Annotated in this window: 91 protein-coding genes, 1 tRNA gene and 2 pseudogenes (2 of these 94 running past the window's edge); 45 read left to right on the forward strand and 49 right to left on the reverse strand. The window is 59.0% G+C overall.

Annotation, left to right across the window (positions count from 1 at the left end):
- Both BK658_RS22125 and BK658_RS22130 read left to right on the forward strand, forming a co-directional pair.
- Positions 1-339: the 3' portion of a putative quinol monooxygenase gene (locus tag BK658_RS22125; protein WP_123584172.1), read on the forward strand. The gene continues 27 nt to the left of window position 1, outside the view; only the last 339 of its 366 coding nucleotides appear in the window; its start codon lies beyond the left edge, outside the window; the stop codon is at positions 337-339.
- A gap of 9 nt (positions 340-348) precedes the next feature.
- On the forward strand, positions 349-612 hold the full coding sequence (locus BK658_RS22130) for a hypothetical protein (RefSeq protein WP_054593752.1): 264 nt from the start codon (positions 349-351) through the stop codon (positions 610-612).
- A 9-nt stretch (positions 613-621) separates the two neighbouring features.
- Here the strand turns inward: BK658_RS22130 and BK658_RS22135 are convergent, their stop codons facing one another.
- The 8 genes from BK658_RS22135 to BK658_RS22170 form a co-directional block, all read right to left on the reverse strand.
- Positions 622-1,254, reverse strand: coding sequence for a flavin reductase family protein (locus BK658_RS22135; RefSeq protein ID WP_123584173.1), 633 nt, complete (start codon positions 1,252-1,254; stop codon positions 622-624).
- A 145-nt stretch (positions 1,255-1,399) separates the two neighbouring features.
- Positions 1,400-1,687 (reverse strand): hypothetical protein, encoded by a 288-nt coding sequence (locus BK658_RS22140; protein ID WP_123584174.1) that lies wholly within the window; start codon positions 1,685-1,687, stop codon positions 1,400-1,402.
- A 489-nt stretch (positions 1,688-2,176) separates the two neighbouring features.
- A complete protein-coding gene (locus BK658_RS22145; protein ID WP_123584175.1) occupies positions 2,177-3,496 on the reverse strand; it encodes an MFS transporter in 1,320 nt (439 codons plus the stop codon).
- Positions 3,497-3,783: 287 nt separating this feature from the next.
- Positions 3,784-5,109, reverse strand: a complete 1,326-nt coding sequence (locus tag BK658_RS22150; protein WP_123584176.1) for a sigma-54-dependent transcriptional regulator — start codon at positions 5,107-5,109, stop codon at positions 3,784-3,786.
- Positions 5,103-6,869: a sensor histidine kinase gene (locus BK658_RS22155; RefSeq protein ID WP_185019881.1), complete on the reverse strand. Its 1,767-nt coding sequence runs from the start codon at positions 6,867-6,869 to the stop codon at positions 5,103-5,105. Before BK658_RS22155 ends, BK658_RS22150 begins: the two co-directional genes overlap by 7 nt.
- Positions 6,870-6,948: 79 nt before the next feature.
- The gene (locus BK658_RS22160; protein WP_123584178.1) at positions 6,949-9,714 is read right to left on the reverse strand and encodes an RHS repeat-associated core domain-containing protein; all 2,766 of its coding nucleotides are present in this window, start codon (positions 9,712-9,714) and stop codon (positions 6,949-6,951) included.
- Positions 9,711-14,246, reverse strand: a complete 4,536-nt coding sequence (locus tag BK658_RS22165) for a SpvB/TcaC N-terminal domain-containing protein (RefSeq protein ID WP_123584179.1) — start codon at positions 14,244-14,246, stop codon at positions 9,711-9,713. Before BK658_RS22165 ends, BK658_RS22160 begins: the two co-directional genes overlap by 4 nt.
- A 235-nt stretch (positions 14,247-14,481) precedes the next feature.
- Positions 14,482-16,005, reverse strand: coding sequence for a fumarate hydratase (locus tag BK658_RS22170; protein WP_123584180.1), 1,524 nt, complete (start codon positions 16,003-16,005; stop codon positions 14,482-14,484).
- A gap of 473 nt (positions 16,006-16,478) precedes the next feature.
- On the opposite strand from BK658_RS22170, the gene BK658_RS22175 reads away from it, so the two are divergent.
- Genes BK658_RS22175 through BK658_RS22185 form a run of 3 tightly spaced genes read left to right on the forward strand, consistent with a single transcriptional unit; the run spans position 16,479 to position 19,291 of the window.
- The gene (locus BK658_RS22175) at positions 16,479-17,585 is read left to right on the forward strand and encodes a GGDEF domain-containing protein (RefSeq protein ID WP_123584181.1); all 1,107 of its coding nucleotides are present in this window, start codon (positions 16,479-16,481) and stop codon (positions 17,583-17,585) included.
- Entirely contained in the window at positions 17,578-18,513 is a 936-nt protein-coding gene (locus BK658_RS22180; protein ID WP_123584182.1) for an iron-sulfur-binding ferredoxin reductase, read from the forward strand. Before BK658_RS22175 ends, BK658_RS22180 begins: the two co-directional genes overlap by 8 nt.
- A gap of 28 nt (positions 18,514-18,541) precedes the next feature.
- Positions 18,542-19,291 carry an enoyl-CoA hydratase-related protein gene (locus BK658_RS22185; RefSeq protein ID WP_123584183.1) on the forward strand — a complete coding sequence of 250 codons (750 nt, stop codon included), beginning with the start codon at positions 18,542-18,544 and terminating at the stop codon, positions 19,289-19,291.
- A 240-nt stretch (positions 19,292-19,531) separates the two neighbouring features.
- On the opposite strand, the gene BK658_RS22190 is transcribed toward BK658_RS22185, so the two are convergent.
- The 3 genes from BK658_RS22190 to pyk all read right to left on the reverse strand — a co-directional run bounded on the left by BK658_RS22190 (position 19,532) and on the right by pyk (position 24,245).
- Positions 19,532-20,839, reverse strand: coding sequence for a delta-60 repeat domain-containing protein (locus BK658_RS22190; RefSeq protein ID WP_123584184.1), 1,308 nt, complete (start codon positions 20,837-20,839; stop codon positions 19,532-19,534).
- A 500-nt stretch (positions 20,840-21,339) separates the two neighbouring features.
- Positions 21,340-22,620 carry a delta-60 repeat domain-containing protein gene (locus BK658_RS22200; RefSeq protein ID WP_123584186.1) on the reverse strand — a complete coding sequence of 427 codons (1,281 nt, stop codon included), beginning with the start codon at positions 22,618-22,620 and terminating at the stop codon, positions 21,340-21,342.
- Positions 22,621-22,793: 173 nt separating this feature from the next.
- Positions 22,794-24,245, reverse strand: a complete 1,452-nt coding sequence (gene pyk, locus BK658_RS22205) for a pyruvate kinase (RefSeq protein ID WP_123584187.1) — start codon at positions 24,243-24,245, stop codon at positions 22,794-22,796.
- Positions 24,246-24,491: 246 nt separating this feature from the next.
- Between pyk and BK658_RS22210 the strand changes: the two genes are divergently transcribed.
- The 3 genes from BK658_RS22210 to BK658_RS22220 all read left to right on the forward strand — a co-directional run bounded on the left by BK658_RS22210 (position 24,492) and on the right by BK658_RS22220 (position 25,907).
- Positions 24,492-24,788 carry a hypothetical protein gene (locus tag BK658_RS22210; protein WP_123584188.1) on the forward strand — a complete coding sequence of 99 codons (297 nt, stop codon included), beginning with the start codon at positions 24,492-24,494 and terminating at the stop codon, positions 24,786-24,788.
- Positions 24,789-24,915: 127 nt separating this feature from the next.
- Complete coding sequence (locus tag BK658_RS22215) at positions 24,916-25,290, forward strand: tetratricopeptide repeat protein (RefSeq protein WP_054593740.1); 375 nt, start codon at positions 24,916-24,918, stop codon at positions 25,288-25,290.
- A 257-nt stretch (positions 25,291-25,547) separates the two neighbouring features.
- Positions 25,548-25,907, forward strand: a complete 360-nt coding sequence (locus BK658_RS22220; protein ID WP_123584322.1) for a PilZ domain-containing protein — start codon at positions 25,548-25,550, stop codon at positions 25,905-25,907.
- A gap of 107 nt (positions 25,908-26,014) precedes the next feature.
- Here BK658_RS22220 and BK658_RS22225 read toward each other — a convergent pair whose 3' ends face one another.
- Entirely contained in the window at positions 26,015-26,404 is a 390-nt protein-coding gene (locus tag BK658_RS22225) for a DUF6124 family protein (RefSeq protein WP_123584189.1), read from the reverse strand.
- 465 nt (positions 26,405-26,869) lie between these two features.
- On the opposite strand from BK658_RS22225, the gene BK658_RS22235 reads away from it, so the two are divergent.
- The 4 genes from BK658_RS22235 to BK658_RS22250 all read left to right on the forward strand — a co-directional run bounded on the left by BK658_RS22235 (position 26,870) and on the right by BK658_RS22250 (position 41,804).
- Entirely contained in the window at positions 26,870-29,422 is a 2,553-nt protein-coding gene (locus tag BK658_RS22235) for an Ig-like domain-containing protein (protein ID WP_123584191.1), read from the forward strand.
- Between the two features lie 155 nt (positions 29,423-29,577).
- Positions 29,578-33,234, forward strand: a complete 3,657-nt coding sequence (locus BK658_RS22240) for a Tc toxin subunit A (RefSeq protein ID WP_123584192.1) — start codon at positions 29,578-29,580, stop codon at positions 33,232-33,234.
- A 59-nt stretch (positions 33,235-33,293) separates the two neighbouring features.
- Positions 33,294-37,418: a Tc toxin subunit A-related protein gene (locus BK658_RS22245; RefSeq protein ID WP_123584193.1), complete on the forward strand. Its 4,125-nt coding sequence runs from the start codon at positions 33,294-33,296 to the stop codon at positions 37,416-37,418.
- Positions 37,419-37,481: 63 nt separating this feature from the next.
- Positions 37,482-41,804, forward strand: coding sequence for a hypothetical protein (locus BK658_RS22250; RefSeq protein WP_123584194.1), 4,323 nt, complete (start codon positions 37,482-37,484; stop codon positions 41,802-41,804).
- A gap of 38 nt (positions 41,805-41,842) precedes the next feature.
- On the opposite strand, the gene BK658_RS22255 is transcribed toward BK658_RS22250, so the two are convergent.
- The 6 genes from BK658_RS22255 to BK658_RS22280 all read right to left on the reverse strand — a co-directional run bounded on the left by BK658_RS22255 (position 41,843) and on the right by BK658_RS22280 (position 48,768).
- On the reverse strand, positions 41,843-43,174 hold the full coding sequence (locus BK658_RS22255) for a DUF58 domain-containing protein (RefSeq protein WP_123584195.1): 1,332 nt from the start codon (positions 43,172-43,174) through the stop codon (positions 41,843-41,845).
- 214 nt (positions 43,175-43,388) lie between these two features.
- A complete protein-coding gene (locus BK658_RS22260) occupies positions 43,389-44,390 on the reverse strand; it encodes an AAA family ATPase (protein WP_123584196.1) in 1,002 nt (333 codons plus the stop codon).
- A complete protein-coding gene (locus BK658_RS22265; RefSeq protein ID WP_123584197.1) occupies positions 44,387-45,544 on the reverse strand; it encodes a DUF4350 domain-containing protein in 1,158 nt (385 codons plus the stop codon). Before BK658_RS22265 ends, BK658_RS22260 begins: the two co-directional genes overlap by 4 nt.
- Positions 45,541-47,079 (reverse strand): DUF4129 domain-containing protein, encoded by a 1,539-nt coding sequence (locus tag BK658_RS22270; protein ID WP_123584198.1) that lies wholly within the window; start codon positions 47,077-47,079, stop codon positions 45,541-45,543. The genes BK658_RS22265 and BK658_RS22270 overlap by 4 nt, the downstream gene beginning before the upstream one ends.
- On the reverse strand, positions 47,066-48,046 hold the full coding sequence (locus BK658_RS22275; RefSeq protein ID WP_123584199.1) for a stage II sporulation protein M: 981 nt from the start codon (positions 48,044-48,046) through the stop codon (positions 47,066-47,068). Before BK658_RS22275 ends, BK658_RS22270 begins: the two co-directional genes overlap by 14 nt.
- A complete protein-coding gene (locus BK658_RS22280; RefSeq protein ID WP_123584200.1) occupies positions 48,043-48,768 on the reverse strand; it encodes an RDD family protein in 726 nt (241 codons plus the stop codon). The genes BK658_RS22275 and BK658_RS22280 overlap by 4 nt, the downstream gene beginning before the upstream one ends.
- Before the next feature lie 174 nt (positions 48,769-48,942).
- Here BK658_RS22280 and sbcB point away from each other — a divergent pair, with 174 nt between their 5' ends.
- Complete coding sequence (sbcB, locus tag BK658_RS22285) at positions 48,943-50,370, forward strand: exodeoxyribonuclease I (protein WP_123584201.1); 1,428 nt, start codon at positions 48,943-48,945, stop codon at positions 50,368-50,370.
- 100 nt (positions 50,371-50,470) lie between these two features.
- Here the strand turns inward: sbcB and mvaT are convergent, their stop codons facing one another.
- Positions 50,471-50,845 carry a histone-like nucleoid-structuring protein MvaT gene (mvaT, locus tag BK658_RS22290; RefSeq protein ID WP_005790963.1) on the reverse strand — a complete coding sequence of 125 codons (375 nt, stop codon included), beginning with the start codon at positions 50,843-50,845 and terminating at the stop codon, positions 50,471-50,473.
- 339 nt (positions 50,846-51,184) lie between these two features.
- Here mvaT and purU point away from each other — a divergent pair, with 339 nt between their 5' ends.
- Together purU and BK658_RS30410 are read left to right on the forward strand one after the other, a co-directional pair.
- Entirely contained in the window at positions 51,185-52,033 is an 849-nt protein-coding gene (purU, locus tag BK658_RS22295; RefSeq protein WP_123584202.1) for a formyltetrahydrofolate deformylase, read from the forward strand.
- Positions 52,034-52,189: 156 nt separating this feature from the next.
- Positions 52,190-52,390, forward strand: coding sequence for a hypothetical protein (locus BK658_RS30410; RefSeq protein ID WP_123584203.1), 201 nt, complete (start codon positions 52,190-52,192; stop codon positions 52,388-52,390).
- Here BK658_RS30410 and BK658_RS22305 read toward each other — a convergent pair.
- The 5 genes and pseudogenes from BK658_RS22305 to BK658_RS30925 form a co-directional block, all read right to left on the reverse strand.
- On the reverse strand, positions 52,377-53,372 hold the full coding sequence (locus BK658_RS22305) for a glucosaminyl phosphatidylglycerol flippase (RefSeq protein WP_123584204.1): 996 nt from the start codon (positions 53,370-53,372) through the stop codon (positions 52,377-52,379). The genes BK658_RS30410 and BK658_RS22305 overlap by 14 nt on opposite strands.
- Positions 53,369-54,133 (reverse strand): N-acetylglucosaminyl phosphatidylglycerol deacetylase, encoded by a 765-nt coding sequence (locus tag BK658_RS22310; RefSeq protein ID WP_185019882.1) that lies wholly within the window; start codon positions 54,131-54,133, stop codon positions 53,369-53,371. Before BK658_RS22310 ends, BK658_RS22305 begins: the two co-directional genes overlap by 4 nt.
- A 4-nt stretch (positions 54,134-54,137) precedes the next feature.
- Positions 54,138-55,226: an N-acetylglucosaminyl phosphatidylglycerol synthase gene (locus tag BK658_RS22315; RefSeq protein WP_185019884.1), complete on the reverse strand. Its 1,089-nt coding sequence runs from the start codon at positions 55,224-55,226 to the stop codon at positions 54,138-54,140.
- A gap of 222 nt (positions 55,227-55,448) precedes the next feature.
- Positions 55,449-56,213: a methyl-accepting chemotaxis protein gene (locus BK658_RS30920; RefSeq protein ID WP_473218513.1), complete on the reverse strand. Its 765-nt coding sequence runs from the start codon at positions 56,211-56,213 to the stop codon at positions 55,449-55,451.
- 93 nt (positions 56,214-56,306) lie between these two features.
- A pseudogene (locus BK658_RS30925) lies at positions 56,307-57,338 on the reverse strand (HAMP domain-containing protein); the annotation flags it as partial.
- A 225-nt stretch (positions 57,339-57,563) separates the two neighbouring features.
- Between BK658_RS30925 and BK658_RS22325 the strand changes: the two are divergent.
- Positions 57,564-57,659 (forward strand): annotated as a pseudogene (locus BK658_RS22325) (hypothetical protein); the annotation flags it as partial.
- 128 nt (positions 57,660-57,787) lie between these two features.
- On the opposite strand, the gene BK658_RS22330 reads toward BK658_RS22325, so the two are convergent.
- Positions 57,788-58,243, reverse strand: a complete 456-nt coding sequence (locus tag BK658_RS22330; RefSeq protein ID WP_123584208.1) for a DUF721 domain-containing protein — start codon at positions 58,241-58,243, stop codon at positions 57,788-57,790.
- Positions 58,244-58,549: 306 nt separating this feature from the next.
- Here BK658_RS22330 and secA point away from each other — a divergent pair, with 306 nt between their 5' ends.
- The 4 genes from secA (at position 58,550) to BK658_RS22350 (ending at position 64,388) form a co-directional block, all read left to right on the forward strand.
- A complete protein-coding gene (gene secA, locus BK658_RS22335; RefSeq protein ID WP_123584209.1) occupies positions 58,550-61,285 on the forward strand; it encodes a preprotein translocase subunit SecA in 2,736 nt (911 codons plus the stop codon).
- Positions 61,286-61,423: 138 nt separating this feature from the next.
- Entirely contained in the window at positions 61,424-62,641 is a 1,218-nt protein-coding gene (gene argJ / locus BK658_RS22340) for a bifunctional glutamate N-acetyltransferase/amino-acid acetyltransferase ArgJ (RefSeq protein WP_123584210.1), read from the forward strand.
- Between the two features lie 173 nt (positions 62,642-62,814).
- On the forward strand, positions 62,815-63,447 hold the full coding sequence (locus BK658_RS22345; RefSeq protein WP_123584211.1) for a glutathione S-transferase family protein: 633 nt from the start codon (positions 62,815-62,817) through the stop codon (positions 63,445-63,447).
- Positions 63,444-64,388, forward strand: a complete 945-nt coding sequence (locus BK658_RS22350) for a Nudix family hydrolase (protein ID WP_123584212.1) — start codon at positions 63,444-63,446, stop codon at positions 64,386-64,388. The genes BK658_RS22345 and BK658_RS22350 overlap by 4 nt, the downstream gene beginning before the upstream one ends.
- A gap of 133 nt (positions 64,389-64,521) precedes the next feature.
- Here the strand turns inward: BK658_RS22350 and BK658_RS22360 are convergent, their stop codons facing one another.
- From BK658_RS22360 to BK658_RS22370, 3 genes are read right to left on the reverse strand one after another with little or no spacing between them, the layout of a single operon-like run.
- Entirely contained in the window at positions 64,522-65,103 is a 582-nt protein-coding gene (locus BK658_RS22360; protein WP_123584214.1) for a cob(I)yrinic acid a,c-diamide adenosyltransferase, read from the reverse strand.
- A 2-nt stretch (positions 65,104-65,105) separates the two neighbouring features.
- Positions 65,106-67,145: a sensor histidine kinase gene (locus tag BK658_RS22365; protein WP_123584215.1), complete on the reverse strand. Its 2,040-nt coding sequence runs from the start codon at positions 67,143-67,145 to the stop codon at positions 65,106-65,108.
- 45 nt (positions 67,146-67,190) lie between these two features.
- Positions 67,191-68,108 carry a putative 2-dehydropantoate 2-reductase gene (locus BK658_RS22370; protein ID WP_123584216.1) on the reverse strand — a complete coding sequence of 306 codons (918 nt, stop codon included), beginning with the start codon at positions 68,106-68,108 and terminating at the stop codon, positions 67,191-67,193.
- A 143-nt stretch (positions 68,109-68,251) separates the two neighbouring features.
- Between BK658_RS22370 and BK658_RS22375 the strand changes: the two genes are divergently transcribed.
- Positions 68,252-68,737: a YajQ family cyclic di-GMP-binding protein gene (locus BK658_RS22375; RefSeq protein WP_019693270.1), complete on the forward strand. Its 486-nt coding sequence runs from the start codon at positions 68,252-68,254 to the stop codon at positions 68,735-68,737.
- Positions 68,738-68,876: 139 nt separating this feature from the next.
- The gene (locus BK658_RS22380; protein ID WP_123584217.1) at positions 68,877-69,713 is read left to right on the forward strand and encodes a mechanosensitive ion channel family protein; all 837 of its coding nucleotides are present in this window, start codon (positions 68,877-68,879) and stop codon (positions 69,711-69,713) included.
- 242 nt (positions 69,714-69,955) lie between these two features.
- Here BK658_RS22380 and BK658_RS22385 read toward each other — a convergent pair whose 3' ends face one another.
- Positions 69,956-71,314 carry an OprD family porin gene (locus BK658_RS22385; protein WP_123584218.1) on the reverse strand — a complete coding sequence of 453 codons (1,359 nt, stop codon included), beginning with the start codon at positions 71,312-71,314 and terminating at the stop codon, positions 69,956-69,958.
- A 926-nt stretch (positions 71,315-72,240) separates the two neighbouring features.
- Here BK658_RS22385 and BK658_RS22390 point away from each other — a divergent pair.
- Together BK658_RS22390 and BK658_RS22395 are read left to right on the forward strand one after the other, a co-directional pair.
- Entirely contained in the window at positions 72,241-72,666 is a 426-nt protein-coding gene (locus tag BK658_RS22390) for an HIT family protein (protein WP_024264886.1), read from the forward strand.
- Positions 72,667-72,669: 3 nt separating this feature from the next.
- Entirely contained in the window at positions 72,670-72,876 is a 207-nt protein-coding gene (locus BK658_RS22395) for a SlyX family protein (RefSeq protein WP_019693266.1), read from the forward strand.
- A gap of 95 nt (positions 72,877-72,971) precedes the next feature.
- On the opposite strand, the gene BK658_RS30615 is transcribed toward BK658_RS22395, so the two are convergent.
- On the reverse strand, positions 72,972-73,574 hold the full coding sequence (locus BK658_RS30615) for a cold-shock protein (RefSeq protein WP_054593717.1): 603 nt from the start codon (positions 73,572-73,574) through the stop codon (positions 72,972-72,974).
- Positions 73,575-74,231: 657 nt separating this feature from the next.
- Between BK658_RS30615 and BK658_RS22410 the strand changes: the two genes are divergently transcribed.
- The 18 genes from BK658_RS22410 (at position 74,232) to nadA (ending at position 88,775) form a co-directional block, all read left to right on the forward strand.
- The gene (locus tag BK658_RS22410; protein WP_253911963.1) at positions 74,232-74,579 is read left to right on the forward strand and encodes a ribbon-helix-helix domain-containing protein; all 348 of its coding nucleotides are present in this window, start codon (positions 74,232-74,234) and stop codon (positions 74,577-74,579) included.
- Positions 74,580-74,759: 180 nt separating this feature from the next.
- A complete protein-coding gene (locus BK658_RS22415) occupies positions 74,760-74,981 on the forward strand; it encodes an FmdB family zinc ribbon protein (RefSeq protein WP_010457489.1) in 222 nt (73 codons plus the stop codon).
- A gap of 108 nt (positions 74,982-75,089) precedes the next feature.
- Positions 75,090-76,865 carry an aspartate--tRNA ligase gene (gene aspS, locus BK658_RS22420; RefSeq protein WP_123584220.1) on the forward strand — a complete coding sequence of 592 codons (1,776 nt, stop codon included), beginning with the start codon at positions 75,090-75,092 and terminating at the stop codon, positions 76,863-76,865.
- Between the two features lie 129 nt (positions 76,866-76,994).
- Positions 76,995-77,756, forward strand: coding sequence for a YebC/PmpR family DNA-binding transcriptional regulator (locus BK658_RS22425; protein WP_123584221.1), 762 nt, complete (start codon positions 76,995-76,997; stop codon positions 77,754-77,756).
- 189 nt (positions 77,757-77,945) lie between these two features.
- Positions 77,946-78,470 carry a crossover junction endodeoxyribonuclease RuvC gene (gene ruvC / locus BK658_RS22430; protein WP_019693260.1) on the forward strand — a complete coding sequence of 175 codons (525 nt, stop codon included), beginning with the start codon at positions 77,946-77,948 and terminating at the stop codon, positions 78,468-78,470.
- A 118-nt stretch (positions 78,471-78,588) separates the two neighbouring features.
- A complete protein-coding gene (gene ruvA / locus BK658_RS22435) occupies positions 78,589-79,197 on the forward strand; it encodes a Holliday junction branch migration protein RuvA (RefSeq protein WP_019693259.1) in 609 nt (202 codons plus the stop codon).
- Positions 79,198-80,259 (forward strand): Holliday junction branch migration DNA helicase RuvB, encoded by a 1,062-nt coding sequence (gene ruvB, locus BK658_RS22440; RefSeq protein WP_123584222.1) that lies wholly within the window; start codon positions 79,198-79,200, stop codon positions 80,257-80,259.
- A gap of 139 nt (positions 80,260-80,398) precedes the next feature.
- Complete coding sequence (gene ybgC / locus BK658_RS22445) at positions 80,399-80,866, forward strand: tol-pal system-associated acyl-CoA thioesterase (RefSeq protein WP_019693257.1); 468 nt, start codon at positions 80,399-80,401, stop codon at positions 80,864-80,866.
- Positions 80,856-81,551: a protein TolQ gene (tolQ, locus tag BK658_RS22450; protein ID WP_054044990.1), complete on the forward strand. Its 696-nt coding sequence runs from the start codon at positions 80,856-80,858 to the stop codon at positions 81,549-81,551. Before ybgC ends, tolQ begins: the two co-directional genes overlap by 11 nt.
- Before the next feature lie 23 nt (positions 81,552-81,574).
- The gene (tolR, locus tag BK658_RS22455; RefSeq protein ID WP_162174768.1) at positions 81,575-82,027 is read left to right on the forward strand and encodes a protein TolR; all 453 of its coding nucleotides are present in this window, start codon (positions 81,575-81,577) and stop codon (positions 82,025-82,027) included.
- The gene (gene tolA / locus BK658_RS22460; RefSeq protein ID WP_123584223.1) at positions 82,027-83,106 is read left to right on the forward strand and encodes a cell envelope integrity protein TolA; all 1,080 of its coding nucleotides are present in this window, start codon (positions 82,027-82,029) and stop codon (positions 83,104-83,106) included. The genes tolR and tolA overlap by 1 nt, the downstream gene beginning before the upstream one ends.
- Before the next feature lie 17 nt (positions 83,107-83,123).
- Complete coding sequence (tolB, locus tag BK658_RS22465) at positions 83,124-84,404, forward strand: Tol-Pal system beta propeller repeat protein TolB (RefSeq protein ID WP_185019885.1); 1,281 nt, start codon at positions 83,124-83,126, stop codon at positions 84,402-84,404.
- A gap of 52 nt (positions 84,405-84,456) precedes the next feature.
- A complete protein-coding gene (gene pal / locus BK658_RS22470) occupies positions 84,457-84,954 on the forward strand; it encodes a peptidoglycan-associated lipoprotein Pal (protein ID WP_071553673.1) in 498 nt (165 codons plus the stop codon).
- 6 nt (positions 84,955-84,960) lie between these two features.
- Positions 84,961-85,803 carry a tol-pal system protein YbgF gene (gene ybgF, locus BK658_RS22475; RefSeq protein ID WP_123584225.1) on the forward strand — a complete coding sequence of 281 codons (843 nt, stop codon included), beginning with the start codon at positions 84,961-84,963 and terminating at the stop codon, positions 85,801-85,803.
- A gap of 169 nt (positions 85,804-85,972) precedes the next feature.
- Positions 85,973-86,620, forward strand: a complete 648-nt coding sequence (gene queE, locus BK658_RS22480) for a 7-carboxy-7-deazaguanine synthase QueE (RefSeq protein WP_123584226.1) — start codon at positions 85,973-85,975, stop codon at positions 86,618-86,620.
- Position 86,621: 1 nt separating this feature from the next.
- Positions 86,622-87,314, forward strand: coding sequence for a 7-cyano-7-deazaguanine synthase QueC (gene queC, locus BK658_RS22485; protein WP_123584227.1), 693 nt, complete (start codon positions 86,622-86,624; stop codon positions 87,312-87,314).
- 63 nt (positions 87,315-87,377) lie between these two features.
- A tRNA-Lys gene (locus tag BK658_RS22490) sits at positions 87,378-87,453 on the forward strand.
- A 263-nt stretch (positions 87,454-87,716) separates the two neighbouring features.
- Positions 87,717-88,775, forward strand: coding sequence for a quinolinate synthase NadA (gene nadA, locus BK658_RS22495; RefSeq protein ID WP_123584228.1), 1,059 nt, complete (start codon positions 87,717-87,719; stop codon positions 88,773-88,775).
- A gap of 151 nt (positions 88,776-88,926) precedes the next feature.
- On the opposite strand, the gene BK658_RS22500 is transcribed toward nadA, so the two are convergent.
- The 12 genes from BK658_RS22500 to arcD all read right to left on the reverse strand — a co-directional run bounded on the left by BK658_RS22500 (position 88,927) and on the right by arcD (position 103,573).
- Complete coding sequence (locus tag BK658_RS22500; RefSeq protein WP_123584229.1) at positions 88,927-89,415, reverse strand: RDD family protein; 489 nt, start codon at positions 89,413-89,415, stop codon at positions 88,927-88,929.
- Positions 89,416-89,512: 97 nt separating this feature from the next.
- A complete protein-coding gene (locus BK658_RS22505) occupies positions 89,513-89,725 on the reverse strand; it encodes a cold-shock protein (RefSeq protein ID WP_019693243.1) in 213 nt (70 codons plus the stop codon).
- A gap of 401 nt (positions 89,726-90,126) precedes the next feature.
- The gene (gene gcvT, locus BK658_RS22510) at positions 90,127-91,251 is read right to left on the reverse strand and encodes a glycine cleavage system aminomethyltransferase GcvT (RefSeq protein WP_123584230.1); all 1,125 of its coding nucleotides are present in this window, start codon (positions 91,249-91,251) and stop codon (positions 90,127-90,129) included.
- Between the two features lie 41 nt (positions 91,252-91,292).
- Positions 91,293-92,669 (reverse strand): L-serine ammonia-lyase, encoded by a 1,377-nt coding sequence (locus tag BK658_RS22515; RefSeq protein WP_123584231.1) that lies wholly within the window; start codon positions 92,667-92,669, stop codon positions 91,293-91,295.
- Positions 92,670-92,838: 169 nt separating this feature from the next.
- Positions 92,839-95,691: an aminomethyl-transferring glycine dehydrogenase gene (gene gcvP / locus BK658_RS22520; protein ID WP_123584232.1), complete on the reverse strand. Its 2,853-nt coding sequence runs from the start codon at positions 95,689-95,691 to the stop codon at positions 92,839-92,841.
- Between the two features lie 9 nt (positions 95,692-95,700).
- Positions 95,701-96,084 carry a glycine cleavage system protein GcvH gene (gcvH, locus tag BK658_RS22525; RefSeq protein ID WP_123584233.1) on the reverse strand — a complete coding sequence of 128 codons (384 nt, stop codon included), beginning with the start codon at positions 96,082-96,084 and terminating at the stop codon, positions 95,701-95,703.
- 434 nt (positions 96,085-96,518) lie between these two features.
- Positions 96,519-98,027 carry a sigma-54-dependent transcriptional regulator gene (locus tag BK658_RS22530; RefSeq protein WP_123584234.1) on the reverse strand — a complete coding sequence of 503 codons (1,509 nt, stop codon included), beginning with the start codon at positions 98,025-98,027 and terminating at the stop codon, positions 96,519-96,521.
- Positions 98,028-98,230: 203 nt separating this feature from the next.
- On the reverse strand, positions 98,231-98,590 hold the full coding sequence (locus BK658_RS22535) for a DUF5064 family protein (RefSeq protein WP_123584235.1): 360 nt from the start codon (positions 98,588-98,590) through the stop codon (positions 98,231-98,233).
- A 58-nt stretch (positions 98,591-98,648) separates the two neighbouring features.
- Entirely contained in the window at positions 98,649-99,578 is a 930-nt protein-coding gene (gene arcC, locus BK658_RS22540; RefSeq protein ID WP_123584236.1) for a carbamate kinase, read from the reverse strand.
- A 171-nt stretch (positions 99,579-99,749) separates the two neighbouring features.
- Positions 99,750-100,760, reverse strand: a complete 1,011-nt coding sequence (locus BK658_RS22550; protein WP_123584238.1) for an ornithine carbamoyltransferase — start codon at positions 100,758-100,760, stop codon at positions 99,750-99,752.
- An 82-nt stretch (positions 100,761-100,842) separates the two neighbouring features.
- On the reverse strand, positions 100,843-102,099 hold the full coding sequence (gene arcA / locus BK658_RS22555; protein ID WP_123584239.1) for an arginine deiminase: 1,257 nt from the start codon (positions 102,097-102,099) through the stop codon (positions 100,843-100,845).
- A gap of 46 nt (positions 102,100-102,145) precedes the next feature.
- Complete coding sequence (gene arcD, locus BK658_RS22560; protein ID WP_123584240.1) at positions 102,146-103,573, reverse strand: arginine-ornithine antiporter; 1,428 nt, start codon at positions 103,571-103,573, stop codon at positions 102,146-102,148.
- A 495-nt stretch (positions 103,574-104,068) separates the two neighbouring features.
- Between arcD and BK658_RS22565 the strand changes: the two genes are divergently transcribed.
- Positions 104,069-104,932: a DNA-3-methyladenine glycosylase family protein gene (locus BK658_RS22565; protein ID WP_123584241.1), complete on the forward strand. Its 864-nt coding sequence runs from the start codon at positions 104,069-104,071 to the stop codon at positions 104,930-104,932.
- Between the two features lie 120 nt (positions 104,933-105,052).
- Here the strand turns inward: BK658_RS22565 and BK658_RS22570 are convergent, their stop codons facing one another.
- The 7 genes from BK658_RS22570 to gap all read right to left on the reverse strand — a co-directional run bounded on the left by BK658_RS22570 (position 105,053) and on the right by gap (position 113,152).
- Entirely contained in the window at positions 105,053-106,399 is a 1,347-nt protein-coding gene (locus tag BK658_RS22570) for a CoA transferase (protein ID WP_123584242.1), read from the reverse strand.
- A 171-nt stretch (positions 106,400-106,570) separates the two neighbouring features.
- A complete protein-coding gene (locus tag BK658_RS22575; protein WP_123584243.1) occupies positions 106,571-107,179 on the reverse strand; it encodes a biliverdin-producing heme oxygenase in 609 nt (202 codons plus the stop codon).
- Between the two features lie 112 nt (positions 107,180-107,291).
- Entirely contained in the window at positions 107,292-109,856 is a 2,565-nt protein-coding gene (locus BK658_RS22580; protein WP_123584244.1) for a TonB-dependent receptor, read from the reverse strand.
- A 120-nt stretch (positions 109,857-109,976) separates the two neighbouring features.
- Positions 109,977-110,948, reverse strand: coding sequence for a FecR family protein (locus BK658_RS22585; protein WP_123584245.1), 972 nt, complete (start codon positions 110,946-110,948; stop codon positions 109,977-109,979).
- Between the two features lie 118 nt (positions 110,949-111,066).
- Positions 111,067-111,585: an RNA polymerase sigma factor gene (locus BK658_RS22590; protein ID WP_123584246.1), complete on the reverse strand. Its 519-nt coding sequence runs from the start codon at positions 111,583-111,585 to the stop codon at positions 111,067-111,069.
- 75 nt (positions 111,586-111,660) lie between these two features.
- Complete coding sequence (locus BK658_RS22595; RefSeq protein ID WP_123584324.1) at positions 111,661-112,125, reverse strand: methylglyoxal synthase; 465 nt, start codon at positions 112,123-112,125, stop codon at positions 111,661-111,663.
- A gap of 25 nt (positions 112,126-112,150) precedes the next feature.
- Positions 112,151-113,152 (reverse strand): type I glyceraldehyde-3-phosphate dehydrogenase, encoded by a 1,002-nt coding sequence (gap, locus tag BK658_RS22600; protein ID WP_123426686.1) that lies wholly within the window; start codon positions 113,150-113,152, stop codon positions 112,151-112,153.
- Between the two features lie 224 nt (positions 113,153-113,376).
- Here gap and edd point away from each other — a divergent pair, with 224 nt between their 5' ends.
- Both edd and BK658_RS22610 read left to right on the forward strand, forming a co-directional pair.
- Positions 113,377-115,203, forward strand: coding sequence for a phosphogluconate dehydratase (gene edd, locus BK658_RS22605; protein WP_123584247.1), 1,827 nt, complete (start codon positions 113,377-113,379; stop codon positions 115,201-115,203).
- Positions 115,200-115,343, forward strand: the 5' portion of a protein-coding gene (locus tag BK658_RS22610; protein ID WP_123584248.1) for a glucokinase. It continues 816 nt past the right edge of the window; the window shows 144 of its 960 coding nt (coding positions 1-144); the start codon lies at positions 115,200-115,202; its stop codon lies off the right edge, out of view. Before edd ends, BK658_RS22610 begins: the two co-directional genes overlap by 4 nt.

A 115,343-nucleotide genomic window follows, 5' to 3' on the forward strand; every position in this document is an offset into this window, starting at 1 on the left:
ATGGCTTTTGTCCGCGCCCGTGCTGGCCGCTCGATGGAGTTGGGCGCGCGTTTGAGCAGCCTGATCGAACCGTCGCGTCAGGCCAGCGGTTGCCTGCACTTTGCCTTGCAGCATTCGTTGTGCGATCCCGAACTGTGGCTGGTGTCCGGGTTTTGGGTCGACCAGCAGGCCATGACCGCCTACTTCAGCACCCCGGCCATGCAGATCTTTGCCGAGCTGGTGCAAGAGTTGGTGGTCAACAGCCTGGATTTTCACACCTTCAGCGAAGTTTCGGCGGCTCAGGCCCGCGGCGAATATCCGCAGTTGAACAGCGCGTCATTGCACCAGTTGGCCAGCTGACGGTTTAGAATGGCCGACTTTCCATTGGCCAGGATCCGCGACATGGCACGTAAAGAGTTTGCACAGTTCGAAGCAGTTTCCGCCGTAGTACCGGGTGAAGGAGGCTATAGCGCCGCCATCGCCGTCAAAGCCCTGGGTGGCTCAGGCGCACCGCGTTTTCACAAAATCCTCGATGAACAGAAATTCAAGACCGCCTTCGAAGCCGATCAGGCTGCCGAGCAGAAGCTTGAGCAGTTGACCGACGTCGCTGAAGACGGTGAACTGGTCTGGTAACCCTTTGGCTTACGCCTTGGTCGCCCCCGGGCGGAACATCTTGAACAAGGCCTCAGGCCCCAACTGAAAATAATCCGCCGGCCCACCGCCGCGCAGAATCGGTTCTGCCGCGGCGGTGTCGTACACCCCATCCTTGAGCAGCCACTTGGCGATATGCACGGCGACCACTTCGCCGAGGATCAGCCAGCTCGGCACCACTTCCTTGTCTGCGCGTTGCAACTGAATGATCTGCGTGACCTTGCACTCGAAGGACACCGGGCTTTCAGCGACGCGTGGCACCTGAATGATTTTCGAGGCTGCCGGCGTCAGTCCGGCCAGTTCGAATTCGTTGACGTCGGCCGGGACCATCGCGCAGCTCTGGTTCATCTGCTCGGCCAACGGACGGGTGGCCAGGTTCCAGGCGAATTCGCCGGTCTGCTCGATGTTGTTCAGGCTGTCTTTACGGCCGACGCTTGAGAACCCGATGATCGGCGGAATGTAGTTGAACGCGTTGAAAAAACTGTACGGCGCCAGGTTCAGTCGACCTTCGGCGTCCTGCGAGGAAATCCAGCCGATAGGCCGCGGGCCGACGATGGCATTGAACGGGTCGTGGGGCAGGCCATGGCCCAGGGCAGGTTCGTAGTAGTGAATATCATCAGACATGGCGGGCTCTTGTGCAGACGTAAAGGTGAAGGTTGCCATAGTGCAAGTCATTGAGGGTGAGTGCCACTCTCGCAGCGCCGGGTTTTCGCTGTGCCAGAAACAACTAAGCCCGGCCGAAGCCGGGCTGTGAAGTCTGCCCAGGGTGTTAGCTGATAGCGGCGGCAGTACCGGTGCGATCAAAACCATCGGCGGCGATAGCGTCGGCGGTACCGGTGTGATCAAAGCCGTCAGACGCGACTTTGGCCGAGCCGGTGCGATCAAAGCCATCAGCGGCGAAAGACGCCGAGCCTGTGTGATCGTAACCATCAGCGGCCACAGCGGCAGAATTTTCAGTGGTGAAAGCGGCGGAACCGGTGCGGTCATAACCATCGGCGGCGAAGGTGTTGGCGGCCAGTACGGAGAGGGTCAGAGCGAGGATCAGTTTGGTTTTCATGATGTGTACTCCAAGTGTGTTTACGTGTTGTGCGTTGGGTATGGAGCTCATACTACGCATGTAAAATTGATTAAAAAGCGCAAATAAATGCTAAAAACAATCGATTATGTAGATATTAAGGTCATCTCAGAATGTTCCAGACCACTGCTTCGAGGCCTGCATTCTGTATACGCACGAGACGTCGATATGGATTCAAGCGGCGACAGAACAAGAGTGTCGGCAGGGCATTAACGGATCGTTATCGGTGCGTTGCTGGTATTGGTGGTGATGATCGCCGGCGCTTCGTTCGTGCAGAACAAGTATGTGAGCCGCGGGGCTGCCGAGTTGTCTTGATCGGCTCAAGACCGCGTCGCGGCCATCGCGAGCAGGCTCGCTCCCACATTTGATCGGCGTCAGACACAAATCTGTGCCTTGACTCCGTCAATGTGGGAGCGAGCCTGCTCGCGATGGGGCCATGGCAGTCACCGTTGCAGTGACTGCCAAACGCGGTCAGTCAGTCTCGATCCGCGAGTGTTTGCGGGTGTCTTTCATGGTCACGTACACCAGCAACGACACCGCGATGCAGGCGGTGACATACCAGTAGTAACCGGTTTCCATGCCGATGCTCTTGAACCACAGGGCAATGTATTCAGCGGTACCGCCGAATATCGACACGGTCAGCGCATACGGCAGGCCCACGCCCAGGGCGCGGATTTCGGTGGGGAACAGTTCGGCTTTGACCACCGCGTTGATCGAGGTGTAGCCGCTGACGATGATCAGCGCTGCCATGATCAGGAAGAACGCGCCCCACCAGGTCTGGATGGTGTGCAGGGTGGTGAGGATCGGCACGGTGAACAGAGTACCGAGAATACCGAAGGCAATCAGGATCGGCCGCCGCCCGACTTTATCCGACAAGCCGCCGATGATCGGTTGCAGGCACATGAACAGGAACAGCGTGGCCGCCGAAATGGTGGTGGAGTCGGAGATGCTCATGCCGACCGTGTTCACCAGGTATTTCTGCATGTAGGTGGTGTAGGTGTAGAAGGCCAGGGTGCCGCCCATGGTCAGGCCGACCACGGTCATCAGTTCCTTGGGATGACGCAGCAGGGTGCGCATAGCGCTTTCTTTGGACTTTTCTTTCTTGGTGAACGACTCGGTTTCTTCCATGCCGCGACGCAGGTACAACGCGACGATGGCACACAGCGCGCCGATGGCAAACGGAATACGCCAGCCCCAGTCGTACAGTTGTTCGGTGGTCAGGGTTTGCTGCAGCACGATCAGCACGCCCAAGGCGATGAGCTGGCCGGAGATCAGCGTGACGTACTGGAAGCTCGAGAAGAAGCCACGACGCTCCTTGGTCGCCATCTCGCTCAAATAGGTGGCTGAGGTGCCGTACTCGCCACCGACCGACAGGCCCTGCAGCAAACGGGCGAACACCAGCAGAATCGGTGCACCGACGCCGATGGTTTCATAACCCGGGCTCAACGCGATGATCAGCGAGCCGAAGCACATCAGGTACACCGACGCCATCAACGCGGCTTTACGCCCGGCGCGGTCGGCATACAGGCCCATCAGCCAGCCGCCGATCGGGCGCATCAGAAAGCCCACGGCGAAAATCGCAGCGGTGTTCAGCAGTTGGGCGGTGGTGTCGCCTTTGGGGAAAAAGGCTTTGGCGAAGTACAGCGAGAAGGCGGCGTAGACATACCAGTCGTACCACTCGACCATATTGCCGACAGAGCCGCTGAAGATCGACTTGATGCGGCTGGCCGTGGTCTTTTCTTTGGCAGGCACAGCGGCCGACCCAAGAGGCAGGGTTTGCGAGTTATCCATGACGGATCCTTCATTTAATTGTTTTTGTGGAGCGCGCGTAAGCGCAGCCTGCGAGGGCTATAGCAGGAGCTGTGCCAAGGGGGAGAGGGGCGGTTTAGAGGGGTTAACGGGAATGGGTGAGCGGAAATCCGCTTATCGATCAGGGGGCGGTAAGCGGAGATCCGCCTACGAATGATCGTTCCCACGCTCTGCGTGGGAATGCCTCAAGGGACGCTCCGCGTCCCCCTCGCGGAAGTGACGCGGAGCGTCACGGGCTGCATTCCCACGCAGAGCGTGGGAACGATTGATTACAGGAACATCTCTCGGCTCAGTCCATGCCGCTGCATCTTTTCATTGAAGGTCCGGCGCGGCAGTTGCAGTTCTTCCAGCACAGCTTTGATGTCGCCCTTATGCCGGGTCAGCGCAGCTCGCAGGCAGTGGGCTTCGAAAGCTTCCTGCTGGGCGGCGAGGGACTGGCCGGGCTCGATGCCGACCGGTTCCGGTTCACCCAGGCCCAGCACCTGGCGCTCGGCGACGTTCGCCAATTCGCGTACGTTGCCGGGCCAGTCGTGGCTCAGTAACCGACTCAGCTGTGGGCCGCTGAGCGGTGGAAAGCTGCGTCCCAGCCGCTGCGCGGCGGCGTGAGCGAAGTGTTCGAACAACAACGGAATGTCTTCACGTCGTTCGCGCAACGGCGGCAGGCGCAACTCCGCGACGTTCAGCCGATACGCCAGGTCTTCGCGAAAACGCCCGGCGCGGGCTTCATCCAGCAGGTCGGGTTTGGTGGCGGCAATGATCCGCAGGTCCACGTGAATGCTCTGGTTGGAGCCCAGTCGCTCGAGCTTTTGCTCCTGCAATACCCGTAGTAATTTGACCTGCTGAGCCAGTGGCATGCTTTCGATTTCATCGAGGAACAAGGTGCCGCCATCGGAGTACTCCAGCTTGCCGATACGTTTGCCCTGAGCGCCGGTGAAGGCGCCGCTTTCATGACCGAACAACTCGGCTTCGAACAGCTGCTCGGGGATCGCTGCACAGTTCAGCGCCACGAACGGCTTGTTGGCGCGCGGACCAAAATCATGCAGGCAGCGGGCGACCAGCTCTTTGCCGCTGCCGGTTTCGCCGCGAATCAGCACGTTCACCGGCAGCGCCGCGAGGTCCAGCACCTGACGGCGCAGGGTCTGCAAACCACGGGAAACCCCGAGCAGGCTGGCGTCGAGTTTGCTGCGGTTATCGGCCTGTTCGTGCAGGGCGCGGTTTTCCAGTACCAGTCGACGTTTGTCGAGCGCCCGGCGCAGGCTGCTGAGCAAGGTTTCCGGGCTGAAGGGTTTTTCGAGGAAGTCGTAGGCGCCATCGCGCATGGCCTCAACCGCCATCGGCACATCGCCGTGACCGGTCAGCAGGATCACCGGCAAATCGGCGTCCCGCTGTTGCAGCCGGGCCAGGAGTTCCAGGCCGGTCATGCCCGGCATCCGCACATCGCTGAGGATCACCCCGGGAAAATTTTCCGGCAGTTGCGCCAGGCATTCATCGGCGCGGCTGAACAGGTTGACCTCGAACCCCGAGAGGCTCAGCCACTGTTCGACGGCATCACGAATACTGCTCTCATCGTCGACCACGATCACCGAGTTCAACATTGAATGTGCGCCTCCAGATCGATGGGCAAGGTGAGGGTGAAGACGGCGCCGTCGCCGTGATTGTCGGCGCTCAGGCGACCGCCGAGTTCATGCACGATGGCGAACGATACCGCCAGCCCGAGGCCCAGGCCATCACCCACCGGTTTGGTGGTGAAGAACGGATCGAAGACCTTCGGCAGATCCTGCGGCGCAATACCGCCGCCGCTGTCGGCGACGGTCAGGCGCCATAGCTGTTCATCGGCTTCAAGGCGGATTTCCAGACGCTTGAGTGGTTTGTCACGCATCGCATCGAGGGCGTTGCGCAGCAGATTGATCAGCACCTGTTCCAGGCGAATCGCATCGCCGCGAACCCAGGCCGGGCGACTCATGTGCAAAACCCGGTCGATCTGTTCATCGCGCAGTCGAGCGTCAAGTAACTGCAAGGATTGATCGACTACCGCCGCCAGGTCCAGACGCTCGCGCAAACCGCTGGGGCTTTTGCGCGCGAACGTCTTGAGATGACCGGTGAGGGCGGCCATGCGCGTCAGCATCTCATCCACCGGCCTCAGCGCTTTATACGCGTCGTCGACCCGGCCATGATCGAGCAGCAGGCGCAAGGTCGCCAGCTGCGTGCGCTGGGCTGTGAGTGGCTGGTTGATTTCATGGGCCAGGGCCGCCGACATTTGCCCCAGCGCCGCGAGTTTGGCCGATTGCACCAGGCCGTCCTGAGCGGTGCGCAGCTCGCGGGTGCGTTCCTCGACCAGGCGTTCAAGCTCTTCGCGGCTGCGCTGGCGCAACTTGGCCAGACGCCAACGCTGGCTGAGAAACAGCAGCAAAAACACCAGTGTCAGCCATACCCCGGCGGCAGCCAGCCCAGCGTTGCGCAACTCTTCGAAGGTAACCTGCGGACGACGCAGCAGGTGCAACGTCCAGCCTTCGGAACTCAAGGGCAGCGATTCCCACAGGTAATCGGCCGCGCCGTCGGGGCCGTCGACGCGGGCCAGATAGCTGTTCTCGTCAAAGCGTCGAATCGGTTGATGGTCGAGCAGGGTCAGCGGTTGCTTGTCATATTGGCGGGTGGTTTTGAGCTCGGTACGATCAGTGTCCGACAGCGTACCCAACGACCGATAGCGCCATCCTGGCTGGTTGGCGATAAACACAATGCCCCGCGCATCGCTCACCAACAGCGTGTCGCTGCCTTGACGCCATTCGCGTTCCAGCTCTGGAAACTCGAGTTTCACCACCATGGCGCCGAGGAACTCGCCGTTGTCACCGGTCACCGCACTGGACAGAAAATAGCCGGGAATTCCACTGGTCACGCCCACCGCGTAAAAGCGCCCGGCGCCCTGGCTGCGGGTTTGGCTGAAATAAGGGCGGAAGCCGTAGTTGTGGCCGACGTAACTGCTGGGCAAGCGCCAATTGCTGGCGGCCACGGCCAGGCCGGTGTGATCCAGCAGTTCCAGGGTGGACGACTGGGCCGCGCCGTTGATCTTTTCCAGTTTGCGGTTCAGCGCGTCTTGCTGTTCCGGGGTGACAGGGCCATCAAGTGCCGAGCGTAGTTCCGGGTCCAGCGCCAGCACGGCGGGGAGGGCGCGGTAGCGTTCGATCAAGGTGTGCAGGGAGTTGGCGTACAGCGCCAGTTGTTGATTGGCGCGGGCGGCATCGTCCACCTGGGCCTGGCGTTCGGCGTGGCGTATGGCGACGCCGGCCGCCAATGCAGCGCCGGCAATGATGAGCAGGGTGTAAAGTGTCAGGCGCAGCGAACGTGAGATCGGCAACATGCTATGTGCATTGGCAAGAGTCTGGGGAATGCACCATAGCATGAGGTTGGGGGGGCTCCCGCAACAAGGATATCGCTCCTTACACTGCGGTGAACCTTGAGGAGTTAGACCGGAGTATCGACCGGGTGTCATTCACCCGGCGGGTCACTTTGTTGGTTTTCTGTCGAAGTGCTTGCGGGGTATAGCCCAATGATTTTCCCCGTCCAGTTGCTTCGAACTTTGCTTCCATTCGGGTCATTCCCCGATCCAGCATAAGGGTCAGGTTTTCAAAATGGGTATCCAGAGCGTTTATTTTTTCCTCTGTCAGCTCTTTCCCTGCGTCGTTGACTTCATGAAGAATTTCAGATACAGCTAATGCCATTTTCATACCTGTGCCTACAATCGGCGCTTTGCCCGCGGTTGTTGCGTAAATCTCCTTTGCCAACTTTCGTTTTCCACCATCGCTTCTTGGGTCAAATGAGCGGAGCACATTTTTGACATAGGCTGCAGTACTCCCTGTCTCGGATCTGACCTGTGCGAGTAGTTTGTCCGGATCTATCCGCTTGTTTTTTAATTTCACCGACGCGCTCGCGCCGGTTGTTTCCGCTACATGATTGAAGGTCAGAGACACGGCTTTGCCAACCACGAACCCGATTCCCGCACCGACAAGCATGCCCGGAGGGCCGCCGGGAGCGCCCAAAATGACACCCACCGTCATGCTGGTTGCATATGAAGCGCCTTGTCCGGCCAGAAATGTTCCTGTTCGCCGAGCACTGGACAGTGCGTGCTGATCAGGTGAGCGGTGATTGAGTATCTGCTGCTCAGCGTCCCGCGTCCGTTGTTTTACCAGGCTCAGTAATTCTAGATGTCGATAGACCATTCGATTGAAAGCCCGGTCGTCATTATATTTTGTGCGCCACTGTTGGTACTGTTCAACCATTTCCTTGGGGCCGCGCATACCGCCGTCCAGATCTATGTACGCCAGAGGATTATTCCCTACAAACGCATACAGATTCAGCCCATCCACATCCCCCCCCGGATCGGCACTGATCCAATGCTGCAACCACGGTGCGTAGTAACGCAGCCCATAGTAATACAGCCCACTGACATCCATCTCCTTACCCGAATATCGAATGGTCTTGTAATTGGCCTCAAGCTCTGAGGTCGCCGCCCACCAGCACGTACCGCCGAAGGGGTAATACACTTCGTGGCTGATCACTGCGCCGTCGCGATCCAGCTCCAGAGCGATGGAATCCAGATGATCACCGAGGTGGTAACGCAGTTGATCAGGCTCGATGTCGGTGGGTTTTCCAACGACCCAGTGCAGGCAGCGCACGCTGCCGACGCCGGTCGACACGGTGATGACGTGCAGTTGCTGGCCGTCGCTGCGGGTGCGGATTTCCAGTCCTGGCAGATAGCGTACTTCCTGAGAGTGGGTCGCGGACGGGGTATGCCACACGTGGTGTTTGTAGACCCGCACGCCTTGGCTGTAGAGGTAGGTTTCTTCATCGTCGGACAGGCCGTTGCTGTGTTCGAGCAAGGTCACTTTGGCCAGCTGGTCGCGGGTATTCCAGCTCAGAGGCTGGCCGCGTTGCAGCCATTGCTGATTGCCATGGGGGTCGAAGAGCTCGTCGTAAATCGGCTCTGGATCATTTTCTTCCCAGCGCACGCTGCGGTTGCTGTGGTCATCGATGCGCATTTGGCGAGTGAAGTTGTTGCCGTCGCGTCGGTGACACAATTGCGTCAGGTTGTTGCCTTGATCGTATTGGTAGTGCTCGGTGTAGTTGAAGCGACGACCGGGGTCGATGGGCGTGATCAAGTCTGGCAAGCCCGGCTGGAGATTGGGTTTTTCAGCCTCGAAACCGCTCGCCCAGGTCAGCCGGTACAGCGAGTCATAGGCAAACTCGCGGTCGCCATCGACGCGCTGGTTGGCAAAGAATACCGGTTTGAAGCCGTGGTTTTCGATACGCAGGATGTTGCCCATGCGGTCATAGTGATAGCTGAGGTTTTGCAGCAGCGATTGTCTTGGGACGCCGGCCGTCTGGCTTGTCAGGCGACCGTCGGCAGGGTCATAGGTCAAGGTGCGGACCACGCCATTGCCAGTGGTTTGCGTTGCTGTCTGGTTGAACGCGTTGTAGGTCAGACCTCGCAATACCGGTTGCAGTGAGTCGTCATCCTTTAGCTGAAGAAAGCTTTGCTTGAACTGCCCCGCGAGGTCGAAGCGTGTGTGCTGTCGATGGCCGGCGGCATCGGTCCGGGTCAGCTCCGCACCATTGGCGCTGTAGTGCCACAAGGTGGTGCAAGCCTTGCCGTCGAGGAACGTTCGGGTTTCACACAACGGCGCGCCAAGCAGGTTGAAACCTGCAAACTCCAGCCTGCCTGACGGATCCAGCTGAGTCGTCATCTGGCCACGCAGGTTGTAGTCCGGATCTGCCGAACGATCGGCGTAGGTGATGCGTTCGACGGTCGTCTGCGGTTGCCCGGGCGGCTGTTCGTGCAGGGCTATCACGCGTAACTGGTTGTCGTAGTCGGTTTGCCAGTGACAACCGCGCCCATCCCAGCGTCGCAGCGCTTGTCCGGCGACGCCGATCAGGTTCAAACGCATACCTGCATCAACGCTGTTGACCAGCAATGCTGTACCGGAAAGCCCATGGACACTGAATAGGTTGGGTTTTTGAGCACTGTCGAACAGTCGCGGGTCCCATTGCGCGATCAAGCGTCCGATGGGGTCATGGATTTGCCGGGTAACGAGGGGCGTCACGGGGCCGTCGATGACTTTGCGCAGGTATTCGACGTGCCGAACGGGCAATCCACGGCCGTCGTTGACCTTCAGGGTCGGTGTATGGCGATGCACCTGAAGGTTCATGGCGTGTTCCGGCGCCCAGGTTTGATGGGCTGCGAGTCATCGGTGTCGTTGAAGTCCTCACTGGTCTGAGACCAAGGATGGTAAGTCTCGCGTGACACATAGCCTTTGGCGCTGATGACTTTGACCGGTCGGCCCAATGGGTCATAAAACTGCTGGTCGTGATGGCCGAACTGGCGAAACGATGCATCGTTGATGTAGCGCCAGGCGTTGGCAAAGTAGGGGCGATAGACCCGCACGTCCAGGCCTTTGTTGTTGTATTCCACCCGTGCACTGACGCGCCAGCGCGGATCGGCGTGACGTTCCGATGGTTCGCCGGTTACCGGGTCGAGTTCCAGCTCACCTTGTGGCGTGACCACATAGGCCATCCCCGGCTCAACCAGCTGCTTGGTTTGCAAGGTCCGGCCAAAGCCATCGATGTAGGCCAGCTGCATCTGGATTTGCTGGCCCGTTTCGGCGTCTGGATAGTCATCGGCGGTCAGCACCAGACTATGGACGGGTTCACGCGCAACACTGCGAATCAGCTCCAGCAGCGTCTGCTCATCCGCTGTTCGGGCCTTGAGCCTGGTAAGACGCAGGCGAGCGGAGGCGCGAATGTGCAGGGACGGCAGGATGTAACCTTGTGCAATCCATTGGGCTAACTGATCAGGGCGCTGGCGAGCCGTATCGGGCAGCTCGCTCATCCAACTGAGCAAGTCCTTGCGTAATACGCTGGCCGCTCTTTGCAGTGCATCGATCGGGTTCCGGATCGCTTCACCAGGGCTTCGATCTTCAGGGAGAAGGTGTTTATCGAGGGGATCGAAACCGACGTCCGCGCCGTTTTCAGTGCCAAAGAAACCCGTTGCCAGCGGTTGCCCGGAGGGTTCGTAGATCGCTTCCTGAGTATTCTCGTTGGCATCGATGACGCGTTTTGGCTGGAGTGCGTGGTAGTCGTATTCGGCGTGGGTGGTACAGCCGTCCGGCAGTTCAACGGCCTTGGTCAGCAAGCGATAGGGGTCGTAGCTGATCGTGGTCACGCCATGGCTGGCGGTCGCATTGAATTGCAGCACCTTGTAGAAGCCGTCGAGGTCGGCGTAACGGGAAAAACCGTGCAGGCCCGACCAGAGGTTTTCCTGCTTGTCTTCTTCCTTGTCTTCGTCGAGAAACAGCGTCATGGGTTGGAAGCCGATGTTTTGCAGCTCCTTTCGGATGTCGAACGGAGCGGGCAAGGTGTCGTAGGCTGCCAATGCCGTCTTGTCATATTCCGCCCGTTCCAGGGGACCCGCCAATGCCTGGAAGTGGACGGTGCCGTCGGGCAACAAGCTGCCGTCGGCAGACAGATAGCTTTGCCGCGACAACTGGCTCAACTGCCGCAACGCGTTCCATTCCTTCCACGTGTGGGATTGGCTCAAGCATTCATACGACACTTCTTGGGGATTGAGGCCGGTAGGGAGCGAGCCTTTGGGCAGCTCAAGTGCGTTGAGGCGCTGGCGCCACGGTAGTCCCAATCGCCAGCCTTGCAGCTCGTCCAGGTGAATGAACTCGGCACGCGACTCGCTCAGGTAATAACGCTGTTGAGCTTCATCGTGGGCATCGCGCCACCATTGAGCCTCATCGGGATCTGTAAAGGGCGGTTCGTCCTTGTCGGTTTTGCGTCGTGCATAGCTGATTGTCAACGCGTGAACGGGCGTGCCGAAACGGTCCCATTGCAGAGTGACTTCATGACGACACAACGGATCATCGGCATGGCGTTCGTATTGGTAACTGATTTTTTCGACCAGCAACGGCAGGACAATCGCATGGGGATGGTGCGGGGCCATGGGCCTGAGTTCTCGCACCAGATAACGTGACTGCTCCACCGAGTAGGGCATGGCCGCGACGCGGTCTTTCTGTAGCCCGAAGACCTCCACGCGCAGCACCGAGCCACTCAGTGCCCGGGCAATTTCATGCAGCGTGTCCTTGTCGACCGGCTTGAAGAGTTCATCGGCATTGTCATTTTCGTGGTAGTGACTGATCAGCGTCGGCCCCAAGGGGCAGGCCTCACTGTCGCCGTCGTAATATCCCGCGCGAGGCAAGTCGACCAGACGTCCGGTATGGAACCAGGTACGGGTCAGTGCCGGTGCGCTAAACGTGGTCTCACCTTCCTCCGGGCTGGTTTCGCTGTCGGTCTGGTGCAACAGGCCAAAGCCACGAAACTCGCGGTCATGGCTGTCGTAATAGCCATGAAAATAGTTGAAAAACTGATTCAGACAGTTGCCGGTAATCTCGTCGAGCTGGCTCTGTCGGCTGACCACCTGTACCGGGAATGGCAGGTAGCAGGGCGGCGGTTTATCGGCATCCGGCCATTGTCGTTTTTCATCCAGCCACTCTTGTGCCGAACTGCGATAGCGCACGGTGCCACAGCAGCCCATGTTGTTGTTGGTCATCACCAACGCGTAAGGACGCACGCTGACAAAGTCGTAACGCCAGTGCCGTGGCGTTGGGTGCGGCACGGTGAAGATCAAACTGGCGCAACCGAGCCCTTGCAGATCGGCGAAGTTGACCTGGCTCAGGGTGTCGTAGCGCACACCCTCGGACCATGCCACGCTGATCGGTATTTGCTCGAGCCGATTGCCACCGAGATTGAGGTAGATATCGAAGTGATCCGAATGCAGGTAAATCACCGACGTGGCACCGCAACCATCGATGTCGACGATTCGCACCCGCGCAGCATCGAATGTCCCGTACTCGAAGGGCAAAGTATCCATGACGAACCCTTTGCCGAAACGTCCGTGGCCCAGGTTCGGCCAGCATTTGATTTCGTCGTGACGAATGCGGCACAGGTCCGGCAGGTCGCTGCCGAGCATATGGCCCAGAAACACCAGTTCGCTGCGTGAGTTGCTGAACAATGGCAGGCTGTCGCCGTTCGGTTCATGGGGCACGTCCATCGCGGGCCCAAAACCGTCTTCCCGAAGGCTGGGATAAAGACGTACGCTTTTTGGACCGATCAGCGCCAGTGAACTGAGGCCGCTGCCCGTCAGGTCTCCGAATTGTGCCAGAGCGTTGAAGAACTCCAGGGGGAAGGACGTGAAGGGGCTGAACGGCGACCAGCTGCGGTCAGGGTTTAGGGCATAGAAACCACTGAAGGCCGGTTGTGCAACGACCCAGTCGAAAAAGCCATCACCGGTCAGGTCGTTAAGCGACTGCTTCACCGGTTTGCTGCCATCGGCAACCGGGAGGGTCGGCAATACCTGCCACGGACCGTAGATGATTTCATCGGGGTGGTTCGACCCGCGCACCGGTTCGCGGTAGTACCAGCTCTGGTCATATTGGCAGAGGAAACCAGGTACACCCTCGCCATACAGGTCGATGCATTGATGGTGTTGCCCGTCCTGAATGCCGGGCATGTGTTCGAAGGGGAAGAACGGTGTCGACTGGGTGTTGATGTCGGGCGGTGAGTATTCGAACTCCATCGGCGGCATGTGTTCTACCGCACCACTGGCGTCGTAGGCTTGATAGTGCGCGGCGCGCAGCTGGCTGTAGAACGCCGGCTCCGGGTGATAGTCCAGCAACAGGCGTTTGACCAGCGCGGGAATTGGCCCCAGTTCATCGGGGAAGTGGTGAAACATCAAAACCTGCCGGCACAGGCGGCGGGTGCTCAATTCGAAGCCATAGCCATAGGAAAAGAACGAGTCGGGGCGAATCAGCCACTCGCCGATGTCATCGTCCGGTTGTGGAAACGGTTCGCCAAAGACGGGTTTCTTGTCCCACTCCGTCGTGCGTTCGCCGTAGTCGAACACCAGGTGAAAGTGCCAATCCAGTGCCGCCGGGTTTTCCACGGTCCAGGCGTACAGATGCTCGCTGGCGTTGACGTTGCCGTAACACACCCGTCGCAGATAACGCTGGGCCCGGTAATCGTGGAGCTGATCGTTGAGCGGGTCTTCAGGTTTGTACTCGAAAACGATGTGCTCGCCATGGGCGTTCATACTTTCAAGCAGCAACCAGACGCCAACCCGTAACCCGTCGTTCGGATCGGCGCGCCGCGAAGCCTCGCTCTTGCCGTAAATATGCAGACTGCCGTCGGCCCCGTGCACCAGCCAGAACGGTGGTTGGTTCTGCTCGGTACTCGGTTGCCAGAGCTCAATCAGATCGAAGGCGCCTTCGACCCGAGGCCAGTAACGGACCACCGAATGCTTGCCGACAGGTTCACCGTTGTAGTGATCTTCGGGGCGGGACTGGATGTGCCCGGCCAGATCGCGTTCGGGCATCCATTCATCACCGCTGGGCCCCACGATGACATCGTCTGCGAGGTAGCGAGGTACGCCTTTGCTGGTCTGGCGCGTGATGGCGTTGACGGTCAAGCGCCAGCCGATGCCAAACGGGCCATTGCCCGCCTGGCTGTCATAACTCAATCCGAGTGCCGGATCAAAGCCGCGTCCCGGTGAGATCGGCAACGGCAGCTCGAAGGAAGCCTTGCCGCTGGTGCCAATGGCGCCCCAGCTTTTGCCGATGGTGGTAATCGCGGCACTCTTGGCAATGGAAGGCGGGGTGATGTTTTGGGCGGCTTGATCTTCCATGGTCAGATTCTGTTCCAGCCTGGCGAGCGGGGGGCGGATGGCTCACGCTACCAAGTTGGGTACACGACGTAACCTGTCAGACTTGACAGGTTTGAAGGGTTTTTCTAGAACGAATCGGCCTATCCAGTGAGTTTTTCATCGCTGTCAGTTCGTAGCGTCTTGCGCAAACGACAGGCGATAAAAAGCCGCGCTGTTTTTGCAAGCAGCGCGGCTTTTTTTTCCAGCGGTTAAAGGCTTATTGCACTTCTACTGCCAGGCTTTCACTGATTTTCTTCTGCCAGATGGCTGGGCCGGTGATGTGCACCGACTCGCCCTTGCTGTCGACCGCAACGGTCACCGGCATGTCTTTGACGTCGAACTCGTAGATCGCTTCCATGCCCAGTTCGGCGAAAGCCACAACGCGGGATTTCTTGATCGCTTGCGCCACCAGGTAAGCCGCGCCGCCTACTGCCATCAAGTAAACAGCCTTGTGGTCCTTGATCGCTTCGATCGCGGTCGGGCCGCGTTCGGATTTGCCGATCATGCCCAGCAGGCCGGTTTGCTCGAGAATCTGGCGGGTGAACTTGTCCATCCGCGTCGCGGTAGTCGGGCCGGCTGGGCCCACCACTTCTTCGCGCACCGGATCGACCGGGCCGACGTAGTAGATGAAGCGACCTTTCAGGTCCACCGGCAAGGTTTCACCCTTGTTGAGCATCTCGACCATGCGTTTGTGCGCAGCGTCGCGTCCGGTGAGCATCTTGCCGTTCAGCAGGACGGTTTCGCCCGGCTTCCAGCTCTGCACTTCTTCAGGTGTCAGGGTGTCGAGGTTGACGCGACGGGCCGACGGGCCGGCTTCCCAGACGATTTCCGGGTAGGCATCCAACGGTGGCGCTTCCAGCGACGCCGGGCCGGAACCGTCGAGCACGAAGTGCGCGTGACGGGTGGCGGCGCAGTTGGGGATCATGCACACCGGCAACGAAGCGGCGTGGGTCGGGTAATCCATGATCTTCACGTCGAGCACGGTGGTCAGGCCACCCAGGCCCTGGGCGCCGATGCCCAGTTGGTTGACCTTCTCGAACAACTCCAGGCGCATCTCTTCGATACGGTTGGACGGGCCGCGTTTTTTCAGCTCGTGGATGTCGATGGATTCCATCAACACTTCCTTGGCCATCACCGCGGCTTTCTCGGCGGTGCCGCCGATGCCAATGCCGAGCATACCCGGTGGGCACCAGCCAGCGCCCATTTGCGGAACGGTTTTCAGCACCCAGTCAACGATCGAGTCGGACGGGTTGAGCATGGCCATTTTCGACTTGTTCTCGGAGCCGCCGCCCTTGGCTGCCACGTCGACTTCCACGGTGTTACCCGGAACGATCGAGTAGTGGATCACCGCCGGGGTGTTGTCCTTGGTGTTTTTACGAGCGCCCGCCGGGTCGGCGAGGATCGAAGCACGCAGGACGTTTTCCGGCAGGTTATAGGCGCGACGCACGCCTTCGTTGATCATGTCGTCCAGGCCCATGGTCGCGCCATCCCAGCGCACGTCCATGCCTACACGGACAAACACGGTGACGATGCCGGTGTCCTGGCAAATCGGACGGTGGCCGGTAGCGCACATGCGCGAGTTGATCAGGATCTGCGCCATCGAATCGCGGGCTGCCGGCGATTCTTCACGCAGGTAGGCCTCGTGCATCGCCTGGATGAAATCCACGGGGTGGTAGTAGGAAATGAACTGCAGGGCGTCAGCAACGCTCTGAATCAGGTCGTCTTGCTTGATCACGGTCATGAGTCGCGCTCCTCTAAAAGACGGGAACATTCAATAAGGTGCTTGCAGTTGGGGTGCATCGGTCGTCTGCAAACACCTTTCAAGGCACGCCGGGGTTGCTGGCGCGACGCTAAAAAGGCGCGGCAGTATAACGCGCCTCGAAGCCGGGCACACCAGCCGGCAGTCAAACCAAAGTCGCATGCCACAACACCGACTTTCAGACGACAGGGCTGTTGTGGCGAGGGAGCTTGCTCCCGCTGGACTGCGAAGCAGTCCCAAAACCAGTCATCGCATTTCCCAGGCAGAACGCGTTCAACCCTATTACGACTGCTTCGCAGCCGAGCGGGGGCAAGCCCCCTCGCCACAAGGAGTTTGTGTGCGGTTTATCACCTCAAAATTGAATGGTCATTCTTGAGGTGCAACACTAAAGTGGCATCTGGTATTTCAGGGTAGGACACTGTTTATCAGTCCCCCTTCGCACGGTGAGCCAACGATTGACCCATAACGCTCTCCAGAGTCTGTTGCTCAAGCGCTTTATTCTGGCGACGGGCACCTATGCGCTGGTGTTATTGCTGCTGTGGCTGGCGATTCTCAGTGGTCACTATCAAGGGTCGGTGCGCAGCGCGGTAATCGGCACGCTGCTGGTGATACTCAGCCAGTCGGTGTTGTTCGCGATGTTCTCCACCGGGCGCAATCTGCGCTTTGCCGACCCGGGCCTGACCGAAGTTCAGGTGCTCCTGGGGCTTGGCTGGCAGACCTGGTTGATCGCTCATCTGGACTCGGCCCGTGGCGCCTTCCTGGTGTTTTACCTGTTGATTCTGTTATTCGGACTTTTCCATCTGCCGCGCCGAGCGTTCATCCGATGTGCGGCCTTGGTCTTTTTCAGCTTTGCGGGCCTTAACCTCTGGGAAGGCTATCACCTCGAACCGGTCGACCCGGCGCTGGCGGCGCTGCAAGTCTGCGTGTTGTTTATCGTGCTGGTCTGGCTGACGCTGTATGCCAGCTATGTTCAGACCTCGCGGCAACGCATGCGCAAGCGGCGGTTTGCCTTGCAAGCGCATCAAGACACCTTGCGCGGGATGATGCGCCAACTCGAAGACCTGGTGGCCACCGACGAACTCACAGGGCTGTTCAACCGCCGGCATTTTCTACGCCTGACCACGCGCGAACTGCGCAGCATGGAAGAGGGCATCGTGCATGGTCTGGCGCTGATTGACCTCGACCATTTCAAACGCATCAACGACAGGCATGGACATGCGGCCGGCGATCAGGTGTTGCAGGCGTTTGCCGGTGTCGCCACGGCCTGCCTGCGCGAAGACGATGTACTGGCGCGTTATGGCGGAGAGGAGTTTGTGTTGTTGCTACCCGATTGTGATCCCGAGCGCCTGACCTCTTGCTGCGAGCGGCTGCGCATTGCCTTTACCGAGGTCGAACTGGTCGGTCTGCCGGTGCAGGACCTGAGCCTGTCCGCCGGCATGACCTTGCTTGAATCGGGTGACAATCTGGATGACGCCTTGCAGCGTGCCGATCAGGCGCTGTATCGCGCCAAGCGTGACGGCCGCAATCGCTGCGCCGCGGCCTGGGAGAACGCTGATGCCTGAGTTGCGGGTGGGCGAAACTCAGTGGTCGGTGGCGGCGGGCAGCAACCTGCTTGATGCGCTTAACCAGAACGGCCTGCACGTGCCTTACAGCTGCCGCGCAGGCAGTTGCCATGCGTGCCTGGTGCAGTGCCTCAAAGGCGAGGTGAGCGACCGGCGCCCCGATGCGCTGAGCGCCGAGCAACGTGAGCAAGGCTGGCGACTGGCCTGTCAGTGCGAGGTCGTCGATGACCTGCACGTGGCGGTGTTCGATCCGCTACGCGACGGCTTGCCGGCCACCGTCGAAGCGACCGATTGGTTGAGTGCCAGCGTGTTGCGCCTGCGTGTGCAGCCCGAGCGGCCCTTGCGCTATCAGGCCGGGCAGCATCTGGTGCTGTGGGCCGGTAACGTAGCGCGGCCGTATTCGCTGGCCAGCCTGCCGCAGGAAGATCGTTTTCTGGAGTTTCACCTCGACTGCCGCTTGCCGGGCGAATTCAGCGATGCGGCACGCCGGCTGAAAATCGGCGACCCGATTCGTCTGGGCGAGTTGCGCGGCGGTGCGCTGCATTACGACCCCGACTGGCAAACCCAACCGTTGTGGCTGCTGGCGGCCGGCACCGGATTGGCGCCGTTGTTTGGCGTATTGCGCGAGGCGTTGCGCCAGGATCATCAAGGCCCCATTCGGGTGATTCACCTGGCCCATGATGCCAGCGAGCATTACCTGGCCAAACCCTTGGCGGCGCTGGCAGCACAGCGTCCCAACCTGAGCGTCGAGCTGCTGACGGTGGCTGAGCTGTCGGCGGCTTTGGCGCAATTACGCCTTGTTTCCCGGCAAACCCTGGCTTTACTCTGCGGGCACCCTGACAGTGTCGACGCCTTTGCCCGGCGCCTGTACCTGGCAGGGCTGCCGCGCAATCAACTATTGGCCGATGTCTTCGTGCCGCGGGGTTGAACGCGAAATCACTTTCACGAGACTCACCATGACGAACGCCATCCTGCTGGAGCGTGAGCGGGGGCTGCTGACCTTGCGCCTGAACCGCCCGGACAAGAAAAACGCCCTGACCCGCGCCATGTACGCCCAGTTGGCGGACGCCTTGCAACAGGCCGACGCCGACTCCGAGATCAACGCCATACTGATCACCGGCACCAGCCAATGCTTCACCGCCGGCAACGACATCGCCGATTTCCTCGAAGAACCGCCGAGCGACCTCGCCAGCCCGGTGTTCCAGTTCATGCGCAGCCTGCTGGAATGCCGCAAGCCGGTGATCGCGGCGGTGGCCGGTGCCGCTGTGGGCATCGGCACCACCCTGCTGTTGCATTGCGACCTGGTGTACATCAGCGCGGACGCGAAGTTGCGCATGCCGTTCGTCAACCTCGGGCTGTGCCCGGAATTTGGTTCGAGCTTGATCCTGCCACGCTTGCTCGGGCAGGCCAAAGCCGCCGAGCTGTTGCTGCTGGGCGAAGGTTTCAGCGGTGAACAGGCCGCCGCCTGGGGCATCGCAACCCAAGCGTTGCCCAGTGGCGAGGCCGCGGTGGCCAAGGCGCGCGAGATGGCATTGCGCTTCGAAACACTGGCGCCCGAAGCGGTGCGTATCAGCAAGCAGTTGATGAAAGCCCCGGATCGCGAGCAACTGCGCAAAGCGATCGAGGAGGAGGGCAACCTGTTTGTCCAACGGCTGCGCTCGCCGGAAGCGATTGCGGCGTTGTCGGGGTTTATCAACAGAGCCTGAATCTTTGTTGACTGGGCCGACGTCATCGCGAGCAGGCTCGCTCCCACAGTTGATCTGTGGTGTTCACAGATTGTGTATTCACCCTATAACCCTGTGGGAGCGAGCCTGCTCGCGATAGCGGTAGCGCAGGCACCGCAACTGCCAGATTGGAAATCAAAAAGCCCCATCATTCACATGACGGGGCTTTTGCGTTGCAGCAGTCCGAGACTCAGACCCTCTTGTCGCCATCGTGCAGGATCTTCATGCCGTTGGTGCCACCGAGGCTGCGGGGTTCAGGAAGCGGGCAATTAGCGCAGCGTAGCTGACGCCGCCCCCCCAATCGCCCAGGACCAGCACGTTCCCGTCTTTTTGTAAGGTCATGGTGTTTGCCACCGTGTAATGGTCTTTGAATTGGGTGGAGCTCCAACCTTTCCCGTAGCCAAAGTCGGTATCCAGTTTGCCGTCAATCAGGTAGCGCGCCACTATGAATTCAGGGGTTTTGTCATCTTGCAAAAACCTTCCAGATACGATGATTTTCCCATCAATCAGTCCAACACCCAAAAACATGACATGTTTTTCGAGGGATTGAAGCAGCACCTTACCGCCATTGAATTCTGATTCAAATTCACCTTTATCGTTAAGGCAAACCAGCACGCCCTGTGTCGGAGACGACACCCAACCGGCTGCAAGAACAGCGCCTTCGGAATACTGGACGAGCTTTTCGAGCGCGGGACCGGGGTTCTCGACCAGTTTGAAACCTTTGTCGGCGAAGGTGTGGTCGAAAGAGCCATCCTCATTCACACGAGCCACCATGCCATGACCTGCCAGTGTTCCGCACACCGTGATTTTTCCGTTGCGCACCAAAATGTCCTTGATGGTGCTATTGCCCCAGTATTGATTGGTAACGGCGACATAACCGGTTTTGTTGAAGGTGGTGTCAAACGAGCCGTCAATGTTGAGGCGGATCAGTAGCGCGACCTGGGCAATCCAGATCGGCATGTACATTTGCATGACCACATAGATTTTCCCATCCGCCACCGTGCAAGGCCCCGAGGCATCCATGCTGGTGGTCGTCTGCGGTGTAAAACCCAGCCCAAGGTCTTTGGCAAGGTTTTCAGGCTGTTTGACCGTCAGCAGACCTTTCACGCCAAAACGCTCATCCACACGCCCGTCGAGATGAAGGCGAGCGAGCACAACTTCACCTCTTTTCGTATCGATACCGGACAGCAGGATTCTGGGTTCACCCCCGACGGTGGTAAAAAGGATCTGGCGCAGATGGGTGTCTTGCATGGGGCCAAAACGTAAGACTACATATCCATCCTTGCCGAACTCCGTATCTAAAGTGCCATTCTTGTGCAGGCAGGCGATACCTAGCTTGTGGATGATGTCAATGCCTTCGGCGTCGACGGCGCCGCCAACGTAGATCTTGCCCTCATATTCGGTAATACATTCGCCTGAAGTATCTCGTGCATCGGGAAAACGCAGAATGACTTTACCGTCTTTGTCTTCACCAAATTCCGGGTCGAGATCACCAGCGGCGCGAGCGGTCAGTGCTGTGTATTGGCTCATCGTTCTATTCCTTTAATTGGAGTGAGTTATCCGTCAAGGGCTGCCAATGACGAGCCGCAACCGCCAAGCGCGAGAAAGCCTTGATGACAGCGATAGCAGCGGTGGACCGGATCGATTAAAGGGGTTGAACGGAGACGCGTCTACTGTCAAACCTGACAGGTGTGGTGTTGACTGGGCGGGCCTCATCGCGAGCAAGCTCGCTCCCACAGGGGATTTGTGGTGGACGCAAAATGTGTGAACACCTCCGATCAAATGTGGGAGCGAGCTTGCTCGCGATAGCGGTAGCGCAGGCACCGCAACTGCCAGATTGGAAAACAAAAAGCCCCACCATTCACATGGCGGGGCTTTTGCATTTCAGCAGTCAGTGACTCAAACCCTCTTGTCGCCAACGTGCAGGATTTTCATGCCGTTGGTGCCACCGATGGTGTGGTAGCTGTCGCACTGGCCAAGGCGCGAAAAAAAACGGTCTGTTGATCGTTCGCTGGCCGTCCCGGGACAACTCAGTCGGCCGTCAGATAACGTTCAATCACTGGACTATCAAACTCCGGTTGCGTCTGGTGACCTGCTACCTGGATCTTGTTATCCGCATCCAGAATAAGGTCAGCGTACTCTCCAATCTTGCCACTGATGATCAGGCCTGATCCATGGGCGAAGCCCGGATCAAACTCGCCATCGCTGGTCAATCGAATAATCATGCCGTAACGGTTTGTGCTCGTTCGTGGCTGGAAACAGCGACCGGTCACCAGAATACGGCCTTTGGCATCGATCATGGAGGCCAGCGGGATCAGATCTACATTGGGCAGCGAGTGATACAGCGGATGACCCCGATTGAATGCTGGGTCGTTGACACCGTCACGGGTCAACTGGAGTAGCATCAGCTGACTTGGCTGATCGTGTTGAAAAGTCCCCAGTGTCAGGATATTTCCCCCGACTGTCGGATTAATGGTTGCGAGCGTTGAGCCAATGGCTTCGACCCGGTAAATCCCTTTCTGCGCAAAACTTGCATCGAGTTTGCCATTTCGATCTAACCGTATGATCACGGCTGTCGAGTTTGTGTCGTTGAGCTGCGCGGTTACCAGGATTTTACCGTCGAGTTGCACGCTTGAGGCCCGTACCCGCATAGTCGTGTTGCCATCAAGCAAGTGTAAAAAGCCCACGTCATTGAACTGCTTGTCGAGGGTGCCGTCGCTGTTGAGTGCTATCAGGTAGGACGCACCCGGTACGCCATTGGTGCCATAACGGTAGAAATGGAAAATTATTTTCCCGTCGCTGAACAACAAAGGCTGCGTGTGGATGGTGTTTATCCTTGCCGCTGCGGGGCCAATTCCACTGTCAGCGATATCGGGATTCAGCGGGTCAATCACCTCAAGGATCAATTTGCCGGTCTGATTGAAGCTTTCGTCAAGCTGACCCTCAGCTGTGTAGCGAGCGGCGGCAGGGTAAAACGTGCGGTTGCTGGAGCGGTAGACGGCACCTGTCACCAGGATTTTGCCGTCGACGAGCACAGTACTCTCAGGGAATGACTCAAAGTCTCTGTTGTTGGAGAAGCCATCTAGCACGTAACCCTGGCGACCGAAGCCAACGTCGATATCACCCTTGTTATCAAGTTGCACCAGCCCGTAGTCACGCTCCGGCTTGAAGCCGACGAATGTTTGATTGTTGGGGGTTGATTGAATACTCAGCGCAAAACCGTGGACGGTTAATAATACTTCGCCGTTGTTGCCGAAGCCGGGATCCGGCAGGGGAGAACCTTGCTGTTGATTTGACGATTGAAGTTCCATTTCAGTGTCCTGTTCATTGATTTGAAGGAGGACAGGAAAGTAACTCCGGCGCGTAACAGCTGGATACTGTCAGATTTGACAGGGGGCGGCGGTGGTACCAGGTGCGTCGGTGTTGAAAGCAAAAAGCCCCGCCATTCACATGGCGGGGCTTTTGCGTTTCAGCGCTCTTTTACTCAGACCATCTTGTCGCCAACGTGCAGGATTTTCATGCCGTTGGTGCCGCCGATGGTGTGGTAGCTGTCGCCCTTGGTCAGGATGACCCAGTCGCCTTTCTCGACCACACCGAGTTTGAGCAACTCGTCGATCGCAGCCTGGCTGACTTGCTCGGGCGGCAACGATGCCGGGTCGAACGGTACGGTGTAGACGCCACGGAACATGGCCGCGCGGGCCTGGGTTTCGCGGTGCGGGGAGAACGCGTAGATCGGCACCGAGGAACGAATGCGCGACATGATCAACGGCGTGTAGCCACTTTCGGTCAAGGCGATGATCGCCTTCACGCCCGGGAAGTGGTTGGCCGTGTACATGGCCGCCAGCGCGATGCTCTGGTCGCAGCTTTCGAACACTTTACCGATGCGGTGGCTGGAGGTTTTGCTGGTCGGGTGCTTTTCAGCGCCGATGCAAATCCGCGCCATGGCCTGGACCGCTTCGAGCGGGTATTGGCCGGCGGCGCTTTCTGCCGAGAGCATCACCGCGTCGGTGTAGTCGAGTACGGCGTTGGCTACGTCGGACACTTCAGCGCGGGTCGGCATCGGGTTCAGGATCATCGACTCCATCATCTGGGTCGCGACGATCACCGCTTTATTGTGGCGGCGTGCGTGCAGGATGATCTTCTTCTGAATACCCACCAGCTCGGCGTCGCCGATTTCCACGCCGAGGTCACCACGGGCGACCATCACGGCGTCGGAGGCCTTGATCAGGCCGTCGAGGGTTTCGTCATCGGCCACGGCTTCGGCGCGCTCGATCTTCGCCACCAGCCAGGCGGTGCCGCCGGCCTCGTCGCGCAGTTGGCGGGCGTATTCCATGTCGGCGGCATCACGCGGGAAGGACACCGCGAGGTAGTCGACTTCCATTTCTGCGGCGAGCTTGATGTCGGCCTTGTCTTTTTCAGTCAGGGCCGGAGCGGTCAGGCCGCCACCGCGACGGTTGATGCCTTTGTGGTCCGACAGCGGGCCACCGATGGTTACGGTGCAATGCAGTTCAGTCGCAGTGGCGGTATCTACGCGCATCACCACGCGGCCGTCGTCAAGCAACAGCTCGTCGCCCACGCCGCAATCCTTGACCAGGTCCGGGTAGTCGATACCGACCACTTGCTGGTTGCCTTCGGTCAGCGGATGGCTGGTGGAGAAGGTGAATTGATCACCGATCTTCAGCTCGATGCGCTTGTTGGCGAATTTGGCGATACGAATTTTCGGGCCTTGCAGGTCACCCAGCAGGGCGACGAAGCGCCCGTGCTTGGCCGCGAGGTCACGCACCAGCTTGGCGCGAGCCTTGTGCTCGTCGGGCGTGCCGTGGGAAAAGTTCAAGCGGGCAACGTCCAGGCCAGCCAGAATCAGCTGTTCGAGAACTTCCGGCGAGTTACTGGCCGGGCCAAGGGTAGCGACGATTTTGGTACGACGGACGGTCATGCAGAGACTCCTGAGTTCAAGCGCTGAGTGAGGCTACTACGGTGCGAAGGTGTAGTCATTGTTCGTTTGCACTACTTATTCGTTTGTTTATTGAAACGAACATTCCTGAAAATTTTCGGATCCGTCCATTGAGAAGCACCTGCCGTTTGTCGGCACTGTTAGTTTTAACAGGTAGGCAGGCATTAGGGGGCGGGGTTGAATGCTCTGGAGGCTCGTCAAAAGGTGACGAATCAAGGAGATCAAAATATGACCACTGCTACTCAGGTACAGCTTGCTCCGGTAATCGTTAACCCGGCAGAGGGCGCAACAGTGAAAAACAAGGTCACGGTATCGGGAACCGCTGAGCCAGGTGCCGTCGTTACCATTGCCAAGGCAGGGGACCACAACCATTTGTTTTTGAAACTCATCACATCACAGAACGGTCATTGGTCAGGTACTTTTGGTGAAGACCTGCCCAAAGGTGCGCATGAGATTCAGGCACACCAGACCCTTAACGGTGTCGTTTCTCCTCTGTCACCGGTTCGAGCATTTAAAGTCGAATGACCGGAACGTTATCGTTTATTTAAAAGCCCACTGAGCCTTGGCGGCTCAGTGGGCTTTTTTCGCTTGATCCGGTTATTGAAGATTTTCACCAACGGGTCGATACAGAGCACAAGACAGGAGAACCCCCATGCGATTCGTGCTCATTGCCGCCCTTGCCCTCAGTGCCACGGGCTGCACCCGTTGGTCGATGGACCATCATTTGAACAACGCCTACCGCGCTTATGACCGAGGCAATTGCGAGGACGCGATGCTCGAATTGTCCCAGGTCGATCGCAACAGCCGGGCGCGGCGCTATATACAGCCGGAAGTGTCGATGCTGCGCGGCCAGTGCCTGGAACGTCAGAAGCTCTACGTCGACGCGGCCCAGACTTACCAGTTCATCATCGCCCAGTACCCGGACAACGAATACGCGTACCGCGCTCGCGCGCGGCTGGAAACCTTGCAGTCGCTGGGGTGGTACCCACCGCGCAGCAGCGCCAAAGCCATTCCCGCGCCTTTGTAATGTTTAAACCCCAAAAGATCGTCCGAACGCGGCCCGATCTTTTGGCGGGTGCACGTGCCAGCCTTGAGCTAATCTTCGATTAGCGCGTTTTAGAATGTTCAACCTAAATCACGTTAATCCCTGTGATCGGCGGCGGTGAGGCGAATGCACAACAGTGACGTTCGCACCGGGATCGGGGAGAGCGCTCCTGCCTGGCAGGCACGTTCCGAAGTATCAGTACGACCCTGCTCAAGGGGCTTTCCAAAGTGATAAACAGCCTGTTCACTGACCGCCGGATCGAGCGGGATCAACTGCCGTATTTTCTGAGAGTGTTCAACAGCGTCACCGACAAACCCATCGGTTTTCTCGGCAATGTCTCCGAAGACGGCCTGATGCTTATCAGCCTGTTGCCGATGATGGTTGGCGCAGCGTTTGACCTGCGCCTGAAAATCCCCGCCAGCGAGGGTCTGTTGCAGGTCATCGACCTGCGCGCCATTTGCCTGTGGTGCCATGAAGACGCCACCCCTCAGCATTACGACGCCGGTTTCGAGGTGCAACGTGCACCGCCCGAATACGGGCAACTGGTGAGTGCCTTGCACCAGTACTTCAGTTTTTATCCGGTGCCGGCTTCGGCGTAAGTCCTACCCGTACATCGGAAGATCAAAAGATCGCAGCCTGCAGCAGCTCCTACGCCTACACCGTGTAGGAGCTGCCGCAGGCTGCGATCTTTTGCCGTTCTACACGCCTACAGCTGAAGACCGTACTCGATTGGCTGGATCGGGTACTCGTTATCCAGCGCCTTCTCGACCAACAACAACCCGTGCTCGGTCAACTGATGGATCGCCAGCGCCAGGTTGCGGTGCTTGTCTTCCAGGTCGTCGGACAGGTCGAGGATCAACGTGCTCACCGAGCAGAAGGTCTCGTAGGTGTAGGCCATCAAGGCTTCGTTGTTGATGTCGGGGAGCACGGCGAAGAACTTCAGCGAACGCCGTTCATAGTCACGCGGGTTGCCGGTGCCGGGTTTGAGGTAGTGATCCAGCGCCTTGTGTGCGGCAGCGTGGAGCTTTTTCGAGTCGGGGGAATCGTAGGGGGAAACGTTGTCGTATTCGGGGGGATTAGGTGTGGCTTTGAACATTCTGTTGTTTCCTTGAGTGGGGCTGCCACCGACTCGCGACTAAACGAGGGGTGGCGGCTGAACGCAGGTTAGTCGACCGGGAGGAAACACGAAAAACCGGCGCGCCCGAGGGCGCCCTGCGCACAGCCACCATAGAGTTCAGGGATAGGGAATACCTGACCATCTGGAGCGCAGTGCACCTACGTGTAACCTCCGAGCGACTAAACCCGATCGCTGATGGGCAGCGACACGAGAACAATAGAAGCCGGGGCCAAGGTGCACAAGCCGGCGGATTCTGGCGGATGTGTAGGCTGCGGCGCAAGGATTTGTAGCCTCAGGCCTAGGCGTCGAAAACACGGGAGAGTGATGAGGCAAGCAGGGTTGCCGTTCGTCTGAACTGTCAGTTTTTACAGGTAGCTAGTCGCGGGCCTTGGTTGTAAAAATCGACGGTATACCACTAACGCTTCTCCTGCTAGCGAGCCTGCTATGGAAGATGACCCGAAATATGAGCTTCAAGTGCCCCTTGAAAATGCCGAGGAACCTTTTCGCATCGACCAACCGTATCAAGGGCAGGCAGTCGAGGCCGACCCGTTCGTCGTGAAAGGGGGGACAATCATTCCTGTAGCTGTCCATGTATTTAAAGTAAACCCTGATAAGAGTGAGATTCCTCTAGGGTTTACCTTTCCTGCACTTACTCCTGGAGGGCCTTGGGCTCTGTCGACTTTCGTGCCCCTCGGACGGCATACCATCGTTGCAAGGCATTATGGGATAGACGGTACTACCACTGACACTCTTCCGGTCTCTTTTAACAAATTGGGGGTTCTTGTTCCTGCCCCTCTCATTGAACCTGTTGGATCTTGGACAGAAGATCAATTGCCAGTGATTTCAGGCACGATTCCAGCGGGTGCTCCAGTAGTCTTTACTCAGGTAATCATCCATCCAGATCGTGAGCCCGAGCAGCCCCTTTGCACTGCCGACGTGAATCTTGAAAGACGTTGGCGGGAGTCTGCTAACCGGAAGCTGACGCCGGGTGTTCACTCAATTGTTGCGACTCAGTACTGGGCTGGCGAAAAAATATCACTATCGTCCAATCCGATGATTTTCCACATACGCCCGCGCAAGCTGCAAGTCGCGGTCAAATCACTGCCGGATAACAAAGTCAAGTTCTCGGGAGGAGGGTACGGGGGAGCCGAGGTTGTCCTCACCGTGGTCGATGGACCGGGTGGGAAGACGTTGACGGCGACCGTAGGCGATACGAGTCAGTGGGCGGTAGAGGCGACGAACTGGGAGGCAGGCCCGTACACGCTGTCTGCCGTGCAGCGCGTTTCCGATAACGCCGGTGGCTGGATTCCATCGGACCACGTTGAGTTTGACTTTGACTGGGTACGACCTCCCCCCACCCCTCCGACAGATCTGAAGCATACGCAGGAGTACACGCCGACCTTTTACGGCAAAGGTGTGAACGGGGCTACGGTTGAAGTCACCGATGAGAATGGCGGCAGTGTCGCTCCAGATACCAAGGTCTTCGGATTGGAGTGGTCAACGAAGGCTTCACGACTCTGGGGCCCGACCCTTGGGCGTCTGGTCCGGGTTCGGCAAGAATTGGATGGTCTGTGGTCCGCGAAGGTCAATCTGAGAGTCACCATCCGTCCCTTGGCACCCGTCATCACGAGTATTGTCGACAATGAGTTATCGCCGGACATCACCGGTACCTGCTGGGCCGGGGCACGGGTCAACCTTGTCTACAGCGACGCCCCCTCCACTGTGCATAATCCTTCCGTCACGAACGACACCTGGACCTTTCAACGTACCGAACACTTTGCCCACGATGTCACTCATACAGTCACCGTGACCCAGACGGTCGGCTTGCAAACGTCGGAATCGGCGAGCGAGATGTTCACTATCCCGCTCCCCAAACCGGTCATCACATCACCTGAGCCAGGTAAAGACGAAGAGGTGGGCCCTGACCTGATCGTTAAAGGTGACAACGGGGTGAAGTGCGCCACGGTGAAGATCCGGGACGCTCAAAACGGCCCAATATTGGGTTCCAGGCTTCTAACCAAAGACGGCCCTTGGTCAGTAGCTCTCGATAAGCTACTGGCGTTTCGTCGATACAGCATTGACGCGACGCAGAGCAACAGCGTGCGGGAGTCGGAGCGTAGTGAGGAGTGCACGTTCACGGTGGTGCTGTTGCCGCCAATGATCAAGGTGCCGCAGCCAGGAGACGATCTACCGCGCACCTCGATCATTTCAGGCAAAGGCCTGCCCGGTGCCCTGGTTTCGGTATGGCGCCAAGGCAATCCGGTACCTCTGCTTCGCGATATTCCCGTTGACGAAAACGGTCACTGGGAAGGTCCGGTGATGTTGTTTTTGGTCGGCGAAATAGTCATTTGGGCCATGCAAACCTTTGAGCAGCAGACGTCAAAAGACAGCCCCCCGCTGAGCTGTAACGTGGTGCCGAATGCGCCGTTCATGGAAACCCCGGCCTCTGACGAACGCGTACAGAACAAGGTGGTGTGTTCCGGGTTTGGTTATACGGACAATACGGGCGATACGGTCACGGTGGCGCTCGCCGATGCTCCGCAAACGGCGCTGGGGCAAGTCCAGGTTCTTGCTGACCGGAGCTGGTCGATGCGGATCACTATCGCCCGTCCGGGCGGCATCCATAAATTGATCGCTGTGCAATCGCGCGATGGTTTCGCTTCTGCCCCGTCACCTGAACGACAGATTCAGTTGGGCGCTTATCAGCCACTGATCAATGTGCCGACAGAGGGCCGCTGGGTTACTGAACCGGTAGCGATCGAAGGCAAAGCCCTGGCCGGTATGGGTAAGCTGGTTGCCTGGTTCAACCCCGATCGGACGCTGGTTGACGGCATCGTGATCGCGGAGACGGATTGGAGGGCCACGGCTCAAGTGGAGCTGAGGCGGGGGGGCTATTGGGTCTGCTTTCAGCAACGCCTTGCGGGTGGAACGGAGTCATCTCGCCGGGCCGAAAGCTCGCGCTTCGAGGTTGAATCGCCAAAGCCGCCGTCTGAGTAACCGCCTTCAGGGTTTCGACGAGCGGTCGGCGCTACTGTCAGTTATGACAGTAGACGCAGGCTTCGCTTTGGCGCCAAATTCAACCAGTGAATTGAACCCGGCGACGCGCTCACCAGGGTATTCAGCGTCCTGTCATCCGTACAAGGAGTGTCATCATGGCTGCCTCACAGAATCGCCCCCTTCAGCAGATCTACTACGAAGTGTTCAGTGAGAAACAGCGCAAGGATAATGGTTTGCTGAGCCAATACATCAAACGGGATGGATCGGTTTTCCCTCTGGTGGCAAAGGGTGTGGAAGGTCTGGTACGTGACTTCGGCTTGAGCCTGAGTGACGCGAAAAACTTTCTGTGGCGTGCCAATGCCTTGGCAATCTATGTGCGACGGAAGTTTATCGAGCAGGAGTTGACCGGCGATAAAACAGAACTCATGAGACCGATGAGCGGGCTTTTATCATTGGTGACGGGACCCAGTTTTGAAAAACTTTTTTATCCCCCCTTCGATACGTTATGCCCGCCTGATGCCCTGGAGTCGGTGACTTCACCCGTTGCGTATCTGATTGAGTTGCTGATGTGGATCAGAGACCGTATCGAAGTGCGTGGTGACGAAGGAAGAATGCCGCTCATGGAACGGCGCACGGATCTGCTAAAGCGGCTCATCGATCACACGGCGGTGCATCAACCGGTGTCATCGGTGGACATCATCGTCCTGGTGCTGGAAGCGTTTATCAAGGCCCACGGCCAGGCGGGCAGTGATATCGATGATGCCCTGCGCCAGGCCCGTTATCCCAATGGGCTGCCCCATTGCCAGGACTGGAAGACGATCGATTTTGTCGCCCGGCACCATGACCTGTCGGTAGGGGCTGTGGCCCGTGTGGTCGATCGGTTCTTTCCGTACTTTCTGCAACTCAATGCCCAGGGCGGTGATGGGGAGCGGGCCTTGCTTCATGCGTCTCGGCTGGGGCCTTATCAGCGGGAGTTGTTGACTGAGGATCCGGTTCCCGACGATGACTCCGAAGAATCCAAAGAGCAGCAGGAGCGCTTCTATCGCCTGAACTTTGGCACAGTGGGCACGGAAGATCAGAACATCAACCAGGTGAAGTTTTTCTGTGAAAGGACAAAACTCGACGCCTTGGAGCTTGAAGCGTTGATTTCGATTCGAAGCTTCGCTCCTGTGCGGTCTGCCAATGTTCCTCTTAAAGGTGGCGAGGAGTTGCCTCCCAGCGGAGCACAGTCAGGTTCGGGTTATCTCAATGCCGGTTCGATCCCTGCTGTAGATATCGAAATAAAGGGTGAGAATCGTGAGATCTTGCACCGACTGAATTTTTACTCCCACACCCGATTCGACCGAATGAACCGCAAGCTGCGCCTGGACCAATGGCTAGGCCTGTCCAGCGAACAAGTGGATTGCCTGCTGATGGCGGCAATCAATGCCGAAGCCCATACCCAGACGCCGAAGCCCGACTGCTGGATATCAGAAAACACCCTGCAGGCCATCGGCCTGTTTCAAGAGTTACGCGAGCGTTATGGCTGTGCCGCCGAGGACTTCGCGGTGTTTATCGATGAGCTGTCGATTTTCGGCCGTGGCGAAGTGCTTTCGCAGTTTGATCGCATTTTTAATGCCCAGGCGCATTTCCCCAGGCCGCTGCAACTCGATGGCCACACGTTTCCGGTGTTTCCGGCGCCGGGCGAGGACGGGTTAACCGTCAATCAACTCTGCAGTGGCCTGAAGATTGACCTGCATACCTACCGTCACCTGGCACAGGCAATTGCCCATGCCCATGGTCGCGAGGACACGCTGATCTGCGACCTGGCAACCCTCTCAAGCTTTTACCGCATGGTGAAACTGCCCCGAATGTTGGGCATCAGTCCGGTCGAGGGCATTCTGTTGCTCATTATTCTGGGGGGCGACAGTTGGCTCAAGGCGTTGGCCGGCGTGCCCGAACTCAAGTCGAACAAGCACGAAGGCACACCGGATGCGCTGAACATCATCCACGCCATGGAGTCCTGTGTTCGCTGGTGTCATGAGCGTGAGATGCCGGTGCTCTGGATGCTGCAACAGGTTTCGCCGATCGTGGCACCCGCGGTATCGTCGAATGAGCGGCAGTTGTTCGAACAGCTGCGAAGTCTGCTGTCTGCGGCCTTGTTTTCCGAAACTGCATTACTGATGGCCGGTGTCCCGCCGCTGGCGGGCGGTGCGAGCTGGCTGGATTTACTGACCGCTCTGGTCGACAGCAACGGGTTGGTTCAAGTGCTGTCGGAGGCGATTGAACTCGACTACCTGACCTTTGCCCGCCTGAGGCTCGATGAGGCGGTGAGCATCGGCATTGGCGAAGGCGATAAAGAGTCGCGTGCGCTGATCGTCGAAAAAATGCTCGGCGTATTGCTGCAAGCCAGGGCAGGGCAGGTGTCGGTGATCAAGGAATGCCTGGCGGTCTACGCCGGTCTGAAGTCCGAGCTGGTATTAACCGTACTCACCTGGGCAGGCGGGACGGTTTATCAGGTGCTCAAGTCTGCACTCGAAGGTGCAAGGCACGATGACGGCGCCGCAAGTGGACGTCGGCGGCAACAAGCGGACGAAGGTGATCCGCTGCTCGCGCTATTGGCCGATGTGCGGCGCCGCAGTGCGGTGGTGGTGAAGCTGGACCTTAGCGTCGAACTGCTGGAGGACTACCTGGCCTACGGCTATAAAACGTGGCTGAGCCGCGATAACAAACATGAGTTCACGCTGAGTACGCTTTACTACCTGAGCGTGCTCAACCAGGCCGTTGCGTTGGGTCAGCAGCCACCGGAAAACCTGCTTGATTACCTGCGTCAGGTCAACGCACTGCCTGATCCCCTCTCTGACGATGCCCTGGCGCTGGCCCAGGAGACTGCGGCGATCAGGCTGGCGATTTTTTTCGCCTGGAGTGTTCAGGACGTGCGCGAGTGCGCAAGACGGGTCGACCCGGAAATGATGCTGATCAAGAACCTGGCGCAGTTGGATCTGTTGATCCGCGTCCGTGAGCTGTCAGCACGCAGCGGCATGGATGCCCTGACGATTTTCCTGATGGGCATGCTCCCGGCAGAAATCGACAAACCGGCTTACGCACGGGCTGCCGAACATGCACTGCTCAGTCTGAATGCTTCGCCCGCACCATTGATTCCCAATGAAGATGAAGCCCTGGAGCACATGGTCAAGATTAGCTGTGAGGTGGATCGTACGGTGCTGGTGGCTAATATGCCGGAGGAAAAAGCCACCTTCAAAGTGACCGTCAAGAACCATGCGGGCAAGGGTTTGAGGGGGGTCAATGTGTATTGGCAGACCTTACTGGGCAGCATCGTGCAGACCGCTACCGGGACGGATGGGGTGGCGACCGCCGAGTTTATTCCGGGCAAGGTCATGGGCACGGCAACGCCACGCTTCCGGCTGGACCTGTATGAGGAGCAGACAGCGCAGAGTGTGGAAATCGGTGCCCATAAAGACTCAATGTTTTTTCCGGGGCCGCTCATGTCCCGGGAGCCGGATAGCGTTGTGAAGGCTGGTGCGGAAGTCGAGTTGTATGCCGTGATGCAGGACCATTATGGCAATCGGGGTATTGGCATGCCAGTGAAGTGGAGCAGTGAGGTCAAGTCTGATCCCGGGACGACGATACCTTCGTTGATTATCCGGCCGGCCGAGGCGTTGACCAATCAGGAGGGGATCACGCGAGTCTTCGTCTCCAGCCCCACAGGCGGGACATTCGAGGTCGGCGTTACCAGCCTGGACAGCTCTGAAACAGCATTTTTTGACGCTATTACCTTCGCCGGTCCTCTTTCCGTGGGAACGGATGCCTGACGGTCAGGTGACCTCTGCACAGCCGCGTACAACTTGGTGAGACCTCAGGAGCAAGGGTTATGGAAAACAACAAGATCGCCGGACTCCTCGAACAACGTCGTACGGCATTGATCGAGTATTGCATCGGGCAGGTCAAAAAGGGCTTGCCTCCTGATGACGAGTTCTACTTCCTGAGAACACCGGAGGACCTGCTTGAACTCCTGCGCATGGACCCGCTGGACAGTTACCAGGTGCAGAGCTCCTGGGTTGCCGAAGCTATCAGCTGTGCCCAGCAATACATCCATGCGGTGTATCGCAAGCTGGAACCGGGGTATTCAGGTCACGAATTCGATAAGTGGGATCTGCAAACCTGGGAACTCTACAACAACTACCCGGACTGGGCGGCGTTGCAGATGATCGCCCTGTACCCGGAAAACTTTATTAACCCCCATGTACGTCGGCGCAAGACCAGCCTGTTCAAAACCCTTGAGAACAATCTGAACCAGACGCGCCTGAGCACTGATTCCGTACAGGTGGCATTGCAGGAATACCTGCAAGAGTTCGAGCAGACCTGCAACCTGGATGTCATTAGCTGCTATATGGACGGCACCTCGCTGACAGCGCCCCTTACACCCACGAGAGCGGATTATTACTTTGTTGCCCAGCAGCGGATTCAGCCTTTTCAGTATTTCTGGCGCAAGGCCGAGGTTGAATTGACGCCCAGTTGCCGGGCAATCAACCCGGCCGCGTGGCGTGAATGGCAGCCGGTCGAGATTCCAGTCGGGGGTAAGGTGCTGGATATACGGCCGGTGTTCTGGGGCGGGCGTTTGTGTGTGGTGTGGGCTGAGTGGCGCGATAAGGTGGCCGGTGACGGTGGTGTGTCTTTACCGCCTAAACTGGACATCAACCTGGCGTTCATGGCCCAGAACGGTCATTGGTCGGCACCGTTTTCCTTGCTCAGCGAGGAGCGGAACAGCGACTTTTCGAAGGGCGCCCGGTTGATCGCGACGGTGTTGGTCGATGAGCAGCATCCCAAAGGCAAGTTGGGGGTGTTGTTGACCAACCGTAACCGCAAGGGTGAAACACCTCCAGAGGTCCCCATCGACGTTTATCGGACGCGAGATGTATTGTTTCGCAGCATTGACAACGGTACGGGCTGGCTGGATGCAGTGGCCGATTATCGTTTTCTGACGCCTGAAACCGTGCAGCATCCAATATTGCCAGGCAGTCGACCGGACATTACCGAGTCTCTCGAGCTCGCCGGTACGTTGACCAAGTATTACTCCCTGGAGGCTATGGTATTTCGCGGGTTCGATACCGACAGCAAGCCTCTGGACGTTCTGTTTGTTCGTGGTATCTGCGCTGCGAAAACGGGTCTTGACGGGCTGGCCGATGGACGCTTCGATTTGACGTTTCTCAATCCAGTAGGTGACGACCCCGAGTCGATCACCGGCAGTTATTCCGATGCAGGTGGCTGGACCACCGAATGGATGCTAATTGAGCGTCGGGCCGGTGGTTTTGTCGGCGATTTCGAGTTTTCTTTTGGGGGGAGCCCCCCAACACAAAGTTATGGGCGCAACAAATACAAGGTTGTAAAGGTGGTTGCGAATGCTGCTTTTATCCCTCCGTCACTGGACAAGACCAACGCCCAGGGCGCGCAATTTCTCACGCTCAACCTGCCTGAGCCGTACCTCAAACAGGTTCGTCTGAACTCACTGTTCGGTCCCGATCTGGTGCAGCGCGCCAATATTTCGGTCGAGGCCGTGCTGGATTGGGAAACTCAGCATCTGAAAGAACCGGACCCGGCCGCAGGTCCCATTGACGAGCCGAACGGCCCGTTCGATGGCGCCAACGGGCTGTTCTTCTGGGAACTGTTTTTCCACCTGCCGCACCTGGTGGCGTCACGGTTGAGCGCTGAGAACCGTTTTCTGGAGGCACAGCAATGGCTGCATTATCTGTTCGACCCTCAGGCCCCGGCAGATTCTACAACCAAACCACACAAACTCCTTTACTGGCGCTGCCGCCCCTTGACGGGAGACGGCAACCTGGGTTGTGAAGCCGAGGCGCCGACCGACCCGGATGCGATCGGTTATTCAGCCCCTCAGCATTTTCAGATCGTTGCGTTCACTGAATATGTAAAAAACCTGATCGCCTGGGGTGACTGGTATTACCGCCAACTTACCCGTGACAGTCTGGTAGCGGCCAGGTTGTGTTATGTACAGGCCGAGTTTTTGATGGGCAAGGCACCCACGGCGAGGACGGTCAACCGTTGGCAACCGAAAACTGTCGCTCAACTGATGGCCAATACCAATTCCCGGCCCGCGCTGGAGCAGTTCGAAAAAAACCTTGCGTTCACCCTGGCAGATGTACCGGCCAAGGCTGAGGTGGCGCCCACTCTCGGCCTGATTAGCATCGAACCGTTTAAGCCGCCGATCAATGAGCGATTGCTCGAACTGTTCGCCTTGCCCGGCAGCCGCCTGCATAACCTGCGCAACAACCTCACCCTCGACGGCAAGCCGTTGCTGATTCCGCTGTTCAGTCCACCGACAGACCCTAACCAGTTGCTGCAGGATCTGGCTGCCGGCGGCGCCGGTTCGCCACGGCCAATGGGCGGGCAGGTGCAGGTTGTGGCGTTCCGCTGGCGGGTCATGTTCGAGGCCGCGCTGCGGGCGGTGCAGACGTTGCAGGATTATGGCAATCAGATACTGCGCCTGCTCGAACAGCGTGATCGGGCTGAAATGGAAGCGTTGCAGCACAGTCATCTGGTGGACCTGGGGGCGTACGCCCAGACCTTGCAGGAGCAAATCATCGAGCAAATGAGCGCGAGTGTGACCGCGTTGGAGCAGAGCAAGGCGGTGGCGCAGGAGCGCGCGGAGGCGTATGCGATAAAGTATGAGAGCAATGTGAGTGATGCGGAATATGAGGTGATGGACTTCATGTTGGCGGCGAAAATCACCTCGATGGCGGGGGTGGGGCATAAGGCGGCAGGAGCGATCGTTAAGACGATAGTTCCGAATCATGTAGGCGGGGGGCCGGGCAGCGTCTCGTGGGGAATAAACAACCCGGCTGGGATAATCGAAGCGGTTGGTGGTGTTCTTGACATTGCCTCCCTGGTGTTATCTCTGCAGGCCGAACGAACCGCCACCACCGAAACCTACCGCCGCCGTCGCGGCGAATGGGACCTGCAACGCAATCAGGCGCTGGCAGAGGTCCGCGCCATCAACGAGCAAATCACCGCACAAAATCACGCTGTCGAAGCTGCCAAGGCCAACCTGCGGCAAACCCTGCGGGCCAATGCCCACGCGCTGACGCTCTACACCTTCATCAAAAAACGCGCGACCAATGCCGAGCTGTTCGGCTGGCTGCTGGGCCAACTCAAGGCCCTGCATTATCAGGCCCATGACGCCGTCGTCAGTTTGTGCATGAGTGCGCAGGCCTCGTTGAGCTTTGAGACCGGTGACTACGATTCGCAGATTCCCCTGCCACAGGTCTGGCTGGACGAGCGTCACGGTCTAACGGCGGGTGAACATCTGCGGGTGCACCTGCTGCGCATGGAGCATGAATACTTGCGTCGCCATGAGCGAAGGCTGGAGCTGGTCAAGACCATCTCCCTGCGGCAATTGTTCAATGACAAGGATGTGGATCCACAAGGAGGTTTTAGTACCTGGGAGGACGCGCTGGCGGAGCTGCAACGCACTGGCACGCTGGATTTCAAACTCACGCAGTTGCTCTTTGACCGTGACCACCCGGGCCACTACTGCCGGCAGATCAGCACGGTGGACGTCGATCTGCCCGCGCTGATAGGACCTCACGAAAATATCAAAGCCACGTTGTTGCAGGTCAGCAGTTTCACCGCCACCAAGGCCTCGACCCGTTCGGTGGAGTACCTGCATAAGCCTGAAAACGCGGTGGTCCCTGCCGATGTGCGGCGCAGCCTGCGCAGTGGTCAGCAAATCGCTTTGTCGGTGGGCATTGGTGATACCGGTATGGCCACGGTGAAACCCGATGAAGGCTTGCTCAACCCCTTCGAATGCACCGGTGCGGTCTCGCACTGGACGCTGCACTTCCCGTGGCCACTCAAGGAGCCGCAACAATCCATGCTGGCCTCGCTGACCGACATCATCGTGCGCGTTCGTTACACCGCCAAGGTGGGCGACCCGACATTCACCCGAAAAGTCGAAGAGCTGGTCAATCGTGTCGATTAATAGATGGCGGATCGAACGCTGAAACACAGCGGCTAAACCGAACAGGGAAAGGAGCAGTCAGTCATGAGTGAGCCGGTCATCCAGGCCAAAGCGAGCCTGGTAATCAATGGTGATTTTCGCTTAGGGATTAATCCCTGGATAAAGGACGAGCCCATTCCCAACTGGGCCAAGATCGTAGACGTTATCTATAAGGGCGAAAAGATTCGTTGCCTGACGGTCGGGAATGAAGCGTCGGTCAGTCAGGTTATCGAGGCGCCAAAGGACCTTCGCGCTGATGCTTGTTACGTCATCAGCTTTCTCTGCGAATCGTGGCATGACAAAGCCGGCAGGCTGGAAATCAGCATTGAAGGGAACTCGGCATCTCCGCAGGTGATCATGCTTCTTCCAGGCCATGGCCAAGTGAACAAGGCGCATCGTGCTGATGGGCAACCGCTGGCATTCGAGCCTGTCGAGTACGAGGTCGAGCTGACGCTGCCGCTCAAACAAAACGACAAGGTTCGTGTCAGCGTGTTCAGCCCAAAAAACCAGGACGGTGAGTATTCGAAGATCATCTACATCACCCGGATCAACATCCACCTGCATCTGGGGCCGTTGGAATTGCAACAGCTGACATTTGACGGCACGCCACAGTCGCCAGATCGTCTGTTGTACCTGTGTCTGGGGGCGACCGGGGATTTTGCTCACCGTCTTGGTTTTGTGCCTGTTGCGGATAATGCCTGGCTGGACACTCACGCCTCCTTGATCAGCGACGACAACCCACAAGGCGCAGTCGTCACGACGCCGGCTCTGGGTGTTGATCATCCGCTCGATGAACTGTGGTCGCTCGATTGCCCTGTGATCGAGGGTGCTGACGCGCCCTATGAGTTTTCGTTCAACCTGCTGAGCAAATACACCGCTGAGGCTTACCCGATCAGGGCTTCGCTTGGGCATCATCGACTCAAGTTCGGTGAGGTGCTGGAGGCGGATTACTATCCGGTTTTCGAGTACAGGCAAAGTGTTCAGTTGGGCGTGCGGGTGGTGTCGCACTACACCGATGAACCGCTTGCCGGGCAGGCAGTGACCTGGACAATCAAGGGGCAAAAGCAGGGCGCGACCAGCACCACTGAAGACGATGGCTGGACTTACTACACCTTTAAGCCGACAGGTGCTGGCGAGCATGTCATCAAAGCATCGGTGGTGAGTCGGTACTACGCCGACTGTGTGTTCACCAAATCGTTTGACGTTCAGGTGCTGGCGACCGATCCCTGGGAAGAGGTCATGGCGGTCGTCGACGGTAAGGAAACCCTTTGGGCCGAGAAGACCGGTTACCCCAATCGCGGCGATCAATACCCGGTAACCTTGAAACTGCCTGCCGACAGCCCGTTACTGGGAACCCAATTGCGGCTTCAATGGGAAGGCGACACCCCTGCCGAGTTGGGCGTGACGGTGAGTCCGGGGCTTAAAGAACCTGTGCCAGTCACTGGCACCGAGCTGATCTGGTGGCTGACCTGCGATGATCGTCTCGACGGCAAATTCGAACTGCTGCTGGGCTGCTCGAAGCTGTTGTTACCTTCGCGTAAAAAACCAATGTCGCTGGCGCGCAACGTGGTCGAGATCGGCAAGGTGCGAGAGGCGAACAAATCCCCGGTAGTGGATGAAGGGGAAAGTGTGCTGCTGATGGTGCAGGTGCTGCATCTTGTTACCAGCGGCTCCGGTGATCCGGTGGTCAATGCGCTGGTTGACTGGGTGGGACCCAACGACACGGTGTCCACCGTCACGGGTGAGGGTGGCTGGGCGAGCGTGCTGGATACACCGAAGACGGATGGCCCTTACAAGATCATCGCCAAGGTCAGGGCGCACGTGGAGATGCAGCCGGTTGAGCGTGAGTTTGCTGTGACGGCGCTGGCGACCAGCCCCTGGAAGGATCAAGCCGAGTTTCATCTGGATGATGAACCGGTGGATCGGGTCACCGTCGGCATCGTCTGTCGGCGTGGTCAGTCGCATACCTTTCGCGTGACGCCGGCGGCGGGTAGCCCAGTGGCCGGCAAACCCATGACCTTGACCCCGCGCGCTGACGATCCGGGTTTGGGGTTAACGATCGGAGAACCGATCGCCACGCAGGAAGGTGGTTGGGAATGGCCGTTGTGCTCTGAGGCAGGGACCAGCCGCAGTGGCTTGTTCGAGTTCTCGCTCACGAGTGACGGATTGCCGGGAGCCGTTCGGGAGTTCTCCGGGCGTTTACTGTCCGAAAATCTGGCCGATGAAGGGCGCGTCGTGCTTGATCAGGTGTCGGCAAACCTTGGCAATCAGACGCTTTATCCGTGCCTGGGGGCTCTTCATTACTTCAACTTCCTGCCCAATGCACTGAGCCCGTTGATTGGGTTGAATTTAATGCTGCAATGGTCGGGCACGTCGGCCGACGAACTGGACGCAAGCGTTACACCTGCGTTGCACCAGTCTCAAATCATCAGTGCCGGGGGCGCGCCTTGGGCGCTGAACTTCACTGCCAGTCAGAAAAATGGTCAATTCGCTCTGGCGCTGGAGCTGCCTCAGCTCAAGCTGACGTCCACGGCCAATGTGATGCAGTTGGGGCACAACAAAGTCAGGATCGACGCGCTGCACGACGCGGCCGTGGACCCGGTGGCCGGACAGGATCGTGCCTGGCTGTGGGTGCAGGTGATCTCCAGCTTCACCCGGCAGCCGGTAGCGCAGGTGCCTGTGACGTGGACGGCGGGTTCTTCGAGCGAGGTGGATACCGATGAAAATGGGTGGTCCGGCTATGCCTTGGTGCCGGCGACCGCGCAACCGCATAACGTCGAGGCGCTCGTTGTCAGCCCTTATGACGAGTATGAGGACAAACGCCCCATGACGGTCAACGTGCTGAAGAGCGATCCGTGGAAGGGGCTTGTCGTTCAGTTTGACCGGCAACCCCCCCAGCCTTGGGGGGCCCAAACGTATTTCCCACGCCGCAAGGGTGATCACCGTATGGAACTGTGGGTGGACGAGGACAGCGTACTGCTTGGTCAGGAGGTGATGCTTGGGTTGACCGGGACCGGCCCTACTGCCCTTGGCCTGAAGTTCTCGTCGGACCTTGGTGTGCCAAAGCGGTTTAGCGAAGGGAAATTAAGCTACACGCTCAAATGTGATGATCTGGTGGACGGGAGCTTTGCGTTGCGCCTGGCGGCGTCAAGGCTGCAGAAACTGTCACCGGCCAATGCCATGTCGTTGGGGACAGGTTCGCAAGTGCTGAAAATCATCGTGAACAACCGCGCTCATCAAACGCTCGACTGGGAACAGGTGCTTCGTGAACAGGTCACGGTGGTGTCTGCCATTAGTGACAAGCCGATGGTCGGCTGGATCGTGACCTGGCGCAGCCCCGACCTTGGGGTGGTGACAACGGTAACCGACTTCTACGGCGTGGCAAGGATCAGCTTCAAACCGGTCACCACAGGAGCCGGTGAGCTGACGGCAACGGTCGGGGATGAGGTTCACTCGGACTCCGTATCCTTGGCCTTTACGCTGAACGAGCCACGCAAAATCCTTGAACTCATTGAGGTCAATACTGTTGAAAAAGGTGTTGCTGAGGAGTCAGAGGCTCGTGCACAAGCAAAGGTCGTTTCCAGCCGTACCGGAGAGCCGTTGGAAGGCGTCGAGGTCATGTGGGACTTCTCGGGTCGAGCGTTGCCGTCCTCAATCACCGACAAGGACGGCATTGCAACGTTGACCTTCGCGCTGGCTGCGGGAGGTAACGGAGTGCTAATGGCTACGGTCAGAGGCGGTGTGGGTGGCTGGGACACGGCACAGTTGCTGTACGGCGGACAGATCCCGGTGATTGAGTCGTTGATCAGTCCGAATGTGAATATAGCCTTCGGCGAGGAAGGCATCGCAGAACTCAGGGTTGTGTCTCGTAACGATGGCCAACCTCTTGTCGGGGTCGGAGTTATCTGGACATTTCCCGAATTGTCCTTGCCAGCGACAGTGACAGGAGCTGATGGTAAATCACGGATAACCTTCAAACCCGTTCAGCCTGGGCTTCAGAAACTTGCTGCTACAGTCGGTTTTGAAGAGACAAAGTCGCTGGATTTTGAGGTGCTCAAACCTTCGCGAATGATGTTTGAAATCAAAGGCAGTGGCTCATACCCGATCAACAGTTCTGCGCCAATTGAATTTCGGGTCATTTCAATAGCTGACGCAAAACCCATTGTAGGTATGGAAATCCACTGGGAAAAAAGTGGTGCCCCTGACGGCACATCGTTGTCGGGGCCGGACGGTTGGGTGAGAAAAGGTTATAGCTCGGAAGGAATGGTGGGCTACAAGATTATTCGCGCTTATATCCTGGATGAGAGCAACGCTGTTCTCGATCAGGAGACCTTCCGGATCCGGTTCTATGACCCAGAGCTGCCTTAGGGCGCTTATGGACTTGCAACCAGACAACCGGGGTTGGTTCAAGCTGTACCGCCCCTTTTCCAGTTCAAGTAATGCGTGACTAACCCGGCCCCCAGTTCTGAGGGCAGGGTATCCACCACCAACACGCCATGGGCGCTCAGCCGCTCATGGAGTTCGGCCCGGGCATTCAAATAATCCACCGTGCCGCAGTAAGCCAGGGCTTCATCCAGGGTTTGCACGGGTGACTGCCGTACCTGATCGAGTATTCCTTCGCGCAAACTCGCCACTAACACCCGATGTTGGCGGCCGATGCGTTTGACCGTGCTGAGCAATTCGTCATCGTCTTCATCACGCAGGTTGGTGATCAGCACCACCAGCGCCCGACGTTTTTGACGGGCCAGCAATTGGCTGGCGGCAGCCTGGTAGTCGGCCGGGCGTTGGCTGCTGTCCAGGTCGTAGACGGTGTTGAGCAACACATTGAGTTGGCCAGTACCTTTGACCGGGGCGAGGTAGCGTGGTTGATCGCCCGCGAAGGTGCAAAGACCGACGGCATCGCCCTGACGTAACGCCACGTAGCTGAGCAGCAGACAGGCGTTGAGGGCGTGGTCGAAATGCGCCAGTTCACCGTCCAGGCTGCGCATGTGGCGGCCGCAGTCGAGCAGGAAGATGATCTGCTGGTCGCGCTCGTCCTGGTACTCACGGGCAATCGGTGTGCGTTGGCGGGCGGTGGCTTTCCAGTCGATCTGGCGCAGGCTGTCGCCTTCGCGAAATTCGCGCAGTTGATGAAACTCCAGACCCAACCCACGACGTTGCCGTTGGCGCACGCCGAGCTGGTTGAGCCAGTTGTCGACGGCCAGCAACTGCGCACCGTACAGACGGGCGAAATCCGGGTAGACGCGGGTGCTGTCGGTGACGTTCAGATAGCGCCGGGCGGACCATAAACCGAAGGGGCTGGGCAGGTTGATTTCGCAGTGCTCGAAGCTGAAATGGCCGCGCCGCAGAGGGCGCAGGCGATAACTGATCAGGCTGTGCTGGCCGGGTTGCAGTTCGACCGAGTGCGGCAGGTGTTCGAAGCTCAGGCCGTCGGGGACGTGGTCGAACAGTTGCACGTTCAAGGGGTGCGGATAGTCGTGTTGAATACGGACGCTCACCTCACTCCAGCGTCCGAGCGCGAGGCTGCCGGGCATCTGACGTTGCACGCTGGGTGACGGCAGGCGCATCAGCCGGACGGCATCGAGCAGCGCCAGCAATAGCAGCGCCAGCAGCAAGCCCCAGTTGATCGACAGCAGGCTCGGTGCAACGCTGAAACCCAGCGCCCTTAATGTACCGAGCACGATGCTCAGCCCGAGCAAGACAGAGAGCCAGATCAGCAGTAGGCGGGTGGGTTTCATGGCGTAGCGGCTCTCCGGTAGAGGTCTGGCTCATCGACCAGGAGTAAAACCATTGTGGCGAGCGGGCTTGCCCGCGCTCGGCTGCGAAGCAGTCGTAAAACCGAGAGACGCGTATTACCTGACATTACTCGATGGCCTGTTTTGGGGCCGCTTCGCAGCCCAACGGGGGCAAGCCCCCTCGCCACAGGGGAGCCCGTCGGCAGGAGGGCGTTGCTCACGCTCTTGGCGCCGGAACCTGATCGAGCAGTTGCCTGAGCACCTGGTCGACTTCCAGCCCTTCGATGTCCAGCTCCGGGGCGATGCGCACGCGATGGCGCAATACGGCCAGTGCGCAGCCTTTGATGTCATCCGGAATCACGAACTCGCCACCGCGCAGCAGCGCCCGGGCCCGTGCGACCCGTACCAGGGCAATCGTCGCCCGTGGGCCGGCACCGAGGGTCAGGCCGGGCCAGTTGCGGGTGGTGCGCGCCAGGCGCACGGCGTAGTCCAGCACCTGTTCATCCAGCGGCAGGTCGCTGGCGATCCGTTGCAGGGCCAGTACATCCTTGGCTTGCAGGACGGTGCGCAGTGGTTGCACATCGAGCATGTCGGCGCGGGTCGAGCGGCTGACCTGACGGACCATGTTCAGCTCCTGATCGGCGTCGGGATAGTCCATGCGTACCTTGAGCATGAAACGGTCGAGTTCTGCTTCGGGCAGGGGGTAAGTGCCTTCCTGTTCGATGGGGTTTTGCGTCGCCAGCACCATGAACGGTTGTGCAATCGGCAGGGCGCGTCCTTCAAGGGTGACCTGGCGTTCCTGCATGGCTTCGAGCAGCGCAGCCTGGGTTTTCGCCGGTGCGCGGTTGATTTCGTCGGCCAGCAGCAGGTTGGTGAACAACGGGCCTTTACGCAGTTTGAATTGTTCGGTTTGCAGGTCGTACACCGCGTGCCCGGTGACGTCGCTGGGCATCAGGTCCGGGGTGAACTGAATGCGCGCAAACTCGCCTCCGAAGCAGCGGGCGAGGGCGCGTACCAGCAAGGTCTTGCCCAACCCCGGAACGCCTTCGAGCAGCACATGTCCGCCAGCAATCAGTGCGCTGAGCACATCGTCAATGACCGTGTCCTGGCCGATGACGGCCTTTTGCAATTCAAGGCGCACCGCTTGCGCCAGTTGGCTGGCGCGCTGGCGTTGTTGGGTTGCATGGGTCAGACCGGCAGGTTCGGTGGAGTCATTCATAAGGCATTCCTGAGGGTTTGCAGGTGGGCGACCTGACGGCTGAACTCAGCGCTGGACAGCCGCTGTTCGGGCCGTGGGCTGAGTGCCTGGCTGATGGCGCGGGTCGGTTGGCCGGTCAGGCGCGCGAGCACCTGCCATTGTTCGGCTACGCCGAGTTGTTCGAAGCCTGGGTGACGGTGTCGGGCGCGGCGCAGTACATCGTGTTGCAGAGCCAGCAGCAGGCTCTGCTGACCGTTGCGCCGCAGCATGAAGTCTGCACTGGCACGCAAATGCTCCTGAAGTTGCCGACGGGCTTTGGGTGCCGGTGCCTGCGCGGGGCCCTGACGTAACCCGACATGCCAGATCCACAGGCCGATCAACGCGACGAGCGCCACCAGTGCCTGCGGGAAATAACGCAGCAGCAAGGTCAGCAGGTTGTCGTGATCAATCGTGAAGAGCAGGGTCACGCCCGTGTCTGAATACAGATACCAAAGCAGCCAGGCATTGTCGTATTGACCGATGTTCGGGGTTTTCCACAATTCGGCGTCAGTGACTACCGTGATGGAACCCAGGCCGTAACCGAGTTGCATCATGTGGGTGGCCAAGGCGCTGTTGGCCCAGGACTGAGCGAGGTTTTTCGGGTCGTCGAGATGAAACTGCGGATCGAAGCTGGCGTAGGCCGGAGCGTCTTCGTCTTCGAGATAGAGTTTGGTCAGGTTCGGGTAAGGATCAGCCTCGGCATCGGGCGGTGGATCCTTGAGGTCTTTGCTCATGGATTGATGCAGTTGCACCCGGTCGAGCAGCAGGTCGCCGCTCTTGCCGGTTTTTTCATTCCACAAGGCTTCGGCCACAAACAGTAAACGTCCACCGGCACGGGTCCAGTTCAGCACCTGATCGGCCTGGCGCGGGGTCATGTTGGCGCGATCACCGAGCAGTAACAGGCTCTGTTGCTGCGGTTCCAGATACGGCAGGATCTCGAGGCTGTTGGCGTGAGTCACGGTCAGCCCTTGTTGACGCAAAAAGTGTTCGGCCGCCAGATACGGGTTGGCCCGGGCTTCGGGGGAAGGTCCGTGGTCGATGACTTCCTGATAGGGCGTGACCTGCTGGTACAGATAAACAGCCAATGCAGCGAGCAGCCCGGCAATCAGCAGGCCAGGGATCAGGCGCCGATTCAACGCGTGGCTCCCGGGCCGAACAACGCCCGCCAGCCGTCACACAGTTCCTGTTGCAGGTGTGCCGGTGGCAAGCGATGCCCATAGGCCATGTTCTGCCAGTGCACCGTCAACGTGCTGCTGAAGGTTTGCAGAGCCGGCGCTTGCAACTGCTGGACCCGTTCCAGCACCTGGCCCTCGGTGTCGGCGGTTTTCAACGGGAGGTTGAAGTCGTGCAGCAAACGGCTGAGCAAGGCCCGATAGAGCAAGCCGAGGGCTTCGCGGGGCTGGGTCGACCAGAGGCTTTCGACACTGGCGGCGATATCGTCCGGCAGGGTTTCCCGGTCGAGATCAAGGCCGAACAGTTGTGCCGGCGCAGGGTGTGCGGACGTTTGGCGCAGTTTTGGACGGCGGCTGACAAAGGTCCGTAGCCAGTCGCGGTAACGCCAGATCAGCAACGCGATGGCGCCGATGACACTCGCCCACAGCAGCACCTCGATGACCTGCGCCAGACCGGCGAAGCGCTGGCTGTCGAACAGTGCGAAAAACGCTTTGAGCCAACCCGGTGTTTGCGTGTCGGCAGCTTGATCGGGCGTTTCTTTAGCAAAGCGATAGTGGGTAACGGTCTGCGGATTCTTGAACGGTGGTGTGTCGAGTATGGCCTTGATGCTGTTGCTGGCGGCCTGGCTGGTCAGCGGTTGCTGGAGCAGGCGCGGGCTGTCGGGTGCATCGGCGGGTTCGGCGGCCCAGAGAGGCTGCGTGGCGGGCAACCACAGTAGCCCGAGCATCAGCAGGCAGGTGGCGACGCTGCTCAGGCGCTGGCGCAGACGGCGGAACACCAGTTCGATATCCCAGGCTTCGAGTCGGGTACGGCGGTTCAGGTACAAGCTGAAACCGCAGGCGACGTAGATCGGTTCCCACATGATCAGGATCAGCGCGTAGAGCGCATTGATCAGGTGGTCCAGCCAGAGCCAGTCCTGTTCAGGGGCGGCGATCAGCGTTTGCCAGTCCCAGTTCAGTTCTATTTGTGTGGGCAGCAAAAAATAGAACAGCACCATCAGACCGATCCACAGGGCGGTCTCCAGATGCGCGCCAATCAGCGTCAGCCAGCGTGCTGCGCCGCGATCGCGTTGTTGCAGCACGGCCAGGCGCTGCTGGCGTGCCAGACCGCTGAGTCCTTCAAGTTGCACGACCGGCATGATGAAGCTGCGACTCAGGCCAAAGCGCCGCCATGTCAGGCTGGCCAGCAGCTGCGGTTTGAGCAGTCGCGGCCATTGGCGCAGCGCCTGTCTCAAGGTCGGGGTTTCGCCGAACAGGGCACTGGAGAGGATGTACAGCGGCAATCGTTCGAACGCCGGTTTCAACCACCAGAACAACAGCACGACCATTGAGGGCGAGTCCCACAGCAACAGGGTCAGCAGGGCGAACACCGGTAACGTGACGATTGCCCAACTGGTCATCAGCAGGCGGCGATGTTGCTGGTTCAGCAGAACGCCGAGGTCCATGGCTTCCCAGGTGGTACGAGGGCGAATGACCACGCTGGCGTCACTCAGGCGCATGGTGTGTGCGTCCGGCAAATATCAGGTAAATCCCCATCACCACCCAGAGGGCTGCGCCCACCAGGTATTTGATCGGCGGTGCAAGCCCGGCGCGGGATGACCAATAGGCCTCGATAAACGCAGCAAGCAGTAGAAACAGCATGACGCCGCAGATCATCAAGACGCTTTTATGAGCCGCCAGGCGCAGGGCTTCACCGCGTGGCAAGCGGCCAGGGGCGATCAGCGCCCAGCCCAGTTGCAGGCCAGCCGCACCGGCCAGGGCGATGGCGCTGAGTTCGAAGGCACCATGGCCGATGACGAATGACCAGAAGTTTTCCCCGTAGCCGATGTGCGTCAGGTGACCGGCAACCGCACCGATCATCAAACCGTTGAAGAACAGGAAAAACACGCTGCCCAGGCCAAACAGCAATCCGCTGGCATAGGTCTGAAAGGCGATGCCGATGTTGTGCATGATGTAGTAACCGAACATGACCCAGTCGTCGCTGGCGGCGCGTTCACCCAGGCGCCCCAAGTGACCGGCTGCCGGGTCGTACATGCTTTGCATCTCGGACACCTGTTCGGCCGGGACCAGGCTGTAAATCAGCTCGGGGTACAGGTACACCAGCAAACCGATGCCCACCAGCGAGCCGAAAAACAGCAGGCTCGAGACCAGCACGAAAGGCCATTGCTCACGGACCAGTCGAGGAAAACCGGCGAGGACGAAGGCCAGCAGGTGGGCACCGACCCGACCGCGATGCCGGTAAAGCTGTTGGTGCCCGCGCAGTACCAGCTGTTGCAAGGGGTCGATCAGGTAGCTGCTGTAGCCGCGCTCCTGTGCCAGCGCGAGGTGCTGGCACAGCCGTCGGTAATCCTTGGGGAACGAGGTGCCATCGTGGGCATTGGCTTTGCCGCGTTCAAGCAAATCGAGTCGTTGGGCAAATTGATCCCATTCGGCTCGATGGCAATTTTCGAAAAGACTCTGTTTCATGCCGGCCCCAGCAAACTGCGGGCGATGCCATTGAGTTTGGCGACTGCGTGGGGCGGTGAGACATGGAGCGGCTCGGCGAGGATGGCGGCCAGCTCATTGACCCGTTCACTGGAGAGCTCCGTCTGACGCTCGGCGAAACCCAGCACCGCGCGTTGCTCATTGAGGGTCAGCGCAAAGGGCGGGTGCAGTGCCAGGGCTTGCGGAATCTGTGGTCGGGTGACCGCTTGTTCGCGGTAGATCACCAGTGTGCCGGCCGCAATATCGCCCAGCCGTTTGAAGGTCGGATGCTGCAGGCAACTGATGGCGCCGAGGCTGTAGCCGAACGGCAGCATGTCGACGAACCGCAACAGGTTGCGGATCAGCGAGGCTGGCCAGCCAACGGGCGTTCCATCGTCATGCACCACGCGCAGCCCCATCAGCTGTTTACCCGGCGAGCTGCCCTGGTTGAGGACCTCGAACAGCACCATGTACCACCAACTGACCAGAAACAGCAGCACCGAGCCCAGCCCGATGCCGACGCTCCCCAGCAAGGCCAGGACAATAAACAGCAAGCCCAGCACCAGACCGCGCACCCCCAGGTCGATGGCAAACGCCAGTACACGGGGCATCAACCCGGCAGGTCGCAGCGGCAGATCGATGCCTTCCGGCGTTTCAACCTGATGCCGCGTGTCCAGTGGCGGGGGCAGCGTTGCTGTCCTTGGCAGTGCTGAAGTCTTGCGCATGAGCAACCTGATGGTTGGGATTCAATACTCATTCGATGCTAGCAGCCTTCGCAGCGCTAACGACATAACTATGTATGACAAGGTATCAGCGAGAAATGCTTGAATAGCAAGATTGCTGGTCGGCGCCGCGCTTGAGCGCCTAGACTTCGCCCGTCTCAAGTTCAGGAACGCCCCGTGACCTCCATCTTCTGGTACGACTACGAAACCACTGGCATCTCACCGCGCTGCGACCGTCCGCTGCAAGTGGCCGGAATTCGCACCGACCTCGACCTCAACGAGATCGACGAGCCGGTCAATCTCTACTGCCAGCCGAGTGACGACATCCTGCCTCACCCGGCGGCGTGCATGATTACCGGCATCACCCCCGGCCGCCTGGCCGAGCAAGGCCTGAGTGAGGCCGACTTCATGACCCGGGTGCATGCGCAACTTGCGGCCCCCGGAACCTGTGGTGCCGGTTACAACACCTTGCGCTTCGATGATGAAATGACCCGTTACAGCCTGTACCGGAGTTTCTTTGATCCGTACGCGCGGGAGTGGCAGGGCGGCAACAGTCGCTGGGATCTGATCGATGTGGTGCGTGCGGCGTATGCGTTGCGCCCGGACGGTATCGTCTGGCCTGAAGAGGAAGGTCGCGTCACGTTGAAACTCGAACGCCTGACTGCTGCCAATGGCATCGACCATGGTCAGGCTCACGATGCATTGTCCGATGTGCGCGCGACGATTGCCTTGGCGCGGTTGATCCGCGACAAGCAGCCAAAACTCTACGACTGGCTGTTCAAACTGCGCAGCAAGCAGAAGGTCATGGATCAGATCCGGCTGTTGCAACCGATGGTGCATATCTCCGGGCGTTTCTCGGCGGCCCGCAGCTATGTCGGGGTGGTCTTGCCGTTGGCCTGGCACCCGCGCAATCGCAATGCACTGATTGTCTGCGACCTGCATCTCGACCCGCAGGGGCTACTCGACCAGGACGCCGAGACCTTGCGTCAGCGTTTGTACACCCGTCGTGACGATTTGCTCAAAGGCGAATTACCGGTGCCGCTCAAACTGATTCACATCAACCGTTGCCCGGTGGTGGCACCGTTGTCGGTGTTGCGTGCCGAAGACCGGCAACGACTGCAACTGGACATGGCGCAGTATGAAGCGCGCGCACTGCGCCTAAGTGACGCACAAGAAGTATGGCGAGATAAAGTTCTGGCCATTTATGCCCACGAGGATTTCACGCCGAGCGAGGACCCTGAACAACAGTTATACGACGGCTTCATTGGCGATCGGGACCGGCGTTTATGCGAACAAGTCCGAAATGCGGACCCGATGCAATTAGCGCAAGAGCAATGGCTGTTCGATGATGAACGTTTGCCGGAATTATTATTTCGTTATCGTGCCCGTAACTTTCCCGAGACCTTGAGTCACGAGGAGCACGAGCGCTGGAGATTATTCTGTCAGCAACGTTTGTCAGACGCCGGATGGGGAGCGCCCAATACCTTGCAGGGGTTTAATGAGGCAATGGCGCAATGCTCGCTTAGTGCTACAGCGATTCAGCAACAGGTACTGGACGAGTGGCGCGAGTATGTCGACTCATTACGCAAGCGTTTGGAGCTTTGAAACAAGCTGTACAAATACCTGAAGGCGGGGCATAAAAAAACGCCAGCAGACGCTGGCGTTTTTGGGTGTTCGCAAATGAACCTGCGAAGCGGGTTGCGGCTTAGCCCAGCAGGGTAGCCCAGCCTTCAACCACGTCACCGCCCCACTTGGCTTTCCACTCTTTCAGCGTCTTGTGGTTGCCACCTTTGGTTTCGATGACTTCGCCGTTGTGCGGGTTTTTGTATTGTTTAACCTTGCGAGCGCGCTTGGTGCCGGTAGTTTTTACAGCACCGCGTGGCGCTTTAACTTTGGACTCTGGATCCAGCAGGGCGATGATGTCGCGCAGGGACTTGGAGTATTCGCCCATCAGGGTACGCAGTTTGCCTTCGAATTCCAGCTCGGTTTGCAGTTTGTCGTCTTGGGACAGGTTCTTCAAACGGGCTTGCAGCTCTTTGATAGCTTCTTCGGTGGCACGGTATTCGTTGATCAAGGACATGAGGACTACCTTATGTTGGGCGCTGGATGACAGGGTACAGTGGCGCAATAATAGTCAGGGTGTTTCATCAAGTAAACATTTAAGCCGGCTTTTATTTAATTTAATTAGAGTGTTCAGCGAAAAAAGCCTCACGCCACTGTTAAAACTTGTCAGGGTTTCATCACAGATACTCACAAAAGCCCGCTTGCGTATTTCGCCAATAGAACATTGTTGAGCGTTCAGATGCCGCCAATCGGCAGCGCGAGGCCGTACTCTACAGGGCAAGGCATCAGGATTACTGCAGTTTTGCTGCGCAATCGCTAGAATGGCGGCCTTTGCGAAGTTCTGGAGTTTTTCCCCATGCGCACTTTTCGGCTAGTGATTGCTTGCCCGGACCGCGTCGGTATCGTTGCTAAAGTCAGTAACTTTCTGGCGTCACACAATGGCTGGATCACTGAAGCGAGCCATCACTCGGACACGCTCAGTGGCTGGTTCTTCATGCGTCACGAAATTCGTGCCGATTCGCTGCCGTTCGGCCTTGAGGCGTTTCGTGAGGCCTTTGCACCGATCGCCGAAGAGTTTTCGATGAGCTGGCGGATCACCGACACCGCGCAGAAAAAACGCGTGGTGCTGATGGCCAGCCGCGAATCCCACTGCCTGGCTGACTTGTTGCACCGCTGGCACAGCGACGAGCTGGACTGCGAAATCTCCTGCGTGATTTCCAACCATGACGACCTGCGCAGCATGGTCGAGTGGCATGGCATTCCTTATTACCACGTGCCGGTGGACCCGCAGAACAAAGAGCCGGCATTTGCCGACGTTTCGCGCCTGGTCAAACAGCACGACGCCGAAGTGGTGGTGCTGGCGCGTTACATGCAGATCCTGCCGCCGGAGCTGTGCACCGAGTACTCTCACAAGGTCATCAACATTCACCACAGCTTCTTGCCATCGTTTGTCGGTGCCAAGCCGTACCACCAGGCGTCGATGCGTGGCGTGAAGCTGATCGGCGCGACCTGCCACTACGTGACCGAAGAGTTGGACGCCGGTCCAATCATCGAGCAGGACGTGGTGCGCGTCAGCCACAGCGACAGTATTGAAGACATGGTGCGTTTCGGCCGTGACGTCGAGAAGATGGTGCTGGCCCGCGGCCTGCGCTATCACCTGGAAGACCGCGTGCTGGTGCATGGCAACAAGACCGTGGTGTTCTGATGATCGTTCCCACGCGGGAGCGTAGATCGTTCCCACGCTCCCGCGTGGGAATGCCTCACCGGACGCTCTGCGTCCGCTTTTTGGGACGCAGAGCGTCCCGGGCTGCATTCCCACGCAGAGCATGGGAACGATCTACGCAAGAGTGAGGTAGGGGGGATGGCTGATCCACTGGATAAGGCAACATCCAAAGCCCCCGCGACGTTGGGCGAGGGGTGTCTGAGTCGGTACGACCCGGATGAGCTGAGCCCTGAAGACGGCACGGAGTTTCCCGGTGCCGCACAGTTGTGGGAGCAGTTGAAACCAGACGTTGACAATGCAGCTGCGGGCCCTGAAAAGGCCGCCCCTAAGCCTGTTTGATCTTCATCAGTTTGTTCAGCAAGGGTTTGCCGGCCATCAGCAAGAACACCGGTGCGCCGGCCAGCAAGTAGAAGTAATAGGTCACCGCTCGCCAGATCAGAATCGCTGCCGCCGCCGTCGATTTTCCCACCATGGGCGCCAACAGCGCTGCCGACGTCAATTCCGCCGCGCCGGCACCGCCCGGCAGCAGGCTGAACTGCCCGGCGCTGAGTGACAGCATCTGGATCAGAAAGCTCCAGGCCCACTGAAGATCCGTGCCCAGCCCCCGCAAGGCCAGATACAACACGCTGTAGCGCAGTAACCAGTGCACGCAGGTCAGCGCAAATACGCTGATCAGTGTGTGAGCAGGCAACTTGAGTGTTTCCGTGAAGGCCGCAAGAAAGTGCAGCAGCTTGCGTGCCCAACGGCGCCGGGTGGCAGCGTTGAGTTTGAAGTGCTTGAGCACGCGACCGCTGAGGCGAATCAGCAGGCGATGGTAGCGTGCCACCACCACGCAACCGAGCAGGCCGCCGACCATCGAAATGGCGCTGAGCGTCAGCATCCACTCCAGGTTCTGACTCAGGTGCTGAAACAGCGCATACACCACGATGGCGATCAGCGCGCAGAGGAAGAACAGCAAATCGCTCAACTGATCCATGGCGAACACCGCACTGCCATGGGCCGGGCGCACACCATTGCGGGCCAGCAGGGCCATCAGTGTCAACGGTCCACCGCCGCCGCCCGGGGTCGCGCAAATTGCGAACTCGGTGGACATCACCACCCCAAGGCTTTTCAGGCGGCTTATCCGGCTGCGCTGCTCACCGAGTAACAAGCGCAAGCGTATTGAGTTGGTGAACCAGCAGAGCAGGATCATGCAGGGCATCGTCAGCAACAATGTCAGCGGGAAGTGCTGCAGTCGTGGCCATAGTTCATTGGCGCCGAGCATTAGCGGGATCAGCACTGCGCAGAGCAGGGCGGCGACCAGCCACAGGACGCGACTCATGCGGCGCTACTGATCTGAGCGCTTTGTGTGCGCAGCCACTGGGCCTTGGTCATTGGCATTCGGCCGTCATTGAGCAAGCGTTCGAGGGTGTGCAGCCAGTACGTGCGGGAAAACTCATGGCGCATGTCCACCGGGTGCACACCCAGGCGAATCACCGGGGCGTGCTGCCAGCGCAGTTCGCGTTGAGCGCTGACAAGTTTCGACACGCCACGACGCCAGGCACTGCGCGCGCTCCAGACCAGGCCTGGGGCGTTGACCCGGGAGAAATCCGGCAGGCGATACAGGTGCTGCGGATCACTGGTGTAGCTCAGCGGTAGCTGGCGCAGGGCTTGACGCGTGCGTTCGCTCATCAGCCAGGCCGGTGCAACAAAGCCCTCCAGTGGCCAGTTGTATCGGTTGAACAATTCGATCCCGGCGAGCAGGCGGGCGAGCGCGGCCGATTGCGAAAGACTGTAGAACTCGCCTTCATGGGTGTAGACCCGGCGCATGAACCAGTCACGGGGGCGTGCCGTTGGCGGGCTGTCATCGCAATGGTAATAACCGTGCAGTGCCAGTTCGTCGCCACGCTCGATGCGGCGGGTCAGCACGCCCCGAAAATCCGGATGGCTATCGAGGTCGTGGTGTTTGTGAAAGTCGGGAACGACCAGCCATGTCATCGGCACTTCGCCGAGCGCGTCCACCGCTTCGACAAATGGCTGATAGTCGGCCCAGCTTTGCGGGGTGACGTCATGCAGCACCAGTAGCAGGCTGGGCGTGTTCATGGCGTCAGCCATTGCTCAGCTGCGGCAAAGGGGCGCCGAGGACTGCGTAATAGTGACCCATCAGGCTGTTGACCACTGAATCCCAGGCGTAATGCTGTTCGACATGACGGCGGGCGTATCGACCGAGATCGTTACGCTGTGCAAACAGTTCGCGCACGGCGTTGGCCATCGCCACTGGATTGTTGGGAGCGCAGAGTATGCCGCAGTGCTCGTTGATGATTTCGTTGAAGGCGCCCGCAGCTACCGCGACCACTGGAATGCCACAGGCCATGGCTTCGAGAACGACCAGGCCAAAGGTTTCCTGATCGCCTGCGTGCAGCAAGGCATCGGCGCTGGCCATCAGCCGGGCCACTTGTGATGCAGGGCAGAACTCATTGACCAGCGTGACGTTGTCCGGTACCTGTGCCGACACCGAGGCGCCGACCAGCAGAAGGTGATAGCGGTTTCCCAGGCGCTTCATGCAATTGAGCAGGACGGGAATGTTTTTCTCCTTGGAGCCTCGCCCGGCGAAAATCAGCAGTCGAGTGTCTTCGGCGATTTTGAGCTTCGCCCGCAGATTCGGGTCGCGGGCATCCGGATTGAAGGTTTGCAGGTCCACGCCCAAGGGCTGGACGTAAACGTTTTTGACCCCTAGCCCCATGAGCTTCTCGGCCATGATCTGGCTCGGCGTCAGCACCCGGTCAAAGTTGCCGTACAACTTGCGGACATACGCTTCGACATTGGGCGTGACCCAGTTGCCCACACGATTACTCGCCAAAAGTGGCAAGTCGGAGTGATAGAAACCAATCACTGGAACGTCCAGTTCGCGCCGCGCATTCAGCGCTGCCCAAGCTGTCAGGTAAGGATCGCCGACTTCTATCAGGTCCGGTTGCAGTTCGTGCAGGGCATTGCGCCAGGGCGCCAGTCGTAGCGGAAAGCGATAGCCTTTGCCGAAGGGCAGGGCCGGGGCGGGAACCTTGTAAACACCGTCCTGCTCGCTCAGGCGGGCCCCCGGGATCAGCAAGCTGTGACGAATCCCCGGCTTGCGACCCAAACGGCGGTGCTTGGCATCCAGATAAGTACGCACGCCACCGCTGGCCGGTGCGTAGAACATGGTGATGTCAGCGATATGCACGATAACCCTCCCTTCTATCCGTTGTTCTCCTTAGGGGTGACCCTTATGAAGAATAGATGTTCGGTTGGGGATTTGTGGCGGGGTGTCAGTGAGGTGTTGTAGTGGTTGACAGGCCGCTATCGCGAGCAGGCTCGCTCCCACAAGGGTTCGCGGTGAACCTGTGGGAGCGAGCCTGCTCGCGATGGGGCCGTCAAGGGCGCGTCAGATCCTGAAACTACCGACCAACTGCTTCAACCGCGCCGCTTGCTGCTCCAGGTCGGAACAGGCGCGCAGTGTCGATTGCAGGTTTTCCACGCCTTCTTGATTCAGCGTGTTGATTTCGCTGATGTCGACGTTGATCGACTCGACCACGGCGGTTTGCTCTTCAGTGGCGGTGGCCACCGACTGGTTCATGCCGTCGATCTCGCCGATGCGCAAGGTCACGCTGTTCAGGCGCTCACCGGCGAGGTTGGCGATCTCTACGCTGTCCTGGCTGTGACGCTGGCTGTCGCTCATGGTGCTGACCGACTCGCGGGCGCCGATTTGCAGCTCCTCGATCATGGTCTGCACTTGCTGCGCCGATTCCTGGGTGCGGTGCGCCAGGTTGCGCACTTCATCGGCGACCACCGCGAAACCACGTCCCGCCTCACCGGCCCGCGCGGCTTCAATCGCTGCGTTGAGTGCCAGCAGGTTGGTTTGCTGGGAGATGCTGGTGATGACTTCGAGAATCTGCCCGATGTTCACGGTTTTGCTGTTCAGCGACTCGATGTTGGTGCTGGAGGCGCTGAGCATGCTCGACAGCTGATTCATCGCCGCAATGCTGCGGTCGACCACTTGCTGGCCGTCTTCGGCCAGGCTGCGGGCATCGCTGGCCTGATGAGAGGCCTGCGCCGCGTTACGGGCGATTTCCTGAGCTGCAGCGCCCAGCTGATTGATCGCGGCCGCCACACTGTTGGTCCGGCTCGATTGTTCATCGGAGTTGAGCATCGACGAGTTCGATGCGCTGACCACTCGCAGAGCGACTTCGTTGACGTGCTCGGTCGCCGACGACACTTCGCGGATCGAGCCGTGGATACGCTCGACGAAGCGGTTGAACGCGCTGCCCAGGATGCCGAACTCGTCCTGGCTCTGGATGGTCAGGCGACGGGTCAGGTCGCCTTCACCGTCGGCAATGTCCTGCATCGCGCGGGTCATTACGTGCAGTGGCTGGATCAGGATACGGATCAGCATACCGAGCAAGGCGATGATGATTGCCACGGCAATGATCGTGGCAATGATGGCCGAGGTACGGAAGCTGCTGAGCATCGAGAAGGCTTTGTCTTTGTCCACCGACAGACCGACGTACCAGTTGACCGATGGCAGGCCTTTGATCGGGGTGAAGGTGACGATGCGGGTTTTGCCGTTGACCTCGACTTCACTGATGCCGCCACCGATACGCGGGGTGTTCGTCGGGTAAGCTTCGCTGAGGGACTTCATCACCATGGTTTTGTCCGGGTGGACCAGGATCTTGCCGTCGGCGCTGACCAGGAAGGCGTAGCCCATGCCACCAAAGTCACGCGCGGTCAGGGTGTCGATCAGGGTTTGCAGGCTCAGGTCACCGCCGACCACCCCCACGCTTTGCCCGGCTTTTTTCGAGGCGGTGGCGATGGAGATGATGGTCTGGCCGGTTGCCGCATCGATATACGGTTCGGTGAGCGTCGAGCCGTTGCTGTTTTCTGCGCCTTTGTACCAAGGACGAACTCTTGGGTCGTAGCCGTCCGGCATCTTGGAGTCCGGGCGGTTGATGAACGTGCCGCTGGCATCGCCCAGGTACCGGGCCATGAAGGTCGACGCCAGGGCATTTTGCTCAAGCAGGTTGGCAACGTTGCCGTGTTCGGGGTTGAGAGCGATGTTCTGGGCCAGGTTTTCCACCATGAGAATCCGCCCGGCGAGCCAGGACTGGATATTGGAGGAAGTGACATCGCCCATCTCATGCAGGTAATTGTCCAGGTCCTGGCGAATCGCGTTGCGCTGTAAATAGTCGTTGTACAGCGTGAACGAAGCGAAGGCGGCAATGACGATGAGCGCGGCGGCAAGCAGGATTTTGTGGCTGAAGCGCAGGTTTTTGTTCATGGCTTGGGTGTCCGCTAAGGTCTTATTGTTGGGGCGTGTTGCTTGAAAAAGCGCGTAAAACGGGCGCTGTCGCACATAAGCTGATATTTCCGTCTGTCCTGAGGGAATTATCGGACCTGATTTTCAGTCTGGTCTCTTGTTTGTATCTATCGGCTGCGCAGGACTAAAGCTTAACCAGGAGCGACGAAATGCCTGACTCATTGCAACTCGTTATCGGCGTAGGGCTTGGAGTCGGCGATGCGACAGGCGGTCAATCAGCTGGGGCGACAAGTGGTCCGCGGCTTGATGGGCTCGTTGCTCGGCGGCAGCAAACGCCGCTAAATATTTTTTGAACGGGCACAGTCAAAATGTGGGAGCGAGCCTGCTCGCGATAGCGGTTTAACATTCGGTAGAGATGTTGACTGGTAAGCCGCCATCGCGAGCAGGCTCGCTCCCACATTGGAAATGCATCAGGTCTTGGGTTTGGCGTGCGCCGCGAGGCGTTCCAGCGCTGCGCGCAATTTCGGGTCGCTGATGCCGTCGGCGGTGGCCTGAATGGTCGCCGCCGCATCGCTCGACAGGTCCATGGTGTGGCCGACGGCGCCTTGCTGCACGGTCGGTGGTTGTACCTTGAACAGGATTCGCGTCAGGCTGGCGAACTCGTCAAACATCTGTAATTGCCGTTGCAGACGCTTCTGCTGATACCGAAGGCGGGTTGCCCAATGACCGTCGGTGACGATCAGCAACAGGCTGCCCTCGCGCCATGACGCCACATGACAATGTTCACGGGCGGCCGGCTGCAGCTGGCTTTCCAGCAAACGCTGTAAATGACCCAGGCGTTGTGCGTGGCCGAAAATGGCTTTTAACGGTTTGGCTTCGCGAAGTAGAACGGAGGGTGCTCTGGCCGTAAGAGGGCGAAATGCCATGATCAGACACCTGAAGTAACAGAGCCGCCATGGTAGCAGAAAGCACTTGATGCGCCTGAGCCATTGCTTTGTGAGCGCTTTACTCATTAAATCAATGAGTAACTTCTGGCGTGAATGGCTTGAAGTTCAGCAAAATGCCCTTATTTTAAGTGAGCCCCGTAACAGCGCTGTGCATGCATCGTGGAACAACGCCACTTTCCTCACCATCGTTTCCGGGTAGAATGCTCGTTCGCATGCGGCCATGAGGGCTGCACGGGCGACTCACGGGGCCGCCCTCCATCCCTTTGTGTGGAAGATCCTGCCGATATGTTTGCGCCTTTGTTAAAGAAACTTTTTGGAAGCAAGAACGAGCGTGAAGTCAAACGCATGCTCAAGACGGTACAGATCGTCAATGCCTTCGAAGAGCAAATGGTGGCCCTTTCGGACGATCAGCTGCGCGCCAAGACTGATGAGTTCAAGGCCCGCATCGCCAAAGGTGAAAGCCTCGACAAACTGCTGCCTGAAGCCTTTGCGGTTGCCCGTGAAGCCGGCAAGCGGGTTATGGGTATGCGCCACTTCGACGTTCAGTTGATTGGCGGCATGACCTTGCACGAAGGCATGATTGCCGAAATGCGTACCGGTGAAGGCAAGACCCTGGTGGCGACACTGGCGGTTTACCTGAACGCGCTGTCCGGCAAGGGCGTGCACGTTGTTACCGTGAACGACTACCTGGCTCGTCGTGACGCCAACTGGATGCGTCCGCTCTACGAATTCCTCGGCCTGAGCGTCGGCGTAGTCACGCCGTTCCAGCCGCCGGAAGAGAAGCGCGCGGCCTATGCCGCCGACATCACCTACGGCACCAACAACGAATTCGGTTTCGACTACCTGCGCGACAACATGGCGTTCAGCATGGAAGAAAAATTCCAGCGCGAACTCAATTTTGCCGTGATCGACGAAGTCGACTCGATCCTCATCGACGAAGCCCGTACCCCGCTGATCATTTCCGGTCAGGCTGAAGACAGCTCCAAGCTCTACATCGAGATCAACAAACTGATCCCGCAACTGGAGCTGCACGTCGAGGAAGTGGAAGGCGTCGTCACCAAGGCCGGTCACTACACCGTCGATGAGAAGACCCGTCAGGTCGAACTCAACGAAGCCGGTCACCAGTACATCGAAGACGTGCTGACCCGCATTGGCCTGCTGGCCGAAGGCGAGAGCCTGTACTCGTCACACAACCTGGGCCTGCTGACCCACGTTTATGCCGGTCTGCGCGCGCACAAGCTGTTCAATCGCAACGTCGAATACATCGTCCAGGACGGTCAGGTCGTCCTGGTCGACGAACACACCGGTCGTACCATGCCGGGTCGCCGTCTGTCCGAAGGCCTGCACCAGGCCATCGAAGCCAAGGAAAATCTGAACATCCAGGCCGAAAGCCAGACCCTGGCTTCGACCACGTTCCAGAACTACTTCCGTCTCTACAGCAAGCTGTCCGGCATGACCGGTACGGCGGACACCGAAGCGTTCGAATTCCACCAGATCTACGGTCTGGCGGTGATGGTCATTCCACCGAACAAGCCGCTGGCGCGTAAAGACTACAACGACCTGGTGTTCCTCACCGCGGACGAGAAGTACGCGGCCATCGTTGCCGATATCAAGGAAAGCATGGCTCAGGGCCGGCCGGTACTGGTGGGCACCGCGACCATCGAAACGTCCGAGCACATGTCCAGCCTGCTCGTGAAGGAAGGCATCGAACACAAGGTTCTGAACGCCAAGTTCCACGAAAAAGAAGCTGAAATCATCGCTCAGGCCGGTCGTCCGGGTGCACTGACCATCGCCACCAACATGGCCGGTCGCGGTACCGACATCCTGTTGGGCGGTAACTGGGAAGTGGAAGTCGCCTCCCTTGAGGATCCGACACCCGAGCAGATTGCCCAGATCAAGGCCGACTGGCAGAAGCGTCACCAGCAAGTGCTCGAGTCGGGCGGTTTGCAGGTGATCGCCTCCGAGCGTCACGAATCGCGCCGTATCGACAACCAGCTGCGTGGTCGTGCCGGTCGTCAGGGTGACGCCGGTTCCAGCCGTTTCTACCTGTCGCTGGAAGACAGCCTGATGCGTATCTTTGCCTCTGACCGGGTGAAGAACTTCATGAAGGCCCTGGGCATGCAGCCTGGCGAAGCGATCGAGCACCGCATGGTGACCAACGCCATCGAAAAGGCTCAGCGCAAGGTTGAAGGTCGTAACTTCGACATTCGCAAGCAACTGCTCGAGTTCGACGACGTCAACAACGAACAGCGTAAAGTGATCTATCACATGCGTAACACGTTGCTGGCCGCGGACAACATCGGCGAAACCATTGCCGACTTCCGTCAGGACGTGCTCAACGCAACGGTCAGCGCGCACATTCCGCCGCAATCGTTGCCAGAGCAGTGGGACGTTGCCGGTCTGGAAGCAGCCCTGCAAAGCGATTTCGGGGTGCAACTGCCGATCCAGCAATGGCTCGACGAAGACGATCACCTGTACGAAGAAACCCTGCGCGAGAAGCTGATGCACGAGCTGCTGGCGGCGTACAACGAGAAAGAAGAGCAGGCGAGCGCCGAAGCGCTGCGCACCTTCGAGAAGCAAATCGTGCTGCGCGTTCTGGACGACCTGTGGAAAGACCACCTGTCGACCATGGATCACCTGCGCCACGGTATCCACTTGCGTGGCTATGCGCAGAAGAACCCGAAGCAGGAATACAAGCGCGAGTCGTTCACGCTGTTCTCCGAGCTGCTGGACTCGATCAAACGCGACTCGATTCGTGTGCTGTCGCACGTTCAGGTTCGCCGCGAAGATCCGGTCGAAGAAGAAGCGCGCCTGCGTCAGGAAGCCGAGGCATTGGCCGCACGCATGCAATTCCAGCACGACGAAGCCCCAGGCCTCGAGCAACCGGAATTGTTGGGTGAAGAGGTCGATGTGGCGCTCGCTGCCGCTCCGGTGCGCAACGAGCAGAAGCTGGGCCGCAATGAACTGTGCTACTGCGGTTCGGGCAAGAAGTTCAAGCACTGTCACGGCCAGATCAACTAAGATTTCTGCCAGACATTGAAATACCCGCGCCGCGACCGGCATCAGCCGTCGCGGCGTTTTACCATTTAAAACACCGATGCCAGGTTAAAAAGAACAGGGCGACGACGGTGCAGACATTACATTAAGAGGAGCGCTTTCATGGCTGTTGGTCTTGGTCCTTTGCCAACGTTGCACCCGGTTGCCGGTTTTGAACTCGGTATCGCTTCGGCTGGCATCAAGCGCCCCGGGCGCAAAGATGTCGTGGTCATGCGCTGCGCTGAAGGTTCCACGGTGGCCGGTGTGTTCACGTTGAACGCGTTTTGCGCAGCACCGGTGATTTTGGCCAAGCAACGTGTACAAGGCCCGGTACGTTACCTGCTGACCAACACCGGCAATGCCAACGCCGGTACCGGTGAGCCCGGTTTGGCTGCTGCCGAGCGCACCTGTGCCAAGCTGGCTGAATTGACCGGCGTCGACGCCAGCCTTGTGCTGCCGTACTCCACTGGCGTGATCGGTGAGCCGCTGCCGGTCGAGAAGATCGAAGGTGCGCTGCAAGCCGCTCTCGACGACTTGTCGGAGAACAACTGGGAAGCTGCAGCCACCGGGATCATGACCACCGACACCCTGCCAAAGGGTGCGAGCCGGCAGTTCCAGCATGAAGGCGTGACCATCACCGTCACCGGTATCAGCAAAGGCGCCGGCATGATTCGCCCGAACATGGCGACCATGCTCGGTTACATCGCCACCGACGCCAAAGTCTCCCGCGACGTATTGCAGAACCTGTTGCTGGACGGCGCCAACAAGTCGTTCAACCGCATCACCATCGATGGCGACACCTCGACCAACGACTGCTGCATGCTGATCGCCACTGGTAAAGCCGCACTGCCGGAAATCACCGAGGCCAGCGGCCCATTGTTTGCAGCGCTGAAAAAAGCGGTGTTTGAGGTGTGCATGGACGTCGCCCAGGCGATCGTTCGCGACGGCGAAGGCGCGACCAAGTTCGTCACCGTTGAAGTCAACGGCGGCGGCAATCACCAGGAGTGCCTGGACGTCGGTTACACCGTGGCGCATTCGCCATTGATCAAGACCGCGCTGTTCGCTTCCGATCCAAACTGGGGGCGCATCTTGGCAGCCGTTGGCCGTGCCGGCGTGCCGAACCTGGACGTGAGCAAGATCGACGTGTTCCTGGGTGAAGTCTGCATCGCCAGCCGCGGTGCCCGTGCCGCGACTTACACCGAAGCCCAGGGCTCGGCCGTGATGCAACGTGAAGAAATCACCATTCGTATCGAACTGGGTCGCGGCGATTGCAGCGAAACCATCTGGACCACCGACCTGTCCCACGAATACGTCAAAATCAACGCCGAATACCGCACGTAATTACGTTTAGACCGTATCGCTCCAATCGCGAGCAAGCTCGCTCCCACAGTAGATCTTCATTGAACACAGTAGTTGTGTACGACGGAATCCAATGTGGGAGCGAGCCTGCTCGCGATAACGGTCTGTCAGTCACCAAAAGACTGGCTTGTTCATTTCATCAAAAGGTCCTGAACATGAGCTACCACCTGATCATCGGCGACAAACTGTATTCCTCCTGGTCCCTGCGCGGCGCTTTGGCGCTGGAACTGGCCGGCGCGACCTATACCGAAGAACTGATCAAGCTGAACCAGCCGGACACCCGTGAACGCCTGCTCAAGCATTCACCGACCGCCAAAGTCCCATTGCTGAAAACCGAACACGGGACCATTGCCGACTCGTTGGCCATCGCCGAGTACCTGGTTGAGCGTTTCCCGAACGCCAACCTCTGGCCGAAGGATATCGCCGCCCGCGCCCAGGCCCGTTCGGCCTGCGCACAAATGCACAGCGGCTTCTTCGCCATGCGTAGCAACATGCCGTTTGACCTGAGCCACGATGCGCCGTTGTCGCCAATGCCGCCTGAAGTGCAGGTGGAGATCGAGCGGATGCTGGCCTTGTGGGCTGAATGCCGCGCGGTCGCAACCGAACCCGGTCCGTTCCTGTTCGGTGCTGTGAGTCTGGCGGACGCCTTCTTCGCCCCCATAGCCGTACGCCTGCGTACTTATCAAGTCGCGCTACCGGCGGCGGATGCGGCCTATGTCGAAGCGATTTATCAATGGCCGGCCTTCAAGGCCTGGCAGAAAGCCGGTCTAGAGGAAATAGTGCGGTGAAACGAGTTCATGTAGCAGCGGCTGTCATCCGTGATGCCAGCGGCAAGATCCTCATCGCTCGCCGCGCCGATACCCAGCACCAGGGCGGCCTGTGGGAGTTTCCCGGCGGCAAGGTCGAGGACGGCGAAGCGGTGCAAGCCGCGCTGTCCCGTGAGCTGCAGGAAGAATTGGGTATCGTGGTCAGTGCCGCTCGGCCATTGATCAAGGTTCAGCATGACTATCCAGACAAGCAAGTGTTGCTGGATGTCTGGGAGGTCTCGGCGTTTACCGGCGAACCTCATGGCGCCGAAGGCCAGCCTCTGGCATGGGTGACGGCGCGTGAACTGCGCGACTACGAGTTCCCGGCCGCCAACCAGCCGATCGTGGCGGCTGCGCGCCTGCCAGGCGAATACCTGATTACCCCGGAAGGCCTGGAAACGCCGGCCATGCTGCGCGGTATTCAGAAGGCCATCGCTGGCGGGATCAAACTGATTCAGTTGCGCGCCCCGAATGGCTACGACCCGCAATACCGCGATCTGGCGGTGGATGCGGTGGGTTTGTGTGCCGGCAAGGCGCAACTGATGCTCAAGGGTCCGTTCGAGTGGTTGGGAGACTTTCCGGCCGCCGGTTGGCACATCACCGCCGCGCAACTGCGCAAATACGCCAGTGCCGGGCGTCCAGTGCCAGCCTCGCGCTGGTTGGCGGCGTCTTGCCACAACGCTGAAGAGCTGAGCCTGGCGGAGCAGATGGGCGTGGACTTCGTCACCCTGTCACCGGTTCAGCCGACCCAGACTCATCCGGATGCATCACCACTGGGTTGGGAGCAGGCCTCGCAGTTGATTGCAGGGTTCAGCAAACCGGTGTTCCTGCTCGGTGGTGTGGGGCCTGCCGAACGGCAAAAAGCCTGGGAAGCGGGCGCGCAGGGCGTGGCGGGGATACGGGCGTTTTGGCCTGAGGCCTGATCTGCGGTGTAGCCATTGATCGTTCCCACGCTCTGCGTGGGAATGCATCCCGTGACGCTCTGCGTCACAGCGTCAACGGCGGACGCGGAGCGTCCATCGCGGCATTCCCACGCGGAGCGTGGGAACGATCAGCTCAGGTTTGGGGTTTCGCCGCCGCTTGCCACAAAATCTCGGCAATCCCCTGGCGCTTGGCAATCAGCCGGGCCGCCACAAACAACAGGTCTGACAAGCGATTGATATAGGCCAGACCAACCCCGGCCAATGGCTCCAGCGCGTTCAGATGCTGACAACGTCGCTCGGCACTGCGTGCCAGACTGCGGCAGACGTGGGCTTGGGCTATCAAGGCTGAACCGCCGGGCAGAATGAAGTTTTCCAGCGGTCCCAGCTCCTCGTTCCAGATATCGATCGCCGCTTCCAGGCGTTCAACTTCGGCGGCATTCAAGGCCTGATACACCGGCATTGCCAGTTCGCCCCCCAAATCGAACAACCGGTGCTGACACGGCTCAAGCACCTCGATCACCTCAACCAGGCCAGGATGGGCGTGGCGTTGCTCGGTCAAGCCAGCCAACAGCAACCCCAGCTGACTGTTCAGCGTATCGACTTCACCGATGGCTTCGACCCGTGGATGGTCCTTCGGTACGCGGCGACCGTCGCCAAGCCCGGTTTCACCTTTGTCGCCGGTGCGGGTGTAAATCTTCGACAAGCGAAAACCCATGCTTAGCGCTCCAGTTGTTTGAGTTCGTGAGAGGCGAGCGGGGTGGCGCCCGCCAATGGCAGGCGCAAGGTGAAGCACGTGCCTTGGCCGAGGGTCGATTGCACTTCCATCTGACCCTTGTGGTTGTTGGTGATGATGAAGTACGACACCGACAACCCGAGGCCGGTGCCCTGGCCGATTTCCTTGGTGGTGAAGAACGGTTCGAAGGTGCGTTTGCGTACGTTCTCGCTCATGCCCACGCCGTTATCTTCGACCTGGATTTCCGCCCATGGCGGGTTCAGTCGGGTGCGCAGAATGATCCGTCCCGGCTCTGTGGCGTTTTCGCGTTGGTGAATCGCCTGAGCAGCGTTTTTCAGCAGGTTGAGCAGCACTTGTTCGAGCTCGTTGGCGGTGCCGGGTACTGGCCCCAGTTGCGGGTCGAACTGACGAATGATGGCCTGGCCCTTGAAGTCGAAGCCGATGGCCAGGTCGAAGTCGTTGCTGGCGATCTCCACGGCTTGATCGATCAGTGCCGGCAGGTCGCACGGGGCCATTTGGCGGTTGCTGCGACGACTGAAACTGAGCATGTGGGTGACGATTTTCGCGGCCCGGGCACCGGCCTGTTGAATGCCGTCGAGCAGTTGCGGGACTTCGCGGTTTTGCAGGTAGCGATTGACGCTGTCCAGTTCGATGCCGATCTGTTCGGCGGTTTCGATGTTCTTCGGCAGGTCGGCCGACAAGCGCCGGCGAATGTTCTGCACGTTGTGCAGGATCGCTCCCAAGGGGTTGTTGATTTCATGGGCCATGCCAGCGGCGAGGCCACCGACCGAGAGCATTTTTTCCGACTGCACCATCATTTCTTCGAGGGACAGGCGCTGGGTAATGTCGTCGATCCGGATCACCACGCCGCGTCCGGCACCGCCCATCAATGGATAAAAGGTCAGCGCGTAATGCTTGGGTTCGTCATCCTTGATCCAGGTGACGCGCTCGATCTTGACCACGCTGTGCTGCTCGACGGTTTCCTTGAGCTGCGGCAGGAAAGGTTTCAGTGGTTGAAAGGCGAGGAAGATCGGCTGGTTCAGCGCTTCGTCCAGACGGGTACCGGAAAGCGCGCTGGCTTCCTGGTTCCATTGGGTCACGTAGAGTTGTTCATCGAGGGCGATCAGCGCCGAAGGCATCGAGTCGATGATGCTGTTGAGGTAGTTCTGAAAACCGGTGAGTTTCTTCTCGATTTTGCTCCGCACCTGGACTTCCAGCTCCAGTTTACGGTTGGTATGACGGGTTTCTTCGGCCAGGCCCTGGGCCTGGTCGTAGGCGGCCTGGGAGTCGTCCCGCGCGCGCTTGAGTTGCTGTTCACGGGCTTCGATGCGCGAGAGCATGGTGTTGAAGGCTTCGGCAAGGCTGCCGATTTCGTCGTGGTTGCCGCGAGACGCACGCAAGGCGTAGTTTTCTTCGCGAGTCACCTGCCGGGACAATTCTTCGAGTTCATGAATCGGCCGGGTGATCAGGCGTTTGATCTGCCGGGCAATCACCAGCCACAGCAGCACGCTGAAAATCAGAATCCCGAGGCTGGCGGTCAGGGTGCCGGTGTAGAACGCCATCGGCAATTCGCTGCTGGCCACCAGTAGCAGATGACCCGGCGCCTCGCCCGGGCGCAACAGGGTGATCAGCTGATTGCTGCGAAACTCGGAGGCCTGCCAGGCCTCGATGTTTCGATAGTGCTCGGGCAGCTTGAGTTTGTCGCCGTGCTGCACTTGCGCCAGGCGCAGGCCTTTGCCGTCATACAGCGCTGCGGCTCGCAGCGGTGAATAGCTGTTGAGTTCGTTGAGCAGCCGTTGGGCTTCTTCGGGAGAGTTGAGCGCCTGGTCGGCGATGGACGGGTTGGCCACCAGCCGGCCGATGCTCTGCAAGGCCTGCGGGGCCATGCTTTCCTGGGAGATCCAATAGGCGGCGCTGATAAAGGTCAGGTTGGCCACCAGCAACACGGTGGTCAACAGCACCAACAGGGCGGCTAGCAGTTTCTGGCCGACCGGCAGGTTTTCAAGGCGCTGGCGCAATGGCATCGGGGTCGTCGCTAAAAAGGAACAGGAAGGCAGCGTAGCCGTTGCTCAGTCGCTGGGCAATCCGCGTGCGTGCAGGTGCGTAATCAGCCGCTGCTGCAATTGGTTGAGGTGCGGCAGCACCAGTTGGTGCCTCGACGCAACAGTGCAGGCATGCCCCAGCAGATAGCTGATCTCGGTTCGGCGTTGATTGGCGACGTCCTGGTACATCGACGAATAGTTGGCCGCAGTCGCTTGAATCACCCGCTCGACTTCCTGTTGCAGGTTCTGCGCAGCGTCCGGCTGACCGCAGCGCTTCAGCAGTTCGCTCAGCTCGGCACAGAGAGTGGCGACCTCGCAATGATGCTGTTGCAAACCGCCGTTACGGCAGTCATGCAGCACGGTCAGGGGGTTGATTGCGCAATTGAGCGCCAGTTTGCGCCACAGACGGGTCAGGATGTCTGTGCTCCATTCGTGCGGGATGCCGGCGGCGCTCAGGTCATCCAGCCAGATAGGCGGGGTAGGGTGGCTGGCATCGCCGAGCCAGGTGTACCCATGACCGGCAAACACCACGCGCCAGTCGTCATCGCGAAACGCGCCTTCAGTGCTTGAGGCAAAGATGCAGCGTGCCTGTGGGACACGTGCGGCGACTGCGTCCTGACTGCCGAGGCCGTTCTGCAACAGAATCAGCTCGGCGTTGGGTGCAAGACGCGATGCCAGTTGCGCCACCGCGCTTTCGGCGTCGTAAGCTTTGCAGGCCACGAGCAAGCGGTCTATCGGACCCGCGCTGTCGACAGTTTCGCCGGGGATCGCATATTGCCGCGCTTCGCCCTGTTCGACCAAGGTCAGCCCACCGGCGGCCTGATAGGCCTGCAAGCGCGCCGTGTCGCGCAGAATCAGTTTCACCGGCAGGCCAGCCCGTGCCAGACGCGTGGCCCACAGGGTGCCCAGACTGCCGGCGCCAAGGACGTGCCAGGTGGTCGACATCAGTTTTTTGCTCGGATTGGCAGGCGCATGTGAGGCTCGCAGCGTAGGAAGGTAAAGACCCGTTATAATCAGCGCGGATTTTAACCGCAAGCCAGGCGTGTTCCATCGCTATTGAGCGCGCCCTTTTTTATTGGAGAGATTACATGCCGTCGTTCGACGTGGTATCCGAACTGGACAAACACGAACTCACCAACGCGGTCGAGAACGCCGTCAAGGAACTCGACCGTCGTTATGATTTGAAAGGCAAGGGCAGCTTCGAGTTCAAGGAAAAGGACCTGACTGTCAACCTGACTGCCGAGGCCGACTTCCAGCTGGAAGCGATGATCGAGATCCTCAAGCTGGCCTTGGTCAAGCGCAAGATCGATGTGCAGTGCCTTGAGGTAAAAGACGCCTATGCTTCCGGCAAGCTGATGAAGCAGGACGCCGTGCTCAAGGAAGGCATCGACAAGGAGCTGGCGAAGAAGATCGTTGCTCACGTCAAAGACGCCAAGCTCAAGGTCCAGGCTGCCATCCAGGGTGAGCAGGTACGGATCACCGGCAAGAAGCGTGACGACCTGCAGGAAGCCATTGCGGCACTGCGCGCCAAGGAATTTGGCATGCCGCTGCAGTTCAACAACTTCCGCGACTGATCAGTCTTCAGGGAACCTCCGGGCGTTATTGACGTCCGAGGCCCATATAACGGCAGAAACGATTGAGCCATCATCACTGGCTCGGTCTTTCTGCCGTGCAGTTTTTACATGCCGGGTAGCCGGGAATCAGGAGAGATAGATGGACATAAATGCTGAAGTGGACAACCTGGTCAAGGCTTCCCAGGCCTGGATCCCGATGATCATGGAATACGGCAGCCGTGTGCTGCTGGCGGTCATCACCCTGGCCATTGGTTGGTGGCTGATCAACAAGCTGACCCAAAAAGTCGGCAAGCTGCTGGCCCTGCGCAACGCCGATCTGGCTTTGCAGGGGTTTATGAGCAGCCTGGCGAACATCATCCTCAAAGTGCTGCTGATGGTGAGCGTCGCTTCGATGGTGGGGGTTGAGACTACCTCGTTTGTCGCGGCCATCGGTGCTGCCGGCCTGGCGATCGGTCTGGCGTTGCAGGGCAGCCTGGCGAACTTCGCTGGCGGGGTACTGATTCTGTTGTTCCGTCCGTTCCGTATCGGTGACGTGATCGAAGCACAGGGCATTACCGGCACGGTCGACAGCATTCAGATCTTCCATACCCTGCTGCGCACCGGTGACAACAAAACCGTCATCGTGCCTAACGGTAATCTGTCGAACGGCATCATCACCAACCACAACCGTCAACAGACCCGTAAAGTGGTGTTTGACGTGGCTGTGAATTACGACGCCGATTTGCAGAAGGCACGTGAGGTGCTGCTGGAGTTGGCCAAGGATGAGCGCGTGTTGGCTGATCCTGCGCCGGTAGCGGTGGTCTCGACCCTGGGCGATAGCTCGATTACGGTTTCCCTGCGGGTCTGGGTGAAAACGGCGGACTACTGGGATGTACTGTTCCAGTTCAATGAACACTCCCGTGACCGTCTGAAGGCGGCAGGTATTGATATTCCGTACCCGCAACGAGTGATTCGTATGGTTCAGGAAACAGCATAACAAGTAGCGGATTATTACTTGGCCTTTTGGTCAGGTATCGGTAACGAACTCAAGGGGGGATAAGCCCCTTGAGTATTTTTACAGTCTGCTGTTTTGTTGTTCTGAAGCTGGAATAGAGTGCGGGCTTATTATTAGCTGGCTACTTATTAAAACTAATTCCATGTTGCCATCAAGCAGTCATAAAAAAAGGCCCATCACTGATGGGCCTTTTTTATATCAAGCGAACACTGTAGTCGTAGCGATTACAGGAAGTTGATTGGGTACTCGGTGATCAGGCGGAACTCGTCGATATTGCCTTCGGCCTGGTCGTTGTTGCCTCTGTGCCAAGCTTGGCGAGCACGGAAGGACAGGTCTTTGAGAGGACCAGTCTGGACAACGTATTTGGCTTCCAGGTTGGTCTCGTTGTGACGACCGTCTTCGCCGTAACCGTAGGCACGGTAAGGGCTGTCAGCAGCCATCTTGGTGCCGTCGATGCCTTGACCGTGAGCATAACGAGCCATGAAGCTCAGGCCTGGTACGCCGTACTCGGCCATTTTCAGGTCATAACGTACCTGGATGGATTTTTCTTCAGGGCCGTTGAAGTCAGAGTACTGAATCGAGTTGGCCAGGAAGATCGAGTCGCCACCACGGTTGTTATCGCCTACACCGATGTAGTCGAATGGCGTATCACCATGGACCTGCTGGAACGCCAGAGTAACGGTGTGTGCCTTCAGGAAGGAGTAGGCAGCCGCCAGCGAGTAGGTGGTGTTGTCGATTTTGCCTGCTTTCGCTGCACCGGTATCGTTTGTCTGATACAGGTTGAAGTCGAAGTTCAGGGACTGGTCAGTCGCCAACGGCAGAGTCCAGTTCACGTCGGTGTAGTACTGGGTCCAGGTGTCCTGGAACTTGGCACCGTAGAGCGAAACGCTCAGGTTGTCATTGATGCCGTATTTACCACCTGCGTAATCAGCAGCCTCGACCTTCGTACCAGCGTACTGTGTCCAAAGCTCGCCATTGTGACGGGTTTGGTCCTGGCTGCTACTGCCGGTGAAGTGACCGGCTTCCAGATCGAGGTTTTTAATCTCGCTGCTCTGCAGTTGGAAACCGCTGGCGGTTTGCTGGAACATGCGGGAGCCGCCAACAGCGAATACCGGGGCGGTGCTAGGTTGGAAGTCACCGACTTTCAGCTCGGTTTTGGAGATGCGGACCTTCAGTGCTGCACCCGCTTTACCCATTTCGCTGTTGACGTCGTGCCCGGTAACATTACCGTTGGCATCGCGGAAGGTGGTGCGGCTCATGTTGCCCGTACCCGACTGCGCGTCAGTACCGTCCAGTTTAAAGGCGGCATCGCCGTAGGCTTCAACGCCCACGCCAACAGTACCCTGGGTATAGCCCGAGCTGAACTTGCCCAGTACGCCTTGAGTCCAGTCTTTCTGGTCTTCAGCGCCATTTTTGTTGTTACGGTTGAAGTAGTAGTTCTTCAGTACCACGCCAGCCGAGGCGCCTTCAACGAAACCTTTTGCGTCAGCCTGGTCGGTTACAAACGGGTCGGCCATAGCGACTTGGGCGCCGGTAGCTGCAGTAACAGCCAGGGCGATCATGCTCCACTTCATCACGCGCATCGTGATTTGCTCCTTTGGTTTTTAGAAGAGTAACTGCCGTCCCACCTGATTTATTATCTGGGCGGCTCTTTCTTTTTGTGTCGGCGCAAACTTATATCACGCCGACAATGTTGGCGATACTTGCGCATCTAACCTTTCAGCTTCTTTACGGCCCTGTCGCAAAATGCGCTGTAGAGGTCGTAATTTCGCAAATTTTTTGCCTTCGGACTGACAACTTCAGCGTTGTTTTCCAAGGCTTCAGTATCAGAAAAAGAAATCCTTGTCCTGCACTTGAAGCTCCTTGGGCAGCCATGCCGCTATTGTTATGAGCCTTAAGGTTCCGACTTCCAGCGGAGGCCTTATAGGCGATATGTGTATGAATGCAACAAGCGTGCACAAATCGGCTTTTTGTTGCCGGTTTTTTCAAAAAAACCTGCCTTAATGACTAAAGCCGCATAAAACCGGGGCTTTCAGGGCCGATTTGTTTGAGCTTGACGCCGCGGTTCTTCTAGTGTTGCACCATCAAAGAGCATGGGTATCAGCGCACAAATGTTACTGGTCCACCCTCGCGGGTGAGTAGATGGCGGATGCTCGACGTTTTCAGCGTAGACGCAGTGTGCAGATTTGGTGCAAAAAATTTTCAAACTGTACGAAATTCGTACAGTGAAGACCTCGAATACAGGTCTACATCCGCTGATAGGTCGTTGATTTTTTGACGAAGTGCCGATGTCTGGTTCTGGGTTGGTGCGTTGAAAGTGAAAATGTTCAGTGCTGGGGCGCTCGTGTGTTCAGCGTTTGTTTCAGATCGTCTGGCTCGAGGGCCGGGCGCCCTGTTTTTTCGCAGTGATCCGTGCAGCGTTCGCGGGTATGCTGCTGTTATATACGGGCGGTGAGCCTTCGGGCTGGGCGCTAAACTGAGTCTCATGAAAAGTGCGGGAGTGCGCGCGGTGTTCGCCTTAGATCCACGACTTGAACAAGACACCTTGCCGATTGGGGATTTCCCTCTAAGTCGGTTGTTGCTGTCCAATGATTCGAACTACCCTTGGTTCATCCTGGTGCCGCGTCGTGAGGATATCAGCGAGTTGTTTCAACTGGATGTCGCCGATCAGCAGCAATTGTGGCGGGAAACAACCGAGTTGGCCGAAACGCTCAAGGATTCGTTCGACGCCGACAAGTTGAATGTCGCGACCCTGGGTAATGTTGTCAGTCAGCTACACATGCATGTCATTGTGCGTAAGCGCAATGATGCCGCCTGGCCAGCCCCGGTTTGGGGTAAACACCCGGCCAAGCCTTACAGTGCCGAAGAAGTGGCAGTAATTCGCGAACGGCTGCGTTTGGTTTTGACCGATGACTTCACGTTTCTGGAGGGCTGAACCATGAGCCTGGAAGAGCGCATTACCGAACTGGAAAGTCGTCTGGCGTTTCAGGATGACACGATTGAAGCGATGAACGATGTGCTGGTGACGCAGCAGCGGGTGGTCGAGCGCTTGCAGTTGCAAATGGAAGCGTTGCTCAAGCGCCAGGAAGAAGCGGCCGGGCAGTTCGAGTCCTTCGAAGAAGAGGCTCCACCACCGCATTACTGAGTGCCGGCCGGGGCGACATATCGGCAGGCAATAAAAAACCGCGATGCAGCCAGGCTGCATCGCGGTTTTTTAGTGTGGGCGCAGCGGTACTGAAATCAGCGACGCGGCAACGCGGCGATCACGTCTTCAGCTTGCAGGCCCTTGTCACGGTTCATGACAGAAAACTCCACGCGCTGGCCTTCGACCAGGACGCGGTGACCTTCACCACGGATTGCACGGAAGTGCACAAAAATATCGTCTCCGGAATCGCGAGAAATGAAACCGAAGCCTTTGGAGGTGTTGAACCATTTGACGGTGCCGGTATCACGATTGGTCATGTCGTAATTTTGTGTAGCGGCAGCAGGAGAGGATTTATAAAAGCTGATGGCCAGGTGCAGAAGTACGGCGATCAGGGCGACGATGAGGCTAAGCAGGACTGCGGGCTGACCACCAATGACCGGCATCGGTGCGAGGAGGGTCAGGGTTTGCACGACAACGGCAAGCACCAGCAAGGCACTGACCAGATTTTGCAGTTGGTGACGTGGACCTTTGTTCCAGTAAGGAATAACCGGCGCGAGGGTCAGGTTGAGCAAGCCGAAGAACGCCAGGTACAGCGCGTCAGGTTGTTGCAGGTAAGGTGCGGCTTCGGTTCGCAAGCTAGGGATGAAGGACAGCAGCAAAGCCGCTGCGCCCGTTAGCAGGTGGACGATTTTCAACATTTTGATTGACTCACGTTAAGACGGATCACAAGGAAGAGCTGATTGAGCACGGTTCGCTTCTGAACAATGGGAGGCGCTGGACACGTACCCGGTATCAGCCTATGCGCTGCACCCAGGAAAATAGAGGCAGCGACACGCCTCTATTTAACAGCAAAGCCCAGGCCTTCTCAAATCAAGTGCAGAGGGCGCGGCGATGGGGGAGGGAGGCGGTTTGTGCGGTACTGTCTGCAGGTGTTGCCTGAAGGCTTGTTCTAGAGAGCTCGATCGGCTTTTTGGCTTGCTGCGGGCAGAGAAAACGCCTTGAGCTCGCGGATTCAGGGTGTTTTTCTTCTATTAGAGGGGAAAGAGGTGCGCGAGTGCCAGATGGTGCCCGGCGCCGTCAGTGCTTCCCCTGTCCGTGGTGGGAGATGATTCTCTGACAGGGCGACGTCCGAGCCTTTTTCGGCTGTTTTCGCTCGGCGGTTTTGATTTTTCCTGCGCTGAATTTCTGCTTTATAGACAGATGTAGGACCGTGTTAATGGTCTCCCTAAGGTTGTTGGCTTGTCCTACGTTGATGGTCATAAAGTCATCTGGATATAACTATCCGCCTGCGTTTCTATAAGGAAACAGAGGGTTGCTCTCGTTGAAAGCAAGTATGACAAAGGAGTGTCAACGGTATGAGTCAAGGAATAGGGCAAGGGACAATTGAAGTCGCTCGGTTTCAAGATGTAAGGCAGGAGGGGAAGAGAGATCCTTTTGTTCGGGAGTTTGATATGGGGCTGGCGCGCCCACTGTCCAGATCGGTCCGTTTGAATGGATTTGCCACCTGTTTGCGCCTTGAGCAGGTCTATTGGGATATTTTGGCCAGGATGGCGAAAATCAACTGTTGCTCGGTGAGCGCTTTGCTTTCCTACGTTGATAGAGAGGTGCACCTGCGTCATGGCGGGGTAAAGAATTTCAGCGGGCTGGTCCGGGTTGTGTGCGTTGTACACAGTTTGAATGGGGACTCCTGTAGCGTTGAATGACGTGCGGCTACGTGATTGGGGCGGCCCGCGTGGTCAGGTGTCGTGTCGTCGGCGGATCCGGATGAGCATACGCCTGTGCAGTGTTACGGCTGCACAGGCTCGATTTAATGGATATAATCCCGCCCTTTGCCGCGAAACCCGACGTTTGCGCGGTAATAATCTGATTGCCGAGACAACCCCATGCCGATGTACGACTATCAATGTGCTTCCTGTGGTCATCAGTTGGAAGCCATTCAGAAGATCAGCGCAGCACCGTTGGTCGACTGCCCTGCCTGCCAGGCACCCGAATTGAAAAAGATGCTGTCCATGCCAGGCTTCCGCCTCAGCGGCACCGGCTGGTACGAGACCGATTTCAAAACCGGTTCGAAGAAGAATCTGGCCGGCGGCGACAAAGCTGACTAAGTTGAACGACACGCGTGAGCTCTTGCATCATCAGGCACCTTATTGAAGTGCGGTGGTGCGGCAAGGCCTCCAAACGAATTTCGAATTACGAGAAGTGAAACCACTACCATGATGCGCAGCCATTATTGCGGCCAACTGAACGAAAGCCTGGAAGGTCAGGAAGTTACCCTTTGCGGATGGGTCCACCGTCGTCGTGACCACGGCGGGGTGATCTTCCTCGATATCCGTGATCGTGAAGGTCTGGCCCAGGTGGTGTTCGACCCGGATCGCGCCGAAACCTTCGCCGCCGCCGACCGTGTGCGCAGCGAATACGTGGTCAAGATCACCGGTAAGGTGCGCCTGCGTCCAGCCGGTGCCGGTAATGCCAACATGGCTTCGGGCATGATCGAAGTGCTGGGCTACGAGCTGGAAGTATTGAACGAAGCGGAAACCCCGCCGTTCCCGCTCAACGAATTCTCCGACGTTGGCGAAGAAACCCGCCTGCGTTATCGCTTCATCGACCTGCGTCGTCCGGAAATGCTCGAGAAGCTGCGTCTGCGTTCGCGCATGACCACCAGCATCCGTCGCTACCTGGACGAGAACGGCTTCCTCGACGTCGAGACGCCGATCCTGACCCGTGCAACCCCAGAGGGCGCACGTGACTATCTGGTGCCGAGCCGCACTCACGCAGGTAGCTTCTTCGCCTTGCCGCAATCGCCGCAGCTGTTCAAGCAACTGCTGATGGTTGCCGGCTTCGATCGTTACTACCAGATCGCCAAATGCTTCCGTGACGAAGACCTGCGTGCCGACCGTCAGCCGGAATTCACCCAGATCGACATCGAGACCAGCTTCCTCAACGAAGCCGAGATCATGGGTCTGACCGAAGGCATGATCCGCAACCTGTTCAAGGAAGTGCTGGGTCTGGAATTCGGTGAATTCCCGCACATGACCTGGGATGAGGCCATGCGTCGTTACGGTTCCGACAAGCCGGACCTGCGTAACCCGCTGGAACTGGTTGACGTTGCCGACCAGCTCAAAGAAGTCGATTTCAAGGTCTTCAGTGGCCCGGCCAACGACCCGAAAAGCCGTATCGCCGCTCTGCGCGTTCCAGGCGGGGCGAGCATGCCGCGCAGCAAGATCGACGACTACACCAAGTTCGTCGGCATCTACGGTGCCAAGGGCCTGGCGTACATCAAGGTCAACGAACGCGCCAAAGGCGTTGAAGGCCTGCAATCGCCTATCGTCAAAAATATTCCTGAAGCCAACCTCAATGTGATCCTCGATCGCGTTGGCGCGGTTGATGGTGACATCGTGTTCTTCGGTGCCGACAAGGCCAAGATTGTCAGCGAAGCGCTGGGCGCACTGCGGATCAAGGTTGGTAACGACCTGAACCTGCTGACCTGCGAGTGGGCGCCGATGTGGGTTGTCGACTTCCCGATGTTCGAAGAGAACGACGACGGCAGCTTCACCGCCTTGCACCACCCGTTCACCGCGCCGAAGTGCACACCGCAAGAGCTTGAAGCCAACCCGGCAACCGCTTTGTCCCGTGCTTACGACATGGTACTGAACGGCACCGAGCTGGGTGGCGGTTCGATCCGTATCCACCGCAAGGAAATGCAGCAATCGGTCTTCCGCCTGCTGGGTATCAGCGAAGCGGAACAGGAAGAGAAATTCGGCTTCCTGCTCGACGCCCTGAAATACGGCGCGCCGCCGCACGGTGGCCTGGCTTTCGGTCTCGACCGTCTGGTGATGCTGATGACCGGCGCCCAGTCGATCCGTGAAGTGATTGCCTTCCCGAAAACCCAGAGCGCTGCCTGCGTCATGACTCAGGCTCCTGGCCTGGTCGACGCCAAGGCGCTGCGCGAGCTGCACATTCGCCTGCGCGAACAGCCTAAGGCTGAGTAAGACCGAGCACCCTGGCACATCAAGCGATGCGCCAGGGTGTCAGATCCAGATTGTGTTGCCCGCTCGCCTTCATGGGCGTGCGGGCATTGTTTTATAGAGAATTGTTTTAAAGAGAATTCGGAGCGAGTTATGGCGGGTCATTCCAAGTGGGCGAACATCAAGCACCGCAAAGAACGTCAGGATGCCAAGAAGGGCAAGATTTTCACCAAGTGGATTCGTGAACTGACTGTCGCGGCCCGTCAGGGTGGCGGTGATCCGGGTTCCAACCCGCGTTTGCGTCTGGCGCTGGACAAAGCCCTTGGCGCGAATATGAGCCGTGACATCATCGATCGCGCGGTGGCCCGTGGTGCTGGCGCTGCCGACACCGACGACATGGTCGAGCTGAGCTACGAAGGTTACGGTCCGGGCGGCGTAGCGGTGATGGTCGAGTGCATGACCGACAACCGCAACCGCACCGCAGCGGCTGTCCGTCACGCCTTCAGCAAATGTGGCGGCAACCTGGGGACTGACGGTTCGGTGGCCTACCTGTTCGAGCGCAAGGGACAGATTTCCTTCGGGCCTGCCACTGATAAAGAAGGCATCGACGAAGATGCGCTCATGGAAGCGGCCATGGAAGCTGACGCCGATGACGTGGTCACCCACGAAGACGGCTCGATTGACGTGTTCACTTCGTTCGCCGGCTTCTACTCGGTTCGTAATGCCCTGGAAGCTGCAGGCTTCAAAGGTCATGACGCGGAAATCGTCATGTTGCCGACCACCAGTGCCGAACTGGACCTGGAAGGCGCCGAGAAGATTCTCAAGCTGATCGACATGCTCGAAGACCTGGATGACGTGCAGAACGTTTATTCCAATGCGGATATTCCAGAGTCGGTGGCCGCGCAACTGGGCTGACGGGCGACACAGATCTGGTGTGGGAGCCGGGCTTGCCCGCGATGACGTCGGCAGGCTCGACATGGATGTTGGAGTTCTACCGCTATCGCGGGCAAGCCCGGCTCCCACAGGGTTCTCGGCAGGGCTACAAAATGTGCACCCGGCACAGCCTGCTCTGTGCTGGCCTCACTCTCTAAACCCGCAGGCGTTATGACTTTAATTCTTGGTATCGACCCCGGTTCGCGCATTACCGGTTACGGCGTGGTACGCGATACCGGCCGTGGCTGCGTGTACGTCGCCTCGGGGTGTATTCGTACCGGCAGCGGCGAGTTGCATGAGCGGCTGCAAATTGTTTACCGCGGTGTGCGTGAAGTTATCCAGACCTACGGCCCGGTCACCATGGGGATCGAAAAGGTCTTTATGGCTCGTAACGCCGACTCGGCCCTGAAGCTGGGCCAGGCTCGTGGCGCCGCCATCGTTGCCGGCGCCGAAGAAAACCTGGAAATCGCCGAATACACCGCAACCCAGGTCAAGCAGGCGGTGACCGGGACGGGCGCGGCGAATAAAGAACAGGTGCAGATGATGGTCATGCACATGCTGAAACTGACCAGCAAACCGCAAATCGATGCCTCGGACGCCCTGGCAATCGCCATTTGTCACGCTCACACCCGCTCCAGTCTGTTACCTCATGGTCTGGGGACGGCTCGCAGTCGTGGCGGTCGCCTTCGCCTCTGATCTGATAGCATCAGCCCACTCATTTTATCCGTTGAGCGTTTTGCGCCTGTTTTGTCGGCCGCCACGCTCACTTTGGTACTCGTCAGCCAGATCTGGCCAACGCTTAAGGATTTGAAACGTGATTGGACGTTTGCGCGGCACCTTGGCTGAGAAACAGCCGCCGCACCTGATTCTGGATGTAAATGGTCTGGGTTATGAGCTGGAAGTGCCGATGACCACGCTTTATCGACTGCCGTCGGTCGGAGAGCCGATCACCTTGCACACCCATTTGGTTGTGCGTGAAGACGCCCAGTTGCTCTACGGTTTCATTGGCAAGCGTGAACGCGATTTTTTCCGTGAACTGATCCGCCTCAATGGCGTGGGCCCCAAGCTGGCATTGGCATTGATGTCGAGCCTTGAAGTTGATGAGCTGGTGCGTTGCGTGCAGGCGCAGGACACGTCGGCGCTGACCAAGGTGCCGGGCGTCGGCAAGAAGACCGCCGAGCGTTTGCTGGTCGAGCTCAAGGATCGTTTCAAGGCCTGGGAAACCGTGCCAAGTATGTTCGCCCTGGTGCCTAATCAGCCGGATGCGCCAATGCCGGTGGTCACCGCCGAAAATGACGCGGTGAGTGCGCTGATCTCCCTGGGCTACAAGCCGCAGGAGGCCAGCAAGGCGATTTCTGCCATCAAGGAGAAAGGCTTGAGCAGTGAAGACCTGATTCGTCGCGCCTTGAAGGGAATGATTTAAGTGATTGAAGCTGATCGTCTGATCGCCGCCACGGGTGGCCCCCGTGACCGCGAAGAAGTCCAGGACCGCGCGATTCGTCCCGTCAGCCTGGCCGAATACATCGGCCAGCCGACCGTTCGCGAGCAGATGGAATTGTTCATCCAGGCTGCCCGCGGGCGCAACGAGTCCCTCGATCACACGCTGATCTTCGGTCCGCCGGGGCTGGGTAAAACCACCTTGGCCAACATCATTGCCCAGGAAATGGGTGTGTCGATCAAAAGCACCTCGGGGCCGGTCCTTGAGCGTCCGGGTGACCTGGCGGCGCTGCTGACCAACCTCGAACCGCATGACGTGCTGTTCATCGACGAGATCCATCGGCTGTCGCCGATTGTCGAAGAAGTGCTGTACCCGGCCATGGAAGACTTCCAGCTCGACATCATGATCGGTGAAGGGCCGGCGGCGCGTTCGATCAAGCTCGACCTGCCACCGTTCACCCTGGTCGGCGCCACCACCCGCGCCGGGATGCTGACCAATCCGTTGCGTGACCGTTTCGGTATCGTTCAGCGCCTGGAGTTCTATAACACCGCGGATCTGGCGACCATCGTCAGTCGCTCGGCGAACATCCTCGGCTTGCCGCTGGATCCGGAAGGCGCCTTTGAAATCGCGCGTCGGGCCCGTGGTACGCCGCGTATCGCCAACCGCTTGTTGCGTCGGGTGCGCGATTTTGCCGAAGTCCGGGCAAAGGGGCACATCACTAAACCCATTGCCGACTTGGCGCTGAACCTGCTGGACGTCGATGAGCGTGGCTTCGATCACCAGGACCGGCGTTTGCTATTGACCATGATCGAGAAGTTCGATGGCGGTCCGGTCGGGGTGGACAGTCTCGCGGCGGCGATCAGCGAAGAGCGGCACACCATCGAGGACGTGCTGGAACCCTATCTGATTCAGCAGGGCTATATCATGCGGACCCCGCGTGGTCGGGTCGTGACCCGGCATGCGTACCTGCATTTCGGTTTGAATATCCCGTCTCGGTTGGGTGAAATGCCCGTGGTAGACGAGTTTCTTGATGCAGTAGACGAATGACGACCTCTACGTGCCGATTTATTTCAGCTTTGTGCGGTCCTAGGGGACTGCGATTGCCGATCTTTCGCACGAAAGTCGTTCGAGAATGAAAAAACAGTTGCCTGGCCGGATTGGCAACCTGAGGAGTAACCACTAGAGTATGCGCGCGCAAAACGGGCTTGAGTCGTTCGCACATCGTTGTCGCGTTTATTACGAGGACACCGATGCCGGCGGCATCGTGTATTACGTTAATTACCTTAAGTTTATGGAGCGGGCTCGAACCGAGCGGCTACGGGAGCTGGGCTTTGCCCAATCGCAGCTTGCTGGTGAGGACCTGTTGTTCGTCGTGCATTCCAGCGAAGCGCGCTATCACGCGCCGGCGCGACTGGACGACGAGCTTCTGGTAAGTGCAGAAGTAATCGAATTGAACCGCGTCAGCCTGCGCTTTAAACAGCAGGTCAGGCGAGCTGCGGATAATGCACTGCTCTGCGAAGGGCAGTTTTTGGTGGCCTGTGTGCGCACCCATAGTTTGAAACCCCGGGCCATTCCCGAAGCTCTACGTGCGGCCTTTGCCGACGTGAGCGGCGCGGGTACACACTCAGAGCAGGAGATAAAGCGTGGAAGCTAACGTCGTCGACCATTCCTCCATGTGGAGCCTGGTCAGCAATGCCAGCGTTGTGGTGCAGTTGGTAATGCTGATTCTGGTAGCCGCATCGGTGACCTCGTGGATCATGATCTTTCAGCGCAGCAACTTGCTGCGCGCCGGTCGGCGTGCCCTGGAGAGCTTTGAAGAGCGCTTCTGGTCCGGCATCGACCTGTCCAAACTCTACCGTCAGGCCGGCAGCAACCCTGACCCGGATTCCGGCGTAGAGCAGATCTTCCGTGCAGGCTTCAAGGAATTCTCCCGTCTGCGTCAGCAGCCAGGCGTTGATCCGGAAGCGGTCATGGAAGGTGTGGCACGTGCCATGCGCGTGGCCATTTCCCGCGAAGAAGAAAAGCTTGAGCAGAGCCTGCCGTTCCTCGCGACTGTCGGTTCCGTCAGCCCGTACATCGGTCTGTTCGGTACGGTCTGGGGCATCATGAACTCCTTCCGTGGCCTGGCTACTGCCCAGCAAGCGACCCTGGCCACCGTGGCTCCGGGTATTGCCGAGGCGCTGGTGGCAACGGCAATCGGCCTGTTCGCGGCGATCCCGGCAGTTATCGCTTACAACCGTTTCGCCGCTCGCAGCGAAACCTTGCTTAGCCGTTACTACACCTTCGCCGACGAGTTCCAGGCGATCCTGCACCGCAAAGTGCACACCAGCGAAGAATAAGCAGGTAATTCCCAATGGCTTTAATCGCTCGAGCTCGCAAAAAGCGCAAGCCGGTTGCCGAGATGAACGTGGTGCCTTACATCGACGTGATGCTGGTACTGCTGGTCATCTTCATGGTGACCGCACCGATGCTCAATCAGGGCGTGAAAGTTGATCTGCCCAAGGTTTCCAGCGAAGCCTTGCCGCAAGACAACAACACCCAGGTTCTGACCATTTCGATCAAGGCTGACAAGACCTATTACTGGAACCTTGGCAGCGAAGTCGACACCGATAAACAGCAGGACAGGGCCATGACCCTGCCGCAGATGACCAGCGCCGTGACCAAAATCATCAGCGCCGGTAATGAAAACGGCAAGCACACCCAGGTCTTCATTCGTGGCGACAAGAGCGTCGATTACGGCTCCGTCATGGGCGCCATGGGTGGGTTGCAGAAAGCCGGGGTCGGTAATGTTGGCTTGATTACCGAGGCGCCCTGATGCAGCAACAGCGAGAGCCGACAGCCTCGGAAAGCTACTTCTGGCCTAGTGTCTGGGCGATAGGCCTGCACGTGCTGGTGTTTGGCATGCTGTTCGTCAGTTTTGCCATGACACCGGAGCTGCCGCCGGCCAAGCCGATCGTCCAGGCGACCCTGTACCAACTGAAATCGAAAAGTCGGGCGACCACCCAGACCAATCAGAAGATTGCGGGTGAAGCGCAGAAATCCGCTGCGCGCCAGACCGAAGTCGAACAGATGGAACAGAAGAAGGTCGAGCAGGAAGCGGTGAAGGCTGCGGAACAAAAGAAAGAAGCGGCGGCTCAAAAAGCCGAGGAAGCCAAGAAGGCCGACGAGTCGAAGAAAGCGGAAGAGGCGAAAAAGGCTGATGAAGCCAAGAAAGCCGATGAAGCGAAGAAGACCGCCGAAGCCAAAAAGGCCGAACAGAAACAATTGGCTGATATAGCCAAGAAGAAAGCTGAAGAAGAAGCCAAGAAAGCCGCTGAAGAAGAGGCCAAGAAAGAGGCCGCTGAAGAAGCGAAGAAAAAGATAGTCGAAGACGCGAAGAAGAAAGCCGCGGAAGACGCCAAGAAGAAAGCTGAAGCGGACGAGGCGAAGAAAAAAGTCGCCGAGGATGCTAAGAAGAAAGCTGCTGCCGATGCTGCGAAGAAAAAGTCGCAGGAAGCGGCGCGTAAATCTGCCGAAGAGAAAAAGGCTCAGGCCCTGGCTGATTTGCTTTCCGACACGCCGCAGCGTCAGCAAGCCTTGGCCGATGAGCAGGGCGATGAAACCGCGGGCAGTTTCGACGATCTGATTCGTGCTCGGGCAGCGGAAGGTTGGGCTCGTCCTCCTTCGGCACGCAAAGGCATGACGGTTGTGCTGCAAATCGGCATGTTGCCCGATGGTACAGTGACTTCGGTCGGCGTGGCCAAGTCCAGTGGCGATGGTCCGTTTGACTCTTCGGCTGTAGCGGCGGTCAAGAATATTGGACGTTTGACAGAAATGCAGGGAATGAAACCGAGCGATTTCGCTCCTTATCGTTCATTCAAGATGACATTCACACCTGAGGATCTAGCCTTGTGAGAAACCTTCTTCGAGGAATGCTTGTCGTTATTTGCTGCATGGCAGGGATAGCGGCAGCAGATGAAAAGAACATTCTGGTCACCAGCGGCAGTGACCGGGCAACTCCGATTGCGGTTGTTCCATTTGGCTGGCAGGGCGGTAGCGTCCTGCCGGACGACATGGCGGAAATCATCGGTAACGACCTGCGCAACTCGGGTTACTACTCGCCGATTCCGAAGCAGAATATGATCAGCCAGCCGACTCAGGCCAGCGAAGTCATCTACCGTGACTGGAAGGCCCTGGGCGCCCAGTACATCATGGTCGGCAGCATTGTTCCGGCGGGCGGTCGCCTGCAGGTGCAATACGCACTGTTCAACGTCGCGACCGAGCAGCAAGTGCTGACCGGTAGCGTGTCGGGTGGCGTCGATCAACTGCGCGACATGGCGCACTACATCGCCGACCAGTCGTTCGAAAAACTGACCGGCATCAAGGGCGCGTTCTCCACACGCCTGCTGTATGTAACGGCCGAGCGCTTTTCGGTGAACAACACGCGCTACACGCTGCAGCGTTCGGACTACGACGGTGCTCGTGCCGTGACCCTGCTGCAATCGCGTGAGCCGATCCTGTCACCGCGTTTCGCTCCCGATGGCAAGCGCATCGCCTATGTGTCGTTCGAGCAGAAGCGTCCGCGCATTTTCATGCAGAACATCGACACCGGTCGCCGCGAGCAGATCACCAACTTCGAAGGCCTGAACGGCGCGCCAGCCTGGTCGCCGGACGGTACTCGCCTGGCGTTTGTGCTGTCCAAGGACGGTAACCCGGACATCTACGTGATGAACCTGGGTTCGCGTCAGATCAATCGCGTGACGGCTGGCCCTGGCATCAACACCGAACCGTTCTGGGGTAAGGATGGTTCGACCATCTACTTCACCTCCGACCGTGGCGGCAAGCCGCAGATCTACAAGACCAACATCAATGGTGGTGGTGCGGAGCGTGTGACCTTTATCGGTAACTACAACGCCAACCCGAAACTGTCGGCTGACGAGAAGACGCTTGTCATGATTCACCGTCAGGATGGCTTCACCAATTTCCGGGTGGCGGCTCAGGATTTGCAGCGCGGTAGTGTAAAGATCCTGACAGACACCAACCTAGATGAGTCAGCCACTGTTGCGCCCAACGGCACCATGGTAATCTACGCCACCGCCCAGCAGGGCCGGGGAGTCTTGATGCTCGTGTCCATCAATGGACGCGTAAGGCTCCCGCTTCCTACCGCTCAAGGCGAAGTCAGAGAACCTTCCTGGTCCCCTTACCTGAACTGACGCGGCGCTACACGTTTTACTTAACACATTGGGGTTCATTAGGAGTTTCACGATGGAAATGCTGAAGTTTGGTAAGTTTGCTGCGCTGGCCCTGGCCATGGCTGTAGCTGTAGGTTGCTCGTCCAAAGGCGGCGACAACGCCGGTGCAGGCGCTGTAGATCCAAACGCTGGTTACGGCGCTAACACTGGTGCAGTTGACGGCTCCCTGAGCGAAGAAGCTGCTCTGCGCGCAATCACCACCTTCTACTTCGAATACGACAGTTCGGACCTGAAGCCAGAAGCCATGCGCGCTCTGGACGTTCATGCCAAAGACCTGAAAGCAAACGGCGCTCGCGTTGTTCTGGAAGGCAACACCGACGAACGTGGTACTCGTGAGTACAACATGGCACTGGGCGAGCGTCGTGCGAAAGCCGTTCAACGCTACCTGGTACTGCAAGGTGTTTCCCCAGCTCAGCTGGAACTGGTTTCCTACGGTAAAGAGCGTCCAGTTGCTACTGGCCACGACGAGCAGTCCTGGGCTCAAAACCGTCGCGTCGAACTGCGTAAGTAATTCGTCATGCGAACGTGCCGTCGTGCTGTAACTATTCTGGCTCTCAGTCTCGCACCGCTTGCGGTGTGGGCTGCGGTTCCTGTGGTCGATGACAACTCCGGTTATAACAATAGCGGGAGCAGTTATCCGCCTGCGGGTTACGGTACGAACGGCGCCTATGCCGGGGGAGGGGTTACGGCCCCTGCCTCGGCACAAGGCGTGCTGTTCAACCAACTGCAACAAATGCAGGAGCAAATCGCGCGGCAACAGGGTGCGATCGAAGTTCTGCAAAATGATGTAGCGCGCATGAAGCAGGAAAACCTGGAGCGATATCAGGATCTTGATCGGCGTATTGGAACCGGCGGTGCACCCGCTGCGGCTCCTCAAAATTCTCCAGCCGGTGGCGATATGAATAATGCCGCCGGTGCAGCAGCTGCAGCTGCAGGTGCGAGTGCTGCCACTCAAGCCCCTGCGGCCAGCAGCGAACCGGGTGATCCGGCGAAGGAAAAGCTCTATTACGATGCGGCCTTCGACCTGATCAAAGCCAAGGATTTCGACAAGGCCAGCCAGGCGTTTGCGGCATTTTTGCGCAAATACCCGAACAGTCAGTACGCGGGCAATGCCCAATACTGGTTGGGCGAAGTGAACCTGGCCAAGGGCGACCTGCAAGGTGCGGGTCAGGCTTTTGCCAAGGTTTCGCAGCTGTACCCCAAGCACGCCAAAGTGCCTGACTCGCTGTACAAGCTCGCTGATGTAGAGCGCCGCCTGGGTCATACCGACAAGGTCAAAGGCATTCTGCAGCAGGTGGTTTCCCAATACCCGGGTACTTCCGCCGCTCAGCTGGCCCAACGCGATCTGCAGCGCATGTAAGGCTGTTTGACCCGTTTACAAGAAACCCGCGCTTGCCGCGGGTTTTTTCGTTAGAATTCATCCCCCTTTTTTATGAAACACCGCTTTTTGGGATCTGCGCGTTGGCGGGGTTCCTTTAAGTGCCTGACGGAGGCGGACAGCCTGTTTAGCTGTTACGCCCGTGGCGACTATGCAAGACACATTGAGAATTACCGAAGTTTTTTACTCGTTGCAGGGTGAAACGCGGACTGCCGGGCTGCCCACTGTATTTGTGCGCCTGACCGGTTGCCCATTGCGTTGCCAATACTGCGACAGCGCCTACGCCTTCACTGGCGGCACCGTTCGCCCGCTCGACGATATCCTCGAGCAAGTGGCCGGCTTTCGTCCGCGCTACGTCTGTGTCACCGGCGGTGAGCCTCTGGCACAACCTAATGCCATCCCTTTGCTCAAGCAGCTGTGTGACGCCGGTTACGAGGTGTCGCTGGAAACCAGCGGCGCCCTGGATATTTCGGCGGTTGATCCACGGGTCAGCCGAGTGCTCGACCTGAAAACACCCGGGTCGAAAGAAGCGCACCGCAATCTCTACGAGAACATCGCACTGCTGACGGCCAACGATCAGGTCAAGTTCGTGATCTGCTCTCGCGAAGACTACGACTGGGCGGTGTCCAAGCTGATTCAGTACGGTCTCGACCAGCGTGCCGGTGAAGTCCTGTTCTCGCCGAGTCACCATGACTTGAGCGCGCGCGAGCTGGCTGACTGGATTGTCGCGGACAATCTGCCGGTGCGCCTGCAATTGCAGTTGCACAAATATCTTTGGAACGACGAGCCGGGGCGCTGAAATGACTGAACAACTGAACACTACTGAAAAACGTGCGGTCATCCTGCTGTCCGGCGGTCTGGACTCGGCAACGGTCGTGGCGATGGCCCGTGCTGACGGCTACAGCTGCTACACCATGAGTTTCGACTATGGTCAGCGCCACCGCGCCGAGTTGCAGGCTGCCGAGCGTGTAGCGCGTGATCTGGGCGTCATCGAACATAAAGTGATTGGCCTGAACCTGAACGGCATTGGTGGCTCGGCATTGACCGACAGCTCCATCGATGTGCCTGAGGCGCCGAGTGAAGGTATCCCGATCACTTACGTGCCGGCCCGCAATACCGTATTCCTGTCTCTGGCGTTGGGCTGGGCCGAAGTGCTCGGCGCGCGTGACATTTTCATCGGCGTGAATGCGGTGGACTATTCCGGTTACCCGGATTGCCGTCCCGAGTTCATCGAAGCCTTCGAGCGCATGGCCAATCTGGCAACGAAGGCCGGGGTAGAGGGCAACGGTTTCCGTATTCAGGCGCCGCTGCAAAACCTCAGCAAGGCGCAAATTGTCCAGGCGGGCGTGAAGCTTGGCGTCGACTATGGGCTGACGGTTTCCTGCTATCAGGCGGACGATAACGGCCGTGCCTGCGGCAAATGCGACAGCTGCCGTCTGCGTGCAGAAGGCTTCCTGGCGGCCGGAATCAGCGACCCAACCGCTTATTTTTGATTTATTTCAAATTAGGTGTTGAATAGTCCTTAAAAATCAGTATTATACGCGCCACCACACAGCGGGTCGTTAGCTCAGTTGGTAGAGCAGTTGGCTTTTAACCAATTGGTCGTAGGTTCGAATCCCACACGACCCACCATTTTAAAAAATCTGGAAGGCCCACGTAAGTGAGGATTTCCGGGTTTTTTTTTGCCCGCGATTTGAGCCTGGCTCAATCCGGGTGTTGCACCGCGTGACGCAGGTCAGAATGATCTTTTGCATCTCGGGGATATTCTGTAGCCTTGCGCAGCTTCAACGCTGTCCATGCCTGATGAATACTCACTCTCCCGGCGGTACCTTCTGTGGTCCGGAGCCGGGTGTATACTCGACTTTCGCGCGAAAGCGCCCGTAGGTCTTGCGATCATGACGCAAATTTCCGAACGCCTTCTGGTACAAGCTCACCTCGACGCCAAACAGCCCAAGCCGCTGAGCGCCGAAGAGCAAGCCCATTACCGCGCCGCCATCGCCGCCGAGCTCAAGGCTCAGGACGCGGTGCTGGTTGCCCACTTCTATTGCGATCCGATCATTCAGGCCCTGGCCGAAGAAACCGGTGGCTGCGTTTCCGATTCCCTGGAAATGGCCCGCTTCGGCAACGCTCACCCGGCCAAGACCGTGGTGGTTGCCGGTGTGAAGTTCATGGGCGAGACCGCAAAAATCCTCAATCCTGAAAAACGCGTACTGATGCCGACTCTGGAGGCGACCTGCTCGCTGGACCTGGGTTGCCCGGTCGACGAGTTCTCGGCGTTTTGCGATCAGCACCCGGAGCGCACGGTGGTGGTGTATGCCAACACCTCGGCAGCGGTGAAGGCGCGGGCGGATTGGGTAGTGACCTCCAGCTGCGCGCTGGAGATTGTCGAAAGCCTGATGGATAACGGCGAGACGATCATCTGGGGCCCGGACAAACACCTGGGCACTTACATTCAGCGCAAGACCGGCGCCGACATGCTGCTCTGGGACGGTGCCTGCATCGTTCACGAAGAGTTCAAGGCCAAGCAGCTGGAAGACATGAAATCCCTGTATCCGGACGCTGCCATTCTGGTGCACCCGGAGTCGCCGACCGCGGTGATCGAGTTGGCCGACGCGGTAGGCTCCACCAGCCAGCTGATCGCCGCTGCGCAAAGCCTGCCGAACAAGACCCTGATCGTTGCGACCGACCGCGGCATCTTCTACAAGATGCAGCAGCTGTGCCCGGACAAGGTCTTCATCGAGGCGCCTACCGCCGGCAACGGCGCGGCATGCCGCAGTTGCGCGCATTGCCCGTGGATGGCGATGAACACCCTTGAGCGCACGCTTCAGTGCCTGCGTGAGGGCTCAGGCGAGATCTTCGTCGAGCCGGCGCTGATCCCTCAGGCGATTCGCCCGCTCAAGCGCATGCTCGATTTCACCGCGGCAGCGCGGATGAAGCTGGCGGGCAACGCTTAAGGTCGATCGTTCCCACGCTCTGCGTGGGAATGTCTCAAGGGACGCTCCGCGTCCAGTGACGCGGAGCGTCACGGGCTGAATTCCCACGCAGAGCGTGGGAACGATAAACATAAACGCCTCGAGTATTCGGGGCGTTTTTGCATCTGGCAGGTTATTTTTGCTTCTTCGGGATCCGCACCAGCTGGCTGTTGGAGTACATGTCGTGCCAGCTGCGCTGCTGTTTGTCGAAGAGTACCCAGAAGAACCCCAGGCCTGCGCACAGCAAGGATGCGATCGACACCACAAAGCGCAACAGTGCCTGCCACAGGCTGATCGCCGAACCATCGGCGTTCTGCACACGGATGCACCAGACCTGCATGCCGAGGGTCTGGCCGGACCAGGTCCAGAATTTGGCGAAGAAGCCAAACAGCACGAACAACAGGATGGTCGAGAACAGCGGATCGCCATCCAGTGCGCCGGCCTCGGTCAGGGCGCGCATCTTCTCTTCGCCGATGATTGCCATCTGCACCATCTTGTAGATACCGCCCGTGACGATCAGCAGGGCTGTGCACAGCAAGAAGTCGTAGAACATCGCTGCCAGGCGACGGCCCAAGCCGGCGATGGGGAATTCACCCTGAGGGCTTAGCAGGTGTTTCGACATGGGGTGGCTCTCGGCTGAAAAAAGAAGCCATTTTACGGAATTGCGCGCACAAAAAAGCCCCTGATGTCAGCATCAGGGGCTTTTTCGTTACAGAAGATCAGCCTTCTGCTTGTACTTCGTCAGCTTGCATACCTTTCTGGCCCTGCACAGCGATGAAGGTGACTTTCTGGCCTTCTTTCAGGCTCTTGAAGCCGCTGCCCTGAATGGCACGGAAATGCACGAACAGATCCGGACCGCTTTCTGGAGTGATAAAACCAAAACCTTTCTCGTCGTTAAACCACTTGACGGTGCCGCTCTGACGTTGGGACATTTCTTATTTCCTTTGACGCAAAAATTGATGACAGCCTCTTTCTCATGAAAGAGTACTGGGGCTGGTTGCAGGAGAGTAAGAGACGTCGAACGGGATGTAGCTAACTTGTAGGCTACTGCCCAGGTCACGATTCCAAGCGACCCATGCAAACACAGTGAACAAACTCTACGCCAACTACGGGAGAAAAAACAAGCCCCGTGGAAGCCGCGTATTGCTTGGCTTGATGGCTGTTTCGAAGGATGGATAGTGCGGCTTATTCGATAGCGTTGTTCAATTGTTTTCGATTGTTATAAGTCAAGTTCACAATCGAAGTGCCTGATCAAGGTATGCACTGTTTTATGGCGGTTGCGTTACAGATTAGTGCACTGTTACGCAACCGCGTTACTTATAGGAACAATCAATCAACCACGATAGTAGCGTTGTGGAACAAATGGCATTTTGCTTACAAGCAAAGGCACCTTTTTCCCACGTACAATCGCCCAAACCTGGGTATCGAGTGCGATGTAAGCACTGTCGAGGTAACCCATGGCCAAAGGACCACCCAAGGTCGGCCCGAAGCCGCCGCTGCACACGCTGCCGATGATTTCGCCTGCTTCGTTGACGATTTCCGCACCTTCGCGCACCGGAGTGCGTTCCTGAGGCAGCAGGCCGACGCGTTTACGGCTGACACCGTTTTGTTGCTGGGCAAATACGGTCTCGGCGCCCGGGAAACCACCGGCACGCGCACCGTCGGCACGCCGTGGCTTGGAGATGGCCCACAGCAGGCTGGCTTCGATCGGTGTGGTTTCGGTGTTCATGTCGTGGCCGTAGAGGCACAGGCCGGCTTCCAGGCGCAGCGAGTCACGGGCGCCGAGGCCGATGGCCGCGACTTCCGGTTCGGCCAGCAAGGCACGAGCGAGGGCCTCGGCATTGACGGCCGGCACGGAGATCTCGAAACCGTCTTCACCGGTGTAGCCCGAACGGCTGACAAAGCAGTCGACGCCGAGCAAGGTCACGCGGGTGAACTGCATGAACGTCATCTTCGCCACTTCAGGGGCCAGGCGCGCGAGCACGGTCACTGCGGCCGGGCCTTGCAGGGCGAGCAGGGCGCGTTCTTCGAACAACGGTTCGATGCTGCATTGATCGCCGATGTGTTGGCGCAGGTGCGCCAGGTCCTGGTCCTTGCAGGCGGCGTTGACCACCAGGAACAACTCGTCGTTACCGAGGTTGGCGACCATCAGGTCGTCGAGGATGCCACCATTCTCGTTGGTGAACATCGCATAGCGCTGCATGCCCACCGGCAGGTCGATGATGTCCACCGGCACCAGGGTTTCCAGGGCCTTGGCGGCGTTGGCACCGGTCAGGCGGATCTGGCCCATGTGCGAGACATCGAACAACCCGGCCTGATCACGGGTGTGCTGGTGCTCCTTCATCACGCCGAGCGGGTATTGCACCGGCATGTCGTAACCGGCGAAAGGCACCATGCGCGCACCGAGTTCGATGTGCAACGCGTGCAGATGGGTTTTCAACAGGTGTTCGGTGGACATATGCAGCTCCTGAAAATTGCACTGATGCAGATGCGTTCGCATCAGCACTCGATAATGTTGACCGCCAAACCGCCACGGGCGGTTTCCTTGTATTTGCTTTTCATGTCGGCGCCGGTCTGGCGCATGGTGCGGATGACCTTGTCGAGGGAGACGAAGTGTTGACCGTCGCCGCGCAGGGCCATGCGCACCGCATTGATGGCTTTGACCGAGCCCATGGCGTTGCGCTCGATGCAGGGTACTTGCACCAGTCCGCCAATCGGGTCGCAGGTCAGGCCGAGGTTGTGTTCCATGCCGATTTCGGCGGCGTTTTCCACTTGCTGCACCGTGCCGCCGAGCACTTCGCAGAGCGCGCCAGCAGCCATTGAGCAGGCCACGCCGACTTCGCCCTGGCAACCGACTTCGGCGCCGGAGATCGAAGCGTTTTCCTTGTACAGAATGCCGATGGCGGCGGCGGTGAGCAGGAATCGCACCACGCCGTCTTCGCTGGCGCCGGGGATGAAGCGCATGTAGTAATGCAATACCGCCGGGACGATCCCGGCTGCACCATTGGTGGGCGCCGTGACCACGCGTCCGCCGTTGGCGTTTTCTTCGTTGACCGCCAGCGCATACAGGTTGACCCAGTCGAGCACCGACAACGGATCGCGCAGCGACGATTCCGGGTTCTTGCACAGTTGTCGATGAAGGGCGGCGGCGCGGCGTTTGACTTTCAAGCCCCCGGGCAGAATCCCTTCGTTACGGCAGCCCGCGGCCACGCAGTCCTGCATCACTTGCCAGATTTTCAGCAGGCCGGCGCGGGTTTCCGCTTCCGGGCGCCAGGCGCTTTCGTTGGTCAGCATCACCTGACTGATGGACAGCCCGTAAGTGGCGCAATGGCCGAGCAGGTCCTTGGCGCTTTTGAACGGGAAGGTCAGCGGCGTCGTATCCTCGACGATGCGGTCGGCGCCAGCCGCATCTTCGTCGACCACAAAACCGCCACCGACCGAGTAATACTCGCGGCTGCGGATCTGGATGCCGGCCGCATCGAAGGCGCGAAAGATCATGCCGTTGGGGTGATAGGCCAATGGCTTGCGAATCATCGCCAGGTGGAGTTTTTCGTTGAATTCGATGACGTGCTCACCGAGCAGGTTCAAGCGACCGCTGCTGCGAATCTCAAGCAGGCGGGCGGCGATGTTCTCGGTGTTCACGGTGTCCGGGTGTTCACCTTCCAGACCCAGTAACACGGCTTTGTCGCTGCCGTGGCCTTTGCCAGTGGCGCCGAGCGAGCCGTAGAGCTCGACTTTGACGCAGGTGGTTGCCGCCAACAGGTTTTCACGACGCAGGCCTTCGACGAAGCGCGCAGCGGCGCGCATCGGGCCAACGGTGTGGGAGCTGGAGGGGCCGATGCCAATCTTGAACAGGTCGAACACGCTTAACGACATGGTTGTTCTCCGGTTTCTTGTTATGAGGGGCGGCAGGTTATGACGGTTCGATCGTTCCCACGCTCCGCGTGGGAATGCAGCCCGTGACGCTCTGCGTCACAAAGCGGACGCAGAGCGTCCCGAGAGACATTCCCACGCAGAGCGTGGGAACGATCATTGTTGTGCAGGTTTAAGCGTAGCTTTCGATCGACGGGCAGGCGCAGATCAGGTTGCGGTCGCCGAACACGTTGTCGACCCGACCGACCGGTGGCCAGTATTTGCCTTCGATCAACGAGGCTACTGGATACACCGCTTGCTCACGGCTGTACGGGTGCGTCCACTCGCCAACGATTTCCGCAGCAGTGTGCGGCGCGTTTTTCAGCGGGTTGTCGTCCTTGTCGAGGGTGCCGTTTTCCACTGCGCGGATTTCTTCGCGGATGCGGATCATGGCGTCGCAGAAGCGGTCCAGCTCTTCTTTGGATTCGCTTTCGGTCGGCTCGATCATCAACGTGCCGGCCACCGGGAACGACATGGTCGGTGCGTGGAAGCCGAAGTCGATCAGGCGCTTGGCGACGTCATCGACGCTGATGCCGCTGCTGTCTTTCAACGGGCGCAGGTCGAGGATGCATTCGTGGGCGACCAGGCCGTTGCTGCCGGTGTAGAGCACTGGGTAGTGTTCTTCGAGGCGACGGGAAATGTAGTTGGCGTTAAGGATCGCCAGTTGCGAAGCCCGCTTGAGGCCTGCGCCACCCATCATGCGGATGTACATCCAGGTGATTGGCAGAATACTCGCACTGCCGAACGGTGCTGCGCAGACCGCGCCTTCCTTGCGCTCCATGGCCGCGTGCCCCGGCAGGAACGGCGTCAGGTGCGATTTCACGCCAATCGGGCCGACGCCCGGGCCGCCACCGCCGTGCGGGATGCAGAAGGTTTTGTGCAGGTTCAGGTGCGAGACGTCGCCACCGAACTTGCCCGGTGCGCAGAGGCCGACCATGGCGTTCATGTTGGCGCCGTCGATGTACACCTGGCCGCCGTTGTCATGAATGATCCCGCAGATTTCGCGGATGCCTTCTTCGAACACACCATGGGTCGACGGGTAAGTGATCATCAGCGCGGCGAGGTGCTCGCGGTGCTCGATGGCTTTGGCGCGCAGGTCTTCGATGTCGACGTTACCGCGAGCATCGCACGCGGTGACGACTACGCGCATGCCGGCCATGTTGGCGGTGGCCGGGTTGGTACCGTGGGCCGACGACGGAATCAGGCAGATGTCGCGGCGTTCTTCGCCACGGCTCTGGTGGTAGGCACGGATTGCCAGCAAGCCGGCGTATTCACCTTGAGAGCCGGCGTTCGGTTGCAGCGAGATCGCGTCATAACCGGTGGCGGCGCAGAGCATCGCTTCCAGTTCGTCAGTCAGTTGCTGGTAACCGGCACTTTGCGCAGGCGGAGCGAACGGGTGCAGGGCGCCGAACTCGGCCCAGGTCACCGGGATCATTTCGCTGGCGGCGTTGAGTTTCATGGTGCACGAACCCAGCGGGATCATGGTGCGATCCAGCGCCAGGTCCTTGTCGGCGAGCTTGCGCAGGTAACGCATCAGCTCGGTTTCCGAGTGATAACGGTTGAACACCGGGTGGCTGAGGATCGGCGATTGACGCACCAGTTCAGCCGGGATGCGGCTTTGCACCGAGGCGGCCAGCGCGGCGAAGTCCGGCAGGGTTTTGCCGTCAGCCAGCACGCTCCACAGGGTTTCGATGTCGGCCTGGGTGGTGGTTTCGTCGAGGGACAAACCCAGACGCTCGCCATCGATGACACGCAGGTTGATGCGCTGGGCGCGGGCCTTGTTGTGCAGGGCCGCGGTGTGGGCGCCGGTGGTCAGCGTCAGGGTGTCGAAGAAGTTTGCTTGCTCAACGTTCAGACCCAGTGCGCTCAAGCCGTTGGCGAGAATCGCGGTCAGGTGATGAATGCGGTTGGCGATCTGCTTCAAACCTTTAGGGCCGTGATACACGGCGTACATGCTGGCGATGTTGGCCAACAGCACCTGGGCGGTGCAGATGTTGCTGGTGGCTTTCTCGCGGCGGATATGTTGCTCGCGGGTCTGCATGGCCAGGCGCAGGGCCGGCTTGCCGAAGCGGTCCACGGAGACGCCGACCAGACGGCCCGGCATGTCGCGCTTGAACGCATCCTTGGTGGAGAAGTAAGCCGCGTGCGGGCCACCGAAGCCCAGCGGCACGCCGAAACGTTGGGCACTGCCGATGGCCACGTCGGCGCCGAACTCGCCCGGCGGGGTCAACACGGTCAGGGCCAGCAGGTCAGCAGCGACTGCGACCAGCGCATTAACAGCGTGGAACCGCTCGGCCAGTTCGCGGTAGTCGAACAGGTCGCCGTTGCTCGCCGGGTATTGCAGCAGAGCGCCGAAGAACGCGCTGACATCCGTCAGTTCGCGCTCGTCGCCGACCACCACGTCGATACCCAACGGCTCGGCACGGGTGCGCAGCACGTCAAGGGTTTGCGGGTGGCAGTGGATCGAGGCGAAGAAGGCATGGCTGCCTTTGTTCTTGCTCAGGCGTTTGCAGAAAGTCATGGCTTCGGCAGCAGCGGTGGCTTCGTCGAGCAGGGACGCGTTGGCGATCGGCAGGCCGGTCAGGTCGCTGATCAGGGTCTGGAAGTTCAGCAGCGCTTCCAGGCGGCCCTGGGAAATTTCCGGCTGGTACGGGGTGTAGGCGGTGTACCAGGCCGGGTTTTCCAGCAGGTTGCGCAGGATCGGCGACGGCGTATGGCAGTTGTAGTAGCCCTGGCCGATGTAGGTCTTGAACAGTTGATTCTTGGCGGCAATGGCTTTGATCGAGGCCAGGGCCTCGGCTTCGCTCAAACCGTCTTCCAGTCCGAGGACGCTGGTGCCTTTGATGCTGTCGGGGATAACGCTGGCGCTCAGGGCTTCCAGGGAATCAAAACCGAGGCTGTTGAGCATGGCTTGCTCATCGCCCGAACGCGGGCCGATGTGGCGCGCGATGAATTCGTTGGCGGTGCTTAGATTTACTTGAGTCATGGCGGCTCCTCAGGCTTCGGCGGTGTCTTTGATCAGACGGTCGTAAGCGTCTTGATCCAGCAGTTGGCCGACAGCCGAGGCGTCGGTTGGCGTGAAGCGGAAGAACCAGCCTTCACCCAGCGGATCTTCGTTGACCAGCTCAGGGCTGCTGTCCAGCGCCGGGTTCACTTCCAGCACTTCACCGTCCAGTGGCATGTACACGCCGCTGGCGGCTTTTACCGATTCTACGGTGGCAGCTTCAGCGCCTTTGTCGTAGGACTGCAGCTCAGGCAGTTGTACGAAAACCACGTCGCCCAAGGCGTTCTGTGCGAAGGCGGTGATGCCGACCGTAACGCTGCCGTCAGCTTCGGTGCGCAGCCATTCGTGATCTTCAGTAAAACGCAACTCGCTCATGGAAACTCCTAGGGGGCCAGATTCGTCTGGTGGACGCGATTGAATGCTTGGGCAAAAGCCCTGATTTATGAGCGGTTACTAAGCAAAAACGTGGCCAATGTTTTTTTATTGTTATAAATCAATGATTTGGGTGTTTTATGCGGGGCGTGGTTGATAGATGGCTGTAGCGAAATCGCTACAGCTTGAGGCGAAGAAAAAAGCCTAGAGGGATCAAAGCCTTGCGTAACGCAGTTTAATCGAAGGTGTAGCGAAATCGTTCCGCTGTAGCGCATTCAGTACAGATGAAGGTCGTTTTTGATGCATTGGCAGAGTTTTGTGGCGCTACGCAGGGACTCATCGCGAGCAGGCTCGCTCCCACAGGAGATGTCCTGTGATCCCAAGTTTTGTGTACGACACCGATCACTGTGGGAGCGAGCCTGCTCGCGATGAGGCATTTAAGGTTTGCCGGGAATGCCGTACTTGCGCAATCGATGGGCGATGGCGGTGTGGGAGGTTTGCAGGCGGCTGGCCAGTTGGCGGGTCGAGGGGTAGTTGACGTAGAGCTTTTCCAGCAGGGTTTTCTCGAACGCTTCCACGGCCTGCTCAAGGCTGTCGACATCCACGTCGCTTTCGCGCGCTACCGAGGTGCCGGCGATGTCCAGGTCGCCGATATCCACCAGGCTGCTTTCGCAAATGGCCGCGGCGCGGAAGATCACGTTCTGCAATTGCCGCACATTGCCCGGCCAGCGGTTGCCGAGCAGGGCCGGGTAAGTGCCGGGCGCCAGACGACAGACCGGGCGCTGGATCTGCGCGCAGGCCTGCTGCATGAAGTAGCGCGCCAGCAACAGGATGTCCTGACCGCGTTCACGCAGCGGCGGGACTTCGACGTTGAGTACATTGAGGCGGTAGAACAGGTCTTCACGGAACGTGCCTTCGCTGACCATTTTTTCCAGGTTGCGGTGGGTGGCGCTGAGGATTCGCACGTTGACCTTGACCTCGCGATCGCCGCCGACCCGACGGAAGCTGCCATCGTTGAGGAAACGCAACAGTTTGGCCTGCAAGTACGGCGACATTTCGCCGATCTCGTCGAGGAACACCGTGCCCTGGTTGGCCAGTTCCATCAGGCCTGGCTTGCCGCCACGCTGAGCGCCGGTGAAGGCACCGGGGGCGTAGCCGAACAGCTCGCTTTCGGCGAGGTTCTCCGGCAGTGCTGCGCAGTTCAACGCCAGAAACGGCGCGCTGTGTCGGGCGCTGATCGCATGGCAGGCACGGGCCACCAGTTCTTTGCCGGTGCCGGTTTCACCCTGGATCAGCAACGGAGCATCGAGCGCCGCCACCCGTTGCGCGCGGGCCTTGAGAGTGCGTATCGCCGGGGACTCACCGAGCAACGCATCGAAACCTTCGGCGTGATCGTGGTGCAACGCCGAGAGCTGTTCGCCGATGCGATTGGGTTGATACAAGGTCAGCAGGGCGCCGGCATCGGTGATGGGCGTAGCGTCCAGCAGCAAGGTCTGGCCGTTGACGGTGATCTCGCGCAAAGGCAGGCGGAAGCCGTTTTCCAGCAACGTATCCAGCAGCGCCGGATCGCTGAACAGCTCGGCGACGCTTTCCCCGGCCGGTTCACGGCCGTACAAGGCGATCAGTGCCGGGTTGGCCAGCAACACGTTGCCGGCGCTATCGAGGGCCAGCACCGGGTCGGTCATCGCCGCCAGCAGCGCGTCGAGTTGCAGGTGCTGACGTTGTCCGGGAAGAATGTCGACCACCGTCACCGTCTGCACGCCGCGTACGCTGAACAGGGCATCGCGCAACTCTTCGAGCACTTGTGGGCTGAGGGTCGGCGCGTCGATGTAAACGTTCGGCGGCACCATTTCCACTGCATCCAGATTGAGATTGCGCCCACCGAGCAAGGCCAGGACTTCCTGGGTTATGCCAACGCGGTCGATGAAGCTGACGTGGATACGCATGGGACGGTTCAGTGTTCTGGAGTGCGGAGGGTGGCAAGTATGCCTTGGAGGAGGGGTGGAGGTGAAATCCTGCACAGGACTTCACGTCAACACCGACCCAATGTGGGAGCGAGCTTGCTCGCGATAGCACTCTTTCAGTCGACATCCATGGTGAATGTCAGTCCGTCATCGCGAGCAAGCTCGCTCCCACAGGGTGAGTGGGGTTATTCCAGATGTTCGGGCTTCACCGGATCACCGGATTTAACGTCGAGTTGCGCCCGCACATCCTCAAACATTTCGTCGTACACCTTGTGCATCGACGCGATGCTGGCTTCCTTGGGCATGCCGTATTTCTGTGCGATGCGCGTGGCGTGTCGAGCAAAGTCGAAGGCCTGGTCTTTGGCCAGGAAGAAGTCTTCCTTCAGGTCCTTGCCCTCGACCGAGCCATGCACTGTGAAGAGCATGCCTTTGCCTTCCTTGGGGTCGGTGGCAATCACATAGTCAATGCACAGGTTGTAGCTGAAGTCGTCCTTGTTCAGTGCATGGCGCTCGATGTGCAAGTGACCGGGCTCAAATGTAGCCATGGACATCTCCTTCAAAGGCGTTGAAGCGGGGCAGGTTCAAGTCCTGCCTCGGTTGGTTTTACAGGTAAGTGATACCAGGTTCAGCCGTGCTGATTCGGGTGCCGGCCTTGCCCTGGACGATCGCTTCGATGTCCGAGAGTGAACCGATCACCGCGACTTTGCCAGTATTGCGGGCGAACTCGCAGGCGGCCTGGACCTTCGGCCCCATGGAGCCGGCGGCAAAATCGAGTTTTTCGATGTCGTCCGGGTGGGCCCGGGCGATGGCTTTCTGGGTCGGTTTGCCGAAGTCGATAAACGCGGCGTTGACGTCGGTGGCGATCACCAGCAAGTCACTTTCCAGCTGTTCGGCCAGCAGCGCCGAGCACAGGTCTTTGTCGATCACCGCTTCCACGCCCTTGAGCGTGTGATGTTCGTCATACATCGTCGGGATGCCGCCACCGCCTGCGCAGATCACGATGCTGCCTTTTTCCAGCAGCCACTTGACCGGGCGGATTTCGAAAATGCGCTTGGGTTTCGGGCTGGCCACCACGCGGCGGAACTTGTCGCCGTCCGGGGCGATGGCCCAGCCTTTTTCGGCGGCGAGTTTTTCTGCTTCGGCCTTGGAATAGACCGGGCCGATGGGCTTGCTCGGGTGTTGGAAAGCCGGGTCATTGGGGTCGACTTCGACTTGGGTCAGGAGAGTCGCGAAGGGCACTTCGAAGTCCAGCAGATTGCCCAGTTCCTGTTCGATGATGTAGCCGATCATGCCATCGGTTTCAGCACCCAGCACGTCCAGCGGATAAGGGCTGACAGAGGTGTAGGCGGCCGCTTGCAACGATAGCAGACCGATTTGCGGGCCATTGCCGTGAGCGATCACCAGTTGATTGCCAGGATGGATCTTGGCGATCTGTTCCGTGGCGACGCGGATATTGCCGCGTTGATTGTCCGCGGTCATGGGCTCACCACGGCGGAGCAGGGCGTTACCGCCCAGTGCAATGACGATACGCATAATGCAATCCTTCTATAGGTCAGTGATGATCGTTCCCACGGTCCCCGTGGGAATGCATCTCGTGACGCTCTGCGTCACAGTGGACGCAGAGCGTCCATGGCGGCATTCCCACGCAGAGCGTGGGAACGATCTGCATTCAGGCCGGTTCCGACAGGGAAACCGTGTTGGTCGTTAGATATCCGCCAGCGCCGAGACCAGGATCGCCTTGATGGTGTGCATGCGGTTTTCCGCTTGCTCGAAGGCGATGTTGGCGGGCGATTCGAATACGTCTTCAGTCACCTCAACGCCGTTGGCCAGGTTCGGATAACGCGCTGCAATGTCCTTGCCGACCTTGGTTTCGCTGTTGTGGAACGCCGGCAGGCAATGCATGAATTTCACCCGGGGATTGCCCGAGGCTTTCATCATTTTAGCGTTGACCTGGTACGGCAGCAGTTGCTCGATACGCTCGTCCCACGCTTCGACCGGTTCACCCATCGACACCCAGATGTCGGTGTGGATGAAGTCCACGCCCTTGACCGCCTCGGCTGGGTCTTCGGTGATGGTAATGCGTGCACCGCTTTCCTCGGCGAAGGCTTTGCACTGATCGATGAAGTCCTGATGGGGCCACAGCGCTTTCGGTGCGCCGATGCGCACGTCCATGCCAAGTTTGGCGCCGATCATCAGCAGCGAATTGCCCATGTTGTAGCGGGCGTCACCGAGGTAGGCGTAGCTGATGTCATGCAGCGGCTTGTCGCTGTGCTCGCGCATGGTCAGGGTGTCGGCGATCATTTGCGTTGGGTGGAATTCAGCGGTCAGGCCATTGAACACCGGCACGCCTGCGAACGTGGCCAACTCTTCGACGATTTCCTGTTCGAAGCCACGGTACTCGATGGCATCGAACATCCGCCCGAGAACGCGGGCCGTGTCTTTCATGCTTTCCTTGTGGCCGATCTGCGACGACATCGGGTCGATGTAGGTGACGTGAGCACCTTGGTCATGGGCCGCGACTTCGAAGGCGCAACGGGTGCGGGTCGAGGTTTTTTCAAAGATCAGCGCGATGTTCTTGCCTTTGAGGTGCGGCTGTTCGGTGCCGGTGTACTTGGCGCGTTTCAGGTCGCGGGACAGGTCCAGCAAGTAGTGCAGCTCGCGATTGGTGTGGTGCATCAGCGAGAGCAGGCTGCGGTTGCGCATATTGAAAGCCATTTTGGATCTCCTTGGGTTTCGGTTATCCCCAAGGCCGGCGCATGCCGTGGGGTGGAGGGCAGCGCTGGCCGTGGTTTGAAAGTTAATAGTCGATTGGGTCGCGGATGATCGGGCAGGTCATGCAGTGGCCGCCGCCACGGCCACGGCCGAGTTCGCTGGCGCTGATGGTGATGACCTCGACCCCGGCCTTGCGCAGCAAGGTGTTGGTGTAGGTATTGCGGTCGTAGCCGATTACCACGCCAGGTTCTACGGCCACCACGTTGTTGCCGTCGTCCCACTGTTCGCGTTCGGCGGCGAAGCTGTTGCCGCCGGTTTCGACGACGCGCAGGGCCTTGAGGTTGAGTGCGGCGGCCACGGTGTCGAGGAAGCTGGTCTCTTCGCGGCGGATATCGATGCCGCCCGGTTTGCTTTCGTCAGGGCGCAGGGTGAAGGCCACAATCTGGCTGACCACTTCCGGGAAGATCGTCACCAGGTCGCGGTCGCAGAAGCTGAACACGGTGTCCAGGTGCATCGCCGCGCGGGATTTCGGCAGGCCGGCAACGATCACGCGCTCAACCGCTTTGTGCTTGAACAGGTTCAGCGCCAGTTGCCCGATGGCCTGACGGGACGAGCGTTCGCCCATGCCGATCAACACCACGCCGTTACCGATAGGCATCACATCGCCGCCTTCCAGCGTGGCGTTGCCGTGCTCCTGATCCGGGTCGCCGTACCAGACCTGGAAGTCGGCGTTGGTGAACTCCGGATGGAATGTGTAGATGGCGCTGGCCAGCAGGGTTTCCTGACGGCGCGCTGGCCAATACATCGGGTTCAGCGTGACGCCGCCATAGATCCAGCAGGTGGTGTCACGGGTGAACTGGGTGTTCGGCAGCGGCGGCAGAATGAAGCTGGAGTGACCGAGGAAGTCGCGGAACATTTCGATGGTCTTGCCACCGAAGCTGTTGGGCAGGTCGTCGGCCGACACGCCGCCAATCAGGAATTCGGCGATCTTGCGCGGCTCGAGGCTGCGCAACCAGGAATTAACTTCGTGGACCAGGCCGACACCCACCGAGTTGGCGGTGATCTTGCGTTCCAGAATCCAGTCCAGCGCTTCGGGGTTGGCGACGATGTCGGTCAGCAGGTTGTGCATTTCCAGCACGTCGATATCGCGCTCACGCATTTTGGTGACGAAGTCGAAATGGTCGCGCTTGGCCTGGGCCACCCACAGCACGTCATCGAAAAGCAGTTCGTCGCAGTTGTTCGGGGTCAGCCGCTGGTGGGCCAGGCCGGGGGAGCACACCATGACTTTGCGCAGTTTGCCGGCTTCGGAATGTACGCCGTACTTCACTTTTTCCGTGGTCATTTCAGATCCTCCAGATAACAAAACAGTCGAGTGGTACAAGCGGGTGCTACAGGGTCAGGAAGCCGTCGTAGAGTCCGTAGGCCGCCACCAGGGCGCCAATGACTACCGCGGTGAAAATCAGCTTCTCGACGTTGGTGAAAACCGGTTTACCCAATTCGCGCTTGGCCTTGGCGAACAGGATCGCGCCGGGGGCGTAGAGCAAGGCGGATAGCAGCAGGTATTTGATGCCGCCTGCATACAGCAGCCAGATCGCATAGATCAGCGCGATGGCACCGATGATCAGGTCTTTCTTGCGTTCGGCCAGGGCGTTTTCGTAGCTCTCGCCGCGCACCGCCAGCAGCAGGGCATAGGCCGCCGACCACAGGTAAGGCACCAGAATCATCGAAGTGGCGAGGTAGATCAGCGACAGGTAAGTGCTGGCCGAGAACAGGGTGATGATCAGGAAAATCTGCACCATCGCGTTGGTCAGCCACAAAGCATTGACCGGCACCTGTTTGGAGTTTTCCTTACGCAGGAACGCCGGCATGGTGTGGTCCTTGGCGGCGGCGAACATGATCTCCGCACACAGCAACACCCACGACAACAATGCACCGAGCAACGAGATGACCAGGCCGACGCTGATCAGCACTGCGCCCCAGTGACCGACGACGTGTTCAAGTACGGCGGCCATCGACGGGTTTTGCAGTTTGGCCAACGCCGGTTGAGTCATGATGCCCAGCGACAGCACGTTCACCAGCACCAGGAACAACAGCACGGTGATGAAACCGATGACAGTGGCTTTACCGACGTCCGAACGCTTTTCCGCCCGGGCCGAGAAGATGCTCGCGCCTTCGATGCCGATGAACACCCAGACGGTGACCAGCATCATGTTGCGCACCTGGTTCATCACGCTGCCCAGGTCAGGGTTTTTCAGACCCCTGATGTCGGCACTGAATATGTCGAGTTTGAAGGCGAAGATTGCGATCAAGACGAACAGCACCAGCGGCACGACTTTGGCGACGGTGGTCACCAGGTTGATGAACGCCGCTTCCTTGATCCCGCGCAGCACCAGAAAATGCACGGCCCACAGCAGCAGCGAAGCGCCGATCACTGCGGCCACGGTGTTGCCTTCGCCGAAGATCGGGAAGAAATAACCGAGGGTGCTGAACAGCAGAACGAAGTAGCCGACGTTACCCAGCCAGGCGCTGATCCAGTAACCCCAGGCGGACGAGAAACCCATGTAATCGCCGAAACCGGCCTTGGCGTAGGCGTAGACACCGCCATCGAGGTCAGGCTTGCGGTTGGCGAGAGTCTGGAAGACGAACGCCAGGGTCAACATGCCCACGGCCGTAATGGCCCAACCAATCAGCACTGCGCCGACATCGGCACTGGCGGCCATGTTTTGCGGTAAAGAGAATATCCCGCCCCCAATCATGGAACCTACTACCAAGGCGACTAAGGCGCCGAGTCGTAGTTTTCCGGAAGATTCAGACATGCATGACTCCATTGCCGGAGAAGAGAGGCCACACTCTAAATCCGCTCGCTGACAGGACAGCTGATCTGGATCAGTTGATGGCCACATTCCATTGTTAATGAGTGATGTGTGAATACTTCCTGAATAGTGCGTATGTGCCGCAAGAAGCCTGTTCCAGAGGGCTTTTAATAAATTAACCGGGAATGGCTGCTGATGGCTGCGAGCCTTGAACCTAGTTGTTTTTTCAGAATGCGCAAATTTTGCGCGTCTGTTTTCAGTACAGAATTTATGTATCTGGAATGCCCCACAAAACCGGCAAAGTGCCTTCATGGCATAGATGAGAGTGTTCTGAATAAGCATTGTTTTTTGCCGATATTTTATTAACGTCGTGCCCCGTTGCCTATTTAATGAATTGAACACTTGTTATGGTTTCAAAACATGACAAACAGTCGATTCGAGATGAGAGGTAAGGATGTCGCAACCGGCGCAAACGCTTCGACTCGGCGGGTTGTTGCTGTGAGGCTGTTGCTCGACTATCAGCCGCCTTATGACTGGCCGGCGATGCTCGGCTTTTTGTCGGCGCGGGCGATTGCCGGATTGGAGTCGGTGGTCAATGGTGTGTACTCGCGCAGCATCAGCCTGAACGGTGTGCACGGCACGTTTTCGATTACGCCAGCGGCTGATAATGCGCTGGAGGTGAGGCTGTGCTTCCCTGATGCGTCAGTCATGCCCGAGATCGTGACGCGGCTGCGGCGGATGTTCGATCTGGACGCGGACTTGCCACATATTCATCAGCAATTGACGGTTGATCCGTTGATGGCAAGGTTGATTGCCGAGCGTCCTGGCTTACGGGTGCCGGGGACATGGGACGGGCTGGAGCTGGCAATTCGCGCGGTGCTGGGTCAGCAGATCACGGTCGGTGCCGCGATCAAGCTAGCGGGGAAACTGGTAGCGCAATACGGCGAACCGTTGTCTGCACCGCTGTCAGGATTGACTCATGTGTTCCCTGAGGCGGCAGTGTTGGCGGCAGCGGATCTGGCAACGTTGGGAATGCCGAAAAGCCGTGGGCGGACGCTGTCTGGTGTAGCGCAGGCATTGCTTGACGATCCCTTGTTGTTTGAACCAGGGCGGGACGACGGCGTTGCGCGATTGCTGGCATTGTGGGGGATTGGCGACTGGACGGCGCAGTACATCGCGTTGCGACAGATGCGCGAGTTGGATGCGTTTCCGTCAGGGGATGTGGGATTGATCAACGCGCTGGTGGCGCTGGAAGGTGGGCCGGTGACGCCGCGCGAGTTGTTGGCCCGTGCCGAGGCTTGGCGACCGTGTCGGGCGTATGCGGCGCAGGTGTTGTGGACGTCGTTGAGTCGCATCGATTGATCGAGGTTGATCGTTCCCACGCTCTGCGTGGGAATGCCTCAAAGGACGCTCCGCGTCCCCTGTGACGCAGAGCGTCACGGGCTGCATTCCCACGGGGACCGTGGGAACGATCATGGGGGCTCACCACTGCGCGCGATGGGAACCCAGTTCCCCGGCCGGAATGGCCCACTGCAACGGCGTGCCGGTGATCTTCAGTGGTACATGCAACCGATGCGCCGGGCCCCAGGGTGTCTGTTCAATCACCATTCCCTGATCGCTGTCATCTTCGGCCTGCAACGCCTCATCCGTCCCCGGCCCCTGTTCGATCAGCAACTTTGCCGTGCGCGCCAGTGACAATCGTGCCGAGCCACTGCGTCCGCTACTCAATCGCTCAGCCAACAACTTGATCGCACTGGTCGCCATCAGGTAACCGGTGGCGTGGTCCAGCGCCTGAACCGGCAAGGGTGTCGGTTTGTCCGTGTGCTTCCAGAGCATCCCTGCCTCGGCGATGCCGCTGCTCATTTGCACCAGGCTGTCGAAGCCCCGGCGGTTTTGCCAGGGGCCGCTCCAGCCGTACGCATTGAGGCACACGTCGATCAGGCCGGGGGCCAGTTTCTGCCGTTCGGCGGTGCCGTAGCCGAGGCGTTCCAGGGCATTGGCGCGATAACCGTGGAGCAGAATGTCGGCGTCCTTGAGCAGGCTTTCGAATACCCCGCGATCGACGCTGTTGTGCAGGTCGAGGCGGGCGCAGCGTTTGCCCAGGGTGACTTCCGGAATCACACCCGGTTCGTTCCACTGCGGTGGATCAATGCGCAACACATCGGCACCCAACCCCGCGAGGAAGCGGCTGGCAACGGGCCCGGCGAGGACGCGGGTCAGGTCCAGCACCTTGATGCCCGCCAGCGGTTGTGCGACCGAACCTTGCCAGGCGTTCGAGCGCTCGCTGTTGCCGGCGGAAAAATCAATCAGCGGCTCGGCGTTGACCGCCAACCCTTGAGGGTGGGACTGCCATTGTGGCCATGAGCGCATTTCGGCAGCGCAACCGCCGGCCTCGACTATTGCGTGTTCCAGCTCTCTTTTGCTCCATTGAGCAACCTTGGTGGCCATCGCGCTGCGATCAAAGCAGTGTCCCAGCACCTGCTCGGCGGCGCTGCGGTGATGAGGGGCATTGGTGTGCAGGCGAATCCAGCCGTCTTGGGTCGCGTAGTCACCCGCGATGGGGTCCCACAGCGGTGGCACGTTCCAGCCGATCGGGCGGATCGATGTGGCAAACCAGAAGGAAGCGAGACGACGGTCGACTTCAAGGGCCGGTAAACGACCGGTCTGTTGCCGGAGCAATTCGCTGGCGGCCTGGCCGGCAGCCGCGATGCTGGCGCTGGCGAGGTCCGTCACGGCAAACGCTGAGGGCAGGGCGCCTTTCGAGGTAAAGGTGATCGCAGTAGCGGGCAAGCCGAGCGCGGCTTGAATGGACGTCAGGAAATCAGTCATCGAAGGCCCTCCGGAAGAGAGCACGATCATAGTTCAAAAAACTGTCAGCCCGGATGAAATCCCCCTTGTGGGAGCGAGCCTGCTCGCGATGACGGACTGACATCCAACATGGATGTTGGCTGAAATTCCGCTATCGCGAGCAGGCTCGCTCCCACACGGGATGGTGTTCCGTCAGGCCAGTTCGGGATATCTGGCGTAAGCCTGTTCGAGCAGCACGGTGAAGCGGTTGAACGCATCGATCGCACCTTTCTCGACCCCCGTTTCTTCTTCGGCACTGAACTCAAGGCCGTCGAGGGTTTTGACGAAGCGTTTCCAGCCTTCGGCGCGGCCACCGGCAGGTTCTCCCAGGTGACGGGCACCAAAGGTTTCGCTCAGGCCCAAGCCCAAGGCGCGCTTGATCAGGAACGCGGCACCGAGTTTCGAACCTTCGGAGACGAAGATCCAGCCCAAGGCCTCGGCCTTGCCCGGGTTTTTCACGGCACCGGTTACCGGGGCCGGGACGTCGGTTTCCAGGTCGGCCAGGTCAGCCTTGGCGGCGTCGGCGCGGCAACGCTGCGGCAGGTCCGGGACGATGGCGATCAGTTCGGCATCGTTGTACAGCGATACCAGCTCCGACTGGAACAGGTACTGGGCAGCCACGAAGCGGGCGAAGTTGGCTTGGGTTTCGAACGGTGCATGAGCTTTCACCAGCGCATCGAGTTTGCTGTGCGGTGAGTGAGTGATCTGGTTCAGGCGTTGCGAGCGCAGGCTCGGGCATTCAGGGGTATGGGCAGCGGTCATGAAGAAGTCCTTGAGAATGAAAGGCGCGTTGTCACTAGACGAACCAGACGACGCGGCAGCGTAAAAAATCCTCGCTGCGCTTTTATCCAGAAGCGCAGCAAGGCTCCAAGAATCAGATGTCCCAGATCAGGTTGATCGCGAAGTTGCGGCCCGGCTCGGTCAGGCGATCAAGGTTGGCCGGGCTGAGCACGGCGGCTTCACCGACGCTGTCGTAACCGCGCACGTTGTCCCACTGCCAGTACTTCTTGTCGGCCAGGTTGTACACGCCAGCGCTGACGGTGACGTCGTCGGTCACTTTGTAGAAACCGCTCAGGTCGACCACGCCATAACCCGGTGTCTTGAACTGGCTGCTGACGCCATCCGGCGACTTGAAGCTGCTGCTGTCGACGAGGTTTTTCTTCTGCACCAGGGTCCAGCTGAGCAAGGCACCGTAGTTGTCCTGGTCGTAACCCAGGCCGAACACGCCGGTCAGTGGGTTGACCGCGTTGAGCGGCTCGCCGGTGTCGTTGTTGCGACCGTGGGCATAGGCCACCGAACCCTGGGTGTAGAGGCCTTGCGGTGCGCCGAAGGTGTCGAGGTTCAGGCGACCTTTGAGTTCGACGCCCTTGATGGTCGCGTGCTTGATGTTGTTGCTCTGGAACGTCAGCTCGTTGTAGCCCGGGGTGACGGCGTCTTCGTTGATGAAGTCGCGGTACTTGTTATAGAACACCGCCACATCGAAGTGACCGGATTCGAAGTTGCCACGCAGGCCGGTCTCGTAGCTCTGGCTTTTTTCCGGCCCCAGATTCGGGTTCGGTTCCACGCGGTAGCCGGTGGTAGTGTTCTCGAAGCGGCCATACAACGCCTTGGCGGTCGGGGTGCGGAAACCTTCGGCGTACTGGCCGTACCAGGTGTAGTTGTCGGTCAGGGCGTAGGTCAGGCCGAACTTGGGCGACACGCGATGCCAGGTCTTGTTCTCGTCGCTGACCGTGCCTTTGCCGTCGGCGGCCACGGTGTTGAGGAATTCCTGAGTGATGTGCGGCTTGAGCTGGGTGTAGTCGTAGCGCAGGCCCGGCAGGAAGGTCCATTTGTTCCAGTTGATCTGATCCTGGGCGAACAGGCTGTAGGTGTTGATGGTCGGGTCCGGGAAGTCGCTGGACTTCTTCAGTACATCGCTAGGACTTATCGCGCCGATCGCTGTGCAACCACGGCCAACGGCCAGGCACGTTCCGCTGCCGCTACGCGAACCGCTGACTTTCTCTTGCTTGATCGTGGTGCCGTACGTCAGCAAATGGTCGGTTTCACCAAGGCTGAAGGCTTTGTCCAACTGTGCGTCGAATACCCACTGCTGTTCTTCATAGAGGGTTTCGCGGCTGCGCATCACGTTGCGGCTGAACGGGAAGTAGTTTTCCAGCGTGCTCTGATCGGTCTTGGCGATCTGGTAGTTCAAGCTCCACTTGAGGTGATCGACCAGCAAGGAATCGAGGGCGAAGCTGTTTTCCAGGCCGAAGCGTTCGCGGGTGATGGTGTCGTTGCCGGTGCGCGAGCGGTACATGCCCATTGGCTGGCCATTGTTGAACGGGCCACCGACGGCGCTTCGCTGGTCGGTGTCGCGGTCGTCCTTGTACTTCTCGTAGGTCAGGCCCAGGCGCGCGTCATCGGCATAGTTCCAGCCGAGTTTGGCCAGCAGGTTGGTGGTGCGGACGTCTTCCGGGTTGGCGGCGGTGCGATTCAACCCCGTGCCATTGTTGCTGCCGAAGGATTCGGTTTCGTGGCCGTCGCGCTGGCTGAAGTGCAGCAGGCCGTCGAACTGCTCGGCACGCCCGGCGACGGTGGCGGATTTGAGCCAGCTGTCGTCGGCGGAGTTGTAGCCGGTTTTCAGGCGGGCGCCGACGTCTTTGCCGGGCTTGATGATGTCGTCCGGGTCGAGGGTGAAGTAGCTCACCGCACCACCGATGGCGTTGCTGCCGTAGAGCACCGAAGCCGGGCCGCGGAGGATTTCCACGCGTTTGACGATTTCCGGGTCGACGTAGTTGCGCTGAGTCTTGGCGTACGGACCGTTGAAGAAACCGTTGGGCACCTCGACACCATCGACCTGGGTCAGGATCCGGTCACCGTCGATACCGCGAATGTTGTAGCCGCTGATACCGCCACGGGTGCCGGTGCCGCCGACCGAAACACCCGGTTCGTAGCGCACCAGTTCCTTGATGGTGTTGACGTTGTTGTGGTCCAGCTCTTCGCGAGTGTGCACGGTGACGGTGCTCGGTACGCTGTCGACGCTCTGCTCCTGACGGGTGGCGCTGATGGTCATCTGTTGCAGGGCGAGGGTCCCGCCGGCGCTGAGCTTTTCCAGCACGATGTTGTGATTGCCCAGCTTGCGATAGCTCAGGTTGGTCCCCACCAACAGCCGATCGAGGGCTTTTTCCGGGGGCAGCGAGCCGTGGACACCCGGCGAGGCGACGCCTTCAGCCAGTTCGGCCGGTAAGCCGACCTGCCAACCGGTTACGGCGGTAAAGGCATTGAGTGCCGACACCAGTGGCTGCTGGGTAATCGCGAACGAGTAGTCGCCCATGTTGCGGCTCGGTTGTTCAGCGGTGGCGGCCGAGACCTGTGCAGTGCCGGCCAACAGAATGGCGGCAGTCAGCAGGGACAGCACGCAGGAAGGTGAAGAGGACCGGCGGGTAAGGCGAGAGGACATCGATAGCGCTCCGTGTCGCACGAATCGTATAGGTGCAGATTTGCATCGAAGATGCGAATCAATTGCATTGGCTATAACGAGACGAACGATGGAGTGCTATCGAGTAAAAATAATTCTCATTTAGTTCAGGATCACCAGCGCCGGAAATTCCTCGAGCCTGGCCGAGGTGATGTGGGCCAGCGAGCGAACCACGTCCAGCGGTTGGTCGAGACGGTAATTGCCGGTCACCGTGACGTTGGCCAGCTGTTCATTGGTGTTGATGATCCAGCCCGGGTAGTAGCGGCGTAGTTCGGCCAGCACCTGGCTCAATGGGCAGTTTTCGAACACCAGTCGGCCTTGGACCCAGGCCAGATCGGTCGCCGGATCGAGTCTGGCCGGTTGATCGAAACCATTGGGGCCGATACGGATGCTTTCGCCGGCGCTCAGGCGCACGCGGGCGTCGCTGTGGGTGGTGCGCAAGTCGACGTCGCCGCGTTGCACGCGAACCTGCGCGATGCCGTCCAGATAACGCACGGCAAACGTGGTGTCGCGCACGCTGGCCGTGACCGGGCCGGCGTCAATTTCCAGCGGCAAGCCGCGATTGGCCGCCACCTCGAAATAGGCCTCGCCCTGATACAGACGGGCGATGCGTTGCTGGTCGTTGATGGTGCTGGAAAACGCCGAATTGGTGTTCAGCAGGACTTTTGAACCGTCCTCCAGTTGCAGGCGCTGACGCTCGCCGATCACGGTCAGATGATCTGCCTGAATCCGCATTGGCAGGTTGCTGAAGCTGAACAGCCCGAGGATCAACACTGCCGCCATGGCCAGCGGTTTCCAGTGCGGGCGCAGGCGCTCAAGTTTTGAGACCTTGCGTTTGGTCGTGCTCAAACCCAGCGCGGCTTGTGCGACCTGCGGCCCGTCCCAGATCGTCTGGGCCTTGGCAAATGCTTCGGCATTGCGCGGGTCGGCGGCAAGCCAGGTGTGGAACTCGCGGCTTTGTTGCTCGCTCGGACTGTCCAGCACGATCAGCCAGTCCAGCGCCTGGTCCATGGCGCTGGTGCTGGCTGAGTCCCGCGCCGGGAGTGGCGGGTGGGAAGGTGGGCTGTCCGTCACGGGTGTTCCTCGGCTGCGTCTGCGCGCAGCTGGTTTTTGATAGGGGGAGTGCAAACGACGGCTAAGGGTAGCAAAGCCTGAGTCATGACGCCGTTGTGCAAAATAATGGCTGGCAGACTCAGTGCTCGTTGAGGCGATCGGCGACACCGACGCAGATCGCCATGATCAGCTTCAGGTCTTTTTGCACGGTGCTCAAAGACACGCTGAGCTGTTCGGCGATCTCCAGATAGCTGTGCCCGTGCAGGCGGCTGAGGATGAAGATCTGCTGTTGGCGCGGGGTGAGTTGGTTGAGGCTGATGTTCAAGCGTTCGAGCAACTGTTCGGCATGGGCGGCGTCCTCGGCACTGCTGAGCGGCGCCGCGATGCTTTGCACGACGTTTAGCGGAACGTCTTCGAGCATCGTTCGGGACTGAATGCGCCGTGCGCGCAAATGGTCCAGCGCCAGGTTACGGGCGGTTTGAAACACGAAAGGTTCGAGGTGATCGATGGCCCGCTCACTTAACGCGCGGGCCACTCGCAGGTAGGTTTCCTGCAAGAGGTCTTCGGCGGTGCTGTGGTTGTTGACCATCCGCTCCAGGGTCCGCAGCAGCGAGACTCGCTGCGCGAGGAAGACATGGTGGAAGCGCGATTGACTCACAGTAGGACCTGATCCATTTCAAGCGAATGATAATGCTTATCATCTTCTTGAAAGGTCAAGCGCTACGGGTGAGAATTATTTGCGGCCTTGCAGGTACGCCGGGTAATCGGGGATCCGGTACGCGTGCGGCTGATCCATCAACGGGCTGCTGAGCAGGTAATCGGCGCTGCATTCATTGCAGGCCACTGGAATGTTCCAGACCGCCGCGACCCGCAGTAATGCCTTGATGTCCGGATCGTGAGGTTGCGGCTCGAACGGGTCCCAGAAGAACACCAGCATGTCGACCCGCTGCTCGGCGATTCGCGCACCGACCTGTTGATCGCCGCCCAACGGGCCGCTGATCATGCTTTCAACGGGCAGATCCAGGCGTTTGCTCAGCAGCATCCCGGTGGTGCCGGTGGCCACAAGCTCGTGTTGTGCGAGCTTGTCCTTCTGCCGCTCGGCCCAGTCCAGCAAGAACACTTTGCAGTGATCATGGGCAACCAGGGCGATGCGTTTGCGCGCCGCCATGGTTTTGGTGGTAAAGCTGATACCGATCATCGGCGGTTCCACGGAGCAATCGTCCTTATTCGGCGTTGCACAGGGCGAGGCAGTTATCGAGCATACGGTTGGAGAAGCCCCATTCGTTGTCGTACCAGGCCAGCACCTTGAGCAGCTTGCCGCTGGACTTGGTGTGGTTGGCATCGAAAATCGACGACAACGGGTTGTGGTTGAAGTCACTGGAAACCAGCGGCAGGGTGTTGTAGCCGAGGATCTTCGAGTGCTGGCTGGCTTCTTTGAGCAGTGCGTTGACCTCGTCAGCGCTGGCTTCGCGCTTGAGCTGCACGGTCAGGTCCACCAGCGACACGTTGATCACCGGCACGCGCACCGACATGCCGGTCAGTTTGCCGGCCAGTTCCGGCAGCACCAGGCCCACCGCTTCGGCGGCGCCGGTCTTGCTCGGGATCATGTTCTGGGTAGCCGAACGGGCACGGTACGGGTCGACGTGGTAGACATCGGTCAGGTGCTGGTCGTTGGTATAGGCGTGGATGGTGGTCATCAGACCGCTCTCGATGCCCAGCTCGCGGTGCAACACCTGAGCCACCGGGGCCAGGCAGTTGGTGGTGCACGACGCGTTGGAAATGATCTGGTGCGATTGGCGCAGGATGTCGTGGTTGACCCCGTACACCACGGTGGCGTCGGCGCCTTTGGCCGGGGCCGAGATAATCACTTTGCGTGCGCCGGCGCTAATATGGGCGGCGGCTTTGGCACGGTCGGTGAACAGGCCGGTGCATTCGAACACGACGTCGACTTTCTCGGCAGCCCACGGCAATTCGGCCGGGTTGCGAATGGCGCTGACCGAAATCCGGTCGCCGTTGACGGTCAGGCTTTCCTGATCGTGCTGCACATCGGCATCGAAGGTGCCATGCACGGTGTCGTATTTGAGCAGGTGAGCGTTCATCGAGCTATCGCCCAAATCGTTGATGGCGACGATCTGCAAATCCTGACGGTAGCCTTGGGTATACAGTGCGCGAAGGACATTACGGCCAATGCGGCCAAAACCATTGATTGCAATTCGTAGAGTCATATGAAAAGCGCCTTCGTCATATTTGTTGTTGGAATTACAAGATTATTCGCAAAAAAATAGAAAACAAGCCTTTTTAGTGGCAATATTTTGTTTTATCTACAACTAGTGACCTGAATCAACTGGTCCGAGTGGTCAAGAAAACCGTCAGCGCGTCACGCGTAGATGCCTTTTGATCAGCATAGACTCGAACAGGTCGCCACATCCGTTAGCCTGGAGTTCTACACATGCATCCCCGCGTACTTGAGGTCACTGAACGGCTCATCACCCGTAGCCGCGCTACCCGTGAGGCCTACCTTGCATTGATTCGCGGCGCCGCCAGCGATGGCCCGATGCGCGGCAAGCTGCAATGCGCCAACTTCGCCCACGGCGTGGCCGGGTGTGGCACCGAAGACAAGCAAAACCTGCGGATGATGAATGCCGCCAACGTGGCGATTGTTTCGTCATATAACGACATGCTCTCGGCGCATCAGCCGTACGAGCACTACCCGGAACAAATCAAGCACGCATTGCGCGAGATCGGTTCGGTCGGCCAGTTCGCCGGCGGCGTGCCGGCCATGTGCGACGGCGTGACCCAGGGCGAGCCGGGCATGGAGCTGGGCATTGCCAGTCGTGAAGTGATCGCGATGTCGACCGCTGTTGCGCTGTCTCACAACATGTTCGACGCGGCAATGATGCTCGGCATCTGCGACAAGATCGTGCCGGGCCTGATGATGGGCGCGCTGCGCTTCGGTCATCTGCCGACGATTTTCGTTCCGGGCGGGCCGATGGTGTCGGGGATTTCCAACAAGGAAAAAGCCGACGTTCGTCAGCGCTACGCCGAAGGCAAGGCCAGCCGCGAAGAGCTGCTGGAATCGGAAATGAAGTCCTACCACAGCCCTGGCACCTGCACGTTCTACGGCACTGCCAACACCAACCAGTTGCTGATGGAAGTCATGGGCCTGCACTTGCCGGGCGCGTCCTTCGTCAACCCGAACACCCCGTTGCGCGATGCCCTGACCCGCGAAGCCGCGCACCAGATCACCCGCCTGACCAAGCAAAGCGGCAACTTCATGCCCATCGGCGAAATCGTCGACGAGCGTTCGCTGGTCAACTCGATCGTGGCGCTGCACGCTACGGGCGGCTCGACCAACCACACCCTGCACATGCCGGCCATCGCCATGGCAGCCGGTATTCAACTGACCTGGCAGGACATGGCGGACCTCTCCGAGGTGGTGCCGACCCTGAGCCACGTCTACCCGAACGGCAAGGCGGACATCAACCACTTCCAGGCCGCGGGCGGCATGTCATTCCTGATCCGCGAATTGCTGGAAGCCGGTCTGCTCCACGAAGACGTCAACACCGTGGCTGGCCATGGCCTGAGCCGCTACACCCAGGAACCGTTCCTGGAAAACGGTGAGCTGGTATGGCGCGAAGGCCCGATCGAAAGCCTCGATGAAAACATCCTGCGTCCGGTCGCCCGTGCGTTCTCGCCAGAAGGCGGCCTGCGGGTGATGGAAGGCAACCTCGGTCGCGGGGTGATGAAGGTCTCGGCCGTGGCGCCGGAACATCAAGTGGTCGAAGCACCGGCGATGGTCTTCCAGGACCAGCAAGACCTGGCCGATGCATTCAAGGCCGGTCTGCTGGAGAAGGACTTTGTCGCGGTGATGCGCTTCCAGGGCCCGCGTTCCAACGGCATGCCGGAGCTGCACAAGATGACGCCGTTCCTCGGTGTGCTGCAGGACCGTGGCTTCAAGGTTGCGCTGGTGACTGACGGGCGGATGTCCGGTGCGTCGGGGAAAATCCCGGCGGCCATTCACGTCAGCCCGGAAGCCTTTGTCGGTGGAGCTTTGGCTCGCGTGCAAGAGGGCGATATCATCCGCGTCGATGGCGTCAAAGGCACCTTGCAACTGTTGGTGGACGCCGATGAATTTGCCGCTCGCACGCCGGCCAAAGGCCTGCTGGACAACGGCATTGGTTGCGGTCGCGAGTTGTTTGGCTTCATGCGCATGGCCTTCAGCTCGGCAGAGCAGGGCGCCAGCGCCTTTACCTCTGCCCTGGAGACCCTTAAGTGAAACTAGCGCTGGTCGGTGACATTGGTGGAACCAATGCGCGTTTTGCGTTGTGGAAAGACCAGCAACTGGAGTCGATCCAGGTGCTGGCGACAGCCGACTATGCCTGCCCGGAAGACGCCATCGGCGTCTACCTGAGCGGC

This window comes from Pseudomonas brassicacearum, from assembly GCF_003732175.1.
GTDB classification, from domain to species: Bacteria; Pseudomonadota; Gammaproteobacteria; order Pseudomonadales; family Pseudomonadaceae; genus Aquipseudomonas; species Aquipseudomonas brassicacearum_G.

Bases quoted from the DNA above. Each gene is read 5' to 3' on its own strand.
- BK658_RS22130 (WP_054593752.1), top strand. From the start codon at position 349: ATGGCCGACTTTCCATTGGCCAGGATCCGCGACATGGCACGTAAAGAG.
- BK658_RS22135 (WP_123584173.1), bottom strand. From the start codon at position 1,254: ATGTCTGATGATATTCACTACTACGAACCTGCCCTGGGCCATGGCCTG.
- BK658_RS22140 (WP_123584174.1), bottom strand. From the start codon at position 1,687: ATGAAAACCAAACTGATCCTCGCTCTGACCCTCTCCGTACTGGCCGCC.
- BK658_RS22145 (WP_123584175.1), bottom strand. From the start codon at position 3,496: ATGGATAACTCGCAAACCCTGCCTCTTGGGTCGGCCGCTGTGCCTGCC.
- BK658_RS22150 (WP_123584176.1), bottom strand. From the start codon at position 5,109: ATGTTGAACTCGGTGATCGTGGTCGACGATGAGAGCAGTATTCGTGAT.
- BK658_RS22155 (WP_185019881.1), bottom strand. From the start codon at position 6,869: ATGTTGCCGATCTCACGTTCGCTGCGCCTGACACTTTACACCCTGCTC.
- BK658_RS22160 (WP_123584178.1), bottom strand. From the start codon at position 9,714: ATGAACCTTCAGGTGCATCGCCATACACCGACCCTGAAGGTCAACGAC.
- BK658_RS22165 (WP_123584179.1), bottom strand. From the start codon at position 14,246: ATGGAAGATCAAGCCGCCCAAAACATCACCCCGCCTTCCATTGCCAAG.
- BK658_RS22170 (WP_123584180.1), bottom strand. From the start codon at position 16,005: ATGACCGTGATCAAGCAAGACGACCTGATTCAGAGCGTTGCTGACGCC.
- BK658_RS22180 (WP_123584182.1), top strand. From the start codon at position 17,578: ATGCCTGAGTTGCGGGTGGGCGAAACTCAGTGGTCGGTGGCGGCGGGC.
- BK658_RS22185 (WP_123584183.1), top strand. From the start codon at position 18,542: ATGACGAACGCCATCCTGCTGGAGCGTGAGCGGGGGCTGCTGACCTTG.
- BK658_RS22190 (WP_123584184.1), bottom strand. From the start codon at position 20,839: ATGAGCCAATACACAGCACTGACCGCTCGCGCCGCTGGTGATCTCGAC.
- BK658_RS22200 (WP_123584186.1), bottom strand. From the start codon at position 22,620: ATGGAACTTCAATCGTCAAATCAACAGCAAGGTTCTCCCCTGCCGGAT.
- pyk (WP_123584187.1), bottom strand. From the start codon at position 24,245: ATGACCGTCCGTCGTACCAAAATCGTCGCTACCCTTGGCCCGGCCAGT.
- BK658_RS22210 (WP_123584188.1), top strand. From the start codon at position 24,492: ATGACCACTGCTACTCAGGTACAGCTTGCTCCGGTAATCGTTAACCCG.
- BK658_RS22215 (WP_054593740.1), top strand. From the start codon at position 24,916: ATGCGATTCGTGCTCATTGCCGCCCTTGCCCTCAGTGCCACGGGCTGC.
- BK658_RS22225 (WP_123584189.1), bottom strand. From the start codon at position 26,404: ATGTTCAAAGCCACACCTAATCCCCCCGAATACGACAACGTTTCCCCC.
- BK658_RS22235 (WP_123584191.1), top strand. From the start codon at position 26,870: ATGGAAGATGACCCGAAATATGAGCTTCAAGTGCCCCTTGAAAATGCC.
- BK658_RS22240 (WP_123584192.1), top strand. From the start codon at position 29,578: ATGGCTGCCTCACAGAATCGCCCCCTTCAGCAGATCTACTACGAAGTG.
- BK658_RS22245 (WP_123584193.1), top strand. From the start codon at position 33,294: ATGGAAAACAACAAGATCGCCGGACTCCTCGAACAACGTCGTACGGCA.
- BK658_RS22250 (WP_123584194.1), top strand. From the start codon at position 37,482: ATGAGTGAGCCGGTCATCCAGGCCAAAGCGAGCCTGGTAATCAATGGT.
- BK658_RS22255 (WP_123584195.1), bottom strand. From the start codon at position 43,174: ATGAAACCCACCCGCCTACTGCTGATCTGGCTCTCTGTCTTGCTCGGG.
- BK658_RS22260 (WP_123584196.1), bottom strand. From the start codon at position 44,390: ATGAATGACTCCACCGAACCTGCCGGTCTGACCCATGCAACCCAACAA.
- BK658_RS22270 (WP_123584198.1), bottom strand. From the start codon at position 47,079: ATGCGCCTGAGTGACGCCAGCGTGGTCATTCGCCCTCGTACCACCTGG.
- BK658_RS22275 (WP_123584199.1), bottom strand. From the start codon at position 48,046: ATGAAACAGAGTCTTTTCGAAAATTGCCATCGAGCCGAATGGGATCAA.
- BK658_RS22280 (WP_123584200.1), bottom strand. From the start codon at position 48,768: ATGCGCAAGACTTCAGCACTGCCAAGGACAGCAACGCTGCCCCCGCCA.
- mvaT (WP_005790963.1), bottom strand. From the start codon at position 50,845: ATGTCCTTGATCAACGAATACCGTGCCACCGAAGAAGCTATCAAAGAG.
- purU (WP_123584202.1), top strand. From the start codon at position 51,185: ATGCGCACTTTTCGGCTAGTGATTGCTTGCCCGGACCGCGTCGGTATC.
- BK658_RS30410 (WP_123584203.1), top strand. From the start codon at position 52,190: ATGGCTGATCCACTGGATAAGGCAACATCCAAAGCCCCCGCGACGTTG.
- BK658_RS22305 (WP_123584204.1), bottom strand. From the start codon at position 53,372: ATGAGTCGCGTCCTGTGGCTGGTCGCCGCCCTGCTCTGCGCAGTGCTG.
- BK658_RS22310 (WP_185019882.1), bottom strand. From the start codon at position 54,133: ATGAACACGCCCAGCCTGCTACTGGTGCTGCATGACGTCACCCCGCAA.
- BK658_RS22315 (WP_185019884.1), bottom strand. From the start codon at position 55,226: ATGTTCTACGCACCGGCCAGCGGTGGCGTGCGTACTTATCTGGATGCC.
- BK658_RS30920 (WP_473218513.1), bottom strand. From the start codon at position 56,213: ATGCTCAACTCCGATGAACAATCGAGCCGGACCAACAGTGTGGCGGCC.
- BK658_RS22330 (WP_123584208.1), bottom strand. From the start codon at position 58,243: ATGGCATTTCGCCCTCTTACGGCCAGAGCACCCTCCGTTCTACTTCGC.
- secA (WP_123584209.1), top strand. From the start codon at position 58,550: ATGTTTGCGCCTTTGTTAAAGAAACTTTTTGGAAGCAAGAACGAGCGT.
- argJ (WP_123584210.1), top strand. From the start codon at position 61,424: ATGGCTGTTGGTCTTGGTCCTTTGCCAACGTTGCACCCGGTTGCCGGT.
- BK658_RS22345 (WP_123584211.1), top strand. From the start codon at position 62,815: ATGAGCTACCACCTGATCATCGGCGACAAACTGTATTCCTCCTGGTCC.
- BK658_RS22360 (WP_123584214.1), bottom strand. From the start codon at position 65,103: ATGGGTTTTCGCTTGTCGAAGATTTACACCCGCACCGGCGACAAAGGT.
- BK658_RS22365 (WP_123584215.1), bottom strand. From the start codon at position 67,145: ATGCCATTGCGCCAGCGCCTTGAAAACCTGCCGGTCGGCCAGAAACTG.
- BK658_RS22370 (WP_123584216.1), bottom strand. From the start codon at position 68,108: ATGTCGACCACCTGGCACGTCCTTGGCGCCGGCAGTCTGGGCACCCTG.
- BK658_RS22375 (WP_019693270.1), top strand. From the start codon at position 68,252: ATGCCGTCGTTCGACGTGGTATCCGAACTGGACAAACACGAACTCACC.
- BK658_RS22380 (WP_123584217.1), top strand. From the start codon at position 68,877: ATGGACATAAATGCTGAAGTGGACAACCTGGTCAAGGCTTCCCAGGCC.
- BK658_RS22385 (WP_123584218.1), bottom strand. From the start codon at position 71,314: ATGCGCGTGATGAAGTGGAGCATGATCGCCCTGGCTGTTACTGCAGCT.
- BK658_RS22395 (WP_019693266.1), top strand. From the start codon at position 72,670: ATGAGCCTGGAAGAGCGCATTACCGAACTGGAAAGTCGTCTGGCGTTT.
- BK658_RS30615 (WP_054593717.1), bottom strand. From the start codon at position 73,574: ATGTTGAAAATCGTCCACCTGCTAACGGGCGCAGCGGCTTTGCTGCTG.
- BK658_RS22410 (WP_253911963.1), top strand. From the start codon at position 74,232: ATGAGTCAAGGAATAGGGCAAGGGACAATTGAAGTCGCTCGGTTTCAA.
- BK658_RS22415 (WP_010457489.1), top strand. From the start codon at position 74,760: ATGCCGATGTACGACTATCAATGTGCTTCCTGTGGTCATCAGTTGGAA.
- aspS (WP_123584220.1), top strand. From the start codon at position 75,090: ATGATGCGCAGCCATTATTGCGGCCAACTGAACGAAAGCCTGGAAGGT.
- BK658_RS22425 (WP_123584221.1), top strand. From the start codon at position 76,995: ATGGCGGGTCATTCCAAGTGGGCGAACATCAAGCACCGCAAAGAACGT.
- ruvC (WP_019693260.1), top strand. From the start codon at position 77,946: ATGACTTTAATTCTTGGTATCGACCCCGGTTCGCGCATTACCGGTTAC.
- ybgC (WP_019693257.1), top strand. From the start codon at position 80,399: ATGCGCGCGCAAAACGGGCTTGAGTCGTTCGCACATCGTTGTCGCGTT.
- tolA (WP_123584223.1), top strand. From the start codon at position 82,027: ATGCAGCAACAGCGAGAGCCGACAGCCTCGGAAAGCTACTTCTGGCCT.
- tolB (WP_185019885.1), top strand. From the start codon at position 83,124: ATGCTTGTCGTTATTTGCTGCATGGCAGGGATAGCGGCAGCAGATGAA.
- pal (WP_071553673.1), top strand. From the start codon at position 84,457: ATGGAAATGCTGAAGTTTGGTAAGTTTGCTGCGCTGGCCCTGGCCATG.
- ybgF (WP_123584225.1), top strand. From the start codon at position 84,961: ATGCGAACGTGCCGTCGTGCTGTAACTATTCTGGCTCTCAGTCTCGCA.
- queE (WP_123584226.1), top strand. From the start codon at position 85,973: ATGCAAGACACATTGAGAATTACCGAAGTTTTTTACTCGTTGCAGGGT.
- queC (WP_123584227.1), top strand. From the start codon at position 86,622: ATGACTGAACAACTGAACACTACTGAAAAACGTGCGGTCATCCTGCTG.
- nadA (WP_123584228.1), top strand. From the start codon at position 87,717: ATGACGCAAATTTCCGAACGCCTTCTGGTACAAGCTCACCTCGACGCC.
- BK658_RS22500 (WP_123584229.1), bottom strand. From the start codon at position 89,415: ATGTCGAAACACCTGCTAAGCCCTCAGGGTGAATTCCCCATCGCCGGC.
- BK658_RS22505 (WP_019693243.1), bottom strand. From the start codon at position 89,725: ATGTCCCAACGTCAGAGCGGCACCGTCAAGTGGTTTAACGACGAGAAA.
- gcvT (WP_123584230.1), bottom strand. From the start codon at position 91,251: ATGTCCACCGAACACCTGTTGAAAACCCATCTGCACGCGTTGCACATC.
- BK658_RS22515 (WP_123584231.1), bottom strand. From the start codon at position 92,669: ATGTCGTTAAGCGTGTTCGACCTGTTCAAGATTGGCATCGGCCCCTCC.
- gcvP (WP_123584232.1), bottom strand. From the start codon at position 95,691: ATGACTCAAGTAAATCTAAGCACCGCCAACGAATTCATCGCGCGCCAC.
- gcvH (WP_123584233.1), bottom strand. From the start codon at position 96,084: ATGAGCGAGTTGCGTTTTACTGAAGATCACGAATGGCTGCGCACCGAA.
- BK658_RS22530 (WP_123584234.1), bottom strand. From the start codon at position 98,027: ATGCGTATCCACGTCAGCTTCATCGACCGCGTTGGCATAACCCAGGAA.
- BK658_RS22535 (WP_123584235.1), bottom strand. From the start codon at position 98,590: ATGGCTACATTTGAGCCCGGTCACTTGCACATCGAGCGCCATGCACTG.
- arcC (WP_123584236.1), bottom strand. From the start codon at position 99,578: ATGCGTATCGTCATTGCACTGGGCGGTAACGCCCTGCTCCGCCGTGGT.
- BK658_RS22550 (WP_123584238.1), bottom strand. From the start codon at position 100,760: ATGGCTTTCAATATGCGCAACCGCAGCCTGCTCTCGCTGATGCACCAC.
- arcA (WP_123584239.1), bottom strand. From the start codon at position 102,099: ATGACCACGGAAAAAGTGAAGTACGGCGTACATTCCGAAGCCGGCAAA.
- arcD (WP_123584240.1), bottom strand. From the start codon at position 103,573: ATGTCTGAATCTTCCGGAAAACTACGACTCGGCGCCTTAGTCGCCTTG.
- BK658_RS22570 (WP_123584242.1), bottom strand. From the start codon at position 106,399: ATGACTGATTTCCTGACGTCCATTCAAGCCGCGCTCGGCTTGCCCGCT.
- BK658_RS22575 (WP_123584243.1), bottom strand. From the start codon at position 107,179: ATGACCGCTGCCCATACCCCTGAATGCCCGAGCCTGCGCTCGCAACGC.
- BK658_RS22580 (WP_123584244.1), bottom strand. From the start codon at position 109,856: ATGTCCTCTCGCCTTACCCGCCGGTCCTCTTCACCTTCCTGCGTGCTG.
- BK658_RS22595 (WP_123584324.1), bottom strand. From the start codon at position 112,125: ATGATCGGTATCAGCTTTACCACCAAAACCATGGCGGCGCGCAAACGC.
- gap (WP_123426686.1), bottom strand. From the start codon at position 113,152: ATGACTCTACGAATTGCAATCAATGGTTTTGGCCGCATTGGCCGTAAT.
- edd (WP_123584247.1), top strand. From the start codon at position 113,377: ATGCATCCCCGCGTACTTGAGGTCACTGAACGGCTCATCACCCGTAGC.